We start from the raw sequence: 113,548 nt of genomic DNA on the forward strand, positions 1-113,548 counted from the left end.
CATTGAGGAAATAGCCGGGCATGTCGGTCGGGTTCAGCGGCTCTATCGTCAGGCTGGCATGGGGCGCGCGTTCGGTGGCCCAACGCAGGTTCTCGACAAAGACACGGTGCGCCTCGACGCCCTGTGCCGTGCCCGCCATCACATGGATATGCGTCGCGCGCAACGCCTGCGCGAAACGCAGCGCGCGGTCGAAATCGCTGCGGAAGCGTTCTTGCTGGTCTGGCTGGGCGGCAAAGCCGCGCGGGCCGCCTGCCCAGTTCGGCGGCGGGCAGTTCAGCAGCACCATCTCGACCCCGGCGGCGATTGCGCCACGGGCCAGTTCCTTGGCGGCGATGTCATAGGGAAACAGGATCTCGACCCCGGTGAACCCGGCATGGGCGGCGGCGGCGAAACGGTCCTGCATCGGCAGTTCCGTGAACAGCATGGTCAGATTGGCGGCGAAACGCGGCATCGAAACCTCAGGATTCCAGTGCGAAGAACTGTCCGGCGGAATGCAGGCCGATCCGGCCCTCGGGGCCTTCATTCGCCGCCGCCGCCAGACGATAGAAGGTCTTGCGGTCGATCAGCGCCTCCAGCCCCGCGCGCACCATCACATAGGGGCGCGGCTGCACCCCGTTGCCGCGCATGATGATCGGGTGATCGGCATCCGCCGTCACCTGATCGCCGACATTGGTGGTGAATGTGACGCGGTCGCGGGAAATATCGGCATCCACGGCCAGAAACGGCGCGTCCACGACGCGGATGCCGACCTTCTCGGCCGGGGTGACCAGAAAGTAACGGTCGCCCTCGCGTTTGAGGATGGTCGAGAACAGCCGCACCATCGCGGGCCGTCCGATGGGCGTGCCCTCGTAAAACCAGCTGCCATCGGCGCGGATTTCCATGTCCAGATCGCCGCAGAAGGGCGGGTTCCACAGATGCACAGGCGGCAATCCGCCATCCTTTGCCGCCGTGGCTGCGGCGGCGGCAATGCCTTCCGCTCTCATGTTTTTGTCAGAGTTACTGGCCATTGGTTGTGGTCGCCCGTCAAATGGTTGCCTATGCTGGTCTAGAGCAGCAGAAGGGCATTGTCATGGCTTCGGATGAAATTCTGGTTCAGCAGGTGACCGAGCTTGGCCAGAAGCTGGGCGCGGCGCGCGCCAGCATCGAGCAGCGTTTCGTCGGTCAGCATGGCGTAGTAGAGCAGGTACTGGCCGCGATTCTGTCGGGGGGGCATGCGTTGCTGGTCGGCCAGCCCGGGCTGGGCAAGACGATGCTGGTCGATACGCTGGCCACGGTGATGGGGCTGGACAGCCAGCGCATCCAGTTCACGCCTGATCTGATGCCCGCCGATATCCTTGGCTCCGAGGTGCTGGACGTGCTGGCCGATGGCAGCCGTGCCTTCCGTTTCATCGAAGGTCCGGTCTTTACCCGGCTGCTGATGGCTGATGAGATCAACCGCGCCAGCCCCCGCACGCAATCGGCGCTGCTTCAGGCGATGCAGGAACGCGAGGTGACCATCGGCGGCCAGCATCGCCCGCTGGACCGGCCCTTCCATGTGCTGGCGACCCAGAACCCGATCGAGCAGGAGGGCACCTATCCGCTGCCCGAGGCGCAGTTGGACCGGTTCCTGTTGCAGATCGACGTCGATTATCCCGACCGCGACACCGAACGCGACATCCTGCTGGCCACCACCGGGGTCGAAGAAGGCGCGGCCCATGCGGTCTTTAGCCCCGACGCGCTGATTGCCGCGCAGCGGCTGATCCGCCAGATGCCGGTGGGCGAGGCGGTGGTCGAATCGATCCTCGATCTGGTCCGCGCCTGCCGTCCCGGCGCCGACGAGGCCGCGGGCTTTGTCGCCGATACGCTGGTCTGGGGGCCGGGGCCGCGCGCGGCGCAGGCGCTGATGCTGGTCACGCGGGCGCGTGCGGCGCTGGATGGCCGTTTCGCACCGACGCTGGACGATGTCGAGGCGATGGCCGCGCCGGTGCTGCGTCACCGCATGGCGCTGTCCTTCGCCGCCCGCGCAAGGGGCGAAACCGTCGATGGGGTGATCCTGCGCATCCTTGGCGAACGGCTCGGCAACCGCCGCGCCGCGTGAGGTCTGCCATTTGCCGCTGAATACCGTGCCTTTGACACCTGCCGAACTGCAAGCGCGCGCCAATGCGGCCAGCGCCCATCTGCCCGGCCTGATCCTGTCGGCCGAACGGCTGGCGGCGATGGTCGCGCCGGGCGCGCATGGGCTGCGCCGCGCCGGTCCGGGCGAGGATTTCTGGCAATATCGCCCCGCCACGCAGGGCGATACCGCGCGGGCCATCGACTGGCGCCGCTCGGGCCGGTCGGATGCGCAATTCGTCCGCGACCGAGAGGCGCAGACGGCGCAATCCGTCGCGATCTGGGTATCGAACGGGCAGGGGATGCAGTTCACCGGCGGCGCGGATCGTCCGACCAAGGCCGCGCGGGCGCGGCTGCTGGCGCTGGCGCTGGCCATGGTGCTGCTGCGCGGTGGCGAAAAGGTGGGGTTGCTGGGGCAGCCGCTGCGCTCGGGACGGATGCAGGCCGGGCGTCTGGCCGAGGCGCTGCTGACCATGACCGCCGGCGCGGGCGACGACGACCAGCCCGATGCCGACACGCTGCGCCCGGGTCAGCGGCTGGTGCTGATCGGCGATTTCCTTGAACGTCCCGACTGGCTGCCCGGGGTGCTGTCACGGGCCAGCGCGATGGGCGCGCGGGGGGCGATGCTGCAACTGCTGGACCCGGACGAGGAGGCGTTTCCCTATCAGGGGGCGGTGGTGTTCCGCTCGGTCTCCGGGGCGTTCAGCCATGACAGCCGCGATGCCGGGGGGCTGCGCGACGCCTATCGCCAGCGGCTGGCCGAACGGCGCGACTGGCTGGCGGCACAGGCAACGGGGGCGGGCTGGCATTTCGGCCATCACCGCACCGATCATGCGCCCGCCGTCGTGCTGGAATGGCTGTATCAGGTGCTGGGGGACTGATGCTGATACTGGGTCCCCTTGGCTTCATCGCGCCCTGGGTGCTGACGGCGCTGATCGCGCTGCCGGTGCTGTGGCTGATCCTGCGCGCCATGCCGCCCAGCCCGCGGCTGATCGCCTTTCCGGGCGTGGCGCTGTTGCGGGGGCTGGTGGACCGCCAGCCGGTGGCGCGGCGCACGCCGTGGTGGCTGCTGTTGTTGCGGCTGGCGGCGGTTGCGGCGCTGATCCTGGCCTTTGCCGGGCCGGTCTGGAAACCCGCGCCGCAGGACGATGCCGATGGGCCGCTGCTGGTGGTGATGGATGCGGGCTGGGCCGCCGCCCCCGACTGGCCCGCCCGTCAGGCCCGCGCCGAACGCGCCCTGACCGAGGCCGCCGCCGCAGGCCGCCCGACCGCGCTGCTGCTGGCCGATGGGCGCCATCAGGGGCCGCTGGCCTTCCAGCCCGCCGACAGCCTGCTGGCGGGCCTGCGCGCCGCGCAGCCGGTGGCATGGACCACTGAGCTGCCCGAGGATCCGGCCACTGCGCTGGCCGATCTGCCATCCGGGCGCTTTTCGGCCCTGTGGATCGCCGACGGGCTGGACAATCCGCATCGTCAGGTCTGGGTGCGTGCCTTGACCGAGGCCGGCAGCCTGACCGTTCTGCCCCCGGCATCGCCCATCCGCGCCCTTGCGCTGGAGGGCGGCGAATCGCCCGCCTTGCGCCTGACCTCCAGCGACGAGGCCGCGCCGGTGGTGCTGGCCATCGGCCCCGACCCGCAAGGCACCCCGCGAGAGCTGGCCCGCCTGCAACCGGGCGCGGCGCAGATAACGCGCGGTGTCGCCACCCGGCCCGTCGCCATCGACCTGCCGCCCGAATTGCGCAACCGCATCACCCGTTTCCAGATCGAGGCCGCCGCCCATGCCGGTGCCGTGGTGCTGGCCGACGACCGGGTGCGGCGGCACAAGGTCGGGCTGGTCGGTGCCGCCGACCGTCAGGCCGAGGGGCAGCAACTGCTGTCGCCGCTGCATTACCTGCGCCGGGCGCTGGCCCCGTCCGCCGATCTGGTCGAGGGGGGGCTGGGCGATGTGCTGGACACCGCCCCCGATGTCATTGTGCTGGCCGATCAGGTCGATCTGGCCGAGGTGGATGAACTGACCGGATGGGTCGAGGATGGCGGGCTGCTGATCCGCTTTGCCGGGCCGCGCATGGGCGCCTATGACGCATTGGCGGACGAACCGCTGTTGCCGGTGCGGCTGCGTCAGGGCGGGCGCGATATCGGCGGCGCGCTCAGCTGGGGCGATCCGCGTGCCCTGCGCGATTTCGACGGCGACGGCATTTTCGCCGGGCTGTCCACCCCCGACGACGTGACGGTGCGCGCGCAGCTGATGCCGCAACCCTCGCCCGATCTCAGCGAACGGATCATCGCCGCGCTCAGTGACAACACGCCTTTGGTCACGCAGGCGCGGATGGGGCAGGGGCAACTGGTGCTGTTCCATGTCACCGCCAATGCCGAATGGTCGAACCTGCCGATCTCGGGCCTGTTCGTGCAGATGCTGGACCGGTTGATCGCCACTGCCCGCACCACCCCGGTCGAGGCGCAGGCCGAGGATCGCGAACATCCGTTCTGGGTGCCCGAAACCCTGCTGGACGGCTTTGGCCGCGACCAGCCCGCCGAGGGGCTGGCCCCGGTCCCGGCCGAGGCGCTGGCCGATGGTCCTGGCCCCGACCACCCCGCCGGGATCTATGCCGCGGGCGAACGGCGCATGGCGTTGAACGCGGGCGGCGGGTTCGAGCTGGCGACATGGCCCGGTGCGCAGCTTGAAAACCGGGCCGAGGCGGCGGGCCGCGATCTCAAGGGGTTGCTGCTGGCGGCGGCGGCGCTGCTGATGGCGCTGGACGCGCTGGGTTCGGCGGCGCTGATGCGGGGCAGGCGGCTGGCTGCGGCGCTGCTGGTGGTGATGATGGCGCTGCCCTCGCCCCCCGTCCATGCGCAAGAGGCGGACGAGCAAGGCGCGCTGAACCCCGAACTGGTCCGCGCGGCGGATGAGGTCGCGCTGGCCTATGTCGTGACCGGCGACGAGCGGGTGGACGAGGCGTCGCGGCAAGGGTTGCGCGGGCTGTCGATGGTGCTGCGTCAGCGCACCTCGGTCGAACCCGGAGAGCCGGTGGCGATCGACGTGAATCAGGACGAGTTGTCGGTGCTGACGATGCTGTACTGGCCGGTGACCGACAATCAGGTGCTGCCCTCGCCGCAGGCCTATCTGCGGCTGAACCACTATCTGCGCTCGGGCGGGATGATCCTGTTCGACACCCGCGACGGCGACATCGCCGGGCTTGGCGGCCCGGATATGAGCGAATCGCTGCGCAATCTGGCCGCGCCGCTGGAAATTCCGCCGCTGGCCCCGGTCCCCGACGATCACGTCCTGACGCGCACCTTCTATCTGCTGGCCGATTTTCCGGGCCGCTGGCAGGGGCAGTCGGTCTGGGTCGAGGCGCCGATCTCGTCCGAGGCGGTGGCCAGCGGTTTCCGCCATCTGAATGACGGCGTCAGCCCGGTGGTGATCGGCGCGAACTCATGGACCGAAGCATGGGCGATGGATGATGACGGCTCTTACGCCTTTCCCATCGGGCGCGGCTGGGAGGGAGAGCAGCAGCGAGAGATGGCCTATCGTTTCGGCGTCAATCTGGTGATGTATGTGCTGACCGGCAACTACAAATCCGATCAGGTCCATGTGCCCGCCCTGCTGGACCGGCTGCGCGTGGAAGAGGAGCTGGCCCCGTGAATTTCTCTGCCACAGCCCTGCGTTTCGATCCGGCCCTGCCGTGGTGGGCGATTGCCGCGCTGGCCGTGCTGGCGCTGCTGGTGGCTGGTTTCGCGCTGTGGCGGGGATTGCGCGGCTGGGCGTGGCGCGGGCTGGCAGGGCTGGCCGCCGCGCTGGCGCTGGCCGGACCGGCGCTGGAGATGGGCAGCCGCGCGGGCCTTAGCGATATCGTGATCCTGCTGGATGACCGTTCCGCCAGCCAGTCCCTGCCGGGTCGCAGCGCGCAGACCGACGCCGCGCTGCAATCGCTGGAAACGCAGATCGGCGCGCTGCCCGATACCGAATTGCGCCGCGTCACGGTGGGCGATGACGATGACGGCACGTTGCTGGGCGCGGCGATCAGCCGGGCCATCGCCGCCGAACCCGCCGCGCGGCTGGCCGGGGTGATCGCGCTGACCGATGGGCGGTTGCACGATCAGGCGATGCTGCCTGCGGGCGCCCCCGCGCCCGTGCATGTGCTGCTGAGCGGTCAGCCCGAGGACTGGGATAGGCGTCTGGTGATAGAGGAAGCCCCGGCCTTCGGCATGATCGACCAGGAGGTGACGATCCGTCTGCGCGTCGAGGATCAGGGCGCAGTCCCGGCTGATGTCGAGGGCCAGCCCGCCACCCTGCGCATCAGCATCGATGGCGAGGACGAGCAGGTCTTTTCCGTTCCGCCCGGCGTCTCGGTCCAGATGCCGCTGCGGCTGACCCATGCCGGGCAGAACACGGTCCAGATCGGTTTCGACGCGCCCGACAGCGACACCGTTGAGTTGACCGACCGCAACAACGCCGCCGCCATCGCGATCAACGGCGTCCGCGACCGGCTGCGGGTGCTGCTGGTCTCGGGCGAGCCCCACGCGGGCGAGCGTACATGGCGCAACCTGCTGAAATCCGACGCGGCGGTGGACCTGATCCATTTCACCATCCTGCGCCCGCCCGACAAATCCGACGGCGTGCCGGTGGATGAACTGGCGCTGATCGCCTTCCCGACCCGAGAACTGTTCCTTGAGCGGATCGACGATTTCGACCTGATCATCTTTGACCGCTACAGCGTGCAGGGCATTCTGCCGCCCGATTATTACATGAACATCCTGCGCTATGTGCAGCAGGGGGGCGCGCTGCTGATCGCGGCGGGGCCGGAATTCGCCAGTGTCGAAAGCCTCAGCCTGTCGCCTCTGGGCGCGATCCTGCCCGCGCGGCCAACGGGGCGGGTGATCGATCAGCCTTTCCGCCCGGTGCTGTCGGATGACGGTCAGCGCCACCCGGTGACCTCGGGCCTGCCCGGCGCGCCGTCCGAGGAAAACGAGGGCTGGGGCCGCTGGCTGCGCATGGTCGAGGTGACGCCGGATGCCGATGCGCAGGTGGTGATGACCGGGGTGGACGACCGGCCCTTGCTGGTGATGGACCGCGAGGGCGAGGGGCGCGTGGCGCTCTTGGCCTCGGATCAGGTCTGGCTGTGGGGGCGCGGCTTCGAGGGCGGCGGCCCGCAACTGGAACTGCTGCGCCGCATCGCGCATTGGTCGATGAAGGAACCCGAACTGGAAGAGGAAACCCTGCTGGCCGATATCTCGCACGGGTTGCAACTGCACCTGACGCGCCGGACGATGCAGTCCACTGCCGGGCCGGTGCAGATCACCTTGCCCGATGGTTCGGTGCAGGAGGTGCCGCTGACCGAGGACGGGCCGGGCCGCTTCACCGCCGACTGGACCGCGCCCGAGCCGGGTCTTTATCAGTTGCGCGATGGCGATCTGCGGCGGGTTCTGGCGCTGGGGCCCTCGGCCCCGCGAGAGTTCGAGCAGACCGTCGCCAGTGGCGATCAGCTGGCGCCACTGGCCGAGGCCACCGGGGGCGCGGTGATGTCGCTGTCGGACGGCATCCCCGATCTGCGCAGCGTGCCCGAAGGCAGGCGGGCGCATGGCCGCGGCGTCGCCGGTGACTGGATCGCGATCACCGCCCGCGATGCGGCCACCGTGACCGGGCTGGAACGCCGGCCGCTGCTGCCCGGCTGGGTCTGGCTGGCACTGATCGCCGGGCTGATCCTTGCGGGCTGGCTGGCCGAGGGGCGACGCGGTGGCGGTCGCTCGCCCATGACCGAAGGGGCGGGCGCGGCCTGAGGTCGTCCTGCTTGCCAACGGGGTTAGGCATTGGTAACCCGTCGAAAACCGCGTGAAGGAACGGACATGGCAGAAGCATCGCGTGAGTCAGCCCCCTATACCGAGGCCGATCTGCGTCTCATCAAGCGGATCCTTCCGCATCGCTATCCCTTTCTGTTCATCGACAAGGTGCGCGATATCGTGCCCTTCGAGTCCGGGGTGGGCATCAAGAACGTCACCAGCAACGAGCCGCATTTTCAGGGGCATTTCCCGAATGAGCCGGTGATGCCGGGCGTCACCATCATCGAGGCGATGGCGCAGACCTCGGCCGTGGTGGTGGGCGTCAGCATGAATATCATCGATGCCGATCTGGCCACCTATTTCATGGGCATCGACAAGTGCAAGTTCCGCCGCATGGTGGTGCCGGGCGACGTGCTGGAGCTGCATGTCAAGGCGGTTCGCGGCGGTGGCAAGATCTGGAAATTCGAAGGTCAGGCGCTGGTTGACGGCCATGTTTGCGCCTCGGCGGAATTCACCGCGATGATGGCGAAGAAGGCCGATGACTGACAGCCGCATCCATCCCTCGGCAGTGATCGAACCCGGGGCGCAGATCGGCGCGGGGGTCGAGATCGGCCCGTTCTGCGTTGTCGGCGCGCAGGTCTCGCTGGCGGCGGGGGTGGTGCTGAAATCGCATGTCGTCGTGACCGGTGAAACCGTGGTGGGGCCGGACACGGTGATCTTTCCCTTCGCCTCGATCGGGGAAATCCCGCAGGACTTGAAATTCCGCGGCGAACGTGCGCGGCTGGAAATCGGCGCGCGCAACCGCATCCGCGAATATGTGACGATGAACCCCGGAACCGAAGGCGGCGGCGGCGTCACCCGTGTTGGCGATGACGGGCTATTCATGGCGGGGGCGCATGTCGCCCATGACTGCCAGATCGGCAACAAGGTGATTCTGGTCAACAATGCCTCGGTCGCGGGTCATTGCATCCTTGAGGACGAGGTGATCGTCGGCGGGTTGTCCGGCGTGCATCAGTTCGTGCGCATCGGACGCGGTGCGATGATCGGCGCGGTGACGATGGTGACGGCGGATGTGATCCCCTATGGTCTGGTGCAGGGGCCGCGCGGCCATCTGGACGGGCTGAATCTTGTCGGGCTGAAGCGTCGGGGCGCGGGCCGGGCCGAGATCGCCGCGCTGCGCGATCTGCTGCATGCGCTTGGCGGCGGCTCGTTCCGCGATACCGCGCGAAGCCGGGCCGGTGATGAGGTCTCGCCGATGGAACGCGACGTGCTGGATTTCATCCTTGGCCCGTCCGAACGCAGCTTCCTCGCGCCGAAACCCGCATGAGCCGGATTGCCGTCATCGCCGGGCAGGGCGCGCTGGCCGCCGCCGTTATTGCCGAACTGGATCAGCCGCTGGTCTATGCGCTGGAGGGGTTCGCGCCCGAAGGGGTCGATGCCACCGATTTCCGGCTGGAGCGTCTGATGCCCTTTCTGGATCATCTGACCGATCAGGGAGTCGGACAGGTGATCTTTGCCGGCGCGATCCGCCGCCCCCGGCTGGACCCCAAACTGTTCGACCCGCGCACCGTGCAACTGGTGCCCCGGATCATGATGGCGATGCAGTCGGGCGACGATGCGGCGCTGCGGGCAGTCCTCGACGTGTTCGAGGAAAACGATCTCAAGATTTGTTCTGTATCGGAAATCGCCCCGGCCCTGATCGCCGACAGCGGTGTCCTGACCGGTCAGCCCACCGATGCCGATCAAAGCGACGCCGAACGCGGCGCGGCCATTCTGGCGGTGACCGGGCCGCTGGACGTGGGTCAGGGGGTGGTCGTCGCGCAGGGCCAGTGCCTTGCCATAGAGACCCTGCCGGGGACCGAGGCGATGCTGGCTTTCGCCGCGCGGCACGCCGATCTGCGGCCCAATCGGAACGGCGCGCGCGGGGTATTCTACAAGGCGCCGAAACCGGGGCAGGACCGGCGCATCGACCTGCCGACCCTTGGTCCCGACAGCGTGACCCAGGCCGCCGCCGCCGGTCTGGCAGGGATCGTATGGGAGGCGGGCGGCGTTATCCTGCTGGACCGGGCCGAAACGATCCGCCGGGCCGAGGCGGCGGGCATGTTCCTGTGGGCGCGTCCGGCATCGGAACTTTGACCGGGCCGCGTGGCCTTGTCTTTTGCACAGACCGAGAGGCGACATGAAGTTCTTTCTGATCGCGGGCGAACCTTCGGGCGACCAACTGGGTGCCGCGCTGATGGCGGGGTTGCGGCAATTGCTGCCGGATGTGCGGTTCTGCGGCATCGGCGGCCCGCTGATGATGGCCGAGGGCATGGAAAGCCTGTTCCCGATGGACGAGCTGAGCCTGATGGGCATCTGGGAAATCATCCCGAAATACCGGCACCTCAAGCGCCGGATCGCCGAGACCGCGCAAGCCGTTCAGGATCAGGTGCCCGATGCGCTGATTACCATCGACAGCCCCGATTTCTGCCTGCGCGTGGCGCGGCTGGTACGGGCGGCGCAGCCCGATCTGCGCACCATCCACTATGTCGCGCCTTCGGTCTGGGCATGGCGTCCGGGGCGGGCCAGCCGCATGGCCGAGGTGATCGACCATGTTCTGGCGCTGCTGCCCTTCGAGCCTCCGTTCATGCAGGCCGCCGGAATGACCTGCGATTTCGTCGGCCATCCCATTGCCACCCAGCCCATCGCCGGACGCGACGAGGCCGCGCAGTTCCGCACCGACCACGGCATTGCCACCGATGCACCGGTCGTGCTGTGCCTGCCCGGCTCGCGCAGGTCCGAGGTCGGGCGTCTGGCCGTCCGCTTTGACGAGGCGCTGATGCGGCTGCGCGACCGGGTGCCCGAAATCCGCGTCGTGCTGCCCACGGTTCCGGGCGTGTCGCAGATGGTGCGCGAAATGTCACGGCGCTGGCCGGTCCCGCCGGTGGTGGTCGAGGATCCGGCCCACAAACGCGCCGCATTCGCGGCGGCGGATCTGGCGCTGGCGGCCTCTGGCACGGTCAGTCTGGAACTGGCCGCCAACCGGGTGCCGATGGTGATCGGCTATGACATGGCGTTTCTCAGCCGGTTGCTGATCGGCATGTTGCTGAAGACCGATACCGTGACGCTGGTCAATCTGGTCAGTGAAACCCGCGCCGTGCCCGAATTTCTGGGCCGCAATTGCCAGCCCGGCCCGCTGGCTACCGCGCTTCAGGCCACGCTTGAGGATATGTCGGCCCGCAAGGCGCAGTTGGACGCGATGGACCTGACCATGCAGCGGCTAGGCCGTGGCGGCGAGGCGCCGGGCCTGCGTGCGGCGCGCTCGGTCATCGCGGCGGTCACACGGGGCTGATTGCAACGCGCATGGGCGTTGCCTGCAACCGGCGCTTGGGCTATCGGGGGCGCAGCATTCAGCCGGGGGCCGCCATGACGAAGAACGGGATCAGCTATCGCGATGCAGGCGTCGATATCGACGCGGGAAATGCGCTGGTCGAACGGATCAAACCCGCTGCGGCGGCGACAAGGCGCCCGGGCGTGATGGACGCGCTTGGCGGCTTTGGCGCGCTGTTCGATCCGCGCGCGGCGGGCTATGACGATCCGGTTCTGGTGGCCGCGACCGATGGGGTCGGCACCAAGCTGCGCATCGCCATCGACACCGGCCATCTTGACGGGATCGGTCAGGATCTGGTCGCCATGTGCGTCAATGATCTGGTGTGTCAGGGGGCAGAGCCGTTGTTCTTCCTTGACTATTTCGCCACCGGTAAATTGTCGGTGGATGAGGGCGCCCGCGTCGTCGAAGGCATCGCGCGCGGCTGTCAGGCGGCGGGCTGTGCGCTGATCGGCGGCGAGACGGCCGAGATGCCGGGCATGTATCACGACGGCGATTTCGACCTTGCCGGTTTCGCGGTCGGCGCCATGCAGCGCGGCACGGCGCTGCCGTCAGGCGTGGTCGCGGGCGATGTGCTGCTGGGTCTGGCCTCGGACGGGGTGCATTCCAACGGCTATTCGCTGGTGCGCAAGGTGGCGGAACGCGCGGGCCTTGGCTGGGACGCGGATTCGCCCTTTGGCGAGGGCTCTCTGGGGCAGGGGCTGCTGGTGCCGACGCGGCTTTATGTGAAGCCGGCGCTGGCGGCGATCCGCGCGGGCGGCGTTCACGCGCTGGCCCATGTCACCGGCGGCGGCATCACCGAGAACCTGCCGCGCGTGTTGCCCGAAGGTCTGGGGGCCGAGATCGACCTTGGCGCATGGGCGCTGCCGCCGGTCTTCGGCTGGCTGGCGCAGGCGGGCGGCATCGATCAGGCCGAGATGCTGAAGACCTTCAACAGCGGCATCGGCATGATCCTGTCGGTCGCCGCCGACCGCGCCGATGCAATCGCCGCGCTGCTGGCCGATCAGGGCGAGACGGTCCACCGTCTGGGCCATGTCGCGGCGGGAGAGGGCGTGCGCTACAGCGGGACGCTTGGGTGAAGCGCGTCGCGATCCTGATTTCGGGCGGCGGATCGAACATGCTCCGCCTGATCGAGAGCATGACCGGCGATCATCCTGCCCGTCCGGTGCTGGTGGCTTCGAACGATCCATCCGCCGCCGGCCTGGCCCACGCCGCCGCGCTGGATGTGCCGACCGCCGCCGTTGACCACCGCGATTTCCCCCGCGACCGCGCGGGTTTCGAATCCGCGCTGCTGGAGCCGCTGCTGGCCGCGCAGCCGGACATCATCTGCCTTGCCGGTTTCATGCGCATCCTGACCGATGGTTTCGTGCGCCGGTTTCAGGGGCGGATGCTGAATATCCACCCGTCGCTTCTGCCGAAATATCCCGGCCTCGACACCCATGCCCGCGCCATCGCCGCAGGCGACGCCGAGGCAGGGGCCACGGTGCATCTGGTCACGCCGGAGCTGGACGCCGGCCCGATCCTCGGCCAGACCCGCGTGCCGATCCTGCCCGGCGACACGCCGGAAACACTGGCCGCACGGGTGCTGGTGCAGGAACACCGGCTGTATCCGGCGGTGCTGCGACACTTCGCGAAGGGACAGGGCGAGGCAGTCCTGTTGTAAATGGATCCGCTGCACCTGCGGGTCCGCTAGATCGGCAGCGAGAACGATGTCGAAGTCATCCGCGGCGTACTGTCGAGCGGCCATGTCCGAGGCAGCGGATCGGGCAGGAACAGTGCAAGCGTTGCAGTCAGATAGGTTCGCCCTGAGGTTGTGAGAGAGTTTTTGGGTTCTCGAGGGCGTTGTTGCACAAGCCTGACGGCAAGTGATTCACTTTGCGGATCCATGCCGTTAGACGCGCTGCATGAGCAAGCCATCACCCGCCCGCTATCGCACGACGAACTGGTCCAGCTACAACGCATCGCTGCGCAAGCGGGGGTCGCTGCTGATCTGGGTGGACACGGACATAACCTGGCTTGCGCCGCGTGATGGGAGGCCTGGGAGGCCAGCGGTGTTTTCCGATGCGGCGATACAGTTCTGCCTGTCGATCAAGGTCCTGTTCAAGCTGCCGCTTCGCCAGATCGAGCCAGGTTCCGCCACTGGTTCGAGGAACCTTGGCGAGGCGGGATGGTGGCGAGCCTGCTGAAGCTGGCGGGGCTGGACTGGCCGGTGCCTGACTTTTCCACGCTGTGCCGCCGACAGAAGACCCTGGCCGTGCAGATCCCCTATCGCCGCGCCGACGGGCCGCTCAACCTGCTGGTCGACAGCACGGGCATCAAGTTCCTCGGCGACGGCGAATGGCAGGCGCGCAAGCACGGGGTGCAGGGGCGGCGCCAATGGCGCAAGGTGCATCTGGCGATGGACCCGGCCACGTCCGACATCCGCGCGGTGGAATTCACCCCTGGCCGCGACGGCGACAGCCCCGTTCTGCCCGACCTGCTCGGCCAGATCCCGGCGGACGAGAAGATCGGCACGGTCACCGCCGACGGCGCCTATGACACGCGCCGCTGCCACACCGCTATCCTCGCGCGTGAGGCCACCCCGATCATTCCGATCCGCAAGAACGGGCGGCTGTGGAAGGAAGATTGCCCGGCGGCACGCGCCCGAAACGACACCCTGCGCGCCACCCGACATTACGGTCGGGCTTTCTGGAAACGTTGGACTGGATACCACGCCCGCAGCCGGATCGAGGCGAGGATGCGCTGCCTGAAATCCTTCGGCGAACGCATCATGGCGAGAGACCCGGATCGCCAGACCGCCGAAGTCCACATCCGCGTCGCACTCATGAACCGCTTCAACGCCCTCGGCACAGCCGACATCGTCCGCCTAGCCTGAGTTGAGTGGGGGAAGGGGCAGTCACGCCTCAAGCGATAGTTGCGCAACAACGCCGTTCTCGAGGTTAGGTTCAGACGGGTTATTCGGCTTGGACCCCGCTCCCCATCCCGGACGTCATGAATGCTGCGCTTCGAGCTGATGGTAGGACGTGGTCGGTGTGAAGCAGCCACAAGCATCAGGAAAGGAAGCGCAGCATGAAGCACTTTTCCGGATTGGATGTATCGGTAAATGAGACCTCGAACTGCATCGTTGATGAGGATGGGCGGATCTGCCGGGAGCTGAAAGTTGGTCCGTTGTCCCAATGGCTGTTCGAGGGCCTGGCCAAGGTCAACCTTCCGGCGATCTGCATGCAGACGCGCCACGCCAAGGCTTTCCAATTTCGGGCTCAAGGTGGGGATTGTTGGTGCGGGAGGCCTTCCCCCAGCTGCATCGCAAGGTCTTGGGCATTGTCAGGGACAACGCCGCGTTGGCCGTCTGATGCGCCAGAGCGGCATCAAGGTACTCCGCAGCCGCAATCTCAAGCGCACCACTGACGGCGATCATGACTTCAACATTCTGCCGAACCTTTTGCAGCAGGTTTTCACGGCGAGCGGGCCGAACCAGAAATGGGCCGGAGACATCACCTATGTCTGGACGCGCGAGGGCTGGATCTATCTGGCGGTCATCATCGACCTGTTCTCAAGGCGGGTTGAGGATTGGGCGATCAGCAACCGGATGAAGCAGGATCTGACGATCCGGGCGCTGAACATGGCAATTGCGCTGCGTAAACCGTCGCCAGGATGCATTCATCATACGGATCGTGGATCGCAATACTGCGCCCATGATTGCCAGAAGCTTCTGCGCCGACATGGGTTCAAGGCATTGATGAGAGGCAAAGGTAATTGCTACGACAACTCTGCCGTCGAAAGCTTCTTCAAATCGCTGAAGGCCTAACTGGTCTGGCGCCGCGACTGGCACACCCGGCGAGAGGTTGAGATTGCCTTCTTCGAATACATCAACGGCTTTTACAACCCGCGACGCAAACACTCAGCCTTGGGCTGGAAATCACCCGTGGCCTTCGAACAAAGGGCCGCCAAACATGAGCGCCTCCCAAAATGGATTGTGGCGATCCCGCCTTGGCACATCAATGCCGTCGGGGGAGGTTACAGAATCAGTGTTTTGGCAACACGAAAGGCTTTCATAGCGCCTTGGGCTATCGGCCACTGGTCGCGGAAACCATCGACCTGATGGACCATAGGCCAGTCATGTACTTTCAAACTGGACCACTCGGATGGGTATGATCGGTTTCGCATAGTTTTTTGAATCGCGGGCTGGGGACAATGCGATCTAGCCCCGGCGCAGCCCGTCCATCAACAGTTGCAAGGCGTGTTCGACCGTTGCGGCGCGGACGCGGTGGCGGCCGATGGCGCCGAATTCGACGGTCTCGGTCCGGGTGCCGAAGGGTTGGGCGATGCCGAAACAGACCCGGCCCTCGGGCTTGTGTTCCGATCCGCCCGGCCCGGCAATGCCGGTGACCGAAACCGCGATTCCGGCCGCGGATTGACGCAGCGCGCCAGCCGCCATCTCCATCGCGACCTCTTCGCTGACGGCGCCGTGGGCCTGCAGCGTGTCGGGGCGGACGCCCAGCATGTCCTGCTTGGCACTGTTGGAATAGGTGATGAACCCGCGGTCCACGGCATCGGATGATCCCGGCACCTCGGTCAGCGCCGCAACGATCAGCCCGCCGGTGCAGCTTTCTGCGGTGGCGATCATCACGCCGCGTGCGCGGGCGGCGTCGAGGACGTCGGCGGCAAGGCTCACATCAGCAATCCATGTGAAATTCCCGCCGCTATCATCGTCGCGATACCGGCGAAAAGTCCAGCCCAAAGATCGTCCAGCATGACGCCATGGACGCCACCTTCGCGGTCGGCGCGGCCCACCAGCCAGGGTTTCCAGATATCGAACAGCCTGAAGAAGATCAGCGCCGCCACCCAGCCGGGATAGGGGAAGCTGTCGGCGGGCAGGCCCATATACCAGAAGCCGAAGGACGGAAAGCACAGCGCCAGCCACTGGCCCGCGACCTCGTCGATGACGATTTCACTGCGGTCGGGGTCCTCCATCCCGGCGGTATAGCGTCTGACGACCCAGAACCCGAGCGCGGTGACCAGCAGCGTCGCGACCAGCAGCAGCGGGAAATGCCCCAACCGGTGGATCAACACGCCCAGACCCACGGCCACGACCGAGGCCCATGTCCCCGGCGCGGGCTTGAGCAGTCCGACGCCGAACCATGTCGCAAGAACCCTGTCCATCGATTACTCCTTGATCAGGGTGACGGTGGCGATCGAGGCGATCCCCTCGCGCCGCCCGGTAAAGCCCAGCCGTTCGGATGTGGTGGCCTTGACGCTGATCCGGTCGGGCGCAAGTTCGATGATTTCGGCCAGCCGCGCCTGCATGGCACCTGCATGGGGGCCGATCTTCGGGGCCTCGCAGATCAGCGTGACATCGGCATTGCCGATCCTGAAGCCATGTGCGCGGGCAAGATCCGCGGCGTGGCGCAAAAAGATCGCGCTGTCGGCACCCTTCCATTGCGGGTCCGAGGGCGGGAAATGGCGGCCGATATCGCCTGCGGCCAGCGCGCCATAGATGGCGTCGGTCAGCGCATGCATGCCGACATCGGCATCGGAATGGCCCATAAGCCCGGCCTCATGCGCGATCCGCACGCCGCAAAGCGTCACATGATCGCCCGGCCCGAAAGCGTGAACGTCATAGCCATTGCCCAGACGGATATCCATCGCAGCCCCCAGCAGTTTTTCCGCCCGTGCGAAATCGCCGGGCCATGTGATCTTGAGATTGTCTTCGTCGCCCTGCGTGATGACGATGTCCAGCCCGGCCTTGCGGGCCAGTTCCACATCGTCGGCAGCGTCGTCGGGGTGGAGCCGGTGCGCTTTGGATATTTGTTCACCAGAGAAACCCTGCGGGGTTTGCGCGCGGTAAAGCCCGTCGCGCGAGGCGGTGCCGGTGACGGTGCCGTTGTCACCGCGCCACAGCGCATCGGTGACGGGCAGGGCGGGGGCGGCGGCCCGGGCGCCCGCCTGCAGCGCGTCGATCACGCCCTGGATGACCGCGTCGCTGACAAGGGGGCGGGCGCCGTCATGGATCAGGACATGGGTGATGTCGCTGCCCTCCAGCGTGTCCAGCGCGGCGCGGACGCTGGCGGCGCGGGTCTCTCCGCCGGTGACGATGGTGACGGGGCCTGCGAATTCGGCGATGGCGCGGGCCATGTCATCGGGATGGACGACCAGCACCACCCGGTCGAAGCCCGCGAAGGCGTCCAGCGCGCGGGCCAGAACGCTGCGCCCGACCAGATCGCGCCATTGCTTGGGCTCGTCACCGCCGGCGCGGCTGCCGCGACCGGCGGCGGTGACGATGGCCGCATAGCCTTTCGGGGCGCGGACCGTCATGCGTGGTCGGGCATATCGCCCCTGATCGCCGTCGCAAAGGCGCTGCGGTAAAGCTGCGACAGTTCGGCCAGATCGCCCGCGTCCTGTCCCATCTGCACCGCCATACCGCCAAAGCTGCCGACCTGCGTCAGCGGAACGCCCGCCTTTTCGGCAGCCGCCAGAAGCGCGGCCGCGCCATCCGCGTTGCAGGCCAGCAGATAGCGGGCCTGATCCTCTCCGAACAGTTGCGCGATATCGTCGCTGTCGAGGCGCAGCCCGATGCCTGCGGCCTCGGCCATCTCGAAGGCGGCCAGCGCCAGACCGCCATCGCTGAGATCGGTGGCCGAGGTCACATGCGCGCGGTTTTCACGCAGGAATTCACCGTGCAGACGTTCGGCCGTCAGGTCCACATGCGGGGCGTCGCCCGCTTCGATGCCGAATGCCTCGGCGGCGAGGGCCGACTGACCCAGATGGCCGCGTGTTTCGCCAATGACCAGCGCCACGTCGCCTTCCGAAGGCAGGCCGGCGATCAGCAGCGACAGATCCTTAATCAGGCCCACGCCGCCGATGGTGGGGGTGGGCAGGATGCCGGTGCCGTCGGTTTCGTTATAAAGCGAGACATTGCCCGACACGATGGGGAAATCCAGCGCCGCGCAGGCCTCGCCGATGCCCTTGATCGCGCCCACCAGCTGGCCCATGATTTCGGGCTTTTCGGGATTGCCGAAATTCAGGTTGTCGGTGGTGGCAAGGGGCAGCGCGCCGACGGCGGTGAGGTTGCGATACGCCTCGGCCACGGCCTGCTTGCCGCCCTCATAGGGATTGGCCCGGACATAGCGCGGGGTCACGTCGCTGGTGAAGGCCAGCGCCTTTTGCGTGCCGTGAACCCGCACCACGCCCGCGCCCATGCCGGGGCGGCGGATCGTATCGGCGCCCACCTGGGTGTCGTATTGATGCCAGACCCATGACTTGTGGGCATGGTTGGGGCTGCCGATCAGGGCTTTCAGCGCCTTGACCGGCGTGATCGGGGGCAGGGCGGGCATGTCGCCTGCCGCAGGGGTTTCGACCCAGGGACGGTCATATTCCGGCGCGCTGGAGCTGAGTTTCGACAGCGGCAGGTCGGCCATGACCTCGTTGCCATGCAGGATCAGGAAACGATCCTCGGCGATGGTTTCGCCGACGATGGCGAAGTCGAGATCCCATTTCTCGAAGATCGCGCGGGCTTCGGCCTCTTTCTCGGGCTTCAGCACCATCAGCATGCGTTCCTGGGATTCGGACAGCATCATCTCGTAGGCGGTCATGCCGGTTTCGCGCTGCGGGACGTGGTCGAGGATCAGCCTGATGCCCAGACCGCCCTTGTCGCCCATTTCCACGGCGGAACAGGTCAGACCCGCCGCGCCCATGTCCTGAATCGAGATGACAGAATCCGTCTGCATCAGTTCAAGGCAGGCTTCCAGCAGGCACTTCTCGGTGAACGGATCGCCGACCTGCACGGTGGGGCGCTTTTCCTCGATCGTGTCGTCGAATTCGGCGCTGGCCATGGTCGCGCCGCCGACGCCGTCTCGGCCGGTTTTCGCGCCCAGATAGACCACTGGCATGCCGATGCCCGACGCCGCCGAATAGAAGATCTTGTCCGCATCGGCCAGACCCGCAGCAAAAGCGTTCACAAGGCAGTTGCCGTCATACGAGCGATGGAAACGCACCTCTCCGCCCACGTTCGGCACACCGAAAGCATTGCCATAGGCGCCGATCCCCTCGACCACGCCCTTGACCAGATGCGGGGTCTTGGGATGTTCGGGGCGGCCAAAGGACAGCGCATCCATCGCCGCGATGGGGCGCGCGCCCATGGTGAACACATCGCGCAGGATGCCGCCGACGCCGGTCGCGGCGCCCTGATGCGGCTCGATATAGCTGGGGTGGTTGTGGCTCTCCATCTTGAAGACCACCGCCTGACCATCGCCGATATCGACGACGCCCGCATTCTCGCCGGGGCCGCAGATCACCTGCGGGCCGGTCGTGGGCAGGGTGCGCAGCCATTTCTTCGAGGACTTGTAGGAACAATGCTCGTTCCACATGGCGCTGAAGATGCCAAGCTCGGTGAATGTCGGTTCGCGCCCGATGATTTGCAGGATGCGGTCGTATTCGTCCGGCTTCAGCCCGTGCGCGGCGATCAGGTCCGGGGTGATCGTCGGTTCCTGCATGTCTGGCCCTTCCTGCCCGTGGAGTCTGGCGCCTTGTAAGTGCTGGCGCCTCGCATGGGAAGGGGCTGGTGCGTTTGGCGCGCGCTTTGCCCGAAGCGGTCGCGCGGACCGGATATGCGGGCAAAAAAAAGCCGGGCACTAAGCCCGGCCTAAGTCCAACAGGGAGGTTGAAGGTGATGAACCGCTAAGCTTTCCACCGCCTTCGAAGCCTGATTTATGTGCAGGCTATGAACTATTCAAGGAATATAGTGTCGCACTTGCAGCATAGCGGCCATGCAGTTACCGAATGGCTGCAAAATCCTGCCAAAACAACGCTGAAAACCCGACCAAAGTCGTAAGGACGGTACCGGAATTGCGACCTTTAGCTGCCCCGGATTTCGCTTTGTGCGCGGCGATAGGCCTGGATTTCCTCCAGCACGAATTCGCGGAACACGGCGACGCGGCGGGTCTGGCGCAGCTCTTCGGGATAGGCGATGAAAACCGGCACCTCGCCCGACTCGATTTCGGGCAGCACGCGAATCAACCGGCCGTGGTCGGCGGTCAGGTAATCGGGCAGCACGCCGATGCCGATATTGGCCAGCACCCCTTGCAGCACGCCGAAATAATTATTCACTGTCAGCATGGTCGAGATGTTCTGCGCCAGCAGTTCCTGCACCAGCCGGGCACCCGCGGCGACCTGCGGCTGGTCGGTTTTCTGGCAGATCAGCCGGTGCGAGGCCAGTTCAGTCAGCGACTGCGGCATCCCCGCCTTTTCCAGATATTCGGGCGAGGCATAAAGACGCATGCGGATGTTCAGCAGGCGGCGGCGGATCAGGTCGGACTGGCTGGGCTCTTTCATGCGAATGGCCACGTCGGCCTCTCGCATGGGCAGGTCCAGCACGCGCTCCTCAAGGATCAGGTCGATCTTGAGGTCGGGATATTTCTCATACAGCTTGACCAGACGCGGGGCCAGCCACAGCGTGCCAAAGCCAACCGTCGCCGTGACCTTCAATTCGCCGAAGACATGTTCTTCGCTGTCGCGGATACGCGCGGCGGCGCCGTCCAGCTTGCGGGTCATCGACATCGTCGCCTCGAACAGCAATTCGCCCTGTTCGGTCAGGATCAGCCCGCGCGCGTGGCGGTGAAACAGCGTTGTCCCAAGTGATTCTTCCAGCGCGCGGATCTGCCGGCTGACCGCCGATTGCGACAGATGCAGCGTGTCGCCGGCATGCGTCAGGCTGCCCGCGTCGGCGACCGCGTGAAATATTCTGAGCTTGTCCCAGTCCATTGTTGTAATAATCCTGCCTTGGCAGCCATGCATTTTTTGCAACCCTATCCTGACAGGCGCTATCAGGCAAGATGCTGCGTTGCGGCGACGAATATTCTTTGTCGGTCAGCAATTCTGACCTACAATGGATGAAAGGCCAGTAATTCTTGGGGAGGACCGGGATGAGCAAGCAGGAATTCACGCTGTCGGACCGCTTTGACCTGACAAAGGCCCACGTTCTTTTGAACGGGACGCAGGCGCTGGTGCGGCTGATGCTGATGCAGGCGGCACGCGATGAACGGGCGGGGCTGAACACGGCGGGGCTGGTCACCGGCTATCGCGGCAGCCCGCTTGGCGGCGTCGATCTGGCGATGATGCGCGAAAGTGACCGGTTGGCGCAGGCCAATGTGCTGTTCCAGCCCGGCCTGAACGAGGATCTGGCCGCCACCGCGCTGTGGGGCAGCCAGCAGGCCGAGTTGCGCGGCGAGGGCAGATATGACGGCGTTTTCGGGCTGTGGTATGGCAAGGGGCCGGGGATCGACCGTTCGGGCGATGTGATGCGCCACGCCAATATGGCGGGGTCGTCGAAACATGGCGGCGTCATCATGGCGATGGGCGACGACCATACGGGCGAAAGCTCGACCGTGCTGCATCAGTCGGACTGGGCGATGGTGGATGCCTATATCCCGGTGCTGTCGCCCGCAGGGGTGCAGGAAATTCTGGATTATGGGCTTTATGCCTATGCCTTGTCACGGTTTTCTGGCCTTTGGGCCGGGTTGAAGGTGATGAAGGACACGGTCGAGGCCACCGCTGTCGTCAATGGCGATCCCTTCCGGCTGAACTTCACCCGCCCCGATTTCGACCTGCCCGATGGCGGGTTGAACATCCGGCTGGGCGATACGCCGATCGCGCAGGAAGCGCGGATGATCGACCACAAGCGATGGGCCGCCGAGGCATTTTCCCGCGCCAACATGCTGGATCGCCGGATCTGGGGCAAGCCGGGCGCCAAGATCGGCTTTGTCGCGGCGGGCAAGAACTGGCTGGATCTGGTCCACGCGCTGTCGCTGCTGGGCATCGACGAGGCCGAGGCCGAACGGCTGGGGCTGACCACCTACAAGGTCGGGCAGACATGGCCTCTGGATATGAAGTCCATGCAGGAATGGTCTGAAAATCTTGAACTTATCGTCTGCGTCGAGGAAAAACGCAAACTGATCGAGGTGCAACTGAAAGAGGCGATCTTCGACAATCGCCACGGCCGCCGCGTCCACGGCTGGAAGCACGATCTGAGCGGCGCGGAACTGTTCCCAACCCGCTATGCGCTGGACCCGGTGATGATCGCCCAGAAGATCGGCGCCGTGCTGATCGAGGAAGGGCGCGGCACCGATGGCATCCGCGCCGGGCTGGAGCGTCTGAACGAGGTGCGACGCAATGACAACGCACCTGAAATATCGACCAGAACCCCTTGGTTTTGTTCTGGTTGTCCGCATAACAGCTCGACCCGTCTGCCCGAAGGCAGCCGTGCCTATGCCGGTATCGGTTGTCACTATATGGTGCAATGGATGGGCCGGGACACGCAGGGTTTCACCCATATGGGCGGCGAGGGCGCGAACTGGGTCGGAGAAGCACCATTCAGCAAAAGAAACCATGTTTTCCAGAATCTTGGCGATGGAACCTATAACCATTCGGGGATTCTGGCGATCCGGGCGGCGCTGGCTGCGGGCACCAACATCACCTATAAGGTGCTGTATAACGACGCGGTGGCGATGACCGGCGGGCAGCCGAACGAGGGCGGGCTCAGCGCGCCGCAGATCGCACGGGAACTGGTTGCGATGGGCGTCGATCCGGTCGTCGTGGTCTTTGACGAAAAGGAAGAGATCGACCCCGAGGCCTTCCCGAAAGGCCTGCGGATCGAGGAACGCGCGCAGCTGATGGAGGTCCAGCGCGATCTAGAAACCTCGCCCGGCGTCAGCGCGATCCTCTATGTCCAGACCTGTGCTGCGGAAAAACGTCGCCGCCGCAAGAAGGGGCAGTTTCCCGATCCCGACCGTCGCATCTGGATCAATCCCGAGGTCTGCGAGGGCTGCGGCGATTGCGGCATCCAGTCGAACTGCGTGTCGGTGGTGCCGCTGGACACCGAACTGGGCCGCAAGCGCCAGATCGACCAGTCCAGTTGCAACAAGGACTACTCCTGCGTGAACGGCTTTTGCCCCAGCTTCGTCTCGGTTCGGGGGGGCAAGTTGCGCAAGCCCAGCCCCGAGGCGTTCGATCTGCCCGATCTGCCCGCGCCTGCGCTGCCCGCGATCAGCGGCACGCATAACATCGTCGTCACCGGCGTGGGCGGCACCGGCGTCGTGACCATCGGCGCGGTTCTGGCGCAGGCCGCGCATATCGACGGCAAGGGCGCAGGCATGATGGAGATGGCCGGGCTGGCCCAGAAGGGCGGCGCGGTCCATATCCACCTGCGGCTGGCCAACGCCCCCGAGGACATCAGCGCCATCCGCGTCGCCGTGGGCGAGGCCGATTGCATCATCGGCGGCGATCTGGTGGTGTCGGCGGGCGCGAAAACCATCGGGCTGATGACCACGGGGCGTACCGGCGCGGTGGTCAACGATCACGAGATCATCACCGGCGATTTCACCCGTTTCCGCGATTTTCAGGTGCCGACCGACAGGCTGCGCATGTCGTTGCAGGCGCGTCTGGGTGATCGGGTGGCGTTTTTCGACGCCAATGATCTGGCGCAGCGGATGTTGGGCGATTCTATCTATGCCAATATGCTGGTGCTGGGTGCCTGCTGGCAGCAGGGGCTGATTCCGCTGAGCCATGAGGCGATCATGGACGCGATCCGCCTGAATGGGGCCAAGGTCGCGGAAAACCAGCGCGCTTTCCAGATCGGACGTTGGGCGATGGCCTTTCCCGAACAGACCCACAAACCCGCCGGGGTGACGCAACTGCCGCCCGATCCGGTCGCCTATCGAGAGGCGCGGCTGGTCGAATATCAGGGCAGGCGGCTGGCGCGGCGCTTTCGCAAGCTGGTCGCGCAGGCCCCGGAACCGCTGCGCGACAGCGTGGCGCGGGGTTATTACAAGCTGCTGGCCTATAAGGACGAATACGAGGTCGCGCGGCTGCACCTGTCCACCGCGGATCAGATCGGGCGGATATGGGAAGGCGCGCCGCAGCTGTCCTTCCATCTGGCGCCGCCCTTCATGTCCGGCACCGATGCGCTGGGTCGCCCGAAAAAGCGCGAATTCGGCCCGTGGATGTTGAAGGCGTTCCGGGTGCTGGCGGCAATGAAGGGCTTGCGTGGCACGCCGCTGGACCCGTTCGGCCGCAGCCCCGAGCGTCGCCGTGAAAGGGCGATGATCCGCGAATACGAGGCCGATATGGCCGAAATCTTCGCCTCGGTCAGTGATGCGACCATGCCGCTGGCGATCGAACTGGCAGAGCTGCCGCTGACCGTGCGTGGCTATGGCCCGGTCAAGGACGAGGCCGCCGATCTTGCCGCGCGGCGTCGCGATGAACTGCTGGCCCAGTTCCGTGGCGGCCATGCACCCATCCGTGAAGCCGCCGAATGATCTATGTCATTTTCAAATGTCGCGCAGCGGCCTAGAAGAACCTGCGCGACAGAAGGAATGGCGATATGGCGGTTGGGATCTTTGATTCGGGGCTGGGTGGTCTGACGGTGCATCAGGCCATTGCCGCGCGCCTGCCTGATCTGCCGCTGGTCTATCTGGGCGACAATGCCCATGCCCCTTATGGGGTTCGCACCTCGGACGACATTTTCGATCTGACCTGCAGGGGCGTCGAACGCCTGTGGGCCGAAGGTTGTGATCTGGTGATCCTTGCCTGCAACACCGCCAGCGCCGCCGCTTTGAAGCGGATGCAGGAAACCTGGCTGCCCGAAAACAAGCGGGTTCTGGGCGTTTTCGTCCCGATGATCGAGGCGCTGACCGAGCGCCGCTGGGGCGACAATTCCCCGCCGCGAGAGGTCGCGGTCAAGCATATCGCGCTGTTCGCCACCCCCGCCACCGTCGCCAGCCGCGCGTTTCAGCGTGAACTGGCCTTCCGCGCCGTGGGTGTCGATGTCGAGGCGCAACCCTGCGGCGGGGTCGTGGACGCCATCGAGCAGGGCGACGAAATTCTGGCCGAGGCGCTGGTGACCTCTCATGTCGAGGCTTTGATGCGCCGGATGCCTTATCCCGAGGCGGCGATTCTGGGCTGCACACATTATCCCTTTGTCGAGGCTGCTTTCCAGCGCGCTTTGGGCGATGATGTAAGGGTCTATTCGCAGGCGGGACTGGTCGCCGAAAGCCTTGCCGACTATCTTCAGCGTCGGCCGGAATTCGTCGGACCGGGCGCGGAAGCGAAGTTTCTGACGACGGGCGACCCCCAGCGGGTATCGGGCAAGGCGACGCAATTCCTGCGCCGCGCCTTCCGCTTCGAGGCAGCATGAGGTGATGTGATGGCGGGAATGAAATCATTGAAGAAACGGCGCCGCGTTCAGGTTCTGGCCGCCGCCGCCGTGGCGCTGCTGATCGCGGTGGTGCTGATCGGATATGGATTTCGCGACGGCATCAACCTTTACCGCTCGCCCTCGCAGGTGACCGAGGCCATGCCCGACCCTGACGAGTATTTCCAGCTGGGCGGACTGGTCAAGGATGGCTCGATCGTCGAACGCGACGGGGTCCGGTTCGATTTCGTCATCACCGACGGGGTGGCGGAAATCCCGGTCAGCTATACCGGGGCCGAGCCGCGCCCGGACCTGTTCACCGAAGGGCAGGGCACCATCGCCAAGGGTTGGTACCGCAATGGCCGCTTCGAGGCGCGCGACCTGCTGGCCAAGCATGACGAGAATTACATGCCGCGCGAGGTGATCGACACGCTGAAGGCCACAGGCGTTTACGAGGAACCCACGACCTGACCCCGGCAACGCACGGCGGGTTAACGAAAGGTTAACCGGCCCGCGCCACCCTTGGGCGCTCCGCCATTCCGGCGGGGTGCAAAGGGGGTATCATGCAAAGCGTGGAAGAGATCGCGGCGGGGATCGTGGCGCGTGAGGGGGGCTATGTCGATGATCCGGACGATCCGGGCGGGGCGACCAATTTCGGCGTGACCATCGGAACGATGAAGACGCTGGGGCTGGATCTGAACCGCGACGGGCGCATCGACAAGCAGGATGTGCGGGCGCTGACACGGACGCAGGCGCAGCAGATATTCGTCGAGCATTACTTCACCCGACCGCGTCTGGCCGAACTGCCGCAGATGGTACATGCCAGCGTTTTCGACATGTATGTCAACGCCGGAACCAATGCGGTCAAGATCCTGCAACGGCTGATCACCCGCATGGGATTCGCCGCGACCGCCGACGGCATTGTCGGGCCGAACACCATCGCCGCCGCCCATGATGCGGGTCGTGCCGCGCCGCTGCATCTGGCTGATGCCTATGGGATCGCGCGGCGTAACTATTACTATGCGCTGGCCGATCAGCGCCCGGCCAGCCGCAAATATGCCCGCACCAAGGCAGGCGGCAAGGGCGGCTGGATCACCCGGGCCGAGGAATTCATCGCCCCGCGCTACCACCTGACCGAGGCCGAACATCGCGAAAGGACCGCCAAATGGGCCTGATCGACCGATTTCTGGGCGCCGCGCCCACCGTCACCGCGCTTGGCAGCGCCGCATCTGGCATGGCCGAGGTCTTTACCCGTAACGCCACAAGGCAGATGGAGCTGAACGAAGAGGCTTATGCCCGTGCCATGGTCCAGATGGGGCAGGAGTTCCAGCAGGTCAGGCCCGGGTTCTTCGACTGTTTCGTCAATGGGCTGAACAGGCTGCCCCGACCGGTTCTGACATTGGGCACGTTGGGGCTGTTCGTCTATGCGATGGTCGAGCCTTTCGGCTTCAGCGTCAGGATGGAAGGGTTGCAGACCGTGCCCGAGCCGTTGTGGTGGCTGTTGGGCGCGATCGTCAGCTTCTATTTCGGGGCGCGAGAGGCGCATTATTTCCGCGACCGGGTCTGGACCCCACGCCCGGCACCTGCCGCCACGGTGGCACCCGCCGGGGCGACCGTGGCGCGGCCGGACGATGATTTCGCCGACAATGCGGCGCTGCGCGACTGGCTGAACAGTCTGCACGATCAGGCGGATCAGCGCCCCCGAAACCGGGGTTTGCGCTTTTCCAGAAAGGCCGTGACGCCCTCGGTGAAATCCGCGCTGCGTCCGGCCTGCCCCTGCAATTCGGCCTCAAGCGCCAGTTGCGCATCCAGATCATTGCCGGAACTGGCCCGCAAGGCGCGGCGGATCGCTCGGTATGCCAGCGTCGGTCCCTGCGCCAGATGCCGCGCCCGCGTGCTGACGCCCTCGGCAAAATCCTCATCCGGCAGGGCCTGCCAGATCAGGCCCCAATCGGCGGCCTGCCGCGCCGGGACGGCATCGGCGAACAGCATCATCCCCGCCGCGCGCGCCATGCCGATGGCGCGGGGAATGGCCCATGTCCCGCCCGCATCCGGGATGAGCCCGATGCGGGTGAATGCCTGAATGAACTGGGCGCTTTCGATGGCAATCACCACATCGGCCACCAGCGCCAGATTGGCCCCGGCACCCGCCGCCACGCCATTGACCGCCGCAATCACCGGCACCGGGCAATCCACCACCGCACGCAGCATCGGTTCATATTCGCGCCGCAGCGTGCCCTCCAGATCCTGCGCCGCCGCCGCATCGGTCAGATCCTGACCCGAACAGAAGGCCCGGCCCTCGCCGGTCATCACCACGCAGCGGGTATCGGATGACAGCCCGGTCAGTGCCGTGACGATCTCGGCCCGCATCTGGCTGTTCAGCGCGTTCATCACCTGCGGACGATTCAGGGTCAGCGTGGCGACGCCGTCGTTTTCGCTGAACAGGATGGTCTCGAATCCCATGATCTTCCCCCTCTTTTGCCGCCATGATGCCGTAAAATGCAGCGGGGGAAAGCGCGACCCGGCGTCATTGCCGGATCAATCGCGCATGATCTCATCCAGACGGGCGCGTTCATCCTTGCTGAGCGCCTGCGTCGCCGGCACCTCGGCCCGGGCGCGGGCCCGCAGGAAACCCCATGCGACCAGCAGCGCGATCAGCGCCATGAGCGGACCGGCCAGCCACAACAGCAGATTGCCGCCGCTGGCCCGGGGCTCGAACAGGACGAATTCACCGAAGCGGTCGGCGACATTGTCCAGCACCTCGGCATCGCTGTCGCCCTCGACCAGCCGTTCGCGCACGTAAAGCCGCAGGTCGCGGCTGATCGCGGCGTTCGATTCGTCGATATTCTCGCCCTGACAGATCGGACATCGCAGCTTTTGCGACAGGGCGCGGGCGCGGGCCTCCAGTCCGGGGTCGGACAGCACCTCGTCGGGTTGCACAGCAAGGGCAGGCGTGGTCAGAGCGAACAGCAGGGTCAGGGCAAGGCCGGTTTTGCGCATCGTCATTCCGCCGGGACCGCATCGGCATTACTGCGCCGCGCCGCGCCTGCCGCCACGCGATAACGCCGGTCGCTGAGGCTGATCAACCCGCCAAGCGCCATCAGGAACGAACCCATCCAGATCCAGTTGGCGAAGGGCTTCAGATAGGACCGGACCGCCCAGCCGCCGCTGCTTTGCGGATCGCCGATCACCAGATAGAGGTCACGGAACAGCCCGCCATCAATCGCGGCCTCGGTGGTCGGCATCCCCTGCACCGGATAGATGCGCTTTTCCGGATGCATGATCGCGACCGGCCGCCCGTCGCGCGTGACCTGCATCGTCGCCATGGTCGAGATATAATTCGGCCCCTCGACCTCGGCCACTTCGGTCATGGTTACGGTATATCCGGCAAATTCAAAGGGTTCGTTCAGATGGGCGACGCGGATATCCTCGACCTGCCAGGCGGTCAGCAGGCTGACGCCGATGAAGGTCACGCCCATCCCGGCATGGGCCACCGCCTTGCCCCAGTCGGCGCGCGGCAACCGCCACAACCGGGACAGGCCGGAATTGCCGGTGCGGTGGATCAGGTCGGCCACCGATCCGGCAATGATCCATGTACCCAGTCCGGCCCCGATCACGGCAATCGCCGAACGCCCGGTGGACACCGCAAAGATCAGCAGGGTGACGGCTGCGGTAAAGATCAGTGCCCCGCGCAGGGGTTTCATTATCCGCGACAGCGTGGCGCGTTTCCATGGCAGCATCGAACCGAGCGGCAGGGCTATCGCCAGCACGATCATGAAGGGCGTGAAGGCCTTGTTGAAGAATGGCGGCCCGACCGACAGCTTGCGATCCCAGACCATTTCCGCGATCAGCGGCCAGACCGTGCCGATGAAGACGACAAAGGCCGAAACCGCCAGCAACACATTGTTCAGAACCAGCGACCCCTCGCGCGAGACGGGGGCAAAGACGCCCTTGGCCGTCATCTCGCTGGCCCGCGCGGCATAAAGCGTCAGCGCCCCGCCGGTAAAGCCGGCAAGGATCGCCAGAATGAACACGCCGCGCTGCGGATCGCTGGCGAAACTGTGGACCGAGGTCAGCACGCCCGAGCGCACGATGAACGTCCCGATCAGCGAAAACCCGAAGGCCATGATCGCCAGCAGGATGGTCCAGCTTTTCAGCGCCTCGCGTTTTTCGACGACGATGGCGGAATGCAGCAGCGCGGCGGCCAGAAGCCATGGCATGAAGCTGGCATTTTCCACCGGATCCCAGAACCAGAAGCCGCCCCAGCCCAGCTCGTAATAGGCCCACCACGACCCCAATGCGATGCCGATGGTCAGAAACACCCAAGCCGCCAGTGTCCATGGCCGCACCCAGCGCGCCCATGCGGCATCGACGCGACCCTCGATCAGGGCGGCGACGGCAAAGCTGAAGGCCATCGAAAGCCCGACATAGCCCAGATAGAGAAACGGCGGATGGAAGGCCAGGCCGGGGTCCTGCAACAGCGGGTTCAGGTCGCGCCCGTCGAAGGCCGGTACGGGCATGCGGATGAACGGGTTCGAGGTGAAGATGATGAAGGCATAGAAGGCAGCACCGACCGAGGCCTGTACCGCCAGCACCCGTGCGCGCAGGCTGGGCGGCAGGTTGCCGCCCCAGACCGCCGCCGCCGCACCGAACAGCGCCAGAATCAGCACCCACAGCAGCATCGAGCCTTCGTGATTGCCCCAGACGCCGCTGATCTTGTAGATCATCGGCTTCAGACTGTGCGAATTGTCATAGACCAGCTTGACCGAGAAATCCGAGGTCACGAAGGCCTGCGTCAGCGCCGCGAATGACAGGCAGACCAGCAGGAATTGCGCGATGGCGGCGGGGCGGGCGCTGTCCATCCAGCCCTCCCATCCCTTCGCCGCGCCGATCATCGGCACGACCATCTGGTAAAGCGACAGGGCAAAGGCCAGGATCAGGGCGAAATGGCCGAATTCTGCTGTCATCGCGGGTCCTCCATAGGCGTATCAGCATAGGCTGATGGCTGGGTCGGGGAAAGTCCCCACCTTGGTCGCGACCACGTTCCGGGTGCTTGCGGCTTGCGGCCGATGCGCGCAAGGAAAACGCTCGGGTTCAGGTGATCTGGCAGAAGCGCGGCGCCGGGCCGCGATTGTCGAAAAAGGGCACGGTATCGGGAACGGGAAGGGGGGCGTCATGCGCGACCGAGCCGACCAGCTCGGCCAGTTCGGCCAGCACCACCTCGGTGATGAAGGGCAGGTTCAGCGCCCGCGCCTCGGTCACCGGAACCCAGTGCAGATGCGAAAGCTCGTCACAGGCGCGGCTGAAATCATCGGGATCCCCTACCAGATCCGCCGCATCCAGCGCAAAGAAGTGCGCATCGAACCGCCGCGGGCGGCCCGGCGGCGTAATCGCACGGAACACATAGCTGAGCGATCCGGCATCGGGCGACAATCCGGCCTCGGCATAGCCCGGCCAGTCGCTGGCCGGCCCGTCAGAGGCGCCGATCAGCAGGCCGGTTTCCTCGGCCAGTTCACGCAGTGCGGCCGCGGCGATGGCGTCGGGATCGGTGCGGGTGTCCCCTCGCGGCTCGGCCAGAAGGCGGCTGCGATGCGGCTCGGCCAGTTTGCGCGACAGGGGGGCGGCCGCATCCTCTGCATCGACGGCGCCGCCCGGAAAGACATATTTCGACGGCATGAACACCGCCTTTGCGCCGCGCATACCCATCAGGACCGAGATGCCAGCGGGCTTTCGCCGCAGCAGGATCAGCGTGGCCGCATCGCGAATCGGCGGATCGCCGGGATTGGTCATGGCAATGCGGGATCCGGCCCCTGACCAAAGCCATGCATCCGCCGGGCCCATTGAAAGCCGACAAAGGCGCCCTTGATCCGCGGCAGCAGCGCCAGCGACAGGATGATCGCCCCAAGGCTGAAGCTGATGATCATCGACATGGCCGAAGGCCGCCACGCCATATAGACGGCCATCAGCAGCGGCGCGCCCAGATGAGAGACCAGAAAGATCGTCAGATAGGCAGGGCCGTCATCGGCGCGCTGATGATGCAGCGCCTCGTTGCAATGCGGGCAATGGTCCGCGACCTTCAGATAGCGCGAGAACAGGTTGCCCTGACCGCAAGCCGGACATTTCCCAAGGCTGGCGCGCTTGACGGCCTGCCCCGTCGGACGTTCGGCATTTTCGGCGCTGATTGCTGCCTGTGACATTGCGACTCCATCCTCATGGTCCGATTCCGGCTGTCGGACAATAACCCCACCGTCCGCCTTTCGCCAGAGTGTCAAGGCCGACAAAAAGTCGCAGAGATACGCATTCTTTCAGGCCGCATGGCGCGTACTGGCCAGCATCACCCGGTTGCGGCCCCGGTTTTTGGCGCTGATCAGCGCCCGGTCGGCGCGTTCCAGTACATGCTGGGCGACGGCCTCGGGCTCCAGCAGCATATAGGCCGAGATCATCAGCGCGACGCCGACAGACAGGGTAATTCCGACCGCGCCGCCGCCCGATAGATTCGACAGCAGAATCGGGCGCGTTTCAACCGTGCTGCGCAACCGCTCGGCCAGCGTGCAGGCCAGATTTTCGTCGCAATCGGGCAGGATAACCAGAAACTCCTCACCGCCGTGACGTGAGACGAGGCCGCGATCACCGACGGTCCGGCTGAGCCTGCGGGCAATTTCGGACAGAACCGCATCCCCGGCGGGATGGCCATAGGTGTCGTTGATCCGCTTGAAATAATCCAGATCCATGATCAGCACGGCAAAACGCCGGTCATGGCGCACGCTGTCCGCCGCCAGTTCGGTCAGCCGGGGCATGGCATAGCGGCGGTTGTAAAGACCGGTCAGCGGATCGGTCATGGCCCAGAGCATCCGGCGCTGCGCATCCTCGCGCTGCCGGTCGCCGCGCAGCTTGCGCGACATCTGCGCCTGCAATGTCAGTGCCGCGGCTTCGGTTCCCGTGCCGCCAAGCCCCAGCGGCAGCACATCGCCCGCGCCCAGATCCAGCGCGAAGGCGCTGATATCGGGGGCCTGCGAATCGGTCGCCACGACGAATGCCGCATCGCGCGACCCGGTGCGGGAACGCAACTCGGACAGCAGGCGAAGGCCGTCGCCTTGCATCTCGATATTCGCGGCAATCAGATAGAGATCGGCAGCCTGACCCATGCTGGCCGCCCCCAGCGCCTTTTCCGGGTCGTTGATCACAAAGCTGTAGGGAAGCCGTTGACCCAGCAGGTGCTTCCAGCACAGCGCCCGTCCGATACTGTCGGCGACCAGCGTCACCTGCCCGCCATACGCGGCGTCATCGCCCCGGTGATCGAAGGCAGAGGCCGATTCCGCCAATCCGACCCCGGCTGTCTGATCGCAATCGCGCAGCAATCCGCGAATCCGCGCCAGCAGCATCTGTTCATCTATCCCCGGCGCCAGAACGGCGGCAGCCCCGGCGCGCAGACCGGCAAGGCGTTGGTCGTCGTCCGCGATCATCACGATGGGAATGCCCGCGCAGTCGCGTCCTTCGCCCAATGTCTGACACAGTTCGACCAGCCCGGCATCATGCAGATCCCCGCCCAGCAGGATCAGATTGGGCCGGATCCGGGCCAGCTCATCCATCAGTTGCTGCGCGCTGGCGGCGGTCGTCACCTGATAACACGCCGCCGTCAGCCGGACCTTGAGGGTGATCCGGTTCGTCGCCTGTCCGTCCACGACAAGAATGCGTGCTGTCATGACAACGATCGCCCTTTACATGCCACTCTGCTCGGCCCAACTTCGCAGCTAATCGTTAAGAAAGGGTTTCCGGCGCAGCTTGGTGGCGGAATTTCGCAAGGATAGGCGGATATGAGCTATGCGGGAGCAGAGGCGCTGACAGTGCAGGCGCTGCAATTCATCGCGTCGGATCAGGAACTTGTCGAGGCCTTGCTGGCGATGACGGGCCTGCGGGCGCTGGATTTGCGGCAGGCGGCTGCCGATCCGGGATTTGGCGTCAGCCTGCTGGATTTCCTGCTGGAGGACGATCAGCGGGTACTGCGTTTCGCGCGCTCGGCCGGAATCGCGCCGCAAGAAGTGATGACCGCCCGCACCGCGCTGGCCGGGCCGGGCAGTTACGGCTGGACGGCTGATTAAAATCTCGATCCGCTTACGTTTTCTTTACGTCTGGGCGCTAGGCATGTCGTGAACGAGGACGATATGCACGGCTTGATCCACCGCTCCATCGAGGCTTTTCTGCGCGAGGTCTGCGCCACCCCGCTCTGGTCGCGCGTGGCCGAGGATGTGGGCGTCGATCCGCGCGGTTTTCAGACCGGGCGCCGCCATTCCGATCAGGTCAGCCTCGATCTGATCGGGGCGGCGGCGCGACGGCTTGGCAAACCTGAATCCGAATTGCTGGAAGATCTGGGCGCATGGCTGGCCGGGCTTCAGGCGCTGCGGCGGCTTTTGCGGTTCTCGGGGCGCGATTTCCGCGAATTCCTGCATCGGCTGGATGAACTGCCGGGCCGGGCACATATGGTCGTGCCCGATCTGGGATTGCCCGAGGTGACGGTCATGATTGACGAACAGGATCGGGTGATCGTGACCCTGTCAGAGCCTGCGGGCCTGTGGCTGCCCGTTCTGGCGGGGCTGATTCGGGCGATGGCCGATGATTATGGGGCTTTGGGGGTGATTCTGACGGAAAAGGACAGGATCTGCGTTCATGTGCCGCTGGATGCCTTCACACCGGGGCGGGGCTTCAGCCTTGGCGGGCAGGACCCCGAGGTGGTGACATGATCTCGGTCAGGCGCGGTTGCGTCACGCTTGGCTGGCAGGCGCTTGATCTGCTGTTGCCGCTGCATTTGCTGATCGATCTGCACGGGCAGATCCGCAATGCCGGGCCGATGATGCGCAAATTGCTGCCTGTGGGGCCCAGCCGGTTACAGGACAGTTTCACCTTGCTGCGGCGCGGCATCCAGACCGTCGACCGCAGGATTTCATCCATGCCTGCCTGCATGACGAACGCCTGTTTCTGCGCCTGAACGCAATGCCGCAGATGACGCTGCGGGGCCACGCGATCCCGTTCCCGAACGGCTGTCTGCTGAACCTTGGCTTTGGTATCGGGCTGGTCGATGCGGTGCGCGAACTGAACCTGACGGATTCGGACTTCGCGCCGCCCGATCTGGCGATGGAGCTGCTGTTTCTGCACGAGGCCAACCGTGCCGCCATGACTGAACTGTCCCGATTCAACCGCTATCTGGCCGCGGCCCGGCAAGAGGCCGAGATGCAGGCATTCTCTGACCCTCTGACCGGATTGCCGAACCGCAGGGGGCTGGACATGTCGATCCGCGATCTGCTGCGGCGATTGCCCGAAGGTGGAACATTCGCCATCGCCCATCTGGATCTGGACCATTTCAAGGAGGTGAACGACAAATACGGACATGCTGCGGGCGATGCGGTGCTGACCCATGTGGCCTGCGCGTTGCGCGAAACGATCCGCTGGCACGACACGGCGGCGCGGGTGGGGGGCGACGAATTCGTGCTGCTGCTGGACGGGATCGACAGCCGGGCCGATCTTGAATCGCTGGCGCAGCGGATCATCGACCGTATTCGCCAGCCGATCGGGACGGGGGCCGGGTCCTGCCGTGTTTCCGCCAGTATCGGCATCAACTGCGCGCAGGCGCATGAAGGCGTTGTGATCGAGGATCTGCTGAGCCAGGCCGATGCCGCGCTTTACCAGTCCAAGCGCGAGGGACGCGCACGCGCCACGATCCGCTGCGCGGGGCAGCGTTGAACAGGCGCCGGCAAAGGCACGGGAAACCGCATCCGGCTGCGGTTGGCTTGGTCGCGCGGATCGACTAGGTCTGGCGGATGTCAACTGGGTTTCCCATCGCCTTCGCCGGGCAACGGATCGGATTGCTGGGCGGGTCTTTCGATCCTGCCCATGACGGTCACGCGCATATCACCGAAACGGCGCTGCGCCGCTTCTGTCTGGATCGGATCTGGTGGCTGGTCAGCCCCGGAAATCCGCTGAAGCCGCATGGCCCCGCGCCGCTGGTGCAGCGGATCGAAATGGCGCGCAGGGTCATGGGCCACCCTTCGGTCGAGATCACGGATCTGGAGGCGCGGCTGCACACGCGGCTGACCGCCGATACCATCGCCGCGTTGCAGGCACGCTATCGGGGTGTGCGCTTCGTCTGGCTGATGGGCTCGGACAATCTGGCGCAGTTCGACCAGTGGAACCGCTGGAAAGAGATTGCCGCCCGCGTTCCCATCGGCGTGCTGGCCCGTCCCGGCACCCATCAAAGCGCCCGCACAGCCCGCGCGACGCGCATCCTGGGACCAGCGGCGCGCCTGCCCGAAAGCCGCGCGCAATTACTGCCGTTCTGCCGGCCCCCGGCATGGGTCCTGATCAATATGCCGATGTCGCAACTGTCCTCGACCGCGATCCGCAGCGGACATGCCGGGCAGTCCGAGGCACGGCAGACAGAGGGAAAGACACGATGAGGCTGACCCGACGCGATACACTGGCCGCGCTGCTGGCTTGCGGGGTTGCGGCCCCGGCGCTGGCCCAGGCCCTTGTCGAGGGTCACCCTTCGCCCGGTGGCGGGCTGGGACAGCCGCCTGCGCGCCGTCCAATCCCGGATTCGCGGGCGCTGATCGCGCGCTCCGGGCTCAGCGGGCATGTCGGCTTTGCGCTGACCGATCAGACCGGCGCGCTGATCGACGATGAACCCGCCCCCTCGGCCATCGCGCCCGCCAGCACGCTGAAGGCGATCACCGCCATCTATGCGCTGGACCGTCTGGGGCCTGATCACCGTTTCCGGACCCGTGTCATCCGCGCGGGCGACATGCTGGTGCTGGTGGGCGGTGGCGATCCGGTGCTGGACAGCGACGGGCTGGCGCGGCTGGCCGGTGATCTGGTGGCCGCGGGTGAGACCAGCCCTGCGCGCTTTGCCGTCTGGGGCGGCGCCTTGCCCGCCATTGCCGAGGTCGCGCCCGAACAGGACGATCATCTGGCCTATAACCCCGCGGTTTCGGGGATGATCCTGAACTTCAACCGCGTGCATCTGGGCTGGCGCCGCGCGGATGGCGACTGGCAACTGTCGTTGGAGGCCCGCGCCGCGCGGCAATCCCCCCGCGCCTATACGGTTTCGGCGGCGGCGGCGGCGCAGTCTGATCTGTTCACCTATTCCGACGATGGCAAGACCGAACACTGGACCATCGCCCGCAGCGCGCTGGGAAGTGGCGGCAGTCGCTGGTTGCCCGTCCGCCGACCCGAGCTTTATGCGGGCGATGTGTTCCAGACCCTGTGCCGGGCGCGCGGGCTGGTGCTGCCAACGCCCGAGGTCGTCGACGATCTGCCCGCCGGACAGGAACGCGCCGCCATCGACAGCCCGCCGCTGGAACAGATCCTGCGCGACATGCTGTACCACTCGACCAACCTGACCGCCGAGGTGGTGGGGCTGCATGCCAGCGGCGCATCGGATCTGACCGGATCGGCTGCGGCGATGATGTCATGGCTGCACGGGCAGGGGCATGGCGAAGGGCTGCAACTGGCCGACCATTCGGGCCTGTCCGGTGCCAGCCGGGTCACCCCCCAGGCGATGGCGCGGCTGATGTCATGGGCCGCGCCGGGGCTTGCCCCGCTGCTGAAATCCGACCCGCTGGCCGGGGATCTGCCGCAGGGCAGCGCCCGCCAGCCCTGGCTTCGGGCCAAGACCGGCACGCTGAATTTCGTCTCGAACCTTGCGGGCTATATCGAGACGCCTTCAGGCCGGGTGCTGGCCTTCGCGATCCTGTGCAACGATCCGGAACGCCGCGCCGGAACCGAGGGGCAAGAGCAACCCGCGGGCGTCAGAACATGGACCCGGCAGGCCAAGCTGCTGCAACGCGATCTGATCGACGCATGGGCCGCGCGCTTTGACTGACCGCTCAGACGACGCGGTGACGGACCTGCGCCGACAACTCGATCGCGGCGGCATGCAGACGCGCGATGCCCAGCTGATCGCGGATTTCGGCCAGCATGCGGATTTCGCCCTCATACAGCCGCCCGTCGGCCGCGCCCACATCGCAGGCCAGCGCATAGGCGGTCTCATACAGCTTTTCGGGCAGGGCATCGCGCACCAGTCCGAACAGCGCATCCAGCCCGTCCTCTTCCTCGAACAGGGTCATCACGGTCTGGCTGACGACGCGGATGCGGTCCTCGTCATATTGCGCAAAGATCGGCATGTGATCGACCATGCGCTGAATCGCCACCAGTTCGGCCGTGCGCATGTTGTTGTCCGAGGCCGAGACCGCCACCATCACCGCCACAAGGGCGTCGCAGGGCGACAGGGAAGGGGTCTCGATTCTCATGCTTTGCTCCTCAGGCGATACCGGGGCAGATTATTGACGATGGCGCCGGCTTTCAATAAGGCGTCGTAGCCTTGCATACATGGAGACAAGCGATGACCACCCTGCGCGACGCCGCAATGAAATCGAAGGCTTGGCCGTTCGAAGAGGCGCGCCGGGTGCTGAAACGCTATGAGAAGAAGGACCCCGACAAGGGCCATGTCCTGTTCGAGACGGGTTACGGCCCCTCGGGCCTGCCCCATCTCGGCACCTTCGGCGAGGTCGCGCGCACCACGATGATCCGCCGCGCCTTCGAGATGATCAGCGACATCCCGACCCGGATGATCTGCTTCTCGGACGATATGGACGGGATGCGCAAGGTGCCTGAAAACGTGCCCCGGCAGGACATGCTGCGCCAGCATCTGCAACAGCCGCTGACCACGGTGCCCGATCCCTTCGGCGAATATGACAGCTTTGGCGCCCATAACAACGCCATGCTGCGGCGCTTCCTCGATACCTTCGGCTTTGAATACGAGTTCATCAGCGCGACGGAGTTCTACAAATCCGGCCGCTTTGACGAGACACTGCTGCGGGCCGCCGAACGTTATGACGCGATCATGGAGGTGATGCTGGCCAGCCTGCGCGAGGAACGCCAGCAGACCTACAGCTGTTTCCTGCCGGTCAGCCCGACATCGGGGCGGGTGCTTTACGTCCCGATCAGGCATATCGATGCGAAGGGCGGCACCATCACCTTCGACGACGAGAATGGGCAGGAACTGACCCTGCCGATCACCGGCGGCAATGTGAAGCTGCAATGGAAGCCCGATTTCGGCGCCCGTTGGGCGGCGCTGGATGTCGATTTCGAGATGTATGGCAAGGATCACAGCACCAATACGCCGATCTATGACCGGATCTGCGAAATCCTTGGCGGCCGGAAGCCCGAACATTTCACCTATGAGCTGTTTCTGGACCAGCACGGCCAGAAGATCAGCAAGTCCAAGGGCAACGGGCTCAGCATCGACGAATGGCTGACCTATGCGGCGACCGAAAGTCTCAGCTATTTCATGTTCCAGAAGCCGAAAACGGCCAAGCGGATGTATTTCGACGTCATCCCCAAGGCGGTGGACGAATATCACCAGCAGTTGCGGGGATATCCCGACCAGACGCCGGAACAGCAGCTGGCCAACCCGGTCTGGCATATCCATGGCGGCGATGTGCCTGCCTCGGATATGGTGGTGCCGTTCCAGATGCTGCTGAATCTCGCCTCGGTCGCGGGGGCCAAGGACAAGGACGGCTTGTGGGGCTTCATCCGCCGTTATGCCCCCGAGGCCAGCCCGGAAACGCATCCGGGCCTCGATCAGGCGGCGGGCTTTGCCGTGCGCTATTTCACCGATTTCGTCGCCCCCACGCGCCAGTTCCGCGCGCCCACGGATGTCGAACGCCGCGCGCTCGAGGATCTGGCCGGCCGCCTTGCCGCATGGGATCAGCTCGCCGACCCCGAGGCGCTGCAATCCATGGTCTTCGCCATCGGCAAGGACCACGGGTTCGAACCTCTGCGGGATTGGTTCAGCGCGCTCTATCAGGTGCTGCTGGGCGCCGATCAGGGGCCGCGCTTCGGCGGCTTCATCGCGCTTTACGGCATCGACGAAACCCGCGCCCTGATCGAAAAGGCGCTGGCCGGGGAACTGGCCGGCCCTGCCTCATCTCTGGTGTGAAAATATCCGGCGACACCGCCGTCTGGTGCGCCATTGAAAGCAGTCGGGACGGGGGCAATGCCCCCGTCTTTATCGTTCCGGCACCAGCCCCCTTGGTGCGAAGCGCAGCACCAGCAGCAGCACCGCCCCCATGGCGATAAAACGCATATGCGGCGCGCCCGACAGCAGATGCGATTTCAACCCGCCATCGGGCAGCGGCAGGGTCAGCAGCGCGATCAGCGCCGGACCCCAGACCTCGGCCTTGATCCACAGGAACCAGATCAGCACCGCGCCCAGCACCGCCCCCCAGTTGTTGCCCGAGCCGCCGACGATCACCATCACCCAGATCAGGAAGGTATAGCGCAGCGGGTTATAGCTTGACGGCGCCAGCAACCCGTCCAGCGTCACCATCATCGCCCCCCCGATGCCGATCACGGCAGAGCCGATGATGAACACCTGCAAGTGCCGCGCGGTGACATTCTTGCCCATCGCGGCGGCGGCGGTCTCGTTGTCGCGGATCGCCCGCATCATCCGGCCCCAGGGTGATTGCAGCGCCAGCTGCGCCAGCAGGATCAGCAGCAGCAGCACGACAAGGAACAGCGTCATATAGCCCAGCTTGACCCAGATCCCCGATCCCGTCGCGGCGGTGAAACCCCAGCTTTGCGCGAATTCGACAAATTCCGGGTTGCGCTGCAACTGCACCTCATAGGGCACTGGGCGGGGAATGCCGGTGATGTTCTTGACGCCGCGTGCCAGCCATTCCTCGTTGCGCAGCACGGCGACGATGATCTCGCCGATCCCCAGCGTCGCGATCGCCAGATAGTCCGAGCGCAGCCCCAGTGCCACCTTGCCCACCGCCCATGCGACGGCGGCGGCAAAGATGCCGCCCACCACCCATGACAGCATGACCGGCAGGCCCAGCCCGCCGATATTGCCGTGGCGGGCGGGGTTGTTGGCCTCGATCGCGGTGACGGCCGGGTCGAACAGCCCGCGATAGACGACGAAGCCGACGATCAGGATGGCGATCACCGCCAGCCCCCGTCCGCGGTGCAACCTGCGCCATGCAAGGGTCGCCAGCGCCAGCGTGCCCAGCCCCGCCAGCAGCGCGGCCAGCAGCCGGACCCCGCCCGCGGCCCATGCGCCCTCGACCGGGGGCAGTGAGATCAGGATCGGGGCCAGCGCGCCTATCGCCAGAAAGCCCACGACCCCGGCATTGAACAGGCCCGCATAGCCCCATTGCATATTCACCCCAAGCGCGATGATGGCCGAGATGAGCCCCATGTTCAGGATCGCAAGCGAGGTGTTCCAGCTGCCCGAGAACATCGCATTGCGCTGCGTTCCCTCCAGAATGAACAGCAGCGCCAGAATGGCGAACAGGACCGGCGCGCGCCAACGGCTGGTGGGGCTGGCTTGACGGTTGGTGGACATCAGGCGGCCTCCCTCTATACCGATTTTCCGCGGAACAGCCCGGTGGGGCGGAACAGCAGCACGACGATCAGAATGACGAAGCTGACGGCGAACTTGTATTCGGTCCCCAGCAGTTGCAGCAGCCCGTCAGGCTGCCAGCCGGGGAACAGGTAACCCGCCACCTTGCGCCAGGGATAGGTCACCGCGACCTCGGAAAAGGCGACGATGAAGCCACCCGCGATGGCGCCGACCGGGTTGCCCAGCCCCCCCACGATGGCGGCGGCAAAGATCGGCAGCAGCATCTGGAAATAGTTGAAGGGGCGGAAGGACTTGTCCAGACCGTACAGCACCCCGGCGATGGTCGCCAGCGCGGCGGCGATGATCCATGTCATGCGCACCACGCGGTCGGGATCGATCCCCGACAGCAGCGCCAGATCCTCGTTGTCGGAATAGGCGCGCATGGCCTTGCCCGATTTCGTGCGGTTCAGGAACCAGAACAGCGCCCAGACAACGATCACCGCGATGACCACCGTCAGGACCTGAGTGCCGCGCAGCGCCAACCCCTCGGACAGACCGGTCCATTCGCGGAAATCGCGGGCGTTGATGATGAAGCGCACGCCGTCGTCGAAACGCTGCTCATCCACCCCGATCAGCAGCCGGGTCAGCCCGTTGGTCACGAACATCACCCCCACCGAGGCCATGACGAAGATGATCGGTGCCGCCTTCTGCACCCGATAGAAGCGATAGACCCCCCGGTCGGTCAGCAGCACCAGCGCCGCCGTGCAGGCGATGCCGAAGGGCAGGGCCAGAAGCGCGGTGGGCAGCGGCCCGAAGGACAGGCCCAGCATCTGCAGCCCCCATGTGAACAGGATGGTGATGGCGGTGCCGATCGCCATCGTGTCGCCATGGGCAAAGTTGGAAAACCGCAGGATGCCATAGATCAGCGTCACCCCCAGTGCGCCAAGCGCCAGCTGCGCGCCATAGGCGGCGGCGGGGATGAAGACGAAGTTCAGGAAGGCCACAAGCGCGTTCAGGATATCCATCATCAGCCCCCCAGAAAGGTGCGGCGGACCTCGGGGTCGGCCATCAGGGCCGCGCCGGTGTCGGTGTAACGGTTGGTGCCCTGCACCAGTACATAGCCGATATCGGCGATTTCCAGCGCCTGCCGGGCGTTCTGTTCCACCATCAGGATCGAGATGCCGCTGCGCGCGATCTCGATGATGCGGTCGAACAGCTCGTCCATGACGATGGGGCTGACGCCCGCGGTGGGTTCATCCAGCATCAGCAGTTGTGGCCGGGTCATCAGCGCCCGGCCCACAGCGACCTGCTGGCGCTGGCCGCCGGACAATTCGCCCGCAGGCTGACGGCGCTTGGTTTTCAGGATCGGGAACAGGTCAAAGACCTGCGCCATGGTCTCGGAGATCTCGTCCTTGCGGATGAAGGCGCCCAGTTCGAGGTTTTCCTCGACCGACATCGAGGGGAAGACGTTATGGACCTGCGGCACGAAGCCCATGCCCTTGCGGACCCGTTCCTGGGGCGACAGGGCGGTGATGTCCTCTCCGTCCAGCACGACATTGCCTTCGCGCAGCGGCAGCATCCCGAATACCGCCTTCATCGCGGTGGATTTTCCGGCGCCGTTGGGGCCGACGATGACCGCGATCTGACCCTTGTTCACGGTCAGGTTGCAGCCATGCAGGATATCGGCCTTGCCATAGCCGCCGCGCATGGCATTGGCCGACAGGAAGGGCTGGCCGGGGACGGCTGCCGGCGCGGCGCCCGGCATGGTGTCGGTCGCGCTCATGCCTCACCTCCGACCAGTTCGGCCTTGACCTTGTTTTTCAGGCCGGTGCCCAGATAGGCCTCGATCACGTCCTCGTTCTTCATGATCTCGGCGGCAGAGCCTTCGGCCAGCACCTTGCCCTCGGCCATGACGATCACCGGGTCGCACAGGCGGCCGATGAAATCCATGTCATGCTCGATCACGCAGAAGGTATAGCCGCGTTCCTTGTTCAGCCGCACGATGGCATCGCCGATGGTACCCAGCAATGTGCGGTTCACGCCCGCGCCGACCTCGTCCAGAAACACGATCTTGGCATCGACCATCATCGTGCGGCCCAGTTCCAGCAGCTTTTTCTGCCCGCCCGACAGGTTCCCGGCGCGTTCATGGGCCAGATGCCGGATGGTCAGGAAATCCAGAACATCATCGGCGCGCTGGCGCAGCTCGGCCTCTTCGCGGGCGATCTGGCCACGGCGGAACCATGCGTTCCACAGCGTCTCTCCGGTCTGGCCTGCGGGCACCATCATCAGGTTTTCGCGCACCGTCATCGAGGCGAATTCATGCGCCAGCTGGAAGGTGCGCAGCAGCCCGCGCTGGAACAGCTCGTGCGGGGGCAGGCCGGTGATGTTGTGCCCGTCCATATAGACCTCGCCCGAGGTCGGCGGCAGCATGCCCGCGATCACGTTGAACAGCGTCGTCTTGCCCGCGCCGTTCGGGCCGATCAATCCGGTGATGGACCCCTTGCGGATGGTCAGGCTGGCGCCATCGACGGCGCGGAATCCGCCGAAATGTCGGTGAAGGTCTTCGACCCTGATCATGGTATTCCCTGTCTTCGCTTCGGTGAAGCATGACCGCATCGGCGGTTCTTGTCTTTAGGTAATCGGCCCGGCACCCTGTTGCGGGTGCCGGGCCGTCATCCGCTTGATGCCTCAGCGATAGCCGACGACGCTCATCTCGCCGCCCTCGAAGGACAGTTCGCGGTAAACGCCCGCCGATTCGCCCGGCTCGATCAGTTCGACGGCGGTGGCGCCGACATAATCGACATCGCCACCCTCGGCGATGATCTCGATGGCGCGGCCCAACTCGCCCGGCATGATCTTTTCGCCCGGCTCATTGGCGATATCCACCACGCTGTCCTTATAGACATTGGGATCGGACGAACCCGCCTTGGCCATCGCCAGCAGGATCAGCGCCGCCGCGTCATAGGATTCGCCCGCGAAGGTGCCGGTGCCGTCAAAGCCCGCGGCCTCGGCCAGTTCGACGAAGGTGTCGCGGCCCTCGCCCTCGCCTGCGGGGTTCTGGCCGAAGCTGCCGTCGATCTCGCTGCCGAAGCTGCTGGTCAGCGTGTTGCTGATCATGCCGTCCGGAAAGACGAAGGTGTCGAATGCGCCGGTATCCAACGCGCCGCGCACGATGCCTGAGCCGCCCTGATCGACATAGCCCACCACGACCAGCGCGTCACCGCCCGCGGATGCCAGCGCCGCGACCTCGGCCGAATAGTCGGGCTTGCCGTCGTCATGGGCCGAGTTCACCGTGACCGTGCCGCCCTTTTCGGTGAAGGATGCGGCAAAGCTGTCGGCCAGCCCCTTGCCGTAATCGTTGTTGGTATAGGACACGGCAACGGTGTCGATGTCCTTTTCCAGGATAAGATCGGCCATGACCTCTCCCTGACGCGCATCCGATGGCGAGGTGCGGAAGAACAGCCCGTTATCCTCGATCGTCGAAAGCGCGGGCGAGGTGGCCGAGGGCGATACCATCACGACGCCATTGGGCAGCGCGACATTTTCCAGAATGGCGATGGTCTCGCCCGAGCACATGCCGCCGACGATGCCGTGCACGCCTTCCGCCGTGATCAGACGTTCCGCGGCTGCGGTGGCTGCGGCGGCGTCGATGCAGGTGGTGTCGCCGGTGACCGCGCGGACGGTCGAACCTTCCAGCAGATTGCCGGCCTCATTGACTTCGCTGATCGCCAGTTCGGCGCCGCGCTGCATGTCAGGCGACATGGTTTCCAGCGGGCCGGTGAATCCGAACAGGATGCCCAGCTTGATCTCTTCGGCACTGGCCGCGCCGGTCAGCAGCGCAGTTGCGGCAGTGGCGAGAAGAAGTTTCTTCATTTGGTCGTCTCCCAGTTGGAACAAGGTCCTGAGATCAGGTTAGAAGCGCCCTGTTCAAAAGAAAAGCCGGTTGTCGCGCGCCATTTTCGATAATCCGTACCCGCTTACGCAGCGTCAGAGGATCGGGGCGACGGGAACAGTCCGGCAATTCATCTGGTGGACGGCACGGGCCATGGCCGAGATACACGCCAAAGCCCGTGCGGGCGGGGTTCAGGCCGTGGGCAGGGCCGCGTCAAGAACCGGCTGATAGATCTGCAACAGGCGTTCGACGGCTTCCGAGGGTGACATCTCGATGCTGTCGCCGCTGCGGCGGCTGGTCAGTTCTACCTTGTTGTTGGCCAGACCGCGCGGGCCGACGGTGATCCGCCACGGCAGGCCGATCAGGTCCATGGTGGCGAATTTCGCCCCCGCCCGTTCGTCGCGATCATCGTAAAGTGGATCCAGCCCGCGCGATTTCAGCTCGGCATAGATCGCCTCGCAGGCGCTGTCGGTGGCGCTGTCGCCCTGTTTCAGGTTGACGATACCGGCATGGAAGGGGGTCACGCCCTCGGGCCAGATGATGCCCTTGTCGTCATGGCTGGCCTCGATGATCGCGCCCAGCAGGCGTGACACGCCGATGCCATGCGACCCCATATGCACCGGCACCCGCGCGCCATCGGGGCCGACCACGGTGGCGCCCATCGGCTCGGAATACTTGGTGCCGAAATAGAAGATCTGGCCGACTTCGATGCCGCGCGCGGAACGGCGGCGATTCTCGGGGATCTGCTCGAACAATGCTGCGTCGTGGGTCTCGTCGGTGCGGGCATAGCGGCTGGTGAATTCCTCCAGCACGGCCTGACATTGCGCCTTGTCGTCATAGTCGATCTGGCGGTCGCCGAAGCTCAGATCGGTGATCTGGCTGTCATAGAACACCTCGGATTCGCCGGTTTCGGCCAGCACCAGAAATTCATGGGTATAGTCGCCGCCGATGGGTCCGCCGTCGGCGCGCATCGGGATCGCCTGCAACCCCATGCGTTCATAGGTGCGCAGATAACTGACCAGATGGCGGTTATAGGCGTGCAGCGCGTCATCCTTGGTCAGGTCGAAGTTATAGCCGTCCTTCATCAGGAATTCGCGCCCACGCATCACGCCGAAACGGGGGCGGATCTCGTCGCGGAACTTCCACTGGATGTGATACAGCGTCAGCGGCAGGTCCTTGTAGCTGTTCACATGGCTGCGGAAGATGTCGGTGATGACCTCTTCATTGGTGGGACCATAAAGCAGATCGCGCTTGTGGCGGTCGCGGATGCGCAGCATTTCCTCGCCGTAATCGTCATAGCGGCCGGATTCGCGCCACAGATCCGCCGATTGCAGCGTCGGCATCAGCAGCGGGATATGGCCCGCGCGCTGCTGTTCCTCATGCACGATCTGTTCGATCCGGCGCAGCACCCGAAAGCCCAACGGCAGCCAGGAATAGATCCCGGCGGTTTGCTGCTTGATCATCCCGGCGCGCAGCATCAGCCGATGGCTGACGATCTGGGCCTCTTTCGGATCCTCTTTCAGGACGGGCAGGAAATAGCGCGACAGACGCATGGGCGGGGTCCTTCGTGACGGTTCGGCCCGAAGCGTTAGCGGATCGGCGCCCCATTGCCAAGCGCCAGCGCAGTGGCAAACAAGGGGGCCGGACCCTTGGGCATCTTGCAACCGCCGCGCTCTGCGGTCAAATTCCACCCACGCGACAACAGGAGACGCGACGATGCGGATGCCGGTTCAGAAACAGCTTGTCTGGTGGGGCGTCGCCACCGCCATCCTGCTGGTCGCCATGTGGTTGCTGGGTCAGCCGATCCTGCCTTTCATCATGGGAGCCGGGATCGCCTATCTGCTGGACCCGGTCGCCGACCGGCTGGAGCGGATGGGCCTGTCGCGCATCATGTCGGTGGTGGTCATCACTGCGGGCGCGATCATCCTGCTTGCGGCGCTGATCCTGCTGGTGATGCCGCTGCTGCTGCGGCAGGCGGCGGCGCTGATCAACACTGCGCCGCAGATGTTCGATCAGGCGATGAGTTTCATCTCGGCCCGGTTCCCCGATCTGGTGCCGGAAAACAGCAGCCTGGGAACCACGCTCAGCGATCTGGGCAGCACCTTCGGCGAACAGATGGGCAGCATCGCGACGACGGTGATCGGCTCGGTCGGGGGCGTCATCAGCACCATCGCGCTGTTGGTCATCGCGCCGGTCGTGGCCTTTTATCTGCTGCTGGACTGGGACCACATGGTCGAGGAAATCGACCGCCTGCTGCCGCGCGAACATGCCCCCACCATCCGCCGCATCGCGCGCGCGATCGACGAGGCGTTGTCGGGCTTCGTGCGCGGGCAGGGGCTGGTGATCCTGATTCTGGGGACGTGGTATTCCATCGGGCTGATGCTGGTCGGGCTGCCCTTCGGCTTTTTCATCGGTATCATGGCGGCGGTTCTGTCCTTCATCCCCTATGTCGGCGTGCTGATCGGCGGCGCGACGGCCATCGGGGTGGCGCTGTTCAGCTTCTGGGGCGATCCGCTGTGGATCGGCGCGGTGGTCACGATCTTTGCCATCGGCCAGATCGTCGAGGGCAACTATCTGCAACCCAAGATCGTCGGCGGCCATGTCGGCCTGCATCCGGTCTGGCTGCTGCTGGCGCTGTCGGTCTTCGGCTCGTTGTTCGGCTTTGTCGGCATGGTGGTGGCGGTGCCGCTGGCGGCGGCGCTTGGCGTTATCGCCCGCTTTCTGATCGAGCGTTACCGCTCGAGCGCGCTTTATACCGGGCAGGAGGTTCCGCATGAACCGGCCCAGCCGACGCTGATCGAGATCGTGCCGCCCGGCACCGTGGCCGACAACATGCGCAAGGCGCGGCTGGCCGCCGACCGTGGCCGCGCCATATCCGAAATCGAGACCATGCAGGAAGACCTGCGACGCAAGGAAGACCCGTGATCCCGGCATTGTCGCGGCAACTGACGCTGGACCTGACCACGCCTCCGGCCCATTCGCGCGCCGATTTCCTGCCGGCGCCGGCAAATGCGGCGGCGCTGGCGGTGCTGGATGCGCCGCAGTTTTGGCCGCAGGGGCGGATGCTGCTGATCGGCCCCGAAGGCGCGGGCAAAACCCATATGGCGGCCTTCTGGGCGGCGGAAAACGGGGCCCGCCGCGTCACCGCCGCCAGCCTGCGACCCGATGGCGCCGACCTTCTGGCGGTCGAAGGCGGCGCTCTGGTGATCGAGGATGCCGATCACGCCGGTTTTGCGGCGGGGGCGGAACAGGCGCTGTTTCATCTGTGGAACCTCTGCGGGCCGCGCGATTGCCTGCTGCTGCTGACCGCGCGATCCGCGCCGCGCGACTGGGGGCTGGTGCTGCCAGACCTGCGTTCGCGCATGGACGCGATGCCGCAGGTGCGGCTGGGCGCCCCGGACGAGGCGCTGATGGCCGCCGTTCTGGTCAAGCTGTTCGCCGACCGCCAGCAGGCGGTGTCCGCCGGGCTGATCGACTGGCTGGTGCTGAACATGGACCGCGATCTGGGCCTTGCGCGGCGGCTGGTCGCGGCGATGGACCGCGAGGCGATGGCCGACAAACGTCCGATCACGCGACGGATCGCGGCTGGCCTTCTGGACAATCTGCGGGGTCCTGACGCATGATCCGCGCGCACCGGCAAGGCCGCGCCCCCAACGCCAGATGACCCGATGACCCAAGCCGATTTCCTTCGCAACGCCTTTCCCCAGCCTGTCGAACCCCCTGAAGGCGTGCCCGAAGGGGCGTCACGCTTTTTCAATCGCGAACTCAGCTGGCTGTCCTTCAATTGGCGGGTGCTGGACGAGGCGCGCAATCCCCGCGTGCCGCTGTTGGAGCGGTTGCGATTCGTCTCGATCAGCGCGACCAATCTGGATGAATTCTATACCGTCCGCGTCGCCGGGCTGCGCGAACTGGTGCGCGAGGGCAACACCACGCCCTCGGATGACGGGCTGACCCCGGCCGAACAGCTGAACCTGATCAATGCCGACGCCCGCCGCCTGATGAGCGCGCAGCAGGGCGTCTGGAACCGCATCCGGCGCGAGATGGAAGAGGCAGGCATCATGATCCTGTCGCGCAACAACGTCACCCGCGCCGAAGAGGAATATCTGCGCCGCTATTTCGAGGACAAGGTGTTCCCCGTGGTCTCGCCGCTGGCGATCGACCCGGCGCATCCGTTCCCCTTCATCCCGAATGCGGGCTTTTCGCTGGCGCTGGAACTGGCGCGGCAAAGCGACGGGCGGCGGATGCAGGCGCTGCTGCCGGTTCCCGCGCAGTTGCGCCGTTTCGTGCCGCTGCCGGGCGGCCAGCGCTTCCTGCGGCTGGAGGAGTTGCTGCTGATGCATCTGCCCAGCCTGTTTCCGGGCCATCGCGATGCGGATTACTGCGCCTTCCGGGTGCTGCGCGACAGCGATCTGGAGGTCGAGGAAGAGGCCGAGGATCTGGTCCGCGAATTCGAGACCGCGCTGAAACGCCGCCGCCGTGGCAGCGTCATCCGCATGAAGATCACCGCAGGCGCGCCCGACCGGCTGCGTCGCCTGATCATGGAGGAACTGGAGGTCATCCCCGACGAGGTGATCGAGGTCGAGGGCCTGCTGGGCATGGCCGATCTGCGCGAACTGGTACTGGATTCGCGCCGCGATCTGCTGTGGCCGGGCTTTACCTCGCGCGTGCCGGAACGGGTGCAGGACCATCACGGCGACATGTTCGCGGCGATCCGGCAAAAGGACATGCTGCTTCACCACCCCTATGAAACTTTCGACATGGTGGTGCGGTTTCTGGCGCAGGCGGCGCGCGATCCCGATGTGCTGGCGATCAAGCAGACGCTCTATCGCACCAGCCGCGACAGTCCCATCGTCGAGGCCCTGTGCGAGGCCGCCGAGGCGGGCAAATCCGTCACCGCGCTGGTCGAACTCAAGGCGCGCTTCGACGAGGCCGCCAATATCCGCCAGTCACGGCGGCTGGAGCGGGCGGGCGCGCATGTCGTCTATGGTTTTGTGAACTACAAGACCCATGCGAAGATCAGCACGGTGGTCCGGCGGGAAGGCGACAATCTGGTCACCTATACCCATTACGGGACCGGCAACTATCACCCGATCACCGCGCGCATCTATACCGACCTGTCGCTGTTCACCTGCGATCCATCCTTGGGGCGCGATGCGACCAAGGTTTTCAATTACTTGTCCGGATATGTTCAGCCGGATGGTCTGGAAAATCTGGCGATCTCGCCCATTGATCTGAAGGACCGGCTGATCTCTCTGATCGCGCGAGAGGCCGAATATGCCCGGCAAGGCCGTCAGGCGGCGATCTGGGCCAAGATGAATTCGCTGATCGAAAAGGACGTGATCGAGGCGCTTTATGCCGCCAGCAATGCCGGCGTCAAGGTCAGCCTGATCGTGCGCGGCATCTGTGGAATACGGCCTGGTATCAAGGGGATGTCCGAGAATATTCGCGTAAAGTCCATCGTCGGACGCTATCTGGAACATTCGCGGATCGTCTGTTTCGGCAACGGGTTCGGGCTGCCGTCGAAAAAGGCGCGGGTCTTCATCAGTTCGGCCGACTGGATGGATCGCAACCTGAACCGCCGGGTCGAGACGCTGGTGGAATGCGTCAATGAAACGGTCAAGGCGCAGATCGTCAGTCAGGTCATGGCCGCCAACATGGCCGACGAGGCGCAAAGCTGGCTGCTGCTGCCCGACGGGCGTTCGGTGCGCTATCTGCCCGATGGCCGCGACGATCTTTTCAACTGTCATCGCTTTTTCATGGAAAATCCGTCTTTGTCGGGACGGGGCACCGCGGGGGCGCGCGATGTCCCGGCCCTGACCCATTCTGCCGATTGACGGGCGGGCCGTGACGATACATGAACCCTGATGCGCAAGCAGGAGGCTTGAATGAACGGCGTACGGACCACCTCCGGCAAGCAGATCGAGCCTTTGGAAAAGGCGTTCGTCACCCTGCCGAAACGGGCATTGAAACGGGTCGGCGTGGTCGATGTGGGCTCGAACTCGATCCGGCTGGTCGTGTTCGACGGCGCGGCGCGGTCTCCGGCCTATTTCTATAACGAAAAGATCATGGCCGGGCTGGGGCAGGACATGGCGACGACCGGCAGGCTGAACCCCGCCGGGGTCGAGCGCGGCTTCAACGCGCTGTGCCGCTTTGCCGCGCTGGCGCGGGGCATGGACATCATGCCGGTGACCTGCGTCGCCACCGCCGCCGTGCGCGAGGCCGAGGACGGTCCCGCCTTTCAACAGCGGGTCGAGCGTGAAACCGGCCTGAAGCTGCATGTGATCGCAGGCGAGGAAGAGGCGAGGCTGTCGGCGCAGGGGGTGCTGCTGGGTTGGCCGGATGCCGTCGGGCTGGTCTGCGATATCGGCGGCAACTCGATGGAGGTGGCCGAGGTTGCACAAGGCAAGGTCGGCCAGCGCGCCTCGTCGCAACTGGGGCCGTTCCGGTTGCAGCAGGTGGCGGGCGGCAAGTCGGGGCTGAAAAAGCATATCCGTGCCATCATGGCCGAACTGGCCGAAAAGATGGGAACGCATCACCAGCGGCTGTATCTGGTCGGCGGATCATGGCGAGCCATCGCGCGGCTGGACATGGAGCGGCGGCAATACCCGATGACGGTGCTGCACGAATACCGCATGACCCCGCAGGATGTTGCCAGGACCATCGAATGGATCGGCGAAACCGACCTGAACGAGCTGCGCAGCCGGGTGGGGATTTCCTCGTCGCGGATGGAACTGGTGCCGCTGGCCTCGCAGGTCCTGTCAGAGATGGTCTCGACCTTCGCCCCCGAGGAACTGGCCGTGTCAAGCTATGGCATCCGCGAGGGGCTGCTGTACGAGCATATGTCCGACAGCCTGCGCAAGCGCGATCCGCTGATCGAATCCGCCCGCTTTACCGAACGGCAGATGAGCCGCGTGCCCGGCTTCGGCAAGAAGCTGTATCATTTCCTGCAACCCCTGTTCGCCGATGTCCCGCCCGAGCGGGACCGCCTGATCCGCGCCGCCTGTCTGCTGCATGACACGACATGGCGCGCCCATCCCGATTACCGGGCCGAGGCCTGCTTCGACAATGTGACCCGCGCCAACATGGCCGCGCTCAGCCATCCCGAACGGGTGTTTCTGGGGCTGGCGCTGCTGCATCGCTATAAGAACAGCCGCGCCAATTCGCCGATGGCACCGCTGTTCGGGCTGCTGTCCGCAGATCAGACCCGCGATGCCGAGACCCTGGGCAAGGCGATGCGCTTCGGGGCCATGTTCTCGGTCGATGATCCGGGTTGCGCGGGCAGCCTGACCCTTGACCGCAAGAAAGGGCATCTGAATTTGCGCCTGACCCGCACCGGCCGCGACCTGATGGGCGAGGTGGCGCAGGCGCGGTTGAAATCGCTGTGCAACTCCCTGGGTGTAGAGCCGCTGATCACCGGCTGATCGCCACACCACCGCAATTCCCGAACGGCCGCCCTGCGCGGCCGTTTTTGTGGCTTACGGCCGGGCAAATGACAAAGGGCGCCACCGGGGCGCCCTTTGCGTGACTGCAATGGCAGCGGCTGATTACATCATGCCGCCCATGCCACCCATGCCGCCCATGTCGGGCATGCCGCCGCCGGCGCCTTTCGGCTCGGGCTTTTCGGCGATCATGGCTTCGGTGGTGATCAGCAGGCCAGCGATCGAGGCGGCATCTTCCAGCGCGGTGCGCACGACCTTGGCCGGGTCGATGACGCCGAATTTGAACATGTCGCCATATTCTTCGGTCTGCGCGTTGAAGCCGAAAGCCTTGTCGCTCGATTCACGGACCTTGCCCGCGACGACTGCACCGTCAACACCGGCGTTTTCGGCGATCTGGCGCAGCGGAGCCTCCAGCGCGCGGCGCACGATGGCGACACCCGCATCCTGATCCGAGTTCGCACCGCTCACGCCTTCCAGCGTCTTGGCGGCCTGAACCAGAGCGACGCCACCGCCGACGACGATGCCTTCCTGAACGGCCGCGCGGGTCGCGTTCAGCGCGTCATCGACACGGTCCTTGCGCTCTTTCACTTCGACTTCGGTATTGCCGCCGACGCGGATGACGGCAACGCCACCGGCCAGTTTCGCAACACGTTCCTGCAGCTTTTCACGGTCATAGTCCGAGGTGGTTTCCTCGATCTGCTGACGGATCTGCGCCACGCGGGCTTCGATCTCGGATTTCTCACCGGCGCCATCGACGATGGTGGTGTTGTCCTTGTTGATCGTGACCTTCTTGGCGGTGCCCAGCATGTCGATGGTGACGTTTTCCAGCTTCATGCCCAGATCTTCGCTGATGACCTGACCGCCGGTCAGGATCGCGATGTCCTGCAGCATGGCCTTGCGGCGATCGCCGAAGCCCGGAGCCTTGACGGCAGCGATTTTCAGACCGCCGCGCAGCTTGTTGACGACCAGCGTGGCCAGAGCCTCGCCTTCCACGTCCTCGGCGATGATCAGCAGCGGCTTTTGCGACTGGATCACGGCTTCCAGCAGCGGAACCATCGGCTGCAGCGAGGACAGTTTCTTCTCGTGCAGCAGGATATAGGCGTCTTCCAGATCCGCGATCATCTTGTCGGGATTGGTGACGAAATAGGGCGACAGATAGCCGCGGTCGAACTGCATGCCTTCGACCACATCGGTTTCGGTCTCGAGGCCCTTGTTCTCTTCGACGGTGATCACACCCTCGTTGCCGACCTTCTGCATGGCTTCGGCGATCTGCTGGCCGATGAAGGCCTCGCCATTGGCCGAGATGGTGCCGACCTGCGCCACTTCGGCGCTGTCGCTGACCGGACGCGAGGCGGCCTTGATGGCCTCGACGACCTTGGTGGTGGCCAGGTCGATGCCGCGCTTCAGATCCATCGGGTTCAGACCGGCGGCGACCGATTTCAGGCCTTCGCGGATGATGGCCTGGGCCAGAACGGTCGCGGTGGTGGTGCCGTCGCCGGCCTCGTCATTGGTGCGCGAAGCGACTTCGCGGACCATCTGGGCGCCCATGTTCTCGAACTTGTCGGTCAGCTCGATTTCCTTGGCGACCGAAACACCGTCCTTGGTGATGCGCGGGGCGCCGAAGGATTTGTCGATCACGACGTTGCGGCCTTTGGGGCCGAGGGTGACCTTGACGGCATCCGCAAGGACGTTCACGCCTTTCAGCATACGGTCGCGGGCGTCGGTGCTAAACTTGACTTCTTTCGCAGCCATTTGATTCTCCTGAATTTATCGTTGAAGGTGGCGTATTTCCGGGATCAGCTGATGATGCCCAGAATGTCGCTTTCCTTCATGATCAGCAGCTCTTCGCCATCGACGGTGACTTCGGTGCCCGACCATTTGCCGAACAGAACGCGGTCGCCTGCCTTGACGCTCGGCGCGATCAGTTCGCCCGAATCCTTGCGCGCACCTTCGCCGACCGAGATGATCTCGCCTTCGGCAGGTTTTTCTTTCGCGCTGTCGGGGATGATCAGGCCACCCTTGGTCTTTTCATCCGATTCGACGCGGCGAACCAGCACGCGGTCATGCAGCGGTTTGAATGCCATTTTCAGAACACTCCGGTGTTTCAGGTTGCAGTGTTGCGCTGTTGGCACTCACTCATGGTGAGTGCTAGCGACGGATATCTAGTCCTGCGATCAGGCGCTGTCAACAGGGCGGAAACACCGACAATTTTAAACAGATCGGATTCGCCCGACAGATGTCGCAATGCCATAGAGAAGCCGTTGCTTTGTGACAGGTTATGTTGGTCGATGCGCAAAATCAAAGCTCTGCTGATTGCCGAGGCCGCCAATCCGGAATGGGTATCGGTTCCGTTGGTTGGCTGGTCGCTTGCCACCGCGCTGAGGGAGGTGACGGATGTTCATATCGTGACCCAGTTGCGCAATCGCGACGCGTTCTTGCGCAGCGGTCTGGTGGAGGGGCGCGATTTTACCGCCATCGACACCGAAAGGGTGGCGGCGCCGCTGTGGCGGTTGGCGATGAAGCTGGGGGTGGGCAAGGGCGTCGGTTGGACAATGGCGCAAGCCCTTGCGTCGCTGGGATACGGTTATTTTGAACGTCTCGTCTGGCGCCGTTTTGGCGCTGAAATAAGGGCAGGTGAATATGATCTCGTGCATCGGATAACACCACTTTCTCCGGCAGTGAACAGCCCGCTGGCAAGCAAATGCCGTGCTGTGGGCGTGCCTTTCATACTGGGACCGATCAATGGTGGTGTTCCGTGGCCCAAAGGCTTTGCTCAAGAGCAGCGGCGCGAAAGAGAGATACTGTCATATTTCAGGGGCCTGTATCGCTATCGAAGAGCCAGGATGCGCATGCTGCGCTCTTGTGCCGCAATCATCTGCGGTTCGCATTCCGCACTGGCGGAGATACCTGAGAAATATGCCCGTAAAACCATCTATATGCCCGAGAACGGGATTGATCCTGCACGCTTCAATCTGATTTCTCGTCAGAATGGTGATCTGCCGTTGCGGGCATGCTTCATTGGTCGGCTGGTGCCTCTCAAAGGCGTCGATATGGCGATCCGGGCTGCGGCGCCTTTGCTTCGCGACAACAGGCTGACTCTGGATATCATAGGAGATGGTATTCAAGCGACTGAGCTACAAGCACTCGCGCAATCGATCGGTGTGGGACATGCGATCTGCTTTCATGGTTGGAAGGCGCATGCCGAGGTTCAGGAGATCGCATCTCGATCCCAGCTGCTGATCTTTCCGTCGATACGCGAATTCGGTGGTGGCGCAGTGCTTGAGGCGATGGCAATGGGGCTTGTTCCGATTGTGGTCAACTATGGCGGTCCGGGAGAACTGGTTGATCCGGCGACCGGCATTCGTATTCCGATCAGCGATCGTGAAAGGATCATCAAGGATTTACAGCAGGCGCTTCAGAAGATTTCGGAAGATCCGGAGATGTTACGTCCATTGGCTGCCGCAGCACGCGAGCGCGTGATGAATGAGTTCACATGGCAGGCCAAGGCTGCCCAGATGGTCCGAATCTGGCAGGCAGTTCTTGCGGGGCAGCCTTTCTCACAGCAGGACGCCGCGCAATCTCTCGGCCCTGTTGGCATGCCGCAAGGGTTGTGACAGTCTGAGGTCTACCAACCATCGGATTTGTCATGCGCTTTGTCTCTGCCGCCATATTCTGTCTCTTTTCCCTGCCGGTTGCTGCTGAATGCGTGGGTACCAATCTGATCGCCGAGATGCCCGTCGAAACGCAGGCGCGCATCGACGAGGCCGTGGCCGCTGTTCCCTTTCATCGCGGCAATCTGTGGCGCGCCACCAAGGACGATGCGGAAATCGTGCTGGTCGGCACCTATCACTTCGCCGATTTCCGGCATGACGCGATGATGCAGCGGCTGGCCGGGGCGCTGGACGATGCGGCGCTGCTCTATGTCGAGGCGGGGCCCGAGCAGGAGGCGCAGCTGACCGAGGCCCTGCAGAACGATCCCGAACTGATGTTCGACAGCAATGGCCCGACCCTGCCGGAACGACTGACAGAGGATGAATGGCAGCGCCTGTCCACGGCGATCGAGGCGCGCGGGGTGCCCGCCATCATCGCCTCGCGCATGCGGCCCTGGTATATCGCGCTGCTGGTTGGGATTTCGCCCTGCATGATGCAGCGCATGACCGAGAAAGGCGATCCCGGCGGACTGGACCGGATGCTGACCGCACGGGCGGAAGAGCTGGACATCCCCGTGCGCCCGCTGGAGCCTTGGGACACGGTGTTTTCGATCTTCGAGGATCTGACGCCGGATCAGGAAGAAGACATGATCCGCGCCAATCTGCCCGCCGCGGAATATGCCGATGACTATGCCGCGACCCTGACCGAGGCCTATTTTGATGCGGATGTCTGGCGGATCTGGGAATTCGCGCGCTTTGATGCCTATGAAACCTCGGGCCTGCCACACGAGATCGTGGATGAGCAGATGGATTTGGCCCGCGCCATGCTGATGGACCGGCGCAATCAGAGCTGGATCGAGCCGCTGACCACCGGCGCATTCGAGGCGGCCGAGGACGGCAAGGGCATCGTTGCGGGTTTTGGCGCGCTGCATCTGCCGGGGCAGCAGGGGGTGCTGCAACTGCTGAAAGATGACGGCTGGGAACTGGAGCGGCTGGACGGCTGATTCGCGCCGCCCTTTCGATCACTGCCCGTTCAGAACGCCAAGCGCGTGGCTTTGGCCGCCCTTGGTATAGGTGATGCGGCTGTCCTTGATCTCGGTGATGGTGCCGCCATTGATCTTGTCGCCGATGCGCAGGGTGACGACGCGCCCGTTCGACAGCCGCACCAGCGCCCGGCTGGCCTTGCCCGCGCCGATGGTGCCGATGATCTGGGTGCGGTTGATCTGGATCCCCCGGCTGACGGTTGCGGCTGCGGCGACCGAGGCCGGTGACTGGCCCTGCGGGATGGCGGCGGCGACCTCTGGTTCGTTCTCGGCCTCGGGCGGGGTGTAGTTCTGCTGGCGGGCGGCGGCGGCGCGGGCCTCGGCTTCGGCCTGCGCACGGGCGCGGGCTTCGGCCTGGGCGCGGGCCTGTGCCTCGGCCTGGGCATCCGCCTGCGCGCGGGCACGGGCGCGGGCCTCTGCCTGAGCCTGCAATTCGTCATCCTGACGGCGTTGCTCGGCCAGCGCGGCGGCCTCTTGCTGCGCGGTCGGCGTCGGGGCGCCGCGCACCGAATCCGGCGTCGCGGCCAGACTGGCCACCGGCGTTGCCGCTGCGGTTGCGGCAGGGGCGGCGGCGTTGCGGGCGCGACGGGGCGGCAGCGCAGATGAACGAAGCGCCGTCAAAGCGACGGCGCCTGATGGGGTCTGGTTTTCCGATACGGCCGATGCGATGGCATTATCGACCGCCGATCGGGCGAGGCTGGCATCTCCTCCTCCGCCTCCGCTGCGGTTGGCGATGCTGCCGGGGCGGGCCGTGGGTCGGGATGAATGCGCCGGGCTGGCCGCAGGTGCCGAGCTTGACGCGGGTTCTGCCGATGGGGTCGGGGGCGGCGTGTCCACGACCGCCGCGACCGAGGCGCGGGCGGCGGGACGTTGCGAGGTTGCCTCTTGCTGACTGTCGCGCAGGGCCTGTTGCGACGGTGCCGAAACCGCCACCGGGCGTCGGGCAGGACGGGCGTCGGCCAGCCGGATCATGGCACCACGCTCGGCTTCGGACAATCCGCTGACCCCGGCCTGAGCGGTCCGCAGATCACGCAGCAACTGCTGGATCTCCTGAAGCTCGGCGCGGCTGGGCGCAGCGTATTGAACCGGCTCGGACGCGCTGCCCTCCTCAAGCTGAGAGCTGCGGCTGGGGCGGGCAGGCGGGCGCGATGAACTGCGGACGGCGGGGTTCGCTGCCGCCGGTGCCGGCGGGGCGGCTGCCGGCGTTGCCGGTTGCGCTGCGGGGGCAGGCGCGGGTTCGGGCGTTGCCGCCGCACTGCGGGCCGGGCGTGCTGCCGGACGGGCGGCGGTGACGGCGGGAGGCTCGGCCTGCGAACGCTGCGCATAGGGTTGCGGATTGGCTGGGACCGCCGGGGCAGGGTCCGCCGCAGCGGGTTGGGCGGTGCGGACGGGTGCCGAACGCGGTCGCGCCGAACTGCTGAGACCCGCCGCCGAAGCCGCCGAGGTCGATGCGGGCGCAGGCGCGGCAGAAGGCGTCGCAGAAGGCGTCGCAGCGGGCGCCGTCGCTGCCGGACGGTTGGCCGGGGCAGCCGGGGGCGGGGCCGCCTGCGTCACCTGAGCCGCCGTTTCCGATGCGGCGCTGGGGGCGGCTGCGGTCGCGTCATTGGTCGTGGCGGACAGCGCCTCATTCAGCGCGGCGGTCAGGGCATCATCCTCGGCACCGGCAGGGGCGGTGGCAAGCGGGGTTTCGGCGGGGGCGGTCACACCGTCCAGCACGGTCTCGATGGCCTCGGAGGCGGGCGGCAACGCGGTATCGGTGGCCGTCGCGATGCCTTCGACAGCATCCGAGGGCAGAACCTGATCCGATGCGGGGGGCGTTTCGGCCTGCACGGTCTCGGACGGTGGCAGAAGCGCATCGGCCTCGGGCGCCAGCGCCTGATCGTCCATATCGGCAAGGCTGCCATCGTCGATTTCGGGATCAACGGCGGCGGTATCGACAGGGGCCGTATCAACCGGCGCGGCATCCTCGGGCTGAGACTGGGCGATCTCGGTCGGGTTACTGCCGCCGAACAGCCACAGAATCACGACCAACGCCAACACCAGTGCCGCCAGCATCGAGCCGAACGGGCCGGGACGAAATGCCGCCAGCCGTTCCAGCAGCGCGGGGGCGGCATCCTCATCCGCCGGGGCGGCGGCTGCGCGCTGGGTGCGGGCCTCGGCGGCGCGGGTATGGACGGCCTTTGCCCGGTCGCTCAGCCGGGCGCGGTCGGGCGTCGGGGCCTTGACGTCGCCGTGGCGGATCACGGCCGCAACGGGGGCGGGTTCTGCCGGGGCTTCGGGCTGCGGTTCGGTCGCTGTCTCGGGTTCCGGCGCTTCGTCAATGACAGGCGCGGCCACCGGGGCTGGGGCAGGCTCGGGCTCGGGCGTGGAATCCGGCACCACATGCGGCGTGATACGGGAAATCACCGGCGGCGTTGCCTCTGCCCTGTCGGCGGCGGGGCGTTCTTCGACGGGGGCGGTGATCTGTTCGGCCGTCACCCCGGCCAGCAGCAACTCGCTTTCGCTGAACGGGCCGCGCGAGGGCTTCTGCTGGCTCAGCCTGCTGGCGCCGAAATCGGGCTGACCGTCGAAACGCTCATCCTCGGGCCGGGCGATAAAGCCGGTCGGGCGGAACCCCTGCGAGACGGCGAAATCCTCGGCCTCTTCCAATGTGCGGCGGGCGACGGCGGCGACGCGCAGACTGTCGGGATCGCCACCTTCGGCCAGACACCAATCATAGGACAGATCATCGGCGGCATAGGGCGTGATCCGCTCCAGCGCGCGGCCGATCTCGGCGCTGATGTCGGAATTCGCCGGCACCGTCAGGGTGATGTAAAGGACCTGATCGTCGGGAATGATCAGCACGGTGTCGAGGTCGTTTTCCGCCGCCGTCCCGTCATCCAGCACCACCTCGCGCAGCGCGTTCAGCCGGGCGGACAGATCCCCGCCCGAGAACTGCGCCTGACCCAGCGGATGCCAGTCATGTCCCTGCCGTCGTTCCAGCAGGACTGCCTCATGCGTGAAGCTCATTGCGAATTCGGGTGCGGCGTGTTTGTTCATTTTGTCATTCGTCGCTCAGATGGCCATCGCGCGTCCCGTGTCGCGATGTGGTGGGAGTCCTTATCAACTACCGCAATTTCTTGTGTTAGGAAAGCGTATCTGGCGTATCTGTGATCGTATTTCGGTGAACATTTGACCGCCGCCGCCTGTTCTGGTCGCGTGGCGGGGCGTAAACCTGACCTTCCTGAATGAGGAGCAGAACATGAACCGAACTTCCCTGACCTTCCGGCGCGCGGCGCTGGCGATCCCTGCCGGGCTGGCAATGGCGCTGGCGGCGCCCGCATTCGCCGCGCCGGGCGGCGGGCATGGCATGGGCTGCGGCCCGATTCCACGGCTGTCCGTCACCGGGCAGGGCGAAAGCCGGATCGCCCCCGATCTGGCGGTGATCCAGCTGGGCGTCAGCACCCAGGCCGACAGTGCCGCCGCCGCGATGGAGCAGAACGCGGGTCAACAGACCGCCGTTATCGAGGCCCTGAACGACAGCGGCATCGAGTCGGACGAGATCCAGACCTCGGGCATCAACCTGAACCCGCTGGTCGATTACGATGAAGGGCGGGCGCCGCGTGTCACCGGCTATCAGGCGTCGAACATGGTCTCGGTGCGGGTGACCGAACTGGATCGTCTGGGCGAGGTTCTGGACGCCATCGTCGCGGCGGGGGCCAATGAGATCAGCGGCATCCATTTCCAGCGTGAGGACGGGCTGGCCGCCGAGGACGGCGCCCGCCGCGACGCGGTCGAGGATGCCCGCCACAAGGCCGGGATCATGGCCGAAGCCGCCGGGCTGGAACTGGGGCCGGTTCTGGTCATCCGCGACACGCCGCAGAATGGCGGCCCGCAGCCAATGATGATGCGCGCCGAGGCCGCCAGCGCCGCCCGCACCCCGGTCGAGCCCGGCCAGCTGTCGGTCACCGCGCAGGTTCAGGTCGATTATGCGCTGAAAGGCGACGGGTTCGATTGCGGCGCGCATCGCGGCAGGGGCAAGCTGCCCGAAGGCCATCCGCCGGTGCCGCAGGACGGCGCGGCGCAAGATGATGCGGCCCATGACCACGCAGCCCCCGACGATGCGGCGCCAGCGGATGAGGGCCAACCGGCCAACTGATCCGGCATCACCGCGTTCACGAAAAAGGGGGCGTTCGCGCCCCCTTTTGTCGTCCGCAGGAATGGCCCCGAGTCAGCCCTTTCCGACGGCGGCGGCCAGCGCCTGATCCAGATCGGCGATCAGGTCGGCGGGATCCTCGATCCCGATGGACAGGCGCACCAGTTCGGGGGCGGCGCCGGATGCGCGCTGCTGTTCCTCGGTCAGCTGGCTGTGGGTGGTCGAGGCCGAATGGATCACCAGCGACCGCGCATCGCCCAGATTGGCCACATGGCTGAACAGTTTCAGCGCATCGACCATCTTGACCGCCGCGTCATAGCCGCCCTTGATCTCGAAGGTGAACAGCGACCCGGCACCATCCGGATAAAGCCTCTTGGCGGTTTCATGCCACGGAGACGAGGGCAGCCCGGCATAGGTGACGCTGGTCACGCGCGGGTCCTGCTCCAGCCATTCCGCGACCTTCTGGGCGTTCTCGACATGGCGCGGGATGCGCAGACCAAGGGTTTCGATCCCCATCAGCGTGTAATGGGCGCCCTGCGGGTTCATGGTCATGCCCAGATCGCGCAACCCGATGGCAATGGAGTGGAAGGTGAAAGCCAGCTGGCCGAAGGTCTCGTGGAACTTCATCCCGTGATAGGCGGGCTCGGGTTCGCTGAGCGAGGGGAACTTGTCACTGGCGGACCAGTCGAAGCGGCCCGAGTCGATTATCGCGCCGCCGGTCACCGTGCCGTTGCCGGTCATGAACTTGGTCAGCGAATGGACGACCAGAGTCGCGCCCATCTCGATCGGGCGGCACAGCTTGGGCGTGGCCAGCGTATTGTCCACGATCAGCGGAATGCCCGCCTCATCCGCGATTTGCGCGACGGCGGGAATATCGGTGACATAGCCGCCCGGATTGCTGATCGATTCGCAGAAGATCGCGCGGGTGTCGTCGTCGATGGCGGCCCGCAGCGCGTCCAGATCGTCCAGATCGACGAATTTCGCCGACCAGCCGAAACGCCGGATCGTATGGCTGAACTGGGTGACTGTGCCGCCATAAAGCCGGGTCGAGGCGATGATGTTGCGCCCCGGTCCCATCAGCGGAAACAGCGCCATGATCTGCGCCGCATGTCCCGACGAACAGCAAACCGCGCCCGCGCCGCCCTCCAGCGCCGCGACCCGGTTCTGCAGGGCCGCCACCGTCGGGTTGGTCAGGCGGGAATAGATATATCCGACCTCTTGCAGGCCGAACAGCCGCGCCGCATGGGCGGCATCGCGGAACTGATAGGACGTGCTTTGATAGATCGGCACCTGCCGCGCCCCGGTCGCGGGATCGGGCCCGGTTCCGGCATGAACGGTCAGCGTGTCGAAAGACAGGGCGATGTCGTCGGTCATGTGAACTCCTCCTTGCTTGCCGGCAGAGTAGGGTTGTCCCGACCGGGGTTGCAACGAAGAAAGACGCCCCCCGGCCCGCAGCGGTCAGAACGGGCGGTTATAGCGGATGAAGGGCGTGTGCTCTCCCACCCGGTCATAGAGCATCCGACCGGCATAGTTGAATTCCTGCGTCAGCCAATAGACGCGCGGAACGCCCGCCGCATCGGCTGCGGCATAAACGCCCTCGATCAACGCGCGCCCGACGCCCTTGCCCCGCGCCTCGGCGGCGGTGAACAGGTCCTGCAAATAGCAGGTGCCCTCGGGATACCACATATGCGGATGGAACAGGTAATGCGCGACCCCGACCAGCGTGCCATCGACCTCGGCCACCAGCGCCTTGTAATCGCCCGCATCACCCGACATCAGCCGCTGGAAACATTGATCGAAAAAACTCTGCGGCAGATCCGGGCGGTGATAGAACCGGTGATAGTCGTCATAAAGCGCCTGCCAGCCCTGCCTGTCGCCCGTCTCCAGCGGCCGGATGATCGGGATCATCGCTGCCTCCGCGCCATGAAGGCCAGCTTTTCGAACAGTGCCACGTCCTGCTCGTTCTTCAGCAGCGCGCCATGCAGCCGGGGCAGCATCTGCGAGGGCTCGCGCCGCAGGTCCTCGGGCGACAGATCCTCGGCCAGCAGCAGTTTCAGCCAGTCCAGCAACTCGCTGGTCGAGGGCTTCTTCTTCAGCCCCGGCACCTCGCGCAGTTCAAGAAACTGGTTCAGCGCCTCATCCAGCAGGCGCGGCTTCAGGCCGGGATAGTGGACATCGACGATGGCCCTCAGGGTTTCGGCATCGGGGAATCGGATGAAGTGGAAGAAACAGCGGCGCAGGAAGGCGTCGGGCAGTTCCTTTTCATTGTTCGAGGTGATGATGACCACGGGGCGGTGCTTCGCGCGGATCGTCTGGCCGGTCTCGTAAACGTGAAACTCCATCCGATCCAGTTCCTGCAACAGATCGTTGGGGAATTCGATATCGGCCTTGTCCACCTCGTCGATCAGCAGCACCACCTTGGCATCGGCCTCGAAGGCCTGCCACAGCTTGCCCTTGCGGAGGTAATTGCCCACGTCATGGACCCGCGCATCGCCCAACTGGCTGTCGCGCAAACGCGACACGGCGTCATATTCATACAGCCCCTGCTGGGCCTTGGTCGTCGATTTCACGTTCCATTCGATGATCGGCAGATCCAGCGCCTGCGCCACCTGCCGCGCCAGTTCGGTCTTGCCGGTGCCCGGCTCTCCCTTGACCAGCAGCGGACGTTCCAGCGTGACGGCGGCATTGACGGCCATCGACAGATCGGGCGGCGCGACATAGCGATCGGTGCCCGTGAACCGGCCGGTGATTTGCCCCGTGAACTGCATCGAATATCCCCTTTCGCGTGAAACGATTGCCCGGATTTGCCCTCACGCGGGCATTTCCACCCGATTGCGGACAAATAGACGTCTTTCCGCTAGTGACAAGCACAACCGCATACTTTAATGGGGCGCGCAAGGTGCCGGATTTCCAGACCCCGCCCGGCGCCGCCGGAGGACAAATGAAAGCCCAGACCTTTCTCCCGCAAGATTACCGTCCCGCCGAAGACGAACCCTTCATGAACGAGCGTCAGCTCGAATATTTCCGCCGTAAGCTGGAAGCCTGGAAACAGGAATTGCTGGACCAATCGGCGGAAACTCTTGAAGGCTTGCAGGAAAGCGCCCGCAGTGTTCCCGATCTGGCCGACCGTGCCAGCGAGGAAACCGACCGGGCGTTGGAACTACGCACCCGTGACCGCCAGCGCAAGCTGGTCAGCAAGATCGACGCCGCCTTGCGTCGCATCGAGACGGGTGAATACGGCTATTGCGAAATGACCGGAGAGCCGATCAGCCTCAAACGGCTGGACGCGCGCCCCATCGCGATCATGACGCTGGAGGCGCAGGAACGCCACGAACGCCGCGAAAGGGTGCATCGCGACGACTGATCCAGCCTGCGGTCCCGCATGGTCGGGACCGATGACGACTCCGCCCGCCGGTCAACCTTGATCCGGCGGGTTGTTCATGACGGAACGGCAAAAAAAGGGCAGGGGCGCAATGGGCAGCTTGCAGGATCGGCAGATCGCCATCATCGGCGGCGGCGTCGCGGGCCTGACCGCCGCATTGGCTCTCAGCCGACGCGGCGCCCGCGTCACGCTGCATGAACGCGCCCCCGCCATCACCGAGGTCGGCGCCGGGTTGCAACTGTCGCCCAATGCCATGCGGGTGCTGGATGCGCTGGGACTGGGTCCCGAACTGGCCAGGATCTCGCTGCGCAGCCACGCGGTGGAGCTTCGCAACATGCAAGGCGCGCGCGTGCTGCGTCTGGACATGCTGGCACACCGGCCCAATGCCGAATTCCGCCTGATCCACCGCGCAAGGCTGATCGACTGCCTTGCCGGTGCCGTGCAGGCTGCAGGCGTCACCCTGCGGCTGGGCAGCGACATCCAGACCCCGCCGGAGGCCGATCTGACCATCGGCGCCGATGGGTTGCGCAGCCGGATGCGGCAGATCCTGAACGGCCGCGAGGCGCCGTTCTTCACCCATCAGACCGCATGGCGCACCGTCATCCCTGATCGCGATGCAACACCTTGCGCGCAGGTCTTCATGGGGCCGGGCCGCCATCTGGTCAGCTATCCGCTGGCCGGCGGCCTGCGCAACATCGTCGCCGTGATGGAGCGCAATGCCTGGCAAGAGGAAGGCTGGTCGCATCAGGACGACCCGGCCAATCTGCGCGCCGCCTTCGCGGATTTCCGTGGGCCGGTGCCGCACTGGCTCGATGCCGTCGAGCAGGTCCATATCTGGGGTCTTTTCCGCCACGAGGTCGCACGCAACTGGCAAAACGGCCATCTGGTGCTGATCGGCGATGCCGCCCATCCGACGCTGCCCTTCATGGCGCAAGGCGCGGTGATGGCGATCGAGGACGCCTGGCATCTCGCCGCCTGCCTCGACGCCATCCCGGATCAACCACAGGCCCTGTCCCGGTTCGAGGCCTCACGTCGCGACCGCACCACCCGCATCGTCGCCGCCGCCAATGCGAATGCCCGCAATTATCACCTGACCGGCCTGCGCCGCCTGATCGGTCACAGCGCCCTCAGACTCGCCGACCGCCTCGCCCCCAAACTCGCCCTGTCGCGCTTCGACTGGCTCTACGATCACGACCCGACCAGCGAAGAACCCTGATCCCTCGCACTCCTTATAAATACCTCGGGGGTGTGGGGGCAGCGCCCCCACCTTCGCGGGACGCAATCCCTCAGGCCGCCTGTTCCACCGCCGCGACGATCCCGTCCACGACCTCACGCAATGTGGTCTCATCCTCGGCTTCGGCCATGACCCGGATCAGCGGCTCGGTGCCGGATTTGCGGATCAGCACCCGGCCCGTTCCGGCCAGCCGGATCTCGGCATCGGAAATCGCCAGTTGAACCTGCGCGGCGGACAGCGGGTCCGAGCCGCTGGCATAGCGCACGTTCTTCAGCAATTGCGGCACCGGTTCGAACTGGGCGGCAAGCTGGCTGGCGGCCATGCCGCTGTCGGTCAGCGCGGCAAGGAACTGCATTGCGGCAATCAGCCCGTCGCCGGTGGTGGCGTAATCGGTCATCACGATATGGCCCGACTGCTCGCCGCCCAGATTGAAGCCCTTTTCGCGCATTCGCTCGACGACATAGCGGTCGCCCACCGCCGTCCGCTCCAGCCGCAGCCCATGCCCGCCCAGATAACGCTCCAGCCCCAGATTGGACATCACCGTGGCCACCAGCGCGCCGCCGCGCAGCCGCCCCTGATCGGCCCACCGGCTGGCCAGCAGCGCCATGATCTGATCGCCATCGGCCAGCTGGCCCTTTTCGTCGATGATCGCCACCCGATCGGCATCGCCGTCCAGACTGATCCCCAGATCCGCGCCATGTCGCAGCACTGCCGCCGCGCAGGCCTCGGGATGGGTCGAACCCACGCCCTCGTTGATGTTGAACCCGTCCGGCTCGACGCCCACGGGGATCACATCGGCGCCCAACTCCCACAGCACCTCAGGCGCGGCGCGATAGGCGGCGCCGTTGGCACAATCCACCACCACCTTCAGCCCGTCCAGCCGCTGACCCGCCGGGAAGGTGGTCTTGGCATATTCGACATAGCGCCCGCGCCCGTCGTCGATCCGCTTGGCGCGACCGATATTCTGCGGCTGGGCGGGGGTGATCTCGCCGGTGACGATGCGTTCGATCTCGATCTCGGCCTCGTCCGACAGCTTGAAGCCGTCGGGGCCGAAGAACTTGATGCCGTTATCCTCGGCCGGGTTGTGGCTGGCCGAGATCATGATCCCCAGATCGGCCCGCATCGAGCGCGTCAGATAGCCCACCGCAGGCGTCGGCACCGGCCCCAGCAGCAGCACGTTCATGCCCGTAGAGGTCAGCCCCGCCGTCAGCGCGTTTTCCAGCATATAGCCCGACAGGCGCGTATCCTTGCCGATCACCACGCGATGTCCGTTGCGCCCGTCGCGCCGGAAATAGCGGCCTGCCGCCGCGCCAAGCCGCAGCGCCATCTCGGCCGTCATGGGATGGCTGTTCGCGCGGCCGCGAACGCCGTCGGTTCCAAAAAGCTTTCTGCTCACTTGCCTGATCCTTCACTCAAAACCTGCCACAACCGGATCCCCTGCGTGATCTCTGCCACGTCATGCACCCGATGTATCTGTATTCCCTGCGCAATTGCCGCAAGCGTCAGCGCCAGCGTTCCCGGCCCGCGTTCGGCGGCTGTCCTCGCTCCGCCGATGGTGCCGATGAAAGCCTTGCGCGACACGCCCAGAAGAATAGCGCAACCCAGCCCATGATACAGGGAAATCCGCCGCAGGATGGCCAGATTATGCTCAAGCGTCTTGCCAAAGCCGATTCCCGGATCGACGATGATGCGGTCGCGCGTGATCCCCGCAGCCTCGGCCCGCGCGATCCGCGCCGCCAGCGCGTCATAGACATCCAGCAGCACGTCGTCATAACGCGGATCGTCCTGCATATCCGCAGGCAACCCCTGGGCATGCATCAGGCAAACGGGTGCCGCGTGGTGGGCCACCATACCGGGCATGCCGGGGTCGAAATCAAAACCCGAGACGTCATTGACCATCCCCGCCCCGGCCTTCAGCGCGGCATCGGCAACGGCGGCCTTGCGCGTATCGGCCGAGACCGGCACCGGCCCAGCCGCCGCGATCACCGGCAGGATACGGGCGACTTCTTCGGCCGGGGGGATTTCCTGCGCGCCGGGGCGGGTGGATTCGCCGCCGATATCCAGCATCTCGGCCCCCGCCGCGATCTGGGCGGCGGCATGGGCGGCAGGATCATAGCTGCCGCCATCCGAAAAGCTGTCCGGTGTCGCGTTCACGATGCCCATGATCCGGGGACGATCCATGGACAGGCCCAGAATATCGGCCCTTGGCGCGGTCAGCGCCCGGATGACGTAATCGGGCGCGGCATCGCTCAGCTCGGGCGCGGCGCCACGGCGCAGCAGCTCGAATTGCGAAAATCCGACCGGACCGCCCGCCAGCCGCCAGCGGCCACCCGACAAAAGCGGCAGGGGACGATAATAGATTTCGGAATCCGTCATGCCCGGTCCTCGAATGATTTAGCCAAGGGTACGGCGGACCGGGACCGGCTGGTCCGCGGGCAGGTCCGGCATCGCCTCGTCCGCAGGCAGGGCCAGCAAAACCTCGCGCGCATCAAGGCGGCGGGCCAGCCAGAGCGCAAGGCCGAACGGATCGACCCCGGCCCCGGAATCGTCGGCAGCCAGCCGGGCAGGGGCCCAGACCACCGGATGACCGGCAAGAATTGCGTGTTCCAGCTCGGTCCGGCTTTCGGCGACTCTCAGCCCCAGATCGCCCGCCAGCGCCCATGCCGCCTGATCCAGCGCCAGCAGCGCGATGCGCCGCTGATCGCCGCCCGGGGGCAAGGGCAGGCCGGGCGCCGGGGGCACGATCACCACCGGGCCAGCGGGCGCCGGGATCGCCGTCTTGTGCAGCAGAACCACGGCGCTGGCCCCGGAAGCGGTGGCCTCGACCCGACCCGTACTGCGGGTGATGGTGACGCCAAGCGCGAAGGGCCCCCGGTCCAGCTTTTCGACCGTGACCTGGATCCGCGCGGCGTTGGGATGGGCCAGAACCTCGGCGGCGATCTTCTCGGCCAGGGTCTCGACCAGATTGTAGCGCTGATCGGCAAGGGCGGTTTCCACGGCGCGGGTCAGCACGTCATAGGACAGGATCGCATCGACCTGATCGCCCACGCCGCTGACCGGCTGGGACAGATCGACGCTCAGGTTGAAACGCAGCCGCTGTTGGGTGCCGCGTTCGGACTGAAAGGCGCCGATCTCGGTCGAGACGATGTAATCGCGCAGGTGGATACGGTCAGGATGCTCCATATCCGCCATTCACAGCAAATTCGCCCGACAGGCAAGGGCGAAGGGCGGCCTCAGTTCGAGGCGACGCGCTGGCCGGTGCGATAGAAGATATGCGCGCCGATCTGAACGGTGCGCTGGAAGCGGTGCGACCATGCCGGACGCACGGCGGGGGTGTGGAAATAGGTCGCGCCATTGGTCAGGTTGCGCGGCGCGCCCGACAGCGCGGCCTCGGCAATCTGGCGGGCGCGCAGATAGGCGGCCTTGTTGCTGATCGCCTTGCGTCCCCCGATGGTATAGCTGAACTGCGCCGGCTGGTTGATTACCCCGCAGACGGTCGAGGGAAACTGGCGGCTGTCCACGCGGTTCAGAATCACCTCGGCCACGGCGGCCTGACCCTGCCGGCTTTCTCCGCGCGCCTCGTGGTAAACGGCCTCTGCCAGACAGTTCAGGTCATTGGCGCTGAAGCGGGGCGTATTGCGTGCAAGAAACAACTGTTCGGGTGCTGTTTTCACCTTCACAGGCTCGGAATCCGTATATAGAAGCGGTGCTGCGCGAGGCGATTCAGCAACCGTCGTCGCACCGCCCAGCAGCTTGGAACTGGACGAGAACAGCGATCCGTTGCCCCCCGCAACGGCGCTGGTGATGGTCAGGGTCGTAAGGGTGGCAGCACAAAAACATAAACGTGCAAGCCGTGGCAGCAGCTTGGTCATGGTCAATCCTGTTATACCGTTTTCCTTGACGGAACTTTAAGGTCGCCGCGACAGGAAACGGGTTTGCCGCCGCAGGGCTGGAAAAATGGATAAGATTATCCGCGCCCCTGTCGCCACCGCACATCCGCGCGAGGGGGGCGAAAGCCGATTTTCATGCGAAACTGGGCAGAAACCCGCCGATAGGGAAATCGTTAACGGGCGGAAAACGGCAAAAGCCGGCCCGAATAGGTCCGTTTCGGCACTATATCAACCACTTGGAATGTCCGGTCACGATTCGGTCTTGCGGGGATCCGTGGCCTTCTCGCGGGCTTCGCGGATGGCGCATTGGGCTGCTGCCAGCCGCGCGATCGGCACCCGGAAGGGCGAACAGGACACATAATCCAGCCCCGCCCGCTGGCAGAAGGCGATGGACTCGGGATTGCCGCCATGTTCCCCGCAGACCGACAGGGTAATGCCCGGATGATGGGCGCGGGCGCGTTCGGCGCCGATCAGCAGCAACTCCCCGACGCCTTCCTGATCCAGAATATGGAAGGGGTCCTCTTCATAGACCTGCTGATTGACATAGATGCTCATGAAGCGCCCGGCATCGTCGCGCGACAGGCCATAGGTCATCTGCGTCAGGTCGTTGGTGCCGAAGGACAGAAAGGCGGAATGCAGGGCGATCTCTCCGGCGCGCAGGCAGGCGCGGGGGGTTTCGACCATCACCCCCAGACGATAGGTGAATTCGGCGCGCCGTTCGTTGCGCACGGCGGCGGCGACGGCATCGATCCGGGTCTTGACCAGTTCGACCTCGCGGCGGGCGGATACCAGCGGGACCATGATCTCGGGCACGACCGGGTCGCCGTGGCGGCTGGCCTCGATGGTGGCCTCGAAAATGGCGCGGGCCTGCATGTCATAGATTTCGGGCACGGTGATGCCCAGCCGCACGCCGCGCATCCCCAGCATCGGATTGAATTCCGACAGGGCCTCGACGCGGCGGGTCACGTCCGACAGCGGCAGATCCAGCGATTCGGCCAGTTCACGCAATTCATCGCGGTCATGGGGCAGGAATTCATGCAGCGGCGGATCGAACAGGCGGATGGTGACAGGAAGGCCGGCCATGATCTGGAACAGTTCGATGAAATCCTCTCGCTGCATGGGCAGGATGCGTTGCAGCGACAGCCGCCGATCCTCGGGCGTGTCGGCAAAGATCATCTCTCGCATGGCATGCAGGCGGCTGGCGTCAAAGAACATATGTTCGGTGCGGCACAGCCCGATGCCCTGCGCCTTGAAGCGCCGCGCGGTGCGGGCGTCCTCGGGCGAATCGGCATTGGCGCGCACGCCGATGCCACCGGCCTGATCGGCCCATTCCAGCAATTGCTCGAAACTGTCGTCCAGCGCCGGTTCCAGCATGGCGGCGGCCCCGGCCAGAACCTCGCCGGTGCTGCCGTCGATGGTGATGACCTCGCCCTCGCGAAAGCTGCGCCCGCCCGCGCGCAGAATGCGGTTACGCAGGTCGATGCTGATATCCGAGGCGCCGACGATGCAGGGCAGGCCCAGACCGCGCGCGATCACGGCGGCATGGCTGGTGGTGCCGCCGCGTCCGGTCAGCACCCCGACCGAGGCATGCATGCCGCGGATATCCTCGGGGACGGTTTCGCGGCGGACCAGCACGCAGGGCTCGTCCCGCGCGGCCGAAGCCTGCGCGGCGGCCGAGGAAAAGACGATCCTGCCTGTGGCCGCGCCGGGGCTGGCATTGATGCCGCGCGTGATCAGATCGCGCGGCGCGCGCGGATCGACCTGATGGTGCAGCAGATCGGCAAGGGCGCGCGGCTCGATCCGCATCAGCGCCTCGTCTGGGGGAATGATCCCGTCGCTGGCCAGCGCCACGGCGATGCGGACACTGGCGCGGGCGCTGCGCTGGACGCGGGTGGCGTCGATGATCGAGATGCGGCCGTCACTGACCACGAATTCCAGCTGCATCTCTTCGCGCAGCCTTTCGCGGGCGGCGATGCCAAAGCGGATCAGATCGGCAAAGACCTCGGGGGCGGCTTCCTCCAGCGAGGGGCCGCGTTCGTCGCGGGTCAGATACAGCGTCTCGGCGCCGGGTCCGACGGCGCTGCCCTGCCGCTGGCCCCGAAAGCGCCCGGTCACGCGGGGCTGGCCGGTAACCGAATCGGCGAACTGGATCGTGCCGGAACCGCACAGACCCGGCCCCATCCCCAGCGCCATTTCCTGCACCACCAGACCCAGAGGCGCATCGGCGGGCGCGCCCTTGGCCTGACGCAAAAGCCGCGCGGTCGGCCCCTCCCATGCCCGCGCCATCGAACGCAACACCTCGGCCAGTTGTCTGGCCGGGTCCTGTGGAAAGGGCTCGTCCATTTCTTCGCGAAACAGCCGCAGCGCATCGCTCAGCGCGTCGGGGCCTTCCTGCGCGAACATGTCGGGGTCAAGCCGGGCGATATTGATGGCATAGGATTGCACGAAGGACAGATAGATCGCATCGGCATTATCCTGCCCGATGCTGCGCGACAGGCAGGCGTGGCTTGCGTCATTGATGCCGACGGTCAGCACCGTGCCGGGGCCGCCCCACTCGGTGCGCACCGCCGAGGGACGGACACTGACCAATGTTTCGCCATTGCCGAACAGGTCGCGGAACCGTTCTTTCGGGACCGGCTGGCCCTTGGCGATATCCTGCACCGCAGCGGATGAGATCGCCACGCTGCGCGGCACCGGCAGGCCCATTCGGACCAGCCGTTGCAGGCATTTGGCCCGCCAGCCGTGCCGGTCGGTCTCGATCCGGGCGGAAGGAGTGATTTCAATCACATCTGTTATGTCGCGCATTTCCATGACGGCACAGATAGGCACCTGTCTTCGCCGCCCGCAAGTAAAAAGGGGACCCGAAGGCCCCCTTGTCGCGACGTTGTTCTGCGCCGCCGCTTATTCGACGATGGTTACCGTCGCCATATAGTCGGGCTCGTCCACCTTGCCATTAGCCGCCGGGTCGCCCTTGGTGATGGATTGCAGCACGTCCCAGCCGTCGATCAGCTGACCCACGACGGTATATTGCCCGTCAAGGAAGGTCGCCGGGGCCAGGTCGATGAAGAACTGGCTGTTGGCGCTGTTGGGGTCCTGCGCGCGGGCCATGCCCACGGTTCCGGCCTGAAAGCTGATATCGCCGAACTCGGCATCCAGATCCGGCAGGTCCGAGCCGCCGGTGCCCGCCATCGAGATGTCGCCATCCTGCTTGCCGTGCTGCACATCGCCGGTCTGCGCCATAAAGCCTTCGATCACGCGGTGAAAGACGACTCCGTCATAGGCACCCGATTGCGCCAGTTCGACCAGACGCGCGACATGGTTGGGCGCGGTCTCTTGCAGCAGGTCCAGCGTGATGGTGCCCTTGGCGGTGCCATCGGCGGCGGCAACCTCGATCACCATGTTGGGGCCGGGGCCATCCTCGTTCTGGGGCGCCTCCTGAGCCAGCGCGGCACCGGCCATCACAGCAAGAATCGCGGGGGGCAGGATCAGCTTACGCATCGGCAGCCACCTTGACCGAGATCATCCGGTCGGGTTGCGCGGGTGGCTCGCCCCGAGCGATGGCATCCACATGTTCCATCCCCGAAACGACCCGGCCATAGACCGTATATTGACCGTTCAGGAAATGGTTGTCCTTGAAATTGATGAAGAACTGGCTGTTGGCGCTGTTGGGATTGGCCGAACGCGCAGCCCCCAGCGTGCCACGGTCATGCGGCAGCTTGGAAAATTCCGCCGGCAGATCGGGCAGGTCGGAACCGCCGGTGCCTGCACGGCCCGGATTCCAGCCATTCTCCATATTGGCATGCTGCACGTCGCCGGTCTGCGCCATGAAGCCCTCGATCACGCGATGGAAGGCGACATTGTCATAGGCGCCTGCGCGGGCCAGTTCCTTCATGCGCTTGGCATGTTCGGGCGCGACATCGGGCAGCAGCTCGACGACGACAGGACCGTCTTTCAGCTCGATGATGACGGTATTCTCTGGATCCTTGATATCGGCCATCCGGCCCTCCTTTGCCAGTGTCACTGCCAGACTTATTGACTTGCGGGCCGAAGGGCAACGCGGTTGCGCCTCACGCGCGGATAACGACCACGTCATACCTTAGCGAGAGTTGACGCGCTGCCAATCATGCGGGACAAGCCGCCAGACGCCTCACAGCCCGAAAGGACGCGACATGGCCGCATTCAAGACGATCGATGATATGGAACTGGACGGGAAGGCCGTGCTGACCCGTGTTGACGTGAACGTCCCGGTCGAGAATGGCAGGGTGACCGACACCACGCGGATCGAAAAGATCGTACCCACCGTCAAGGATATTCAGGCCAAGGGCGGCATTCCCGTCCTGCTGGCCCATTTCGATCGTCCCAAGGGCCAGCGTGTGGACAGCATGAGCCTGAAGGTGGTGCTGCCCGCACTGGAGGCGGCGCTGGGACAGAAGGTGGCCTTCGCCGATGATTGCATCGGCGGCCCGGCCAAGCGGGTCGTTGCCGACCTGAAACCGGGCGATGTGGCACTGCTGGAAAACACCCGCTTTCACGAGGGCGAGGAAAAGAACGACGCGACCTTTGCCGCCTCGCTGGCCGCGCTTGGCGGGGCCTATATCAATGACGCCTTCTCGGCTGCGCATCGCGCCCATGCCTCGACCGAGGGGCTGGCGCGGCTGCTGCCCGCAGGCGCCGGACGGCTGATGGAGGCCGAACTGAAGGCGCTGGACGCCGCCCTTGGCAATCCGCAACGCCCGGTCATGGCGGTGGTCGGCGGGGCCAAGGTCTCGACCAAGCTGGACCTGCTGATGAACCTGATCGACCGGGTGGATCATCTGGTGATCGGCGGCGGCATGGCCAACACCTTCCTTGTCGCGCAAGGGGTCGAGGTCGGCAAATCGCTGGCCGAGCGTGAGATGGCCGATACCGCCCGCGCGATTCTGGAGAAGGCCTCGAACGGGGGCTGCACCATCCACCTGCCGGTCGATATCGTGGTGGCGCGAGAGTTCAAGGCCGGGGCCGACAGCGAAACCCTGCCGGTCGATCAATGCCCCGCAGATGCGATGATCCTGGATGCCGGTCCGGCGACCGTCGAATCGCTGCGTGCGGCCATGACCACCTGCCGCACATTGATCTGGAACGGCCCGCTTGGCGCCTTCGAGATCGAACCCTTCGACCGCGCCACCAACGCCGCCGCACAGGCTGCGGCAGAGCTGACGCGCGAAGGCAAGCTGACCTCGGTTGCAGGTGGTGGCGATACGGTTGCGGCGCTGAACAAGGCGGGCGTGGCGGACAGCTTTACCTTCATCTCGACCGCGGGCGGGGCCTTCCTTGAATGGATGGAAGGCAAGGAACTGCCCGGCGTGGCGGCGCTGGAAGCCTCGGCACGCTGAGAGGCGCCTTGTCCGATAATGTGAAAAAAGGGGCGCCGAGGGCGTCCCTTTTATATTGTGCCGCGATCTATGCGCCTTGTTCCGTGTCGGCAGGCGGCGTGTCGGCGGCTTGTTCAGGCGAGATCATCGCAGGTTCGCTCCGATCCGGCGCGGGCTGTGATTCCGCCGCCGCTGGCTTTGGCGCAGTCACCACGCGCAGCGCATCGTCCTGTGACGCATCGGGGCCAAGGGGCGGGGCGGCCCCATTACGCGCGCCGGGTTCCGCCGGACGGGCTTCGGCGGGCTTCGGTTCTTCGGTCTGCGCCTTTTCCGTGCGCCGGATCAGACTAGCCTCGCGATAGCTGGCCAGCTTTTCCTGCCATGACCGCATTTCGGTATCGTCCCACAGCTGTTCGGTGGCATCGACCGGAAAGGGCCAGTTGCGGAAATAAAAGGCGATGTTCTGCGCGGCGGGGGCCAGCGAAAATGCCCGCGCGCCGTTGCCTTCGGCATTCGAGGTTCCGATTGCGCTGCTGCCCGCGGCTGACAGCGAATAGGGCATGAGGGCGGTGTTCATCTCCATCTGCAAGCGCCTGTCTTGTTCGTTCCTGTAAGAGTGGTTCACTGTCAGATTGGCATGAAAATGCCCCGGCCTCGACTCCGTAATCCCTTGCATTTTAGACAGTTGTGCCGCCATTCCGACGCGTCGCGGCGCGGATTTGCCGATCGCGGCGGCGCGGGCGGGCTTGTTAGCGTCAACAACATTGCCACCCCCCTTTCGTATGATATGCACCGGCCATCACGAAAGGAGATCCATTCCAATGACGATGACCGATACGGTGCGCAAGATTCTTGCGAATTACGAGGGCGAGACTCCGGGCGTCAAAGCGCAGCTGGCACGGATGCTGATGACCGGCAGGCTGGCGGGCACCGGCAAGATGATCATCCTTCCCGTGGATCAGGGATTCGAGCATGGCCCGGCGCGCAGCTTTGCGCCGAACCCGGCCGGTTACGACCCGCATTACCATTACCAGTTGGCCATCGATGCCGGGCTGAACGCCTATGCCGCGCCGCTTGGCATGATCGAGGCAGGGGCCGATACCTTCGCCGGCCAGATCCCGACCATCCTCAAGGTCAACAGCGCCAATTCGCTGATGTCGGACACGGCGGGCAAGAACCAGGCGGTCACGGCCTCGGTCGATGACGCGCTGCGTCTGGGCTGCGCGGCCATCGGCTTCACCGTCTATCCGGGTTCGGACATGGCGCTGGACATGTTCGAGGAGATCGTCGAGATGCGCAAGGAGGCCGCCGCCAAGGGCGTGGCGACCGTGATCTGGTCCTATCCGCGCGGCGAGGCGATCACCAAGGACGGCGAGACCGCCATCGACGTGGCCGCCTATGCCGCCCAGATCGCGGCGCTGATCGGCGCGCATATCATCAAGATCAAGCTGTCCACCGACCATCTGATGCTGCCCGAGGCGAAGAAGGTCTATGAGGACAAGAAGATCGACATCGCCACGCAGGCCAAGCGCGTCGAACATTGCATGCAGGCGGCCTTTGGCGGGCGGCGCATCGTGGTGTTCTCGGGCGGTGCGGCCAAGGGTGCCGATGCGGTCTATGACGACGCCCGCGCGATCCGCGACGGCGGCGGAAATGGCTCGATCATCGGGCGCAACAGCTTCCAGCGTTCGCGCGAGGATGCGCTGGATATGCTGGGCAAGCTGGTCGATATCTATAAGGGCGCCTGATCTTTTTGCGTATCGTGAGATGGGAAGGGGCGCGGCCGGCGCCCTTTTCCATGCCGGAATCTGAAGGGGCAGCCTTGCCGACCCCATCGAAGGGCCGGCAAGGCTCGGGGGCTGCCGCCCCCGCATCGCCCCGTTTGCTTCGGTTGTGCCGCGAGGGCAGATGGGGGGCAGATCAGAGGGCACGTCACGGGGCGGATTGACCCCCGCAGCCGGGCAGGCTAGGGCGCTGGCATGGCACGCGCACCGCTTCTTCAACTGACCGATATTTCCCTGACCTTCGGCGGCAATCCCGTTTTCGAGGGGCTTTCCCTGACCATCCAGCAAGGTGACCGGGTGGCCTTGGTCGGGCGTAACGGCTCGGGCAAGTCGACGCTGATGAAGGTCATGGCGGCGCTGGTCGAGCCCGACCGGGGCGAGGTGGTTCTGGGTGCAGGCACGCAGGTCGGCTATATGGAGCAGGATCCGGATCTGTCGGACTTCGCCACACTTGGCGATTTTGCGCGTATGGGCCTGCCCGAAACCGAGGGCTATCGCGTCGAGATGGCGGCCGAGGGGCTGAAATTCGATCCCGACCGGCCGGTGGCCACGGCCTCGGGCGGAGAGCGCCGCCGCGCCGCGCTGGCGCGTCTGCTGGCGCAGGCGCCCGAACTGATGCTGCTGGACGAGCCGACCAACCATCTGGATATCGAGGCCATCGGATGGCTGGAGGATCACCTGAAACAGACCCGCGCGGCCTATGTGCTGATCAGCCATGACCGCGCCTTTCTGCGGGCGCTGACCCGCGCGACCCTGTGGATCGACCGGGGCGAGGTACGCCGCCAGGAAAAGGGTTTCGAGGGTTTCGAGGACTGGCGCGAGACCGTCTGGGCCGCCGAGGACGACGCGCGCCACAAGCTGGACCGCAAGATCAAGGCCGAGGCGCGTTGGGCGGTCGAAGGCATCAGCGCGCGGCGCAAGCGCAATCAGGGCCGGGTCCGCGCGCTGGCGGCGCTGCGGGCCGAGCGCAGCGCGCAGATCCGGCGTCAGGGCACGGCGGCGATGGCGCTGGATTCCGGGCCGCAATCGGGCAAGAAGGTGATCGAGGCGCGGGGCATCGCCAAGGCCTTTGGCGATCGCGTGATCCTGCGCCCCTTCGATCTGCGGGTGAATCGCGGCGACCGGATCGCCTTTGTCGGCCCCAATGGCGCGGGCAAAACCACCTTGATCAAGATGCTGACCGGCGAGATCGCGCCCGATGAGGGCACGGTCAGCCTGGGCACCAATCTGGAGATCGCGGTTTTCGATCAGGCCCGCGCCGCGCTGAACCCGGACCAGACGCTGTGGGAATCGCTGGCCGGGGACACGGATATGCGGGTCTCGGGCCGGGCCGATCAGGTCATGGTGCGCGGCCAGCCGAAACATGTCGTCGCCTATCTGAAAGATTTCCTGTTCGACGATGCGCAGGCCCGCGCGCCGGTCCGCAGCCTGTCGGGTGGCGAAAAGGCGCGGCTGCTGCTGGCGCGGCTGATGGCGAAGCCCTCGAACCTGCTGGTCATGGACGAGCCGACCAACGATCTGGACGTGGAAACGCTGGATCTGTTGCAGGATCTTCTGGGCGATTACGATGGCACCGTGCTGCTGGTCAGCCATGACCGCGATTTCATCGACCGGGTGGCCGATACCACCGTGGCAATGGAAGGCGACGGGCGCGCGGTGACCTATGCCGGTGGCTGGAGCGATTATCGCGCCCAACGGGGCGAGGATGCCGCCGTCACTCAAGTAACCGCTCCCGCCAAGAAAGCCGCCGCGCCTGAAAAGGCGCCGGCGGCGCGGTCTGGTCTCAGCTTTACGGAAAAGCACCGTCTGGACGAACTGCCCGCGATCATCGAACGGCTGGAGGCCGAGATCGGCAAACTGTCCGAATTCCTTGCCGATCCGGATCTTTACGCCACTTCGCCCGCGAAATTCGAAAAGGCCAGTACGGCGCTGTCGGAGCGTCAGGCGGCGCTGGCGGGTGCGGAAGAGGAATGGTTGCTGCTGGAAGAGAAGGCGGCGGGCTGAGCACCCGGAATGGGCAGAGGAATGCAGCCGGAATTTGCTGCCTCTGCTTGACTTCGGGGCGATGATCGGCCATATCGGCGGCACCGGCCGGCCCCAAAGCCTTGGCCGGTGCGTTATTTTAATCGACACCCCATCCGGAATGGGGGCGCTGTTCGAAGGCGGGGACACCCTGAAACACCGGTGATGACCGGGGCCGCAGGACGCGGAAAACAAGGAAAGATGCGATGTTCGCAGTTCTGAAAACGGGCGGCAAGCAATACAAGGTGCAGGCGGGCGACGTCCTGCGCGTTGAAAAGCTGAATGCCGCGGCTGGCGACAAGGTCCAGTTCAACGAGATTCTGATGGTCGGCTCGACCCTTGGTGCGCCGCTGGTCGATGGGGCCTGCGTGCAGGCCGAAGTGATCGACCAGATCAAGGCCGACAAGGTCATCACCTATGTCAAGCGCCGCCGCAAGCACAGCTCGCAGCGGACCCGTGGTCATCGTCAGCAACTGACCCTGCTGCGCGTCACCGACGTGCTGGACAAGGGCGCCGACAAGACCGGCGTGAAGGCCGCCATCGGCGCGCGCACCAAAGAAAACGCGTAAGGAGACTGAACCATGGCACATAAGAAAGCAGGCGGTTCGTCCCGCAACGGTCGCGATTCGGCCGGTCGCCGTCTTGGCGTGAAACTGTATGGCGGTCAGGAAGCGATCGCCGGCAACATCATCGTGCGTCAGCGCGGCACCAAATGGTGGCCGGGTGACAATGTCGGCATGGGCCGCGACCACACCCTGTTCGCGCTGAGCGACGGTCAGGTGGCCTTCAGGAAGGGCCTGAAGGGTCGCACCTATATTTCGGTCATGCCTGCGAATTTCGAAGCCGCCGAGTAACCCAGGGTTAACAATTCATTGTTAGAGGGGGATCGGCGAAAGCCGGTCCCCCTCGACAGTTTCCGGGGAGGGAAACGGGATGGCCGCGCCGATGAGGGAGGACAGCCGGTTGGGTGAGTTGAATGTGAAAGAGGCGGTGCCGGATATTCAGCCGGTGATCGAGACGCCGCGCTTTGTGTTGCGTCCGCTGCGGGTTTCGGATGCCGGACTGATTGCCCATTACACATCGGATCGCCGTGTAGCGGAAGGAACGCGGGCGATACCGCATCCGCTGCCGCCGGGATCTGCACAGGGATTCGTGCAGCGCGCCCTGGCACCGGACCGGGCCGAGGATGTCTGGGCCATCGACGGCTCGGCCAACCGTCTGGCCGAGTTGCTGGGCGTGGTGTCGCTGACCCGGATGGAAGGCGACCAGTCAGAGCTTGGCTTCTGGGTGGGCGCCGGCTTCTGGAATACCGGCTTCGCCACCGAGGCTGTCGAAGCCTTGGTGGCCGCCAATCCGCACAAGGCCCGGACATTGTTCGCCGAGGCGTTTCAGGACAATCCCGGTTCCGCCCGGGTACTGACCAATTGCGGTTTCGTCTATCTGGGCGATGCCGAAAGCTGGTCTGTGGCGCGCAACTCCCGCGTGCCGACCTGGACCTATCTGCGGAAGATGGGTTGAGACGGGCAGGGGGCGCTCGCGCCCCCTCTTGCGTCCTGACGACCGCAATTCACCCCCTGAGGATATTTATTGCACCAAAGATGGGGCTATTGTTGCCTTATCTTCGTGATGAGGTGGTTTCGGCGATGCGCAGGATCGGCACCGCCTTACAATGAATCAGGCTGCCGACAGTGCGGCCATGATCGGCCCGAAATCAGTGGCCTTGAGGCTTGCACCACCCACCAGTGCGCCATCCACATTGGCGATGGCAAAGATTTCGGTCGCGTTGCCGGGTTTCACGCTGCCACCATAGAGCAGCCGCACATCATCGGCATCCGCGATCACGCCCCGCAGCTTGTCGCGCATCAGCGCGTGAACCTCGGCGATCTGTCCCGTGGTGGGGGTGCGGCCAGTGCCGATCGCCCAGACGGGCTCATAGGCGATGACAGTATTGGCCGCGGTCGCCCCAGTGGGCAGAGATCCGGCCAGTTGCGCGGCTATCACATTCAGGGTCTCATCGCTGTCGCGCTGTGCTTCGGTTTCGCCCACACAGATGATGGCGGTCAGCCCGGCCTCATGGGTGGCAACAGCCTTGGCCGCGACATCGGCATCGGATTCTCCGTGATCGGCGCGCCGTTCCGAATGACCCAGGATGACGTAATCCGCCCCGACATCCCGCAGAAGCATCGCCGACACATCGCCGGTATGGGCCCCGGAAACCGAGGCATGGCAGTCCTGACCACCAACGGCAATGGAGCCTTCGCCGATCCGTGCTTTCATCGCCTGGATCAATGGCGCGGGCGGGCAGAGCAGCACCTCGCATTCCGAAGCCGCCGCGGCTTCCAGCATGGCATCGATCTCGGCCAATGCCGCCAGATCGCCATTCATCTTCCAGTTTCCTGCAGCAAGTTTGCGCGGTGCCATCCGGACCCTCCTTTCAGGTTTGCGGCCATGGCTTAGGGGCAACAGCTGCGCAAGGCAAGTCGGCAGAAAGTGACGGATCAGCCGTCCTGCGTGCGGCTGCCTTCCAGCGGCTCGAACCGGATTGATTCGCCACAACCGCAGGAATCGGTCACATTGGGATTGTTGAACCGAAAACCCGATTCCAGCAGCCCGGTCTCATAATCGATCTGCGTGCCGAACAGGAACATTTGCGCCATGGGCGAGATCATGACCCGCGCAGCCCCCTGTTCGACCACCTCTTCGTTCGGCTCGGGCGCCTTTGCCAGTTCCATCGTGTATTCCATGCCCGCGCAGCCGCCTTTCTTCAGCCCAATCCGCAGGCCGAAGGCGTTCTTGCCGGTCATCAGCCGGGCGATCTGCTTTTCAGCCGCCGGTGTGATCGTGACGGGGGCGGTGCCGGGAATGGCGAACATGGGTCGGACATCCTGTCTTGCTGCTCAGAACAAGATAGTGCTGCAAACCCGATCTCTCAAGCCCGCCCCATCTTTGGTGCGGAAATATCCGCGGGGGGTCCGGGGGGCAGCCAGCCCCCCGGCGTCGCGGGACGCAAACCCGCTCATGCCATCTCGCGCCGGCCACGGATCAGCCGGACGCCCCCGGTTTCCTGCATCAGCCGGGCCGCAGTTGGCCCGGTATCGGGCAGGGCCAGGACGGTCTCGCGCAGTTGGGCGATCGCCTCTTCGCTGCCTTTGGGCAGGGTGTCGGGGTCGATCGGCAGGCCGATGGTCACGCGATAGGTCTGGCGATGCTTGTTCAGCACCTCGTTGAACAGGGTCACGTCGCGCAAGGTCGGGTGCAGCGCGTCCAGCAGATAGAACAGTGCCGAATTGTGCGCCCGGATCCGCAGCGGAATGACCGGCACCCGGAACTTGCGCGCGATCATCGCGGCCGAGGCCATCCAGGGCCGCTCATGCAGGCGCAGGCCCCGGCGATGCGCCAGCCGGCCCGAGGGGAAGATCAGCCCGATCCGTCCCGCCTCCAGGGCCGCGCGGGTATAGTCCATCGTCGCCTTGGTCTTGGCATGGCTGCGCTTTTCCACCCGCCATTCGACCCCGGCGATCAGGTCTGCCGTTTGCGGCAGGACCCGGATCATGTCGTGATTGGCATAGATGAACAGATCATTGCGCAGTTGCGAGATCAGCGCATGCAGCACGATGCCGTCGGCGATGCCGGTCGGGTGGTTCGACACGATCAGCGCCGGACCCGAGGCGGGCAGATGCTCCAACCCCTCGACCCGGACATCGCGCAGGATCAGCCGGGCCATGCGGCGCATGATCTCATCCACCGGCAGGTCGCGGAATTCCGCCCCCAGATCCAGCGTGCGTGGATAGCGCAGCAGCGGCATCATTACCGCCCGCGCGATGGCCGGAAGGACGCCGCGGGAATGAAGCCAGGGGGCCCGCTCGGCGATCAGCGGGTCAAGGCGGGCCTGCATTTCGGCCCGGGCTTCGGCAAGGGTCTCAGTCATCTGCATGATCCTGCCCCGCCACCCCCAAGCGCACAAGCTGGATCATTTCCGGGCGGCGATCATCCGCGAAACCATCTCGCGCAGGTTGCGGCTGATCCCCTCCATCGCGGCCATGCGCTGCAACGCCGCCAGCGCCTTTTCGCGCCGTCCCGCGTCATAGCGGGTCCAGGTCTCGAAGGCGGTGGACATGCGCGCCGCGATCTGCGGATTGGCGCGGTCCATCTTCATCAGCCAGTCGGCGGTGAAAGCGTAACCCGCGCCATCGGCCCGGTGAAAGCCCGCGTGATTCGCCGCCAGCCCGCCCAGCAGGGCGCGAAAGCGGTTCGGGTTCTTCCAGTCGAAATCCTTCCGCTTGGCAAGGGTTTGCGCGATCTGCACCGATTCGGCCACCGGCGCGACCATCGGCTGGATCATGAACCACTTGTCCATGACCAGTCGGTTGTCGCCGAACTCCTCTTCCAGCAGGCGCAGGGCGGTCTGGCCGCGTCCGCGACGGATCAGGCAGACCAGCGCCGCCATCCGTTCGGTCATGTTGCCGGCGGTGCCGAACAGCACCTCGGCGCGGTCGCCGCCGTCGATCCGGCTCAGCAGCCCCAGAACCGCGATGCGCAACGACCGCCGCGCCGCCGCATCCGCATCGGGGGAATAGGCGCCCGGTACCGCCATCAGGCGGTAAAGGTTGGACAGCAGCGCCTCATGCGTCTCGGCGATGCGGCGGGCAAGATCGGTTCTGGCGGCATGGATCGCATCGGGGTCGGGCACAACCCCCCGCGCTGAAAGGCGGGTGGCGATTTCCTCTTCGGACGGCAGGTTCAGGCACAGCGCGCGAAAGGCCGGATCGGCATTCTCATCCGCGATCAGCTGGCCGATGGCGGCGATATAGTCATCCCCTGCCATGTTCCCCTGCGCCAGTTGTAACAGCGCCGACAGCGCCAGATCGCGACCGGCCTCCCACCGGGCGAAGGGATCGCTGTCATGGGCCAGCAGAAAGGCGCGGGTCGCATCGTCGATTTCCCGCTCCAGAATCACCGGGGCGGAAAAGCCGCGCAGCGCCGAGACCACGGGCCGCGCCCCCAGACCATCAAAGCTGAAGCTCTGGCTGGCCTCGGTCATCTCGAGGATCTGGCTGGGCAGAACCTCATCGCCATTGGGGCCGATCAGCCCCACCGAGATCGGGATCACGCGGGCGGGTTTGTCGGGTTGTCCGGGGGTGGGCGGGGTGTTCTGCGTGAAACGCAGGGTCAGCCGGCCATCACCCCAGTCCTCGGCCATCTTCAGGCGCGGCGTGCCCGCATCGGTATACCAGCGCTTGAACTGGGTCAGGTCGCGGCCGGTGGCATCCTCGAACACCTGCAACCAGTCCTCGATGGTCGCGGCATCGCCGTCATGGCGCTGGAAATACAGGTCCAGCGACTTGCGATAGCCGTCGTCGCCCACCAGCCGCTTCAGCATGCCGATCACCTCGGCGCCTTTTTCATAGACCGTGGCGGTATAGAAATTGTTGATTTCCTCATAGTGATCGGGGCGCGGCGGATGGGCCAGCGGACCCTGATCCTCGCGGAACTGGCGCGCGCGCAGGGATTGCACGTCCGAGATCCGCTTGACCGCCGCCGAACGCATGTCAGCGGTGAACTGCTGGTCGCGAAAGACCGTCAGCCCCTCTTTCAGGCACAGCTGGAACCAGTCGCGACAGGTAATCCGGTTGCCGGTCCAGTTGTGGAAATATTCATGCGCGATCACCGATTCGATACGCTCGTAGTCGGCATCCGTCGCCGTGTCCGGGCTGGCCAGAACCAGTTTGGAATTGAAGATGTTCAGTCCCTTGTTCTCCATCGCGCCCATGTTGAAGTCATCGACGGCGACGATGTTGAACACGTCCAGATCATATTCGCGGCCATAGGCATCCTCGTCCCATTTCATCGACTTGATCAGCGATTCCATGGCGAAACCGGCGCGGTCCTGATCGCCGGGACGGACCCAGACATTCAGCGCCACATCGCGGCCCGACCGCGTGGTGAAGTGGTCGCTGACCGCCACCAGATCGCCTGCGACCAGCGCGAAAAGATAGCTGGGCTTGGGCCAGGGATCGTGCCATTCCGCCAGCCCGGGTTCCTGCCGGACCGGGTTGCCGTTCGACAGCAGTACCGGCTGATCGCTGCGGACCAGCACGCGGAAAGTCGTCATCACATCGGGCCGGTCGGGATAGAAGGTGATGTGCCGGAACCCTTCGGCCTCGCATTGGGTGCAGAACATGCCGCCCGACAGATACAGCCCCTCGAAGGCGGTATTGGCCGAGGGATCTATCTGGACTTCGGTTTCCAGCCGGAAGGGACCGGAGGGCAGGGCGGCGGCGGCGATGGTCAGGGTCTCGTCGTCGCGGCTGACATGGGCGGCGTCCGGCACCGCGCCATCAATGGTCAGCGACAGCAGCTTGATCTGCTTGCCGCCGTCCAGAACCAGATCGGCCCCCGATTCTCGGGGCTGGAAATCCAGCGCCGCCAGAACCCGCGTGGCGGCTGGCGCCAGGTCGAATTCCAGCGCGACCTGCTTCAGATCGAACGGATAGGGGCGATAATCGGCAAGAAATTGCTCATTCGCGGTGGCCTCGATGGTCATGCTCTTCTCCCGCAGCGAAAAAAAGACCCGGGGCAAGGGAACCCGGCTTTTATCCTTGGTGTTATTCGCCTGAATGCCGGGTCGCAAGACAGGCCGATGGTTGCAGGCGAATTGTGCAATTGACAGCCGTGACCGGATTGTCGAAACCATGAAACGCTAAACCGGTGTTTATAAAACTGAATCTGGAGGCCAGCGATGACCCATGACCCAAATGATCCGAACCGGACCCAACCGGACGAGCCGAAGGAAACCTATGTGGAGCCGGTAGAGCGTCGTTCGTCGCCCCTGCCGCTGATCATCGGTGTCCTTCTGGCACTGGCGCTGGCCTATTTCGTGCTGCAGCGTTTCATGGCTGATGACACCGTGGCCGTCGAAGGCGACACCACCACCGTCACCACCGAAGAACCCGCCGCCGAGGAAGCCGCCGACGATGCGGCAGCCGCTGCGGATGAGGCAGCAGACGCTGCGGGCGACGCCGCCGATGCGGCCTCGGATGCCGCCGATGACGCCGCCACCGCTACGGGCGAGGCTGCCGAAGCCGCCGCCGAAAGCGCAGCGGATGCCGCCGAAACCGCCGCCGACGCTGCCGGAGAGGCTGCCGATGATGCCGCTGACGCCACTGGCGCGGCCGTCGACGACGCTGCCGAAGCGGCTGGCGAGGCTGCCGATGCCGCCGCGACCGAGGCGGAAAACGCCGCCGACGCCGCCAGCGACGCGGCTGCCGAAACGGGCGCAGCGGTCGATGGCGCGGTGAATGACGCCGTGGATGCGGCAGAGGACGCCGCCGCCGAAGCCGAGGCTGCGGCCGACAATGCCGCCGACGCGCTGGACGACGCGATCTCGGTCGAGGACGAACCCGCCACGACGGGCACCGGGGGCACCACCACGACGACCCCTCCGGCGAACTGATCCGATCCACGCCGCGAATACCATGAACACCGCGCGAATTCTCGCGCGGTGTTTTCATTTCTGCGGCCATTTTCGCGGCAAGGTTGCTACGACTTTGGTCACACGCAACTATCCGCAACCGCCGAACGATCCGTCCTTTAGGTGCAACGGCGATGTTAGCGCACTTGTGAAAGATTGTTTCGCGATGGTATGGGTTGCCCAATTCTGGGCAATAGGAACTGGGGGGCCTTCATAGGATGAAGATCGGCGCGTTGAAGGAGAGTTTTGAGGGGGAGGCTCGTGTTTCGATCACGCCCTCCTCGTCCTTGCATCTCCAGAAACTGGGACATGAGGTATTCATCGAATCCGGGGCTGGCGCGCGCGCCGGTTTCTCGGACGAGGATTACGCGGCGGCGGGGGTGACGGTCGAGGCGACGGCGGCCAGCCTTCTGGCGGCGGTCGATGTGGTGGCCAGGGTGCGCCCCCCCAGCGAGAGCGAAATCGGCCAGATGCGCGAAGGCCAGACGCTGATCTCGTTCTTTTATCCGGCGCAGAACAGCGAGTTGCTGGAAGCAGCCCGCCAGCAGGGCATCACCGCCATCGCCATGGACATGGTGCCGCGGATCTCGCGGGCGCAGAAGATGGACGCGCTGTCCTCGATGGCCAATATCGCCGGTTACCGTTCGGTGATCGAGGCGGCCAACAATTTCGGCCGTTTCTTCACCGGTCAGGTGACGGCGGCGGGCAAGGTGCCTCCGGCCAGGGTTCTGGTGGTGGGCGCGGGCGTGGCCGGTCTGGCGGCGATCGGGGCTTCGGTCAGTCTGGGCGCGCAGGTTTATGCCTTCGACGTGCGCCCCGAAGTGGCCGAGCAGATCGAATCGATGGGGGCCGAGTTCGTCTTTCTCGATTTCGAGGAACAGGCGCAGGACGGGGCCGCGACCGGCGGCTATGCCGCGCCCTCCAGCCCGGAATTCCGCGAAAAGCAGCTGGAGAAGTTCCGCGAGCTGGCGCCGCAGATGGATATCGTCATCACCACGGCGCTGATCCCGGGCCGCGATGCGCCCAAGCTGTGGACGAAGGACATGGTCGAGGCGATGAAGCGCGGCAGCGTCATCGTCGATCTGGCCGCCGAAAAGGGCGGCAATTGCGATCTGACCGTGCCGGACGAGCGGATCGTGACCAACAATGGCGTGACCATCATCGGCTATACCGATTTCCCCTCGCGCATGGGTGCACAGGCCTCCGAGCTTTACGGCAACAACATCCGCCATTTCATGTCCGATCTGACGCTGAAGAAAGACGGCGTGATCGACCACAACATGGAGGACGACGTGATCCGTGGCGCCACCGTCACCCGCGATCACGACATCACCTGGCCGCCTCCGCCGCCGAAGGTTGCGGCCATCGCGGCGCAGAAGCCCAAGGAGAAGAAGAAGGAACTGACGGTCGAGGAGCGCCGTGCCGCCGAGGTCGCGGCCTTCCGCGCCGAGACCAGAAGCCAGGTCACGCTGCTGGTGGCCGGGGGTCTGTTCCTGCTGCTGATCGGGCTGGTCGCTCCGGCCAGCTTCCTGTCGCATTTCATCGTCTTCGTGCTGGCCTGTTTCGTGGGCTTCCGGGTGATCTGGAACGTCGCCCATTCGCTGCACACGCCGCTGATGGCGATCACCAATGCGATCTCGTCGATCATCATTCTGGGGGCGCTGATGCAGATCGGCTCGGGCTCGGCCTGGGTGGTGGTGCTGGGGGCGCTGGCGGTGCTGATGGCGGGCGTCAACATCTTCGGCGGCTTCCTCGTCACCCGGCGCATGCTCGCCATGTTCCAGAAATCGTAAGGAGGGGCTGATGGAATACGGATTTACCACTGCCGTCTATGTGGTTGCTTCGATCCTGTTCATCCTCTCGCTGGGGGGGCTGTCGGGTCAGGAAAGCGCCAAGCGCGCGATCTGGTACGGCATCGTCGGCATGGCGCTGGCGGTGCTGGCGACGCTGTTCGGGCCGGGCGCGGGCAACTGGTGGCTGTCGGCGATCATGATCGCCATCGGCGGCAGCGTCGGTTTCGTCATCGCCAAGCGCGTGCAGATGACCGAGATGCCGCAGCTGGTCGCGGCGATGCACAGCCTCGTCGGTCTGGCGGCGGTCTTTGTCGGCTTCAACGCCCAGATCGAGCTGGCCCGGGTGCTGCGCGAAAAGGCCGCCGATGCCGCCGTCACCTTCGAGGGCTTCGCCGCCGTTCTGGCCCACAAGACCCCGGCCGAGATCGCGGTGCTGAAGATCGAGGTGTTCCTTGGCATCTTCATCGGCGCGATCACCTTCACCGGCTCGGTCGTGGCCTTCGGCAAGCTGGCGGGCCGCATCGACGGCAAGCCGAAAAAGCTGCCGGGCGGGCATATGCTGAATGCCACCGCGCTGGCGCTGTCGATCCTGTTCGGGGTGCTTTACTGCGCCGATGTCGGATCCCCCGTGCTGTGGCTGGTGCTGATCACCCTGCTGGCCTTCTTCATCGGCTATCACCTGATCATGGGCATCGGCGGCGCCGACATGCCGGTGGTTGTGTCGATGCTGAACAGCTATTCCGGCTGGGCGGCGGCGGCGATCGGCTTCACCCTTGGCAACGACCTGCTGATCGTCACGGGCGCGCTGGTCGGCTCGTCAGGTGCGATCCTCAGCTATATCATGTGCAAGGCGATGAACCGCCATTTCGTCAGCGTGATCCTGGGCGGCTTCGGCGGCGAGACCGGCCCTGCCGCGGAGATCGAGGGCGAACAGATCGCCATCGACGCCGACGGCGTGGCGGCGGCGCTGAACGATGCCGACAGCGTGGTGATCGTGCCGGGTTACGGCATGGCGGTGGCGCAGGCGCAGGCGGCGGTCAGCGAGTTGACCCGCAAGCTGCGCGCGGCGGGCAAGGAGGTGCGTTTCGCCATCCACCCGGTCGCGGGCCGTCTGCCCGGCCACATGAACGTGCTGCTGGCCGAGGCCAAGGTGCCCTATGACATCGTGCTGGAGATGGACGAGATCAACGACGATTTCCCCTCGACCGACGTGGTGATCGTGATCGGCAGCAACGACATCGTGAACCCGGCGGCGCAGGATGATCCCAACAGCCCCATCGCCGGGATGCCGGTGCTGGAGGTCTGGAAGGCGAAACAGGTCTTCGTGTCGAAACGCGGTCAGGGCACCGGCTATTCCGGCATCGAAAACCCCCTGTTCTTCAAGGACAACACCCGAATGTTCTATGGCGACGCAAAGGACAGCATCAATAAACTCATGCCAATGGTCGAGTGAAGGGCAGCATCGGCATGACCAGGAAAGGGCGCGCGTGACGCGCCCTTTTTCATATCCTGACGAAACCCTTGGCATTGCGGCTTTCCGGTCAATGCCGAGGGGCTTTTTGCGATGATCGGATGCCATGCCGGTTGGAAAATGCGCGCGATCATGGCAGGGAAAACAGACGGGCATCCTGCCCCGCACCGAATATGGAGGCCCGCGTGGGTCCGGCAACCGAACATCCCCTGCGCTATGAACTGGCAAGCGAGCTGCACGCCCGGCCCTCGCCACGGCTGACGGCACCCGCGACCTGCGCCTTCGTCGCCTTCAAGGAGCCACGCAACGCCGCCAATCGCGACCGGGGTCAGGATGTCGCGCACCTGTCGCAACTGACCACCCGCCACGGCGGACCGCGCCCCGATCCCGAGGACAGCCATTATCAGGGCAAGCTGGGCCGCCACGATCTGAAATGGGAAAGCCACACTGAATTCGTGACCTATATGGCGACGGTGCCGGGCCTGCCGATCCGCCCATTCGATCCCAGCGCCGGGGCGATCTTTCCCGAGGACTGGCAGCGTCAGGCGCCGGGCAAACGGATCGCGGCGGTGCTGGTCCAGATCGACTTTCTGCCCGACGATCCCGCCGAGGCGCTGGAGCGGATGGGCAACTGGTTCGCCCGCGACAGCCTGACCTCTGTCTGGGTGCTGGACGAATCGGCGATGATCGCCGGCGATTTCCGCATCGATTCCGACGGCTGGATGCGTTTCGCGCTGTTCGTGCGTCCGGATGTCGGGGCAGGGCGGATCGGTCGCATCCTGCACCGTCTGGTCGAGCTGGAAACCTATCGCGCCATGTCGATGCTGGGTCTTGGCCGCGCTCGTGGCCTGTCACGCCGCCTGAACGAGCTGGAACCGCGCCTGACCGCCATTGTCGAGGGAATGACCGACGGGCGGGAACCGGACGAGGTGCTGCATGACCTGCTGGCGGTTTCCGCCGAACTGGAGGCGCAGGCGGTGCAGCACAGTTTCCGCTTTGGCGCGACGGCGGCCTATGAGGCGATCGTCATGGACCGAATCCAGGCCCTGCGCGAGAGCCGCTTTCATGGCCGCCAGATGCTGACCGAATTCATGCGCCGCCGCTATCAGCCCGCGATGCGCACCGTCAAATCCGCCGAGGCGCGACTGAACCAGATGATCGACCGCACCGAACGCGCAGGCGAGTTGCTGCGCACGCGCGTGGATGTCCAGCGCTCGGCCCAGAATCAGGACCTTCTGTCGCGGATGGACCGGCGCGCGGATCTGCAATTGCGGCTGCAACACACGGTCGAGGGGCTGTCTGTCGTCGCCATCAGCTATTACGCGGTGGGGCTGCTGTCCTATGCCTTGGCGCCGGTCGCTTCGGCTTTGGTGCTGGACAAGGCCATTCTGGTCGCCGCATTGACCCCCATCGCCGTTCTGGTGGTGTGGTGGGGGATGCGCCGCGTCCGCCGCAGCCTGCATGACGGCGATACGCCGCATTCCTAGAAATTCACTGACCCCGAGGTATTCCTATGACCAGAACGCTGACCCTTTACGGCCTTGCCCATTGCTCGACCTGCCAGAAGGCGCAGGCCGAACTCGAGGCCAATGGCTGGAGCGTGTCGTTCCGCGACGTGCAGAAACAGCCGCTGGACGAAGAGTTGCGCCGCAGGCTGGTGGCGGAATGGAGCGACAAGATCATCAATCGCGCCAGCCTGACCTGGCGCGGCATGTCCGAGGCCGAACGCGCCGCCGATCCGGTCGCGATGATGGGCGAAAAACCCAGCGTGATGAAACGTCCGGCCATCGAGGCAGGCGATCTGCGCCTGCTGGGCTGGACCGCCAATGTCAAACGCGCGCTTGGCGTGCCGGTCTGATCTTCAGCCCTTGTTGCTGGCCAGTGAGGCCAGCAACGGCCGCAGTCCGGACAGGTCATATCCAGCCTTTGCCGCCGTTTCGAGAATATCGGTTTCAGGCAGTTTTCCGGCCTGATTCAACGCCCAGAGCACCGTGCTGCGATTGCCCGAACGACAATAGGCAAAGACTGGCTGCTCACCGCTGATCGCCTGACCGAAGCCGGAAATCAGCTCGGGCGTGATCTGACCGGGGGTAAAGGGCAGATAGTGATATTCCATCCCCGCGGCCTTTGCCGCATCCTTGAAGACCTTGTGGTCGATATCGGGCGTGATCTCGGCATCGGGGCGGTTGTTGATCAGCACCTTGAACCCGGCATCCGCCAGTCGCTGAACGTCCTCGGGGGCGATCTGCGGCGAAACGGCAAGATCGGGGGTCAATTGACGCAAATCCATGGCAAGCCCTTGCTGCGGTTTCATGCTGTCCCCCGGATTGCGGTTATTCGCCCCTGAATGTCAAGCAACAGCCAGAATACGCGCCAGAGGCGGGGGCAGGGCGCCCGTCAGATCGGCGCAGATCCAGTCGGCCCCGCTGAAATCGCCATCATCGGTATAGGCCGAGGGCGTCACCAGAACCGGCAGACCCGCCGCCCTGGCCGCCGTCATGCCGGGCATGCTGTCCTCCAGCGCAAGGCATTGAACGGGTTGCATTTCCAGTCGATTTAGCGCCAGAAGATAAACATCCGGCGCGGGTTTCTTGGCCGCAACCTCATCGCCCGCAGCGATCACGTCGAAGATCTCACCCGCCGGTTTCCCCAGCGTCGCCGCGATCAGCGCATCGACATTCGGCCTGCTGGTCGTCGTCCCAATGGCCTGCCGCAACCCGGCGTCCCGAGCCGCCGCAATCAGATCCGCGACTCCGGGGCGCAGCGACACCTGACCAGATGCGACAAGACTTTCGTAATGTGCTGTTTTTAATTTATGAATTTCGGAGATTTGCTGATCTGTCAAATCCACCCCGGCTTCAGTCGCATAGGCCCGTACCCGCTCTTTTCCGCCGGTAACATGCAGCAGGCGGCGATAGAGGGCGCGGTCCCAGGTCCAATCCAGCCCCGCATCGGCAAAGGCGCTGTTGAAGGCCGCGCGATGTGTTTCCTCGGTCTCGGACAGGGTTCCGTCCACATCCCAGATCAGCGCCGAAATCATGCCGGCGCCCCGGCTTCGACAAGGTCGGGCAGGGCGGTGAAATCATCGAACTGCGCCTGCCATGTCAGTTTTTCCAGTGGTGTCTGGCGATAGCCGCGACTGTAGATCAGGAACGGCACCGGCACCGCGGCCGCACAACTGGCATCGAATTCACTGTCGCCGACATAAAGACCCTGAGGCGAACGCGGATCGGCGCCCAACTGCTCGAAAGCCAGCCGGAGCGGGGCCGGATCGGGCTTCTTTTCCGGCAGGGAATCGCCGCCGACAATGCAGGAAAAGACCGAGGCGATTCCGAAATGATCCAGAATGGCGCGCGTCGGCACCAGCGGCTTGTTGGTGCAGATCCCCAGAGGATGCCCCCGATCCGCCAGCACCCCCAGCGCATCCGTCACCCCCGGAAACAGCCGGGTCAGCGCCGTGGCCGCATGATAGCGCGCCATGAAAGAAGCCACCAGATCACGCTGGCTGTCGGCCGGAAGGCCCAGGGCATGAATGATCTTTTGCCAAAGGATATCAACGCCCCCGCCGATAAAGCTGCGAACCTGCTGCAAGGTCAGCGCCGGATGGTCGTGCTGGCGCAGAACCGCGTTGACGCAGGCATGAATATCCGGTGCGCTGTCGATCAGCGTCCCGTCCAGATCGAAAACGATGGGGCACGGAGCCATACAAACTGTCATTCTGCTGTCTTCCATTTGATCGAGCAGCCCATGGACGCGATCTGCTCTCTTGGGCCTTGTCCGGTTTCCGCAATGAGTTTCATCGCCTCGAACAACTCGCGCCGCGCATTTTCCGGTCCTGCGCTGCGGGTCGAACTGTCAAGGCGGCCACGATACTGAAGCTGTCCATCCGCGTTGTAGCCAAAGAAATCAGGCGTGCATTCGGCGCCATAGGCCCGAGCCGTGGCCTGCGTATCATCATAGAGATAAGGAAAGGTAAATCCGCGCCGTTCCGCCAGATGCTTCATCTCCTCGGGGCCGTCCTGCGGGTATTCGGTCACATCATTCGCGGATATCGCCACTACGCCGATCCCGATCTGCTGCAACTCTTTGGCATCGCGGACGATACGGTCCATGATCGACTGGACATAGGGACAGTGGTTGCAGATGAACATGACCAGAGTGCCGCGCTCTCCGGCGATGTCGGTCAGTTTATGAATGCGTCCATCGGTGCCTTGCAGCGAGAAATCGTGCCAAGGGGCATCAAAGTCACAAACGGGCGGTGAAACAGCCATGAAGAACTCCGTCTTGTGGTAAGCATGACTTTACGACGGAACCGCATGGCCGCAAGCCGGGCAATGGTCGCACAGTGATGTCAGGCGGTAATTTTGATCCATAATACGGATTATTCACATTAAAGACTGACACCTCCCTGCTATTGTCCTACCCGCGAAATAATGACCATTTGAACCGACGGCCAAAAAGAAGCCATTTTGTCCGTTTCGGCGACCATTGGTTGGCCAAATGTTTGCCATTGGACCGTCGATCTAAGCGATATTGTTATATTTCAATCGCTTACTGTCATGACCGACTCTCTCGTTTTTACCTTCCAACCAGAGGCCGAGGCCAATGCGATACTCGATCCGCCCGATTGACGCAGCGGGAACATTTCAGCAACACCTCAGGCACTGACCAGCGATAGCCTCGGAGCACTGGCTGGCCAGCTACAATGTCGCCGCTGCTGCGTCGGAGAATCTTTGTTCCCTGAACGGCAGGTTATGCTGAAAGGTCCGCTGAAGATGCTGTCCTGTTCTATCAACTCACGCGCTCCGGCTGCCGAGCAACTGTCACCATCCCTTCACGGCCACTCAAAGGTCACAACAGGCCCTACGTCGATCACCGAAACGCATTTCGGGCGCATTCTTGCCTTGCTTTGCGCAGACCCGCCCTGCCCCAATGATCTCGCAGACGCAATCTTCCTTGAGGCTTGGCAGCCCTGCCTTTCCATGCAAGGGTTTCCTGCGCTTTGGGGGGTTCTGATGGATGATCCCCGCCTCGGGCGCCGCCCCGTGTTGACACCGCGACTGCTGGTGATTGACCGATCTGCTGGCTGGGCCCGCAGCTTGCAGGGCTTGATCCGTCTGGGTCTTTCCTTCGCCCAGCAACGGTCACGGGCACCCTCGCATTTGAACGGCATCGCGCGCCAGATAGGCATGATCGAGACCGCAGGCTATATGCCCATCGACCCGAGGATGCTGGAAAGTCTGCTTTCGGAATTTGCTCGGACTGTTCGCCTGATGCATGCCTGCCGGCCACCCCCTACCCTCTTGAGGGCTTCGCAGTGATTTCCCCCGCCGGCAGCTTCCGCATTTTCCTGTCATCCGAACCGATCGATTTCCGCAAGGGTATGGACGGGCTGGTGGCGCATGTCGCCAACCATTTCGAGCTCGATCCTTTCGATGGCGCCGTCTACGTGTTCCGCTCCCGCCGCGCCGACCGGCTGAAACTGCTGGTCTGGGACGGCACCGGCCTGGTGCTGACCATGAAGCGCCTGAACGGCGGGGGGTTCACCTGGCCGAAGCCGCAGGCCGGGCCGGTGGTGCTCACCAAGGTGCAGTTCGACGCGCTGTTCGATGGCATCGACTGGCGCGCCGTGACGGCGGCCTCGGTGCGCAAACCCTCGTTCCTCTGGCCAACCCAGAGATCGGGAGCTTCCTTCCGGTTTCCATCCGCATAGCGCCGGGCATGTCGTGCCACGGCTCCGATCCATCATGCCTGCTTTCGAAGGGTATATCCATGCTGTCCGCACATTCTCGCGACCAGGTCGCCGTTCCGCTCCCCATCATCACGCCGGCCAAGGCCGGCCACGCTACAGCCGGGCACGGTGCGCCCAACCCCATTCTCGCCGCAGGGGCGCGCGGCCAATGAACATCCTGATTACGGCCGACCTGCACCTCGACCTCTGGACCGACGCCGGGCGCGATCCGTTCGCTGGCATCCTGCCGGTGCTGCGTGACCTCGACGCGCTGATCATCGCGGGCGATCTGGCCAACGATCCGCAGCGGAATTGGCCCTGGGCGCTGTCCCGGATCGCGCGGCTGGTCTCGCCCGCACGGATCTGGGTCATTCCCGGCAACCATGACTATTACGGTGCCACGCTCGACGACGATGTTCTCGCCCGGATCACAGCGGAGGCCGGGGCGAACCTTGCCCAGAAGCGGGTCCTGACCTTCGGAAGCTACCGCCTGCTGTGCTGCACGCTCTGGACCGACTTCGCGCTGACCGGCGATCCGGAAACGGCTATGGACCGCGCGGCGATGGCAATGCCGGATTGACGCGGCGGACGCTTCAGCTGCCGCATGTCAGCCAAGGCACGAACCAGATGGCCCCGAACCCGCCGCTGCCAGACGGCTTTTTCCGCTACCTGCTGATTGAAGCGGGCGGCGACGAGTTTGCGTAGCCGCTCGATTTTTGGTGGCATGTCTCCATTTTTCGAGACCTTGGGTTCGTCCGTCATCTTCTTCTGCGGCTTTCCAGTTCCTCAAACACCCTCTTCATCTCCTCCCGACGTCTTGCCTCCACCTCGTCACACAGCGTCCACGGGTCCGGGCCGTCCCAATATTTCAGCAGGCGCTCCACCGTCTCATCAATGTAGTCGATCATGATTTCCCCAGACATCAGGTCAGCGTTCGGCAAAACGTTTATGTTGAAAACCTTTGCGACACTGTCCAATCGGTGCTTCTGAAACCGAACGCCTTGCGCATCGAAGCGAAAAAAGCCTGATCTGGCCAAAGTTGAATCTACCAGAAGTTTTGAGACTGGCCCCACTACGGGCAACTCGCCCCGGAAGACAGAGCGTCCGCCAACGCATTCGCCGTCGATCTTTTCATAGCCGAGATATTCCGCCATGGCGCAGGCAGGAGGCATGGCGTGTTCATATAACATATCTTCAGCCGGATAGTGTTCCAAGGCCTGTCCCGGCAACGCCGTCATCAACATTACGACGCCAGCGGCGGCAAGGACCTGCCAGCGTTTCCCTGCGCCCCGGCGGTTCAACTGAACCTCCGCCATGCCCAACGGATCGTCCGGTAGCAGAGCCACAGACCGACACCGATAATCCCGAGGAAAACAACAATGACCATCAGCATCGGGTCCACCGAAGCCAGATAAGCCAATGCGGCAATCGCTGCGGCAAGGCCGAGGACGAGGCGGAGCTGATCGGCGCTCATTGCGAAGCCGCCTCGTACGGGTGCAAACTCGTGAAGGCCATCATAGTCCCGCCCGCTGCTTGCATTCATTGGCACGGGTCCGCAGGTGGCCTGCGCGCGTGAGATCCGGTTGGATTGCCAAAGCTGCCGTTCCGACAATGGGAAACCACGACAGGCTACTGCGCGTCTGGCGGGCTTGCTTGTTCGCTGTCTCTTGCCGCTGCAGTTCCTCATGTATGGTGCTGCATGGCCAGATGGAGGGATGTGGCCGTGTCGCTGTTTCCGGGGCCGCAACGCAACCCGCCAAGACGGCAGTTGCCGCCAGAACCCCGGCCAGTTTGAACAGCATATCGACTATCTCCCTGAAAAATTGAAGCGTGCTACTAATATCCACTAAAAACAAAGCATAGTCGATTTATTTGGTCAAGGTATGAAGTCTACTTGGCGACATGGACAAAGACCTCAAGCGCTTCATCGCGGGCCAGCTTCGTGCCTACAGGCGCGCGGCGAAGCTGAACCAAGCCGAGCTTGCCGAGCGGATCGACCGCACCTCCGAGGCGATCTCGAACATCGAACGCGGCAAGAGCCTGCCCGCGCTGGACACGCTGATGGCGATATCGCAGACGCTCGGGGTGCCGATCCGTGAATTCTTCCCCGATCAGGGCTTTGACGACGACAAGAGCCCCAACCGACTGCGGTTGGAGGCCGAGGCGCAAGCCTCCTTGCGCAGCCTCAGCGACGAGCGCGCCAAGATCGCATTGGCACAACTGAAGGCGCTGGCGAGCGCGTAGGGCGGCAAGCGGATTTCGACTACCCCACGCAACCGCGAAACGCGCCGCAGACAACGGCGTCACGGTGGAACACAGCCCAGACGACTGGACCGACACCGGCTGGACCGCGACCAAGGGCGAAGCCAGCTGGACCCACGAACAGGCACCCATCGCCCTCGACGCCGCGATATTCGACGCCTTGATCCGGGCGGAATATCCGGCACTGACGCTGATCGAGGCAGACGGCCTCCAAGTCACGGCGGCGAACGACGAAGGCGAGGAAATCCGGCTGTTCCACGACGCCAAGCCGCCCAAGTCTACCGACCTCGCGGACATTCTCGACGCTGCCGATATCGCGGGCATCGACCCCGCCGAAGGCTACGAGGAAGACGACGATCGGAAGGGCGGATCAGTCGTCGATCCGGGCTACAAGCGCCAATACGCCGAGGACGGGCACCCGAACAACAACGGGGACTGGCTGGCAATGACGCTGGAAGATCTGGGCATCGTCACGCGCGAGGGAAAGAAGACCCGCACGGACGTCCAGACGCTGAACACGCTGTTTGCCGACAACGGCATCGTCACCGAGGATCGCAAATTCGGCGGGGCATTCCACGGCACCGCGCCCCGGTCCAACGGGTGGCAAGGCCGGTTCCGGATGAGCGGCAGGTTTGCAGTTTTTCGGCAGGCGTGCTTTTGTGGACCGCGTCAACAGCTTTAACGATCATGCCTGACACCGGACCAGATAATCGCGCCAAGGGTGCTTTGATTGGCCTCGCCATCGGGGATGCTCTCGGGGCGCCGGTCGAGTTCCAGCCGCGCGGCGGCTTTGCCCCCATCATCGGGATGCGGGCCGGGGGCCGATTCCGCCTGCCCGCAGGAGCATGGACGGATGACACCGCAATGGCCCTCTGTCTTGCCGAAAGCCTGCTTGCGAATCCGGACCTTGATGAACGGGATCTGCTCGAACGCTTTTGTCGATGGGCGCAGCATGGCGAAAACAGCAGCACGGGGGTTGCGGTCGGCATCGGCCAGATCACTCTGCGCCGTTTGGGCGACTTCCGGCGGACCGGATCACTTCATGCGGCCCCGAGAAGCCGGGGGGATGGCAATGGCGCGCTGATGCGGGTAGCCCCGGTGGCGATCCGCCATTTCCGCGATCCGCGAAAGGCTGCTGAAATCGCAATCCGGCAGAGCCGGACCACCCATGCCTCGGTGCTGTCCGAACAATGCTGTGCATTCAGCGTGCAGTTAATTAGTCGCCTTGTTCTTGGCGAGGAATGGAGCACCGCGCTTGCCGAGGCGCAGGTGGAACTACAGGCCCCAGAATTGCTGGCGATGCTTGATCGCTGCAACTCGGCAGGTGAGCCACCTTCTACTGGTTACGTCGTGGACACGCTGGAGGCTGCGCTTTGGGCGGTTTCCCGAACGCAGAGCTTCGAGGAGGCGCTGCTGGCGGCGGTCAACCTCGGCCACGACGCGGATACGGTCGGGGCCGTTGCTGGGCAGATCGCTGGTGCGCGATATGGGTCGGAGGCGATTCCGGTGGCGTGGGCGGAAACTCTCGTTCAGAGAGCGCGAATTGAAAAGCTGGCGGATCTGGTTCCCGGCTGTCATGCTGACCCCAAGAACGGCAAGACCCGCACAGCCGCAAGGAAGTAAAGAAGAATGGCAAGGACAGCTTTGAAACCGGCCGCTTGCGCCCTTGCCCTACTGATCGTCGCGCCCGCCGCCGCGACCCCGCCTGATATAGTCGATCTGCATGACGAGCTGTTCGGGATCGGGCTTGAGGAGGTCTTGGTCCTGCGCACCGTGACCGACAACATGGGCCTGCATGCCACCGGGCTGAGCACGGTGTTCCTAGCCGCGATTGACGGCGCGACGGGCGAGGAAACGCTGTGGCCTCTCTACCGTGCGCGCTTCGCCCCCGACCACGACCGCGATCCGACCGGCAATACGATGGGTATCGAGACATGGCCCCTGACAGATCCCGCCGACCCCTTCGCGATCCTGACCGAGCGCAAGGTCGTGCCCGCCGGGACGGCAGGCCTGCTCTGGCCGCAGGCGGGGACGGTGACGGTGACGCTGGATGCCGAAGGGCTTTCGGTCAGCCACGACGACGGCGCGTCGTTCCACTTGCCCGCCCCGCAACTGGCGGAGATTCTGGAACGCACCACCGGACAACTGGCCGAATTGGCGCAACCTTACAGCCGCCCGAATACGCTGACGCTTGCCGACCTGCTGGCTGGCCGCGACATTGCCCCCGATGGCTGCACGGCATCCGAGGACGCGTTGCTGCGCTTCCCGGCCCAGACCGCGCCGATCCAGCTCGTGCGCATCACCTGCGGCGACCCCGAGGAAGACTTCACCCTCTCGCGCCTCGTGGTGGTGCCCCAAGGCTAGCGGCAGGTAACCGTACGCGACACACATTTGGGTTGTCCCGCATTGTATCTCCGCTGCCACATTTTTGGCCTGAACCAGTTTCGCCCATTTTGTGTGCGTATTCTACGCCCTGCTACCCTGACTGCCAGCAACACAAGAGGAGCAGGATACATGCAACAGGACAAGAACGGCGCAGTCTGGGGAACGATCACGATGGCCATGCCGCAGTTGATCGAATGGCAGATCGAGGGCGGTGAGAACCGGTTGGAGGCGCAGCCTCAGGGAGTTCCTGGCTGCCTTGGCAACAGCCAGCGAGGGGCGTGAGGCCGTGTTGCGGCTTAACCTTGTGGTTTCCCTGTGACGCAGTTTCGCCGTAATCCGGTGACAGTAGGCCATGACACCGAGTGACCGTGCGGTGACCGCGGACATCTTCGGATATGGTGACAAGGTGTCAGACCCCGCCTCCAAGGGCGTCTAAGCACCTCGGAAGTATACTAAAAACGGCGCAGGGGAATGGTGGGCGGTGAGGGATTCGAACCCCCGACATCTTCGGTGTAAACAACTCGACCCTAGCGCAACCTACTGAAAACCATTGAAGGGAACGCTTTTTATTCGGGGGCCAATCGCTGTTTTCGCAATCTGTTCCGGTTCAGGTTGGTTCACTGAACCGGGGAGCACTTCGTAAATCGCCCACCATGTTTTCAGGTCACGCCGCCGAACTTCTTGGCGATCCGCGACCAGATGAACGTTCCAATGGCCAAACCGCCTCCAGCAGCAAGACCAACGCCGCCAGTGATGGCATCGGCAAGCGCGGGAATATTCAGGCAGGCATTGTCCGGCCCGGTCATGGTGATTGCGCCGGTCCAAGCCGTAGCGCCTGCGACGGCGTAGAACGCCACGCGAATAATGAGTGCCAGCATTTTGTGATCCTTTCACATGAAGAACACGAACGCCGCGATGATCGCGCCGCCGATGAGGATTGCGGGGATGGGCAGGAGTGAGCCTGCGGGGGCAGATGGCTTGGTGACCGCAGGGCTTCGGTATCGCTCACGGCAGATGGCCAGTGACCGCTCTACCTCTGCAATGGTGGCGTGGGCCTTGTTCAGCCCGTCGCCAGCATAGTAGGACTGACCGGCGAGGATCTGACGGCTCGCCCCTTTCATCGCGCTGGGGACGGGGAATGACGCCCATTCTTTTGCCAGCGCCAGCATCATATCGTCTGCATCTACCTGGCCATCCAGAAACCGCTGAAATCCTCTCTGCCTCAGCAGGTGCATGCCCATTTCATCCTGCGCGGCTTTGTCGAACTTCCGGGCGACATTGATGCCGGTCGCGGCTACGATGCCTTGCAGGGTCTTGCGGATGATCTGGTATTTTCCAGCCGCCGATGATTTCGCCCCGCGCGCCACGACATTGTTCTGCCACTCCATCACCTGCGCGATGGTCATGGCGGTCAGCGACACCGGGCGCAGGCTTTTCTGGATGCCGCCCCAGACGATTTCATAATCGCCGCGGCTCTCGTATTTGCCGATCAGGTCAAGGATCGGTTCGGCGTGTTTCAGGGTGAAGGCCATGGCAGTTCTCCATGAAAAAAGCCCGCGACAGAGGTGGTGCTCTGCGCGGGAGGTAATCGGGGTTTAGACCAGCTATTGCTGGGAGAAGTGGTGGTGCTCTGTAGTATTGGGGATTAGCGGATTGCGCGGCTGATCCGCTCCGTCAGCCAGATGCGGCGGCAGTGGTCACGCTCACCGAATGCCATATCCATGAGACGCAGGAACGCGCGCCGGGCCGCACAGTCGGGGGCGGCGTAGACGATGGCGCAGACAGGCCGCGCCCTGCCCGTCAGCAGCAGGCCGATAGCTGAGGAAACGCGCCAGTGCAGCATCGCAGCTTCCTTGATTAAGCAAAAATTCAGGTGGACAAAACATCCACGGATCGTGTAGGAAGGGGTGGGAGCGTTTCTTTTCCCCACCCGGTTCGCGATACCTGACCGCCAAGAAAGGTATCGCGAACTATATTTTCCTCATCATCTCGGCGGCTGGGTCTTATCGTCCCAATGAACAACGCGCCCACGGCCAAGCAGCGTCTTGATGTCGCGGTTCTGCTCGGCCAGCATGTCTTTCAGGTCGGCCAGCGTCTCGCGCGTGTCTGATCGCTCGCGGTCGATGCGCTGGTCCATCCGAATGAGATCCTTGGAGTTCGCGTTCACCCTGCCCTCCAATCGCACCAGCCATATCCCCAGCCCGATGAGCGCCATGATGACGGCCCCGAATTCCCGCAGCGCATCAAGCATGGCGGCTCCTGTTGCATGAAAAAACCCGCCGGTGAGGGCGGGTTGGGTTGGGTCAGCTTGTCGGCGGCTGTCTGGTCAGGCCTCGGCCATCGCAATCGCCGCCTGCGCCCATGCCCGAGCCGCCGCACGTTCTTCCGGCGCAGGGACATAATCGCAGATGCCGATGGCGGCGACGTGGCAGGACATTTCATCGACAGCGAACAGCCTGACGCTGACAGTTTCAGGGGAAACCCCTGAAACGATCATGGAATCTACTCCGTTGATCACGCCATGCATGCCCTCGGTATCCGTCCAGATTTCCAGTGTATACCATGTGGCAGCAGATGCACTGTCAGACGTGTCGCTCCCTACACCGGCTAAACCTATTTCAAATACACCTAAAAACCCATTATAGACTACATATATAGGCCCGTGGTCATTCCAGACGGGGGTGTCGATAGCCCTAAACCCAACTATGGCCGGGCTGCTGCCTTGGGGTAGGGCGCCGGGGATCATGAAGGATATGACCAAGTATCTATCTCCCAAGATCAGGTCGCCATCAAGGGCCTCACCTCCTGCGAATTTCAGCACCCCATCTTCAACGGTCGGCTGCGTCCCTGTCATACCCGTCAGGTCTGTCAGATCGTCAGCAGAAGCGGTGAACACAAATTCCGGCAGATCGCCCGGTTCCGGGTCGGGGTCAGGATCACCGCCGCCACCGGTATTGGGATTGGCCAGCGTCCAGTTCGGCATCGGGTCGCCATCGGATGGTTGCCACCGCAACGCCGCGCCCTCAGTTCCGCCCATCCCGACAGGCTCATATGCGGTCGCGATCTCCCATGCGATCTGCCAGAAATACTCTGCCAGAGCCTGCGGCACGGCAGGCTGCGGCCCGTCAAGGCTTTCCCATTCTGGCATGATCCAGACGTTTTCAGCCTCGGTCAGATTGACCTGATACAGGCAGGTCGCCACGAGGCACGACAGGCCATAACATGCGGTAGTGTCGGGATGAATATCATCCCCGAACAGTTCCTGAATATCCGTGATGCCCGGCACCAGATCATTCTGAATGTCGTCGTAAACACGTTCCATCCATTTGTGGCCGGGGAACATCCAAACGCGCCAGTCTTCGGGCAGCGACGGATAAAGCTGTTTCATCTTCCACGTCGCATAGTCTGCCATGTATTTGAAACTGTCCTCATATTCAGGCAGGCCGGTGCGGAACGTATATCCTGCCCAATCGCCGGACGGGATAGGGTTCTCGACGCTAGTTCCGGGGCCGTTCAGAGCAGGCCAGATCGACCACAGGATAACCTCGTTACCAGCGCCATTTTCGACGGTGTTGGCAGTGAACCGGCAGAAATAATCCAGCGTGTTGACCATACCTTCGCTGGTCGTGCGCGGGGGTGGACCGCCCTCGGTGATCATCAGGGTGTGGAATTGGCCGATATCTTCTACAGCGCGTTCGCCCACGCCGATCTCGTCATCGTGGTCCCACCGCCACATCAGATTACTGCCGGGGATGGTGGATTTTATGACGTTGCCCCACGTATCTGTATAGCCGACAGATTCAAGGATAGCCCTCATATTGCCGGGGAACGGTCCGATATGCACATAGGAGTCCGTCAGGCTGTGGCCGCTGTGGACCGACATGGTGGAATTGGTTGATGCCGCGCGGGCGAATTCGCCGTGTTCTGGGTCAGGACCCAACCCCTGAACGACAAACGGTGCGCCCAGATCAGACAGCACAATCGGGATGCCGCGACCGTTCCCCGCCACCTGCATCACAGGTGCGTTCCCCTCGACGGCCCGGACAGGGATGCCGCGACCGTTGGAGGCAATTACGACCGGGATCATTCGGGGGCCTCGTCGGCAACCCATTTGCCGCCGATCCATTCGTAACCAGCGCCGGGTTTCAGCGGAACGCGGATCGTGCCGTCAGGATAGCCGTCCAGAACGTTCTGCGAAGGCTCGCTGATGGCCTGCCAGTATCCGCGATCAGGGTGAAAAAATCCGACTTCTTCCATTAGCGCAACTCCGCCCAATGATTTATGTTTACGCCGCCGCCCTTTAGGTTGGCCCGGTAATAATGACCGTTAGGGACGATGAAACACGGCGACTGCCATCCGTCTATGTTCCCCGAACTCTCCCCGACCGTTATCCACGACCCGGTTCCTGTGGTGCTGACCTGATAGAGGCAGTTATGTGCTGAAATGCTGACCTGGATGGGTCGCCCGGTGGTGTTCTGGTAAACCGTGTTTACGCTGCGGCTCGGGGATGCCCACGATTGCAGGACGCCCATTGTCGCCTGCGCCACACGCAATGGCGTCATGACCTTGTTGTTGACCGCGCCAGCCTGCGCTTCGTTCACAGTGGCAGCGTCAATCGACAGGGTTCGGTTATTTTCCAGTGTCCCGCCGCCGGTCAGGCCTGCGCCTGCGGTGATGGTGGTGCCAGACCCCGCGAGATTGAAGTTCGCTTTCAATGGGCCTTCTGCGAGGCGGACATGAGATGATCCGTCCATCGCAATCAGTCTCGGCAACGTCATCGTGCCAGAGGCGAGCGGCAGAGGATTGAAATCAATCGACAGCGTCCGGTTTGACCCCAGATTTCCCCCGCCAGTCAGGCCAGTGCCGGTGTTGATCTGACGCGACGTTCGAACAACAGTCCCGTCAACCGCCAGCGTCCGATTGGCCGCGCCGCTGCCGCCACCCGTCAGGCCTGCGCCTGCGGTCAAGGTCCATGACTGTTGCATGTAACGGCCATCGCCAGAACCACGGGTTACGATATCCAGCGCCGTTGAAAGTGCTGTGCCGACATTCAAACGGGCCATCAGTGTCCCGCCAGCGACGAACCGGACGGCCTGTCCTGCGACCCAATTTATCCCATCGTCAGAGCTTCCGAACTGCAATCCCGGCGTTCCGTCAGACCCCTCTGGCACACGCAAAGGACCGCTCATCGTCCCGCCCGTCACTGGCACCACCTGATCGTATCGCGGTGCATGTCCAGCCGCGGTTGCCGCCGCCAGCCCAGTGATCCGGTTGCCGCCCATCGGCAGGTTGCCAGACATCCCCGCCGAGCCGTCGCGAGGCAGGCTGTCCGTCAGCGCCTGCGCGATATCCTCCAGTGGGGGGTTGTGCTGCGATGGCTGGATGATCTCGCCAGACACGGCGAAATATCCGGGCGGAAGCGTGTATTGGCCGGAAACGCGGGGCATTGGCTTCTCCATAAAAAAACCGCCCGGTCAGGGGCGGCGTGTTCTTCGATGTTCTGGGTGGGCGAATCGTCTCAGGGGCGATTATCTGGGGGAAAGGGGGATGACATGGCTGACAGTTTCGAAGGATGGGAAATTGCAGGATATCTGCTGTCCATATCAACTCTGAACAACCTTAGGGGATTAGGGGTCCTTGATGACGATCAGGTAGAAGCCATTTACGATGATGTATTGATGGCCCTTGAGGTCAATCAGGCTTCTTCTGGGTCTCGTGCCCCGGAGATTGCGGCTGCTCGCAGGCTGATCGAGATCCAGATCGAGCGCGACAGGCAGACCCGTCCCGAGGCAAGGCGGAAGTAAGCCTCTTCGCCAGATCAAGGCTGCTGCTGGATTCGCTCATATCCTATCCTTTCGATGGCTTCCCCTGCCCGTGATCTTCACTATATTGCGGGGATGTTCAGGCGAGGGGTTGTGATGAGAGGGTTGGTTTTGGATAGGGTTTCGGGATGACGTTGCGAGAATGGATAAAATCAAGTCTGGACTGGGCCGATGTCTTCTGGAGAACGGTCTCAAGCGAAAGCGTTCTTGACTGGCCTTTATCCTATTTTGCATACATCTTAATATTTGGATTTGTCGCACTTGTGGCTTTTTTGCTCATTGTCGCTGTGATTTCCGACACTTTATCAAACATACATAGGCAAGAAAAATATCGCACGATGGAAGCAGAAAGATTGGCGAAGGAAGATGCCGAAATGGAACGTCAGGAACGGGAGAACAGAGCCCTATCTGAACACGCCAAGTGGAGGGAGAGCAATAATGACTAATATTGCTTTCTGGCAAACAGTCGCCGCCGTGATCGTTGGCAATTCCCTTTTGGGGGTTACGGTTTATCTGATATGGCGAGTCAGTAAGGAAGAAAAGGGAATCGGACGAAGGGTGCCTTTATGGCTTTTCCCTGCCGCCATGATCGCTCCCGCCTTGGTCATACTGGCCGGTTTCACCCTGCCTTAATATGGGTTCCCTACCCTCTCCATTGAACGCATCAAGGCCTCCACCACCGCCGAACTTTTTGCATTCTGGATTTGGCGCTGAACAGCCGGGGCAACTGCCCCGCGAACATCACCGGACATGAGTAACCGGGCGATTTCCTCGCGCGTGGCGGTATTTCTGCCAGAAATAGCGTTTAGGGCCGCGTCTCCAAGCTGAGACGCTGCCGCCCCCCACCGTCCAGACAGCAGATTGATGACGGGGTTTGCGCTAAGCGACGAAATATCTGCCTCATCAGCAAGGTTATCTGCCGTCATCGATCCACCGCTTGCCGCGTTCGCGGTTCGGAACATATCGTTCTCGCGCGTGATCTGGCGTTGCAGCAATTCTGGATCCCGGGCCATCGCCCCTAGTTCGGCCCTCGACCCTTCGGAAAGCAATGGCCGAGCATTGTTTACGCCCGGCGCGGCATTTTCCAGCCTGCCCATGATCGGGTCGGCATACCCGGATCGGAATGCGGCCTGCTCGTCCATCGACAGGGCGTTGTAAGACGAGAGAGTATTATCAACCCTCGCGCTAGGCCGTGTCGCGGCAGACCCGGCATCGATCTGATCAATCACCCTGGATGATCTGGCAAAATCATCATTCGCCTGCCGGTAAGCGGGACTGGCGGATTCCAGAGCCTCATCAAGTTGAGCGGAAATCCGTCCGAGTTCTCTGGCTTCATTATTCCGTCCTGCACGAACCGCCGCGCCGATATCATCCTGAATGGACTGCTTGACACCCAGAACCCTGTCGAAATCCGACAGTTCGACCGAGGATGCCCCTTGATAAGCCTCTCCACCCGGCTGCGATGCAAGGCGCGACCGATAGCGCGACAACGTGGCGTCGATACCGTCACCAGTGACCCCGCTGCCCTGCATCGGCCCGATGCGGTCATCAATGGCTGCCAGCGCGCCGCGCACATCCACCGGCCCCGCGCCCTGTCTGGCTGCGTCATATGCCACATCAGCCGCGCGACCTCTCGCGCCAGTCAGTCGGCCTCTAACCTGTTCGGCGGTCATGCCGGTGAAATCAGCGGGGTTGTTTCCGGGAATGACAGGCAGGTTTCCGGTATTGCGAGGTGCGTTCAGGCCCTCATCCAGAAAACCACCGATGCGTCGGGCTTGACCATCCTGACGACTGGCGAGGTGTTCAATGATCTGCTGCCGACCATCGCCCGGCGTCCGTGCCGCCCCTGCGAGCATCCGCTGGCCGGAATAGCCAGTCGCATCGGCAACCGAATACATCGGCTGCCCTTCAATCGATGCCTGACGCAGCGCCGCGTCGATTTCATCAAGGCTACGGCCAGAACGATCAACTGCCGACTGAACTGCGCGGCTGGCGCGGACTTGGCTGGGCGCGGATCTGGCAGATGCGATAGGGCCACCAAGGGCATAATCGAACGCCCTCCTTCCTCCTTCAATAGCTATGGGGGAGAGGGCACCTGTTCCAGCACCAATAAGCGCCCCTCTGCCAGCATTTGAGAACCTGTTTTCGACGCCTTCTCCAGTTCCAAATCCATATAATGCCCCTTCTGCTCCACCTATCGCGGCACCTTGAGCCACGCGTCCGCCAAGGGTCGGGGCAGCCCTTACGCCAAGCGCAGTAGCGCCACCGATGGATGACAGCGCGCCACCGCCGATTTCCGACCCGTAGGCGATGACAGGATGGTTCTCGCGAGCAGAGGCCAGATCCGACCGCATCGAGGCCAGCGCGTAATCCCGGTTCTGCTCGTAGGTTCCGGGTCCGGTCATGCCGTAAAGCCCGCCGACGACTTCATCCATCGTCCCGAAGCTGACACCCTGACCCAGACCCTGCGCAGCGGCGTCCAGACGGCCACGCCCCTGCCGCAGGTCCATATCCTCCATGCGACCGGTTGCCGGGTTGAATGCCACGCTATCAGGCGCAGTGCCATCCTGCGTGGCGGCATAGGACGCTTCACGCAACAGCCGGTCAGCAGTTTCATAGTCGCCCGCCGCCTCGGCCTGCTTGTATTGGTCCATCAACTGCTGAGACTGCGGGCGCTCAGCAGGAACATCAGGTTCTGGCGTGGCGGTATTCGGCGCGAACGCTTGCCGCATCACCCGGTCAATGGTGGCATCATCGGTTCCATCAGGAAACTGGATGATGGTTCCGTCCGGCGCTTGGATCTGGATCATTGCAGGCCTCCGTCAGGCGTCCATGTGCGAACGGCAGGCTGCCCCCCGGCCTGTGGTGCCGGTTGCGCCTGTGGTGCCGGTTGGGCTTGCGGCACAGCCTGTCCCGATTGGTTCCGCTCGATCCACATCGCAAGCGTGTTCCCCGGCGTTGAAAGGAAGCTTGCGGCGTCCATCATCGTAATCATCGCCATTTCCTGCGCATGCTTCTTGCGCTCCAGCCAGCTACGCAGTTCAGCGGGCCGCAGATCACGCGGCATGGCCGTATCTAGAGCGAAGGCCATCTCGCCCTCGGACAGCGCGCCGAAGGTGGTGGCACCGATGATATCGAGGCCCATCTTGTTCGCGGCATTGTTCAGGCTGGCCGATGCCTCGGTGATGTTCGGCAGGTATTTGGCGAATGTCCCCGACTTCGCCCCGCTATCAATCGCCGAAATGGCCTCATCGATGTTGCTGATTGCCGTGCGGACCTTTCCGGCTTCCTCGTAAGCCTCGCGGCCCATCTCGATTGCCATTTTACCGGCCTGTTCAGCCCCTGCGGCGGTCCCGCCCAGTTCGATATCTGCGCCCAGCGTTCCCTCACGTCGGCCGCCATAGATCGCTCGCTGGTTCTGAACGCCATAATCCCTCGCCGCGCGGATCGCATCAGCGGCGGCTTGCCCGGTCAGTACCTCGCCGGTTGGCGACGTGACGCGAGGGCTTCCGTCGCTCATCACGGTGACAATAGTCCCGTCATCGAGGATGTCACTGGACTGCACCCGGCTGTCACGGCCAAGGCCCATGCGATCCTGTTCAAGATTGAACTGCGCTTTCTGCAACTGCGCCTGATACATCGGATCTGACTGTCGCAACTGCTGCTGATACGACATGTTTCCGCGCTGCATCTCCTGCCCCATCAGCGCCTCCATGACCGGGCCGTATTTCTGCGCAACCCACGGGTTGCCCATAGCCTGCGCCAGAGCGCCCACGACAGGAGAGGGGCCTTGCTGGGGCATGCCACCTCCAGACATTCCTCCGGTTGCCACACCACCGCCATGCCGCGCTGCATAGTCGCGCAGGCTGGTCCCGAAGCTATCGGAGGGGTTGCTTGCCCCTCCGCTTTCGAGGAACCGCTTTGCCCCGCCGATGCCGCCGAGATGGGCCATTGCTCGGATGCCGTCCTGCGTGATCGGAACGCCGCCGACCTCTTGACCGACAAAGTTGTTCAGACCCATTCTGTCGGCTTGCTGGTCAATATCGGCAAAATGCCAGTTTTCGACCGACTGCTGAACCTCTGGCGGCTGCTGCGCGAACTGCTGCGGCGTCATTGCGGGGATTACACCGGCATTGGCCGCGTCCTGCAACCGTGCATGGCCGAACTGCAAGCGTCCGCCGTGCCCGCGCCCGCCTGCGCCCTGTTCATCGTTCAGAGCATTCCAATTGCCACCGCTTTCTGTCTCGATCAACGATGCAGGAAACGCGCCACTAGACGTTGTGGCGACTGGTGACGGCTGCTGCATCGTCACCTGATCGCCGCCCAAAAGCGCCGCAAGAACCGGGTTAGACTGGATCGCCTCATCTGCGGAAGCCAGTCCGGATGTCTCCTGCCGCCCTGCTCTGATATTCCCCCGGTATCCGCCGTAAGCGTCAACCAGCCGCGCCAAACCCGCGGACCAATGTGCGACGGGAGAAGTGTCAGAGCCGCGCTGCGCAGCCAGTCCGGACGACTGGCGAAGGCGTTCAACCTGTTCAGGGGTTAACTGTTCTTCTCCGGGAACGGATAGTGTGGGAAGTAGAGCCATCAGTTAACCCTCGAATAATCAACTTTCAGGAAGCCGCTTTCGTCCTGAATGGCCGCTTCCGGCACATCCTGAGCCATTACGCCCATCATCACCGGGCCACCCCAGATATAGCGATAGGTATAAACCGGGACGCCCCCATCGGTCGTGCCGACACGCTGAACATCAGTTTTCAGGCGTTCATCGGAGAATAGAGCGCCGAAGCCGCCAGCATTTCCAGCAGCGCCAAGCAAGGACCCGCCAAGGCCGAACAATCCACCCATAGCCCCCTGCGATGCGCCGAGACGGTTCTGATAGTCCTGCTGTATCATCCCAGCGATGTTTGTATTTGCCACCCCTGTCTGCGGCGTGGCGGCACTCATCTGCGCCGGGTTGCTCACCTGCGATCCGCTCAACAGCGCGGTAATTTCATTCAGAGGCTGGTTTCGCTGCGCGAACTGCTCTGCCACTCCCTGCTGGCGGGCTGCGTTGTTGAACCCGGCCTGACCAGCCACAGCCGCGTTCTGCGCCTGCTGTGCGCCCATGCCGAACATGCCCTGCTGTGCCAGCGCGTCATTACCGAACTGCGCCCCTGCAAGCTGCGCTGCGTTCTCTGCGCCGAACCGGCCAAGGATGCTGTCATTGCCGAACATCGCCGCCTGCCGCGACATGTCGACCATGCGCTGCTGTTCCTGACCGCCTGCCATGATGGTGGCCATGCGCGCATCAGTGTTCTGGCGCTGCATCCGCTCCATTTCGGCATTCCAGGCGGCTGAGCCTTCCTTGATGCCCTTGTTCGCCAGCGTGGTGCGCATCTGCGCTTCCTGCGCCGACCGATCACCCGCCGTCCGATCCCACAGCGCATCCTCATACCGCTGCCGGTCTGCGCTGAAATCGTCAGCCCCGGCGTAGCTGGTCGCATAGCCCGGCCCGACGCTGGTTTGCAGGCCCGCATCGGTTTGCAGGCCCAGATTGCCGTTGAAATTCGGGTTGTATCCCGGACCATAGGACGATTGCAGGCCGGGAACGCCTGACAGGTCAATGCCGCCCTTGAGGTAGTCTGTCAGAAATCCTGACTGGTCCTGCGCGATCTGGGCGAGGTTCTGCTCTGCAGCCTGTGTCCGATCAAAGATGGCCTGCTGCGACGGTGACAGGTTCGTCGTCTGGGTGTATTTCGGCGTGGTGACGACATTGCCCTGCGAGTCGGTGAAGGTGTTTTCGCCGGTCTGGTCATAGATGGTCGATCCCCACGGATTTACCGTGTCGATCATGTTCATCTGGCCCTGAGTGATCGCGGTATCCCTGTTCATCCCCGCTTGCGCTTGGGCGGTGTCATAGGGATCGGGAGCCTTTGGCGCTTTCATCGGTATCTCCACTCATTCCGGGCGAACCCGATCATCACCCCGTCCCGGCCATCGCCGAACAGGTCTCGCATATGCCCTTCGACGCGCCCGCCGATCCTCTCGGCAAGCGCCACGACTTTCTCTTGTTCCGTCACAGCCGAAATCCTCAGGCAGCCAAGCTGGCCGAACGCATATTCACCCACGGCCCGCAGCAAAGCGCGGCTCCAGCCGTAACCCCCAACGGTCATATGAATGTCAGGGCCGGTGAAGTCGTTAAACACGACGCCAGCGATGACTTGGCCGTCTTTCTCGATGCCAATGCAGGTGTATGGCGGTATGATCGGACGCCCTATCGATCGCTCGACAAGCTGGACGACCCGCGCGTCAGTGACGATCACGAGATCAGGCCCGCCGTCTCGAAAAGCGCGTCCAAACGGATCAACTCCACGTCCAGCGGCGTCACGTCACCGCTCGTCACCTGCAAGCAGACAGAGACATCCTGACCTGATCCGCCAAGCGAAACCCACCGTCCGGTGACAACCTCACTCGCGCTTTCACCCCATTGGGACTCACCCCAGATGCCAGCACCCCAGACTCCGCCAGACGCAAATTCGGCCGCATTCGGGGGTGGTGGCGTTGCGGTGCTGAAATCGAATTTCGCGGTCAGTTTCTCCAGCGCCGGATATCGCGACCGTTTCACCACGCGACCGTTGCGGGCGATCTTTCGGGATGCAGGCGCGCCCAGATCCTCATAAAGAGGGATGCAAACCCCGACATATGGCTGTGCGTCACCATCGACACCCGAGACATTGCCGATCCACAGATTGCCCGCGATATCGCCGAAATGCAGTTGGCCGTTGAATGTCTCCATCGCAGCCATGTCCCAGCCGGTGAAGCGGCACCACGCCCCAGTGTTGGCATTGGCCACAAACGCAACGCGATCCTCCGAAGCCAGACGCGGCGGCGAGACGACCACCATCTTGCCCTCCGGCCAGATGAAGCACCGCCAATTCTGCATGCCACGCTCGTTCAGCATGGCTGACCACGCCTCCTCAATGGGATAGCTGACCGCAGCATTCCCCAGCGCCGCCAGATCGCGCCGTGACGCCTCTGCCAGACTGATAAGCCCCACGCTCGTCGCAATCAGAAGATCGCCGCCAGCGCGCACGAAAGCCCGCGTTCCAAGCGGCTTGCCGATCCGGTAAAGACCAGCCTTGTTCCAATCGCTGGCGCTGGCCGGGTTCTGTCCCTGATAGGCCAGCACCTCGCCCTCGGTGGTGGTGAACACGCATTGCTCTGACAAGCCACCAGAGCCGCCGCTGGACAGGGACCACGACTGGCCCCACAGCAGGACGCCGCCGCGCTCGAATACACCCCCGAGAGGCATTTCCTCCAACTCTCCGACCACCTCATCAACCGGTAGATACCACGCCGACATGCTGTCTCTCTGGATGAACCACAGCCGACCGGCATAGAGCCAGATAAAGGCCAGATCAGATGTGCTGGCCGTTGACCCGCTCGGGAACTCGATGCCGCTGCCCATGTCGGAAATCGGCCCAAATGTCGTGCCGTCATACACCCACGGCTCATCTACGCCATTCACGCCGATCAGGAATGTCCCCCCGGCAGTCGTGATCTGCTGGACATGCCAATCACCGCTGGTCAGGCCGGAATACACGCTGACAGCCGGATCAGACGACACGTCGAATATCTCGGTTTCCGACGCCGCAAAAAGACGAGTAGCCGCGCCAGAGACATAACGAAACATGGTCCGAACCGGGCCAGAGTCGATATTGTAACGCAGATCAGATCCGCGCCGCAGCAAGATGCCGGTCGATGTGGGAAACCAGTTGTCCAGCACCATGGCCCCCGGCGCTAGATTGGGGTCCCGACCGATGGCCAGCGACCTGTTGGCGATCCAGCCGCCAGTCGGTGCCGGGAAGTTGACCGGGCGGCTCTTGCCGGGCTTGCGCCGCTGCGTCGGGCTGCGCATCAGGAACCTAGCGCCCACGGATAGGCGATCCCGACATCGGCTCGCCGGGTCCGGGTTTCACGGATGACGCGCGCACCCT

109 protein-coding genes and 3 pseudogenes (2 of these 112 running past the window's edge) are annotated in these 113,548 nt (G+C 64.4%); 55 read left to right on the forward strand and 57 right to left on the reverse strand.

From position 1 onward, the window contains the following. Positions 1–451, reverse strand: the 5' portion of a protein-coding gene (locus JHW40_RS13115; protein WP_090616684.1) for a hydroxypyruvate isomerase family protein. The gene continues 305 nt to the left of window position 1, outside the view; the window shows 451 of its 756 coding nt (coding positions 1–451); the start codon lies at positions 449–451; the stop codon falls past the left edge of the window. A 7-nt stretch (positions 452–458) separates the two neighbouring features. Then, positions 459–983, reverse strand: a complete 525-nt coding sequence (locus JHW40_RS13120) for a DUF1285 domain-containing protein (protein ID WP_170851932.1) — start codon at positions 981–983, stop codon at positions 459–461. An 86-nt stretch (positions 984–1,069) separates the two neighbouring features. Here JHW40_RS13120 and JHW40_RS13125 point away from each other — a divergent pair, with 86 nt between their 5' ends. From JHW40_RS13125 to JHW40_RS13180, 12 genes and pseudogenes are all read left to right on the forward strand, one after another. Then, on the forward strand, positions 1,070–2,077 hold the full coding sequence (locus JHW40_RS13125) for an AAA family ATPase (protein ID WP_090616688.1): 1,008 nt from the start codon (positions 1,070–1,072) through the stop codon (positions 2,075–2,077). Positions 2,078–2,087: 10 nt separating this feature from the next. After that, positions 2,088–2,972, forward strand: coding sequence for a DUF58 domain-containing protein (locus tag JHW40_RS13130; RefSeq protein ID WP_244519335.1), 885 nt, complete (start codon positions 2,088–2,090; stop codon positions 2,970–2,972). Then, a complete protein-coding gene (locus JHW40_RS13135; protein ID WP_090616690.1) occupies positions 2,972–5,731 on the forward strand; it encodes a DUF4159 domain-containing protein in 2,760 nt (919 codons plus the stop codon). Before JHW40_RS13130 ends, JHW40_RS13135 begins: the two co-directional genes overlap by 1 nt. Further along, positions 5,728–7,866 carry a hypothetical protein gene (locus JHW40_RS13140; RefSeq protein ID WP_170851933.1) on the forward strand — a complete coding sequence of 713 codons (2,139 nt, stop codon included), beginning with the start codon at positions 5,728–5,730 and terminating at the stop codon, positions 7,864–7,866. Before JHW40_RS13135 ends, JHW40_RS13140 begins: the two co-directional genes overlap by 4 nt. Before the next feature lie 66 nt (positions 7,867–7,932). Continuing rightward, positions 7,933–8,412 (forward strand): 3-hydroxyacyl-ACP dehydratase FabZ, encoded by a 480-nt coding sequence (gene fabZ / locus JHW40_RS13145; RefSeq protein ID WP_090616691.1) that lies wholly within the window; start codon positions 7,933–7,935, stop codon positions 8,410–8,412. After that, positions 8,405–9,193: an acyl-ACP--UDP-N-acetylglucosamine O-acyltransferase gene (gene lpxA, locus JHW40_RS13150; RefSeq protein WP_090616693.1), complete on the forward strand. Its 789-nt coding sequence runs from the start codon at positions 8,405–8,407 to the stop codon at positions 9,191–9,193. The genes fabZ and lpxA overlap by 8 nt, the downstream gene beginning before the upstream one ends. Further along, positions 9,190–10,002 (forward strand): LpxI family protein, encoded by an 813-nt coding sequence (locus JHW40_RS13155; RefSeq protein ID WP_090616695.1) that lies wholly within the window; start codon positions 9,190–9,192, stop codon positions 10,000–10,002. The genes lpxA and JHW40_RS13155 overlap by 4 nt, the downstream gene beginning before the upstream one ends. 43 nt (positions 10,003–10,045) lie before the next feature. Continuing rightward, a complete protein-coding gene (gene lpxB, locus JHW40_RS13160; RefSeq protein WP_090616697.1) occupies positions 10,046–11,197 on the forward strand; it encodes a lipid-A-disaccharide synthase in 1,152 nt (383 codons plus the stop codon). 74 nt (positions 11,198–11,271) lie between these two features. After that, a complete protein-coding gene (gene purM, locus JHW40_RS13165; RefSeq protein WP_090616715.1) occupies positions 11,272–12,312 on the forward strand; it encodes a phosphoribosylformylglycinamidine cyclo-ligase in 1,041 nt (346 codons plus the stop codon). Then, a complete protein-coding gene (gene purN / locus JHW40_RS13170; RefSeq protein ID WP_090616699.1) occupies positions 12,309–12,896 on the forward strand; it encodes a phosphoribosylglycinamide formyltransferase in 588 nt (195 codons plus the stop codon). The genes purM and purN overlap by 4 nt, the downstream gene beginning before the upstream one ends. Positions 12,897–13,137: 241 nt before the next feature. After that, a pseudogene (locus JHW40_RS13175) lies at positions 13,138–14,108 on the forward strand (IS5 family transposase). 453 nt (positions 14,109–14,561) lie between these two features. After that, positions 14,562–15,182: pseudogene (locus JHW40_RS13180) on the forward strand (IS3 family transposase); the annotation flags it as partial. A gap of 252 nt (positions 15,183–15,434) precedes the next feature. Here JHW40_RS13180 and JHW40_RS13185 read toward each other — a convergent pair. The 5 genes from JHW40_RS13185 to JHW40_RS13205 all read right to left on the reverse strand — a co-directional run bounded on the left by JHW40_RS13185 (position 15,435) and on the right by JHW40_RS13205 (position 20,992). Continuing rightward, entirely contained in the window at positions 15,435–15,908 is a 474-nt protein-coding gene (locus tag JHW40_RS13185) for a CinA family protein (RefSeq protein ID WP_090614146.1), read from the reverse strand. Next, positions 15,905–16,396 carry a phosphatidylglycerophosphatase A family protein gene (locus tag JHW40_RS13190; protein WP_090614143.1) on the reverse strand — a complete coding sequence of 164 codons (492 nt, stop codon included), beginning with the start codon at positions 16,394–16,396 and terminating at the stop codon, positions 15,905–15,907. The genes JHW40_RS13185 and JHW40_RS13190 overlap by 4 nt, the downstream gene beginning before the upstream one ends. Before the next feature lie 3 nt (positions 16,397–16,399). Then, positions 16,400–17,548 carry a bifunctional 2-C-methyl-D-erythritol 4-phosphate cytidylyltransferase/2-C-methyl-D-erythritol 2,4-cyclodiphosphate synthase gene (locus tag JHW40_RS13195; protein WP_090614141.1) on the reverse strand — a complete coding sequence of 383 codons (1,149 nt, stop codon included), beginning with the start codon at positions 17,546–17,548 and terminating at the stop codon, positions 16,400–16,402. After that, positions 17,545–19,725, reverse strand: a complete 2,181-nt coding sequence (gene purL / locus JHW40_RS13200) for a phosphoribosylformylglycinamidine synthase subunit PurL (protein ID WP_090614138.1) — start codon at positions 19,723–19,725, stop codon at positions 17,545–17,547. Before purL ends, JHW40_RS13195 begins: the two co-directional genes overlap by 4 nt. A 361-nt stretch (positions 19,726–20,086) precedes the next feature. Then, positions 20,087–20,992, reverse strand: coding sequence for a LysR family transcriptional regulator (locus tag JHW40_RS13205; RefSeq protein WP_090614136.1), 906 nt, complete (start codon positions 20,990–20,992; stop codon positions 20,087–20,089). A 161-nt stretch (positions 20,993–21,153) separates the two neighbouring features. Between JHW40_RS13205 and JHW40_RS13210 the strand changes: the two genes are divergently transcribed. The 5 genes and pseudogenes from JHW40_RS13210 to JHW40_RS24030 all read left to right on the forward strand — a co-directional run. Further along, the gene (locus JHW40_RS13210) at positions 21,154–24,543 is read left to right on the forward strand and encodes an indolepyruvate ferredoxin oxidoreductase family protein (RefSeq protein WP_090614133.1); all 3,390 of its coding nucleotides are present in this window, start codon (positions 21,154–21,156) and stop codon (positions 24,541–24,543) included. 65 nt (positions 24,544–24,608) lie between these two features. Next, a complete protein-coding gene (locus JHW40_RS13215) occupies positions 24,609–25,421 on the forward strand; it encodes a glutamate racemase (protein WP_090614130.1) in 813 nt (270 codons plus the stop codon). 18 nt (positions 25,422–25,439) lie between these two features. Then, the gene (ccmE, locus tag JHW40_RS13220) at positions 25,440–25,889 is read left to right on the forward strand and encodes a cytochrome c maturation protein CcmE (protein WP_090614166.1); all 450 of its coding nucleotides are present in this window, start codon (positions 25,440–25,442) and stop codon (positions 25,887–25,889) included. Between the two features lie 92 nt (positions 25,890–25,981). Further along, positions 25,982–26,593 (forward strand): holin-associated N-acetylmuramidase, encoded by a 612-nt coding sequence (locus JHW40_RS13225; RefSeq protein WP_090614127.1) that lies wholly within the window; start codon positions 25,982–25,984, stop codon positions 26,591–26,593. 95 nt (positions 26,594–26,688) lie between these two features. Further along, positions 26,689–26,898, forward strand: a pseudogene (locus JHW40_RS24030) (3TM-type holin); the annotation flags it as partial. A 212-nt stretch (positions 26,899–27,110) separates the two neighbouring features. Here the strand turns inward: JHW40_RS24030 and JHW40_RS13235 are convergent. From JHW40_RS13235 to JHW40_RS13260, 6 genes are all read right to left on the reverse strand, one after another. Beyond that, a complete protein-coding gene (locus tag JHW40_RS13235; RefSeq protein ID WP_090614124.1) occupies positions 27,111–27,881 on the reverse strand; it encodes an enoyl-CoA hydratase-related protein in 771 nt (256 codons plus the stop codon). Between the two features lie 75 nt (positions 27,882–27,956). After that, complete coding sequence (locus JHW40_RS13240; RefSeq protein ID WP_090614121.1) at positions 27,957–28,418, reverse strand: cytochrome c-type biogenesis protein; 462 nt, start codon at positions 28,416–28,418, stop codon at positions 27,957–27,959. Between the two features lie 2 nt (positions 28,419–28,420). After that, complete coding sequence (locus tag JHW40_RS13245; protein WP_090614119.1) at positions 28,421–30,385, reverse strand: heme lyase CcmF/NrfE family subunit; 1,965 nt, start codon at positions 30,383–30,385, stop codon at positions 28,421–28,423. Between the two features lie 127 nt (positions 30,386–30,512). Beyond that, on the reverse strand, positions 30,513–31,208 hold the full coding sequence (locus tag JHW40_RS13250) for an NUDIX hydrolase (protein ID WP_090614116.1): 696 nt from the start codon (positions 31,206–31,208) through the stop codon (positions 30,513–30,515). Next, a complete protein-coding gene (locus JHW40_RS13255; RefSeq protein ID WP_090614113.1) occupies positions 31,205–31,615 on the reverse strand; it encodes a DUF983 domain-containing protein in 411 nt (136 codons plus the stop codon). The genes JHW40_RS13250 and JHW40_RS13255 overlap by 4 nt, the downstream gene beginning before the upstream one ends. A gap of 108 nt (positions 31,616–31,723) precedes the next feature. Further along, entirely contained in the window at positions 31,724–33,121 is a 1,398-nt protein-coding gene (locus tag JHW40_RS13260; protein WP_090614111.1) for a diguanylate cyclase, read from the reverse strand. A 111-nt stretch (positions 33,122–33,232) separates the two neighbouring features. Between JHW40_RS13260 and JHW40_RS13265 the strand changes: the two genes are divergently transcribed. From JHW40_RS13265 to dacB, 6 genes are all read left to right on the forward strand, one after another. Then, on the forward strand, positions 33,233–33,517 hold the full coding sequence (locus JHW40_RS13265) for a DUF3572 domain-containing protein (protein ID WP_090614108.1): 285 nt from the start codon (positions 33,233–33,235) through the stop codon (positions 33,515–33,517). 63 nt (positions 33,518–33,580) lie between these two features. Then, on the forward strand, positions 33,581–34,156 hold the full coding sequence (locus JHW40_RS13270; protein WP_090614104.1) for a heme NO-binding domain-containing protein: 576 nt from the start codon (positions 33,581–33,583) through the stop codon (positions 34,154–34,156). Then, positions 34,153–34,401: a hypothetical protein gene (locus JHW40_RS13275; RefSeq protein WP_090614102.1), complete on the forward strand. Its 249-nt coding sequence runs from the start codon at positions 34,153–34,155 to the stop codon at positions 34,399–34,401. The genes JHW40_RS13270 and JHW40_RS13275 overlap by 4 nt, the downstream gene beginning before the upstream one ends. A gap of 14 nt (positions 34,402–34,415) precedes the next feature. After that, positions 34,416–35,153, forward strand: coding sequence for a GGDEF domain-containing protein (locus JHW40_RS13280; protein WP_170851875.1), 738 nt, complete (start codon positions 34,416–34,418; stop codon positions 35,151–35,153). A gap of 77 nt (positions 35,154–35,230) precedes the next feature. After that, positions 35,231–35,866 (forward strand): nicotinate-nucleotide adenylyltransferase, encoded by a 636-nt coding sequence (locus tag JHW40_RS13285; RefSeq protein ID WP_090614095.1) that lies wholly within the window; start codon positions 35,231–35,233, stop codon positions 35,864–35,866. Further along, the gene (dacB, locus tag JHW40_RS13290; RefSeq protein ID WP_090614093.1) at positions 35,863–37,290 is read left to right on the forward strand and encodes a D-alanyl-D-alanine carboxypeptidase/D-alanyl-D-alanine endopeptidase; all 1,428 of its coding nucleotides are present in this window, start codon (positions 35,863–35,865) and stop codon (positions 37,288–37,290) included. The genes JHW40_RS13285 and dacB overlap by 4 nt, the downstream gene beginning before the upstream one ends. Before the next feature lie 4 nt (positions 37,291–37,294). On the opposite strand, the gene JHW40_RS13295 is transcribed toward dacB, so the two are convergent. Beyond that, positions 37,295–37,717, reverse strand: coding sequence for a tellurite resistance TerB family protein (locus JHW40_RS13295; RefSeq protein WP_090614090.1), 423 nt, complete (start codon positions 37,715–37,717; stop codon positions 37,295–37,297). 92 nt (positions 37,718–37,809) lie between these two features. Between JHW40_RS13295 and JHW40_RS13300 the strand changes: the two genes are divergently transcribed. After that, positions 37,810–39,408 carry a lysine--tRNA ligase gene (locus JHW40_RS13300; protein ID WP_090614087.1) on the forward strand — a complete coding sequence of 533 codons (1,599 nt, stop codon included), beginning with the start codon at positions 37,810–37,812 and terminating at the stop codon, positions 39,406–39,408. 69 nt (positions 39,409–39,477) lie between these two features. Here the strand turns inward: JHW40_RS13300 and JHW40_RS13305 are convergent, their stop codons facing one another. The 6 genes from JHW40_RS13305 to proS all read right to left on the reverse strand — a co-directional run bounded on the left by JHW40_RS13305 (position 39,478) and on the right by proS (position 46,257). After that, positions 39,478–40,815 carry a branched-chain amino acid ABC transporter permease gene (locus JHW40_RS13305; protein WP_090614084.1) on the reverse strand — a complete coding sequence of 446 codons (1,338 nt, stop codon included), beginning with the start codon at positions 40,813–40,815 and terminating at the stop codon, positions 39,478–39,480. 14 nt (positions 40,816–40,829) lie between these two features. Further along, entirely contained in the window at positions 40,830–41,837 is a 1,008-nt protein-coding gene (locus tag JHW40_RS13310) for a branched-chain amino acid ABC transporter permease (RefSeq protein WP_090614081.1), read from the reverse strand. Between the two features lie 2 nt (positions 41,838–41,839). Further along, positions 41,840–42,595: an ABC transporter ATP-binding protein gene (locus JHW40_RS13315; protein ID WP_244519258.1), complete on the reverse strand. Its 756-nt coding sequence runs from the start codon at positions 42,593–42,595 to the stop codon at positions 41,840–41,842. Next, complete coding sequence (locus JHW40_RS13320) at positions 42,592–43,389, reverse strand: ABC transporter ATP-binding protein (RefSeq protein ID WP_090614161.1); 798 nt, start codon at positions 43,387–43,389, stop codon at positions 42,592–42,594. Before JHW40_RS13320 ends, JHW40_RS13315 begins: the two co-directional genes overlap by 4 nt. 111 nt (positions 43,390–43,500) lie before the next feature. After that, a complete protein-coding gene (locus JHW40_RS13325; protein WP_090614079.1) occupies positions 43,501–44,685 on the reverse strand; it encodes an ABC transporter substrate-binding protein in 1,185 nt (394 codons plus the stop codon). Positions 44,686–44,895: 210 nt separating this feature from the next. Further along, the gene (gene proS / locus JHW40_RS13330) at positions 44,896–46,257 is read right to left on the reverse strand and encodes a proline--tRNA ligase (RefSeq protein WP_090614076.1); all 1,362 of its coding nucleotides are present in this window, start codon (positions 46,255–46,257) and stop codon (positions 44,896–44,898) included. Positions 46,258–46,420: 163 nt separating this feature from the next. Here proS and JHW40_RS13335 point away from each other — a divergent pair, with 163 nt between their 5' ends. From JHW40_RS13335 to JHW40_RS13350, 4 genes are read left to right on the forward strand one after another with little or no spacing between them, the layout of a single operon-like run. After that, positions 46,421–47,629 (forward strand): AI-2E family transporter, encoded by a 1,209-nt coding sequence (locus JHW40_RS13335; protein ID WP_090614073.1) that lies wholly within the window; start codon positions 46,421–46,423, stop codon positions 47,627–47,629. After that, positions 47,626–48,327 carry a P-loop NTPase family protein gene (locus JHW40_RS13340; RefSeq protein ID WP_244519257.1) on the forward strand — a complete coding sequence of 234 codons (702 nt, stop codon included), beginning with the start codon at positions 47,626–47,628 and terminating at the stop codon, positions 48,325–48,327. Before JHW40_RS13335 ends, JHW40_RS13340 begins: the two co-directional genes overlap by 4 nt. 45 nt (positions 48,328–48,372) lie before the next feature. Continuing rightward, positions 48,373–50,538, forward strand: coding sequence for an RNA degradosome polyphosphate kinase (locus JHW40_RS13345; RefSeq protein ID WP_090614070.1), 2,166 nt, complete (start codon positions 48,373–48,375; stop codon positions 50,536–50,538). Positions 50,539–50,589: 51 nt separating this feature from the next. Next, entirely contained in the window at positions 50,590–52,125 is a 1,536-nt protein-coding gene (locus JHW40_RS13350; protein ID WP_090614067.1) for a Ppx/GppA family phosphatase, read from the forward strand. A 123-nt stretch (positions 52,126–52,248) separates the two neighbouring features. On the opposite strand, the gene groL is transcribed toward JHW40_RS13350, so the two are convergent. Both groL and JHW40_RS13360 read right to left on the reverse strand, forming a co-directional pair. After that, the gene (groL, locus tag JHW40_RS13355) at positions 52,249–53,895 is read right to left on the reverse strand and encodes a chaperonin GroEL (protein WP_090614064.1); all 1,647 of its coding nucleotides are present in this window, start codon (positions 53,893–53,895) and stop codon (positions 52,249–52,251) included. Positions 53,896–53,939: 44 nt separating this feature from the next. Further along, positions 53,940–54,227 (reverse strand): co-chaperone GroES, encoded by a 288-nt coding sequence (locus tag JHW40_RS13360; RefSeq protein ID WP_090614061.1) that lies wholly within the window; start codon positions 54,225–54,227, stop codon positions 53,940–53,942. Between the two features lie 204 nt (positions 54,228–54,431). Between JHW40_RS13360 and JHW40_RS13365 the strand changes: the two genes are divergently transcribed. Together JHW40_RS13365 and JHW40_RS13370 are read left to right on the forward strand one after the other, a co-directional pair. Further along, complete coding sequence (locus JHW40_RS13365; RefSeq protein WP_090614059.1) at positions 54,432–55,757, forward strand: glycosyltransferase family 4 protein; 1,326 nt, start codon at positions 54,432–54,434, stop codon at positions 55,755–55,757. 92 nt (positions 55,758–55,849) lie between these two features. After that, complete coding sequence (locus JHW40_RS13370; protein ID WP_244519256.1) at positions 55,850–56,797, forward strand: TraB/GumN family protein; 948 nt, start codon at positions 55,850–55,852, stop codon at positions 56,795–56,797. An 18-nt stretch (positions 56,798–56,815) separates the two neighbouring features. Here the strand turns inward: JHW40_RS13370 and JHW40_RS13375 are convergent, their stop codons facing one another. Beyond that, complete coding sequence (locus JHW40_RS13375; protein ID WP_090614054.1) at positions 56,816–59,875, reverse strand: hypothetical protein; 3,060 nt, start codon at positions 59,873–59,875, stop codon at positions 56,816–56,818. Between the two features lie 202 nt (positions 59,876–60,077). On the opposite strand from JHW40_RS13375, the gene JHW40_RS13380 reads away from it, so the two are divergent. After that, entirely contained in the window at positions 60,078–60,974 is an 897-nt protein-coding gene (locus JHW40_RS13380; protein ID WP_090614052.1) for an SIMPL domain-containing protein, read from the forward strand. 72 nt (positions 60,975–61,046) lie between these two features. On the opposite strand, the gene JHW40_RS13385 is transcribed toward JHW40_RS13380, so the two are convergent. The 3 genes from JHW40_RS13385 to JHW40_RS13395 form a co-directional block, all read right to left on the reverse strand. Continuing rightward, positions 61,047–62,345, reverse strand: a complete 1,299-nt coding sequence (locus tag JHW40_RS13385; RefSeq protein ID WP_090614049.1) for an O-acetylhomoserine aminocarboxypropyltransferase/cysteine synthase family protein — start codon at positions 62,343–62,345, stop codon at positions 61,047–61,049. A gap of 84 nt (positions 62,346–62,429) precedes the next feature. Then, positions 62,430–62,879: a GNAT family N-acetyltransferase gene (locus tag JHW40_RS13390; RefSeq protein ID WP_090614047.1), complete on the reverse strand. Its 450-nt coding sequence runs from the start codon at positions 62,877–62,879 to the stop codon at positions 62,430–62,432. Beyond that, positions 62,876–63,739: an AAA family ATPase gene (locus JHW40_RS13395; protein ID WP_090614044.1), complete on the reverse strand. Its 864-nt coding sequence runs from the start codon at positions 63,737–63,739 to the stop codon at positions 62,876–62,878. Before JHW40_RS13395 ends, JHW40_RS13390 begins: the two co-directional genes overlap by 4 nt. Before the next feature lie 173 nt (positions 63,740–63,912). Here JHW40_RS13395 and dksA point away from each other — a divergent pair, with 173 nt between their 5' ends. Together dksA and JHW40_RS13405 are read left to right on the forward strand one after the other, a co-directional pair. Beyond that, a complete protein-coding gene (dksA, locus tag JHW40_RS13400; RefSeq protein ID WP_090614041.1) occupies positions 63,913–64,335 on the forward strand; it encodes an RNA polymerase-binding protein DksA in 423 nt (140 codons plus the stop codon). Positions 64,336–64,411: 76 nt separating this feature from the next. Continuing rightward, entirely contained in the window at positions 64,412–65,569 is a 1,158-nt protein-coding gene (locus tag JHW40_RS13405; RefSeq protein WP_139208197.1) for an FAD-dependent oxidoreductase, read from the forward strand. A 70-nt stretch (positions 65,570–65,639) separates the two neighbouring features. Here the strand turns inward: JHW40_RS13405 and glmM are convergent, their stop codons facing one another. The 7 genes from glmM to JHW40_RS13440 all read right to left on the reverse strand — a co-directional run bounded on the left by glmM (position 65,640) and on the right by JHW40_RS13440 (position 73,474). Beyond that, the gene (gene glmM / locus JHW40_RS13410) at positions 65,640–66,983 is read right to left on the reverse strand and encodes a phosphoglucosamine mutase (protein ID WP_090614035.1); all 1,344 of its coding nucleotides are present in this window, start codon (positions 66,981–66,983) and stop codon (positions 65,640–65,642) included. After that, positions 66,980–67,963: a dihydropteroate synthase gene (gene folP / locus JHW40_RS13415; protein WP_090614033.1), complete on the reverse strand. Its 984-nt coding sequence runs from the start codon at positions 67,961–67,963 to the stop codon at positions 66,980–66,982. Before folP ends, glmM begins: the two co-directional genes overlap by 4 nt. An 18-nt stretch (positions 67,964–67,981) precedes the next feature. Continuing rightward, a complete protein-coding gene (locus JHW40_RS13420) occupies positions 67,982–68,770 on the reverse strand; it encodes a dihydroneopterin aldolase (RefSeq protein WP_090614030.1) in 789 nt (262 codons plus the stop codon). Between the two features lie 50 nt (positions 68,771–68,820). After that, entirely contained in the window at positions 68,821–69,459 is a 639-nt protein-coding gene (locus tag JHW40_RS13425; RefSeq protein WP_090614028.1) for a cell wall hydrolase, read from the reverse strand. A gap of 267 nt (positions 69,460–69,726) precedes the next feature. Further along, positions 69,727–72,288, reverse strand: coding sequence for a putative PEP-binding protein (locus tag JHW40_RS13430; protein WP_419182473.1), 2,562 nt, complete (start codon positions 72,286–72,288; stop codon positions 69,727–69,729). Between the two features lie 90 nt (positions 72,289–72,378). Next, positions 72,379–72,975 (reverse strand): peptidylprolyl isomerase, encoded by a 597-nt coding sequence (locus JHW40_RS13435; protein WP_090614025.1) that lies wholly within the window; start codon positions 72,973–72,975, stop codon positions 72,379–72,381. Continuing rightward, positions 72,968–73,474, reverse strand: a complete 507-nt coding sequence (locus JHW40_RS13440) for a peptidylprolyl isomerase (RefSeq protein WP_090614023.1) — start codon at positions 73,472–73,474, stop codon at positions 72,968–72,970. Before JHW40_RS13440 ends, JHW40_RS13435 begins: the two co-directional genes overlap by 8 nt. 172 nt (positions 73,475–73,646) lie before the next feature. Between JHW40_RS13440 and JHW40_RS13445 the strand changes: the two genes are divergently transcribed. Next, the gene (locus JHW40_RS13445) at positions 73,647–74,849 is read left to right on the forward strand and encodes a phosphoglycerate kinase (RefSeq protein WP_090614020.1); all 1,203 of its coding nucleotides are present in this window, start codon (positions 73,647–73,649) and stop codon (positions 74,847–74,849) included. 67 nt (positions 74,850–74,916) lie between these two features. On the opposite strand, the gene JHW40_RS13450 is transcribed toward JHW40_RS13445, so the two are convergent. Beyond that, on the reverse strand, positions 74,917–75,411 hold the full coding sequence (locus JHW40_RS13450) for a hypothetical protein (RefSeq protein WP_090614018.1): 495 nt from the start codon (positions 75,409–75,411) through the stop codon (positions 74,917–74,919). Between the two features lie 238 nt (positions 75,412–75,649). Here JHW40_RS13450 and JHW40_RS13455 point away from each other — a divergent pair, with 238 nt between their 5' ends. The 5 genes from JHW40_RS13455 to JHW40_RS13475 all read left to right on the forward strand — a co-directional run bounded on the left by JHW40_RS13455 (position 75,650) and on the right by JHW40_RS13475 (position 80,152). Then, positions 75,650–76,576, forward strand: coding sequence for a class I fructose-bisphosphate aldolase (locus tag JHW40_RS13455; protein ID WP_090614015.1), 927 nt, complete (start codon positions 75,650–75,652; stop codon positions 76,574–76,576). A gap of 231 nt (positions 76,577–76,807) precedes the next feature. Next, entirely contained in the window at positions 76,808–78,616 is a 1,809-nt protein-coding gene (locus tag JHW40_RS13460) for an ABC-F family ATP-binding cassette domain-containing protein (protein ID WP_090614013.1), read from the forward strand. Between the two features lie 224 nt (positions 78,617–78,840). Further along, the gene (rplU, locus tag JHW40_RS13465; RefSeq protein WP_090614010.1) at positions 78,841–79,203 is read left to right on the forward strand and encodes a 50S ribosomal protein L21; all 363 of its coding nucleotides are present in this window, start codon (positions 78,841–78,843) and stop codon (positions 79,201–79,203) included. A gap of 12 nt (positions 79,204–79,215) precedes the next feature. Beyond that, the gene (gene rpmA, locus JHW40_RS13470) at positions 79,216–79,488 is read left to right on the forward strand and encodes a 50S ribosomal protein L27 (protein WP_090614005.1); all 273 of its coding nucleotides are present in this window, start codon (positions 79,216–79,218) and stop codon (positions 79,486–79,488) included. 79 nt (positions 79,489–79,567) lie between these two features. After that, complete coding sequence (locus JHW40_RS13475; RefSeq protein WP_419182442.1) at positions 79,568–80,152, forward strand: GNAT family N-acetyltransferase; 585 nt, start codon at positions 79,568–79,570, stop codon at positions 80,150–80,152. Between the two features lie 156 nt (positions 80,153–80,308). Here the strand turns inward: JHW40_RS13475 and tpiA are convergent, their stop codons facing one another. From tpiA to pepN, 4 genes are all read right to left on the reverse strand, one after another. Beyond that, the gene (tpiA, locus tag JHW40_RS13480; RefSeq protein WP_090614003.1) at positions 80,309–81,055 is read right to left on the reverse strand and encodes a triose-phosphate isomerase; all 747 of its coding nucleotides are present in this window, start codon (positions 81,053–81,055) and stop codon (positions 80,309–80,311) included. A gap of 77 nt (positions 81,056–81,132) precedes the next feature. Continuing rightward, positions 81,133–81,507, reverse strand: a complete 375-nt coding sequence (locus JHW40_RS13485; protein ID WP_090614000.1) for a HesB/IscA family protein — start codon at positions 81,505–81,507, stop codon at positions 81,133–81,135. 143 nt (positions 81,508–81,650) lie between these two features. Continuing rightward, positions 81,651–82,562 carry a 1-acyl-sn-glycerol-3-phosphate acyltransferase gene (locus tag JHW40_RS13490; protein WP_244519255.1) on the reverse strand — a complete coding sequence of 304 codons (912 nt, stop codon included), beginning with the start codon at positions 82,560–82,562 and terminating at the stop codon, positions 81,651–81,653. Between the two features lie 42 nt (positions 82,563–82,604). Further along, the gene (gene pepN, locus JHW40_RS13495) at positions 82,605–85,178 is read right to left on the reverse strand and encodes an aminopeptidase N (protein ID WP_090614148.1); all 2,574 of its coding nucleotides are present in this window, start codon (positions 85,176–85,178) and stop codon (positions 82,605–82,607) included. Between the two features lie 195 nt (positions 85,179–85,373). Here pepN and JHW40_RS13500 point away from each other — a divergent pair, with 195 nt between their 5' ends. The 5 genes from JHW40_RS13500 (at position 85,374) to JHW40_RS13520 (ending at position 91,227) form a co-directional block, all read left to right on the forward strand. After that, positions 85,374–86,087, forward strand: coding sequence for a hypothetical protein (locus JHW40_RS13500; RefSeq protein WP_090613998.1), 714 nt, complete (start codon positions 85,374–85,376; stop codon positions 86,085–86,087). A 236-nt stretch (positions 86,088–86,323) separates the two neighbouring features. Next, positions 86,324–87,898, forward strand: a complete 1,575-nt coding sequence (locus JHW40_RS13505) for a Re/Si-specific NAD(P)(+) transhydrogenase subunit alpha (RefSeq protein WP_272848988.1) — start codon at positions 86,324–86,326, stop codon at positions 87,896–87,898. Positions 87,899–87,908: 10 nt separating this feature from the next. Beyond that, positions 87,909–89,351, forward strand: coding sequence for an NAD(P)(+) transhydrogenase (Re/Si-specific) subunit beta (locus JHW40_RS13510; protein WP_272848989.1), 1,443 nt, complete (start codon positions 87,909–87,911; stop codon positions 89,349–89,351). 203 nt (positions 89,352–89,554) lie between these two features. After that, the gene (locus JHW40_RS13515; RefSeq protein ID WP_170851783.1) at positions 89,555–90,856 is read left to right on the forward strand and encodes a DUF3422 family protein; all 1,302 of its coding nucleotides are present in this window, start codon (positions 89,555–89,557) and stop codon (positions 90,854–90,856) included. 26 nt (positions 90,857–90,882) lie between these two features. After that, positions 90,883–91,227 (forward strand): ArsC/Spx/MgsR family protein, encoded by a 345-nt coding sequence (locus JHW40_RS13520; RefSeq protein ID WP_090611343.1) that lies wholly within the window; start codon positions 90,883–90,885, stop codon positions 91,225–91,227. A 3-nt stretch (positions 91,228–91,230) separates the two neighbouring features. Here the strand turns inward: JHW40_RS13520 and JHW40_RS13525 are convergent, their stop codons facing one another. The 4 genes from JHW40_RS13525 to JHW40_RS13540 are packed head-to-tail and all read right to left on the reverse strand — an operon-like array spanning position 91,231 to position 93,640. Further along, a complete protein-coding gene (locus tag JHW40_RS13525; RefSeq protein ID WP_090611342.1) occupies positions 91,231–91,659 on the reverse strand; it encodes a protein tyrosine phosphatase family protein in 429 nt (142 codons plus the stop codon). Positions 91,660–91,719: 60 nt separating this feature from the next. Further along, positions 91,720–92,409, reverse strand: a complete 690-nt coding sequence (locus tag JHW40_RS13530) for an HAD family hydrolase (protein ID WP_090611341.1) — start codon at positions 92,407–92,409, stop codon at positions 91,720–91,722. Then, on the reverse strand, positions 92,406–93,074 hold the full coding sequence (gene gph / locus JHW40_RS13535) for a phosphoglycolate phosphatase (RefSeq protein WP_244519146.1): 669 nt from the start codon (positions 93,072–93,074) through the stop codon (positions 92,406–92,408). The genes JHW40_RS13530 and gph overlap by 4 nt, the downstream gene beginning before the upstream one ends. An 8-nt stretch (positions 93,075–93,082) precedes the next feature. Then, entirely contained in the window at positions 93,083–93,640 is a 558-nt protein-coding gene (locus JHW40_RS13540) for a thioredoxin family protein (protein WP_090611339.1), read from the reverse strand. A 462-nt stretch (positions 93,641–94,102) separates the two neighbouring features. On the opposite strand from JHW40_RS13540, the gene JHW40_RS13545 reads away from it, so the two are divergent. The 3 genes from JHW40_RS13545 (at position 94,103) to JHW40_RS13555 (ending at position 95,680) form a co-directional block, all read left to right on the forward strand. Continuing rightward, positions 94,103–94,690, forward strand: a complete 588-nt coding sequence (locus tag JHW40_RS13545; protein WP_272848990.1) for a DUF6634 family protein — start codon at positions 94,103–94,105, stop codon at positions 94,688–94,690. Beyond that, positions 94,687–95,082 carry an IS66 family insertion sequence element accessory protein TnpB gene (gene tnpB, locus JHW40_RS13550; protein WP_090611338.1) on the forward strand — a complete coding sequence of 132 codons (396 nt, stop codon included), beginning with the start codon at positions 94,687–94,689 and terminating at the stop codon, positions 95,080–95,082. The genes JHW40_RS13545 and tnpB overlap by 4 nt, the downstream gene beginning before the upstream one ends. Before the next feature lie 187 nt (positions 95,083–95,269). Beyond that, entirely contained in the window at positions 95,270–95,680 is a 411-nt protein-coding gene (locus JHW40_RS13555; protein ID WP_244519144.1) for a metallophosphoesterase, read from the forward strand. 178 nt (positions 95,681–95,858) lie between these two features. On the opposite strand, the gene JHW40_RS13560 is transcribed toward JHW40_RS13555, so the two are convergent. Both JHW40_RS13560 and JHW40_RS13565 read right to left on the reverse strand, forming a co-directional pair. Next, entirely contained in the window at positions 95,859–96,416 is a 558-nt protein-coding gene (locus JHW40_RS13560) for a hypothetical protein (protein WP_090611336.1), read from the reverse strand. Beyond that, the gene (locus JHW40_RS13565; RefSeq protein ID WP_170851782.1) at positions 96,398–96,574 is read right to left on the reverse strand and encodes a hypothetical protein; all 177 of its coding nucleotides are present in this window, start codon (positions 96,572–96,574) and stop codon (positions 96,398–96,400) included. The genes JHW40_RS13560 and JHW40_RS13565 overlap by 19 nt, the downstream gene beginning before the upstream one ends. Positions 96,575–97,002: 428 nt before the next feature. Here JHW40_RS13565 and JHW40_RS13570 point away from each other — a divergent pair, with 428 nt between their 5' ends. The 5 genes from JHW40_RS13570 to JHW40_RS13590 all read left to right on the forward strand — a co-directional run bounded on the left by JHW40_RS13570 (position 97,003) and on the right by JHW40_RS13590 (position 100,029). Beyond that, positions 97,003–97,344 (forward strand): helix-turn-helix transcriptional regulator, encoded by a 342-nt coding sequence (locus JHW40_RS13570; RefSeq protein WP_090611334.1) that lies wholly within the window; start codon positions 97,003–97,005, stop codon positions 97,342–97,344. Positions 97,345–97,408: 64 nt separating this feature from the next. Then, positions 97,409–98,044, forward strand: a complete 636-nt coding sequence (locus tag JHW40_RS13575) for a hypothetical protein (protein WP_090611333.1) — start codon at positions 97,409–97,411, stop codon at positions 98,042–98,044. A gap of 5 nt (positions 98,045–98,049) precedes the next feature. Continuing rightward, positions 98,050–98,985 carry an ADP-ribosylglycohydrolase family protein gene (locus JHW40_RS13580; RefSeq protein ID WP_090611332.1) on the forward strand — a complete coding sequence of 312 codons (936 nt, stop codon included), beginning with the start codon at positions 98,050–98,052 and terminating at the stop codon, positions 98,983–98,985. A gap of 6 nt (positions 98,986–98,991) precedes the next feature. Continuing rightward, complete coding sequence (locus tag JHW40_RS13585) at positions 98,992–99,726, forward strand: hypothetical protein (RefSeq protein ID WP_139208140.1); 735 nt, start codon at positions 98,992–98,994, stop codon at positions 99,724–99,726. A gap of 150 nt (positions 99,727–99,876) precedes the next feature. Next, a complete protein-coding gene (locus JHW40_RS13590) occupies positions 99,877–100,029 on the forward strand; it encodes a hypothetical protein (protein ID WP_170851781.1) in 153 nt (50 codons plus the stop codon). 377 nt (positions 100,030–100,406) lie between these two features. Here JHW40_RS13590 and JHW40_RS13595 read toward each other — a convergent pair whose 3' ends face one another. The 7 genes from JHW40_RS13595 to JHW40_RS13625 form a co-directional block, all read right to left on the reverse strand. Beyond that, positions 100,407–100,625 carry a hypothetical protein gene (locus tag JHW40_RS13595; protein ID WP_090611330.1) on the reverse strand — a complete coding sequence of 73 codons (219 nt, stop codon included), beginning with the start codon at positions 100,623–100,625 and terminating at the stop codon, positions 100,407–100,409. 12 nt (positions 100,626–100,637) lie between these two features. Continuing rightward, positions 100,638–101,279 carry a lysozyme family protein gene (locus tag JHW40_RS13600; RefSeq protein ID WP_090611329.1) on the reverse strand — a complete coding sequence of 214 codons (642 nt, stop codon included), beginning with the start codon at positions 101,277–101,279 and terminating at the stop codon, positions 100,638–100,640. A 113-nt stretch (positions 101,280–101,392) separates the two neighbouring features. Next, a complete protein-coding gene (locus JHW40_RS13605; RefSeq protein WP_090611328.1) occupies positions 101,393–101,590 on the reverse strand; it encodes a hypothetical protein in 198 nt (65 codons plus the stop codon). A gap of 141 nt (positions 101,591–101,731) precedes the next feature. Next, positions 101,732–101,998: a hypothetical protein gene (locus JHW40_RS13610; protein WP_090611327.1), complete on the reverse strand. Its 267-nt coding sequence runs from the start codon at positions 101,996–101,998 to the stop codon at positions 101,732–101,734. 75 nt (positions 101,999–102,073) lie between these two features. Beyond that, positions 102,074–103,834 (reverse strand): hypothetical protein, encoded by a 1,761-nt coding sequence (locus JHW40_RS13615; protein WP_090611326.1) that lies wholly within the window; start codon positions 103,832–103,834, stop codon positions 102,074–102,076. Continuing rightward, positions 103,831–104,004: a hypothetical protein gene (locus JHW40_RS13620; protein ID WP_170851780.1), complete on the reverse strand. Its 174-nt coding sequence runs from the start codon at positions 104,002–104,004 to the stop codon at positions 103,831–103,833. Before JHW40_RS13620 ends, JHW40_RS13615 begins: the two co-directional genes overlap by 4 nt. After that, positions 104,004–105,194: a hypothetical protein gene (locus tag JHW40_RS13625; RefSeq protein ID WP_139208139.1), complete on the reverse strand. Its 1,191-nt coding sequence runs from the start codon at positions 105,192–105,194 to the stop codon at positions 104,004–104,006. The genes JHW40_RS13620 and JHW40_RS13625 overlap by 1 nt, the downstream gene beginning before the upstream one ends. 105 nt (positions 105,195–105,299) lie before the next feature. On the opposite strand from JHW40_RS13625, the gene JHW40_RS13630 reads away from it, so the two are divergent. The 3 genes from JHW40_RS13630 to JHW40_RS13640 all read left to right on the forward strand — a co-directional run bounded on the left by JHW40_RS13630 (position 105,300) and on the right by JHW40_RS13640 (position 106,202). Further along, positions 105,300–105,551 carry a hypothetical protein gene (locus JHW40_RS13630; RefSeq protein ID WP_090611324.1) on the forward strand — a complete coding sequence of 84 codons (252 nt, stop codon included), beginning with the start codon at positions 105,300–105,302 and terminating at the stop codon, positions 105,549–105,551. Positions 105,552–105,697: 146 nt separating this feature from the next. Next, positions 105,698–106,015, forward strand: coding sequence for a hypothetical protein (locus tag JHW40_RS13635; RefSeq protein WP_139208138.1), 318 nt, complete (start codon positions 105,698–105,700; stop codon positions 106,013–106,015). Beyond that, a complete protein-coding gene (locus JHW40_RS13640) occupies positions 106,008–106,202 on the forward strand; it encodes a hypothetical protein (protein ID WP_139208137.1) in 195 nt (64 codons plus the stop codon). The genes JHW40_RS13635 and JHW40_RS13640 overlap by 8 nt, the downstream gene beginning before the upstream one ends. Here JHW40_RS13640 and JHW40_RS13645 read toward each other — a convergent pair. The 6 genes in view from JHW40_RS13645 to JHW40_RS13670 are tightly spaced (each overlapping or abutting the next) and all read right to left on the reverse strand, a layout consistent with a single transcriptional unit that may run on beyond the window. Continuing rightward, on the reverse strand, positions 106,199–108,379 hold the full coding sequence (locus JHW40_RS13645) for a hypothetical protein (RefSeq protein ID WP_090611323.1): 2,181 nt from the start codon (positions 108,377–108,379) through the stop codon (positions 106,199–106,201). The genes JHW40_RS13640 and JHW40_RS13645 overlap by 4 nt on opposite strands. Beyond that, positions 108,376–110,157 carry a hypothetical protein gene (locus JHW40_RS13650; protein WP_139208136.1) on the reverse strand — a complete coding sequence of 594 codons (1,782 nt, stop codon included), beginning with the start codon at positions 110,155–110,157 and terminating at the stop codon, positions 108,376–108,378. The genes JHW40_RS13645 and JHW40_RS13650 overlap by 4 nt, the downstream gene beginning before the upstream one ends. After that, the gene (locus JHW40_RS13655) at positions 110,157–111,497 is read right to left on the reverse strand and encodes a tail fiber domain-containing protein (protein ID WP_090611321.1); all 1,341 of its coding nucleotides are present in this window, start codon (positions 111,495–111,497) and stop codon (positions 110,157–110,159) included. Before JHW40_RS13655 ends, JHW40_RS13650 begins: the two co-directional genes overlap by 1 nt. After that, complete coding sequence (locus tag JHW40_RS13660) at positions 111,494–111,874, reverse strand: GNAT family N-acetyltransferase (RefSeq protein WP_211657262.1); 381 nt, start codon at positions 111,872–111,874, stop codon at positions 111,494–111,496. The genes JHW40_RS13655 and JHW40_RS13660 overlap by 4 nt, the downstream gene beginning before the upstream one ends. Then, on the reverse strand, positions 111,871–113,469 hold the full coding sequence (locus JHW40_RS13665) for a hypothetical protein (RefSeq protein ID WP_090611320.1): 1,599 nt from the start codon (positions 113,467–113,469) through the stop codon (positions 111,871–111,873). Before JHW40_RS13665 ends, JHW40_RS13660 begins: the two co-directional genes overlap by 4 nt. After that, positions 113,469–113,548 carry the final stretch of a phage adaptor protein gene (locus JHW40_RS13670; protein ID WP_090611319.1) on the reverse strand. 613 nt of this gene lie beyond the right edge of the window, so the window shows 80 of its 693 coding nt (coding positions 614–693); its start codon lies off the right edge, out of view; it ends in the stop codon at positions 113,469–113,471. Before JHW40_RS13670 ends, JHW40_RS13665 begins: the two co-directional genes overlap by 1 nt.

It is taken from the genome of Paracoccus alcaliphilus (assembly GCF_028553725.1).
Taxonomy (GTDB): Bacteria; Pseudomonadota; Alphaproteobacteria; order Rhodobacterales; family Rhodobacteraceae; genus Paracoccus; species Paracoccus alcaliphilus.

Bases quoted from the DNA above. Each gene is read 5' to 3' on its own strand.
- JHW40_RS13135 (WP_090616690.1), top strand. From the start codon at position 2,972: ATGCTGATACTGGGTCCCCTTGGCTTCATCGCGCCCTGGGTGCTGACG.
- JHW40_RS13210 (WP_090614133.1), top strand. From the start codon at position 21,154: ATGAGCAAGCAGGAATTCACGCTGTCGGACCGCTTTGACCTGACAAAG.
- JHW40_RS13580 (WP_090611332.1), top strand. From the start codon at position 98,050: ATGCCTGACACCGGACCAGATAATCGCGCCAAGGGTGCTTTGATTGGC.
- proS (WP_090614076.1), bottom strand. From the start codon at position 46,257: ATGCGTCTGTCGCGCTATTTCCTGCCCGTCCTGAAAGAGGATCCGAAA.
- JHW40_RS13395 (WP_090614044.1), bottom strand. From the start codon at position 63,739: ATGCAGTTCACGGGGCAAATCACCGGCCGGTTCACGGGCACCGATCGC.
- JHW40_RS13405 (WP_139208197.1), top strand. From the start codon at position 64,412: ATGACGGAACGGCAAAAAAAGGGCAGGGGCGCAATGGGCAGCTTGCAG.
- JHW40_RS13265 (WP_090614108.1), top strand. From the start codon at position 33,233: ATGAGCTATGCGGGAGCAGAGGCGCTGACAGTGCAGGCGCTGCAATTC.
- JHW40_RS13485 (WP_090614000.1), bottom strand. From the start codon at position 81,507: ATGTTCGCCATTCCCGGCACCGCCCCCGTCACGATCACACCGGCGGCT.
- JHW40_RS13600 (WP_090611329.1), bottom strand. From the start codon at position 101,279: ATGGCCTTCACCCTGAAACACGCCGAACCGATCCTTGACCTGATCGGC.
- JHW40_RS13280 (WP_170851875.1), top strand. From the start codon at position 34,416: ATGACGCTGCGGGGCCACGCGATCCCGTTCCCGAACGGCTGTCTGCTG.
- JHW40_RS13345 (WP_090614070.1), top strand. From the start codon at position 48,373: ATGACCCAAGCCGATTTCCTTCGCAACGCCTTTCCCCAGCCTGTCGAA.
- JHW40_RS13635 (WP_139208138.1), top strand. From the start codon at position 105,698: ATGACGTTGCGAGAATGGATAAAATCAAGTCTGGACTGGGCCGATGTC.
- JHW40_RS13215 (WP_090614130.1), top strand. From the start codon at position 24,609: ATGGCGGTTGGGATCTTTGATTCGGGGCTGGGTGGTCTGACGGTGCAT.
- JHW40_RS13655 (WP_090611321.1), bottom strand. From the start codon at position 111,497: ATGAAAGCGCCAAAGGCTCCCGATCCCTATGACACCGCCCAAGCGCAA.
- JHW40_RS13375 (WP_090614054.1), bottom strand. From the start codon at position 59,875: ATGAACAAACACGCCGCACCCGAATTCGCAATGAGCTTCACGCATGAG.
- JHW40_RS13285 (WP_090614095.1), top strand. From the start codon at position 35,231: ATGTCAACTGGGTTTCCCATCGCCTTCGCCGGGCAACGGATCGGATTG.
- JHW40_RS13525 (WP_090611342.1), bottom strand. From the start codon at position 91,659: ATGGATTTGCGTCAATTGACCCCCGATCTTGCCGTTTCGCCGCAGATC.
- JHW40_RS13310 (WP_090614081.1), bottom strand. From the start codon at position 41,837: ATGGATATCCTGAACGCGCTTGTGGCCTTCCTGAACTTCGTCTTCATC.
- JHW40_RS13645 (WP_090611323.1), bottom strand. From the start codon at position 108,379: ATGATCCAGATCCAAGCGCCGGACGGAACCATCATCCAGTTTCCTGAT.
- JHW40_RS13225 (WP_090614127.1), top strand. From the start codon at position 25,982: ATGCAAAGCGTGGAAGAGATCGCGGCGGGGATCGTGGCGCGTGAGGGG.
- JHW40_RS13120 (WP_170851932.1), bottom strand. From the start codon at position 983: ATGAGAGCGGAAGGCATTGCCGCCGCCGCAGCCACGGCGGCAAAGGAT.
- JHW40_RS13640 (WP_139208137.1), top strand. From the start codon at position 106,008: ATGACTAATATTGCTTTCTGGCAAACAGTCGCCGCCGTGATCGTTGGC.
- JHW40_RS13520 (WP_090611343.1), top strand. From the start codon at position 90,883: ATGACCAGAACGCTGACCCTTTACGGCCTTGCCCATTGCTCGACCTGC.
- JHW40_RS13155 (WP_090616695.1), top strand. From the start codon at position 9,190: ATGAGCCGGATTGCCGTCATCGCCGGGCAGGGCGCGCTGGCCGCCGCC.
- rpmA (WP_090614005.1), top strand. From the start codon at position 79,216: ATGGCACATAAGAAAGCAGGCGGTTCGTCCCGCAACGGTCGCGATTCG.
- fabZ (WP_090616691.1), top strand. From the start codon at position 7,933: ATGGCAGAAGCATCGCGTGAGTCAGCCCCCTATACCGAGGCCGATCTG.
- JHW40_RS13475 (WP_419182442.1), top strand. From the start codon at position 79,568: ATGGCCGCGCCGATGAGGGAGGACAGCCGGTTGGGTGAGTTGAATGTG.
- JHW40_RS13450 (WP_090614018.1), bottom strand. From the start codon at position 75,411: ATGGAGATGAACACCGCCCTCATGCCCTATTCGCTGTCAGCCGCGGGC.
- JHW40_RS13205 (WP_090614136.1), bottom strand. From the start codon at position 20,992: ATGGACTGGGACAAGCTCAGAATATTTCACGCGGTCGCCGACGCGGGC.
- lpxB (WP_090616697.1), top strand. From the start codon at position 10,046: ATGAAGTTCTTTCTGATCGCGGGCGAACCTTCGGGCGACCAACTGGGT.
- JHW40_RS13295 (WP_090614090.1), bottom strand. From the start codon at position 37,717: ATGAGAATCGAGACCCCTTCCCTGTCGCCCTGCGACGCCCTTGTGGCG.
- JHW40_RS13435 (WP_090614025.1), bottom strand. From the start codon at position 72,975: ATGCGTAAGCTGATCCTGCCCCCCGCGATTCTTGCTGTGATGGCCGGT.
- purL (WP_090614138.1), bottom strand. From the start codon at position 19,725: ATGCAGGAACCGACGATCACCCCGGACCTGATCGCCGCGCACGGGCTG.
- JHW40_RS13455 (WP_090614015.1), top strand. From the start codon at position 75,650: ATGACGATGACCGATACGGTGCGCAAGATTCTTGCGAATTACGAGGGC.
- JHW40_RS13390 (WP_090614047.1), bottom strand. From the start codon at position 62,879: ATGATCCCGATCATCCGGCCGCTGGAGACGGGCGACAGGCAGGGCTGG.
- JHW40_RS13270 (WP_090614104.1), top strand. From the start codon at position 33,581: ATGCACGGCTTGATCCACCGCTCCATCGAGGCTTTTCTGCGCGAGGTC.
- JHW40_RS13360 (WP_090614061.1), bottom strand. From the start codon at position 54,227: ATGGCATTCAAACCGCTGCATGACCGCGTGCTGGTTCGCCGCGTCGAA.
- purM (WP_090616715.1), top strand. From the start codon at position 11,272: ATGACGAAGAACGGGATCAGCTATCGCGATGCAGGCGTCGATATCGAC.
- JHW40_RS13255 (WP_090614113.1), bottom strand. From the start codon at position 31,615: ATGTCACAGGCAGCAATCAGCGCCGAAAATGCCGAACGTCCGACGGGG.
- JHW40_RS13250 (WP_090614116.1), bottom strand. From the start codon at position 31,208: ATGACCAATCCCGGCGATCCGCCGATTCGCGATGCGGCCACGCTGATC.
- JHW40_RS13560 (WP_090611336.1), bottom strand. From the start codon at position 96,416: ATGGCGGAGGTTCAGTTGAACCGCCGGGGCGCAGGGAAACGCTGGCAG.
- JHW40_RS13380 (WP_090614052.1), top strand. From the start codon at position 60,078: ATGAACCGAACTTCCCTGACCTTCCGGCGCGCGGCGCTGGCGATCCCT.
- JHW40_RS13530 (WP_090611341.1), bottom strand. From the start codon at position 92,409: ATGATTTCGGCGCTGATCTGGGATGTGGACGGAACCCTGTCCGAGACC.
- JHW40_RS13615 (WP_090611326.1), bottom strand. From the start codon at position 103,834: ATGATCCCGGTCGTAATTGCCTCCAACGGTCGCGGCATCCCTGTCCGG.
- JHW40_RS13605 (WP_090611328.1), bottom strand. From the start codon at position 101,590: ATGCTGCACTGGCGCGTTTCCTCAGCTATCGGCCTGCTGCTGACGGGC.
- folP (WP_090614033.1), bottom strand. From the start codon at position 67,963: ATGACGGATTCCGAAATCTATTATCGTCCCCTGCCGCTTTTGTCGGGT.
- dksA (WP_090614041.1), top strand. From the start codon at position 63,913: ATGAAAGCCCAGACCTTTCTCCCGCAAGATTACCGTCCCGCCGAAGAC.
- JHW40_RS13335 (WP_090614073.1), top strand. From the start codon at position 46,421: ATGCGGATGCCGGTTCAGAAACAGCTTGTCTGGTGGGGCGTCGCCACC.
- JHW40_RS13350 (WP_090614067.1), top strand. From the start codon at position 50,590: ATGAACGGCGTACGGACCACCTCCGGCAAGCAGATCGAGCCTTTGGAA.
- JHW40_RS13620 (WP_170851780.1), bottom strand. From the start codon at position 104,004: ATGGAAGAAGTCGGATTTTTTCACCCTGATCGCGGATACTGGCAGGCC.
- JHW40_RS13490 (WP_244519255.1), bottom strand. From the start codon at position 82,562: ATGACTGAGACCCTTGCCGAAGCCCGGGCCGAAATGCAGGCCCGCCTT.
- JHW40_RS13260 (WP_090614111.1), bottom strand. From the start codon at position 33,121: ATGACAGCACGCATTCTTGTCGTGGACGGACAGGCGACGAACCGGATC.
- JHW40_RS13315 (WP_244519258.1), bottom strand. From the start codon at position 42,595: ATGAGCGCGACCGACACCATGCCGGGCGCCGCGCCGGCAGCCGTCCCC.
- JHW40_RS13585 (WP_139208140.1), top strand. From the start codon at position 98,992: ATGGCAAGGACAGCTTTGAAACCGGCCGCTTGCGCCCTTGCCCTACTG.
- JHW40_RS13555 (WP_244519144.1), top strand. From the start codon at position 95,270: ATGAACATCCTGATTACGGCCGACCTGCACCTCGACCTCTGGACCGAC.
- pepN (WP_090614148.1), bottom strand. From the start codon at position 85,178: ATGACCATCGAGGCCACCGCGAATGAGCAATTTCTTGCCGATTATCGC.
- tpiA (WP_090614003.1), bottom strand. From the start codon at position 81,055: ATGGCACCGCGCAAACTTGCTGCAGGAAACTGGAAGATGAATGGCGAT.
- JHW40_RS13540 (WP_090611339.1), bottom strand. From the start codon at position 93,640: ATGGCTGTTTCACCGCCCGTTTGTGACTTTGATGCCCCTTGGCACGAT.
- JHW40_RS13510 (WP_272848989.1), top strand. From the start codon at position 87,909: ATGGAATACGGATTTACCACTGCCGTCTATGTGGTTGCTTCGATCCTG.
- JHW40_RS13240 (WP_090614121.1), bottom strand. From the start codon at position 28,418: ATGCGCAAAACCGGCCTTGCCCTGACCCTGCTGTTCGCTCTGACCACG.
- dacB (WP_090614093.1), top strand. From the start codon at position 35,863: ATGAGGCTGACCCGACGCGATACACTGGCCGCGCTGCTGGCTTGCGGG.
- JHW40_RS13430 (WP_419182473.1), bottom strand. From the start codon at position 72,288: ATGGAAATGCGCGACATAACAGATGTGATTGAAATCACTCCTTCCGCC.
- JHW40_RS13365 (WP_090614059.1), top strand. From the start codon at position 54,432: ATGCGCAAAATCAAAGCTCTGCTGATTGCCGAGGCCGCCAATCCGGAA.
- JHW40_RS13610 (WP_090611327.1), bottom strand. From the start codon at position 101,998: ATGCTTGATGCGCTGCGGGAATTCGGGGCCGTCATCATGGCGCTCATC.
- JHW40_RS13305 (WP_090614084.1), bottom strand. From the start codon at position 40,815: ATGTCCACCAACCGTCAAGCCAGCCCCACCAGCCGTTGGCGCGCGCCG.
- JHW40_RS13235 (WP_090614124.1), bottom strand. From the start codon at position 27,881: ATGGGATTCGAGACCATCCTGTTCAGCGAAAACGACGGCGTCGCCACG.
- JHW40_RS13425 (WP_090614028.1), bottom strand. From the start codon at position 69,459: ATGACCAAGCTGCTGCCACGGCTTGCACGTTTATGTTTTTGTGCTGCC.
- JHW40_RS13665 (WP_090611320.1), bottom strand. From the start codon at position 113,469: ATGCGCAGCCCGACGCAGCGGCGCAAGCCCGGCAAGAGCCGCCCGGTC.
- JHW40_RS13590 (WP_170851781.1), top strand. From the start codon at position 99,877: ATGCAACAGGACAAGAACGGCGCAGTCTGGGGAACGATCACGATGGCC.
- JHW40_RS13300 (WP_090614087.1), top strand. From the start codon at position 37,810: ATGACCACCCTGCGCGACGCCGCAATGAAATCGAAGGCTTGGCCGTTC.
- JHW40_RS13190 (WP_090614143.1), bottom strand. From the start codon at position 16,396: ATGGACAGGGTTCTTGCGACATGGTTCGGCGTCGGACTGCTCAAGCCC.
- JHW40_RS13625 (WP_139208139.1), bottom strand. From the start codon at position 105,194: ATGCCCCGCGTTTCCGGCCAATACACGCTTCCGCCCGGATATTTCGCC.
- JHW40_RS13650 (WP_139208136.1), bottom strand. From the start codon at position 110,157: ATGGCTCTACTTCCCACACTATCCGTTCCCGGAGAAGAACAGTTAACC.
- JHW40_RS13195 (WP_090614141.1), bottom strand. From the start codon at position 17,548: ATGACGGTCCGCGCCCCGAAAGGCTATGCGGCCATCGTCACCGCCGCC.
- JHW40_RS13125 (WP_090616688.1), top strand. From the start codon at position 1,070: ATGGCTTCGGATGAAATTCTGGTTCAGCAGGTGACCGAGCTTGGCCAG.
- ccmE (WP_090614166.1), top strand. From the start codon at position 25,440: ATGAAATCATTGAAGAAACGGCGCCGCGTTCAGGTTCTGGCCGCCGCC.
- JHW40_RS13320 (WP_090614161.1), bottom strand. From the start codon at position 43,389: ATGATCAGGGTCGAAGACCTTCACCGACATTTCGGCGGATTCCGCGCC.
- JHW40_RS13440 (WP_090614023.1), bottom strand. From the start codon at position 73,474: ATGGCCGATATCAAGGATCCAGAGAATACCGTCATCATCGAGCTGAAA.
- lpxA (WP_090616693.1), top strand. From the start codon at position 8,405: ATGACTGACAGCCGCATCCATCCCTCGGCAGTGATCGAACCCGGGGCG.
- JHW40_RS13275 (WP_090614102.1), top strand. From the start codon at position 34,153: ATGATCTCGGTCAGGCGCGGTTGCGTCACGCTTGGCTGGCAGGCGCTT.
- rplU (WP_090614010.1), top strand. From the start codon at position 78,841: ATGTTCGCAGTTCTGAAAACGGGCGGCAAGCAATACAAGGTGCAGGCG.
- JHW40_RS13505 (WP_272848988.1), top strand. From the start codon at position 86,324: ATGAAGATCGGCGCGTTGAAGGAGAGTTTTGAGGGGGAGGCTCGTGTT.
- JHW40_RS13565 (WP_170851782.1), bottom strand. From the start codon at position 96,574: ATGAGCGCCGATCAGCTCCGCCTCGTCCTCGGCCTTGCCGCAGCGATT.
- JHW40_RS13445 (WP_090614020.1), top strand. From the start codon at position 73,647: ATGGCCGCATTCAAGACGATCGATGATATGGAACTGGACGGGAAGGCC.
- JHW40_RS13420 (WP_090614030.1), bottom strand. From the start codon at position 68,770: ATGGAGCATCCTGACCGTATCCACCTGCGCGATTACATCGTCTCGACC.
- gph (WP_244519146.1), bottom strand. From the start codon at position 93,074: ATGGCTCCGTGCCCCATCGTTTTCGATCTGGACGGGACGCTGATCGAC.
- JHW40_RS13570 (WP_090611334.1), top strand. From the start codon at position 97,003: ATGGACAAAGACCTCAAGCGCTTCATCGCGGGCCAGCTTCGTGCCTAC.
- JHW40_RS13595 (WP_090611330.1), bottom strand. From the start codon at position 100,625: ATGCTGGCACTCATTATTCGCGTGGCGTTCTACGCCGTCGCAGGCGCT.
- JHW40_RS13500 (WP_090613998.1), top strand. From the start codon at position 85,374: ATGACCCATGACCCAAATGATCCGAACCGGACCCAACCGGACGAGCCG.
- JHW40_RS13245 (WP_090614119.1), bottom strand. From the start codon at position 30,385: ATGACAGCAGAATTCGGCCATTTCGCCCTGATCCTGGCCTTTGCCCTG.
- JHW40_RS13630 (WP_090611324.1), top strand. From the start codon at position 105,300: ATGGCTGACAGTTTCGAAGGATGGGAAATTGCAGGATATCTGCTGTCC.
- JHW40_RS13325 (WP_090614079.1), bottom strand. From the start codon at position 44,685: ATGAAGAAACTTCTTCTCGCCACTGCCGCAACTGCGCTGCTGACCGGC.
- groL (WP_090614064.1), bottom strand. From the start codon at position 53,895: ATGGCTGCGAAAGAAGTCAAGTTTAGCACCGACGCCCGCGACCGTATG.
- JHW40_RS13385 (WP_090614049.1), bottom strand. From the start codon at position 62,345: ATGACCGACGACATCGCCCTGTCTTTCGACACGCTGACCGTTCATGCC.
- JHW40_RS13460 (WP_090614013.1), top strand. From the start codon at position 76,808: ATGGCACGCGCACCGCTTCTTCAACTGACCGATATTTCCCTGACCTTC.